Annotated in this window: 89 protein-coding genes, 1 other RNA gene and 2 pseudogenes (2 of these 92 cut by a window edge); 16 read left to right on the top strand and 76 right to left on the bottom strand. The window is 62.1% G+C overall.

Annotated features, from left to right (window positions below):
• Window positions 1–189, bottom strand: a transfer-messenger RNA (tmRNA) gene (ssrA, locus tag NUW13_10610) (it extends 170 nt beyond the left edge of the window).
• Window positions 190–1,267: 1,078 nt separating this feature from the next.
• Window positions 1,268–2,677: a M20/M25/M40 family metallo-hydrolase gene (locus NUW13_10605; GenBank protein ID MCR4439474.1), complete on the bottom strand. Its 1,410-nt coding sequence runs from the start codon at window positions 2,675–2,677 to the stop codon at window positions 1,268–1,270.
• A 236-nt stretch (window positions 2,678–2,913) separates the two neighbouring features.
• On the opposite strand from NUW13_10605, the gene NUW13_10600 reads away from it, so the two are divergent.
• The 12 genes and pseudogenes from NUW13_10600 to speB all read left to right on the top strand — a co-directional run bounded on the left by NUW13_10600 (window position 2,914) and on the right by speB (window position 16,773).
• Complete coding sequence (locus tag NUW13_10600) at window positions 2,914–3,750, top strand: cyanophycinase (GenBank protein ID MCR4439473.1); 837 nt, start codon at window positions 2,914–2,916, stop codon at window positions 3,748–3,750.
• Window positions 3,751–3,755: 5 nt separating this feature from the next.
• Entirely contained in the window at window positions 3,756–5,153 is a 1,398-nt protein-coding gene (locus NUW13_10595; GenBank protein MCR4439472.1) for a TIGR00366 family protein, read from the top strand.
• A gap of 405 nt (window positions 5,154–5,558) precedes the next feature.
• Complete coding sequence (locus NUW13_10590; protein ID MCR4439471.1) at window positions 5,559–6,137, top strand: GNAT family N-acetyltransferase; 579 nt, start codon at window positions 5,559–5,561, stop codon at window positions 6,135–6,137.
• Window positions 6,138–6,211: 74 nt separating this feature from the next.
• A complete protein-coding gene (locus NUW13_10585; GenBank protein ID MCR4439470.1) occupies window positions 6,212–7,792 on the top strand; it encodes a type I restriction-modification system subunit M in 1,581 nt (526 codons plus the stop codon).
• The gene (locus NUW13_10580; GenBank protein ID MCR4439469.1) at window positions 7,789–8,385 is read left to right on the top strand and encodes a transposase; all 597 of its coding nucleotides are present in this window, start codon (window positions 7,789–7,791) and stop codon (window positions 8,383–8,385) included. The genes NUW13_10585 and NUW13_10580 overlap by 4 nt, the downstream gene beginning before the upstream one ends.
• 63 nt (window positions 8,386–8,448) lie before the next feature.
• A complete protein-coding gene (locus NUW13_10575; protein MCR4439468.1) occupies window positions 8,449–9,753 on the top strand; it encodes a restriction endonuclease subunit S in 1,305 nt (434 codons plus the stop codon).
• A complete protein-coding gene (locus tag NUW13_10570) occupies window positions 9,740–10,393 on the top strand; it encodes a transposase (protein ID MCR4439467.1) in 654 nt (217 codons plus the stop codon). The genes NUW13_10575 and NUW13_10570 overlap by 14 nt, the downstream gene beginning before the upstream one ends.
• Window positions 10,390–13,372 (top strand): annotated as a pseudogene (locus NUW13_10565) (HsdR family type I site-specific deoxyribonuclease). The gene NUW13_10570 and the pseudogene NUW13_10565 overlap by 4 nt, the downstream one beginning before the upstream one ends.
• Window positions 13,369–13,764 carry a M48 family metallopeptidase gene (locus NUW13_10560; protein ID MCR4439466.1) on the top strand — a complete coding sequence of 132 codons (396 nt, stop codon included), beginning with the start codon at window positions 13,369–13,371 and terminating at the stop codon, window positions 13,762–13,764. Before NUW13_10565 ends, NUW13_10560 begins: the two are co-directional and overlap by 4 nt.
• A 460-nt stretch (window positions 13,765–14,224) precedes the next feature.
• On the top strand, window positions 14,225–14,770 hold the full coding sequence (locus tag NUW13_10555) for an arginine decarboxylase, pyruvoyl-dependent (protein ID MCR4439465.1): 546 nt from the start codon (window positions 14,225–14,227) through the stop codon (window positions 14,768–14,770).
• Between the two features lie 13 nt (window positions 14,771–14,783).
• Window positions 14,784–15,893: a deoxyhypusine synthase gene (speY, locus tag NUW13_10550; protein MCR4439464.1), complete on the top strand. Its 1,110-nt coding sequence runs from the start codon at window positions 14,784–14,786 to the stop codon at window positions 15,891–15,893.
• A gap of 10 nt (window positions 15,894–15,903) precedes the next feature.
• The gene (speB, locus tag NUW13_10545; GenBank protein ID MCR4439463.1) at window positions 15,904–16,773 is read left to right on the top strand and encodes an agmatinase; all 870 of its coding nucleotides are present in this window, start codon (window positions 15,904–15,906) and stop codon (window positions 16,771–16,773) included.
• A gap of 180 nt (window positions 16,774–16,953) precedes the next feature.
• On the opposite strand, the gene gabT is transcribed toward speB, so the two are convergent.
• From gabT to larA, 74 genes and pseudogenes are all read right to left on the bottom strand, one after another.
• Entirely contained in the window at window positions 16,954–18,288 is a 1,335-nt protein-coding gene (gene gabT / locus NUW13_10540; protein ID MCR4439462.1) for a 4-aminobutyrate--2-oxoglutarate transaminase, read from the bottom strand.
• Window positions 18,289–18,393: 105 nt separating this feature from the next.
• Window positions 18,394–18,735 (bottom strand): 50S ribosomal protein L19, encoded by a 342-nt coding sequence (rplS, locus tag NUW13_10535; protein MCR4439461.1) that lies wholly within the window; start codon window positions 18,733–18,735, stop codon window positions 18,394–18,396.
• A gap of 33 nt (window positions 18,736–18,768) precedes the next feature.
• A complete protein-coding gene (gene trmD / locus NUW13_10530; GenBank protein MCR4439460.1) occupies window positions 18,769–19,464 on the bottom strand; it encodes a tRNA (guanosine(37)-N1)-methyltransferase TrmD in 696 nt (231 codons plus the stop codon).
• 1 nt (window position 19,465) lies between these two features.
• Window positions 19,466–20,029, bottom strand: coding sequence for a ribosome maturation factor RimM (rimM, locus tag NUW13_10525; protein ID MCR4439459.1), 564 nt, complete (start codon window positions 20,027–20,029; stop codon window positions 19,466–19,468).
• A gap of 65 nt (window positions 20,030–20,094) precedes the next feature.
• Window positions 20,095–20,571 carry a 30S ribosomal protein S16 gene (gene rpsP, locus NUW13_10520; GenBank protein MCR4439458.1) on the bottom strand — a complete coding sequence of 159 codons (477 nt, stop codon included), beginning with the start codon at window positions 20,569–20,571 and terminating at the stop codon, window positions 20,095–20,097.
• Between the two features lie 39 nt (window positions 20,572–20,610).
• A complete protein-coding gene (gene ffh / locus NUW13_10515) occupies window positions 20,611–21,927 on the bottom strand; it encodes a signal recognition particle protein (GenBank protein ID MCR4439457.1) in 1,317 nt (438 codons plus the stop codon).
• A 213-nt stretch (window positions 21,928–22,140) separates the two neighbouring features.
• A complete protein-coding gene (locus tag NUW13_10510) occupies window positions 22,141–23,046 on the bottom strand; it encodes an Mrp/NBP35 family ATP-binding protein (protein MCR4439456.1) in 906 nt (301 codons plus the stop codon).
• Window positions 23,047–23,123: 77 nt separating this feature from the next.
• Window positions 23,124–23,981 (bottom strand): VIT1/CCC1 family protein, encoded by an 858-nt coding sequence (locus NUW13_10505; GenBank protein ID MCR4439455.1) that lies wholly within the window; start codon window positions 23,979–23,981, stop codon window positions 23,124–23,126.
• Window positions 23,982–24,032: 51 nt separating this feature from the next.
• A complete protein-coding gene (locus tag NUW13_10500) occupies window positions 24,033–24,770 on the bottom strand; it encodes an ABC transporter permease (GenBank protein MCR4439454.1) in 738 nt (245 codons plus the stop codon).
• A pseudogene (locus tag NUW13_10495) lies at window positions 24,767–25,777 on the bottom strand (ABC transporter ATP-binding protein). Before NUW13_10495 ends, NUW13_10500 begins: the two are co-directional and overlap by 4 nt.
• 136 nt (window positions 25,778–25,913) lie before the next feature.
• Complete coding sequence (locus tag NUW13_10490; protein ID MCR4439453.1) at window positions 25,914–26,249, bottom strand: DUF5320 domain-containing protein; 336 nt, start codon at window positions 26,247–26,249, stop codon at window positions 25,914–25,916.
• Window positions 26,250–26,840: 591 nt separating this feature from the next.
• The gene (locus tag NUW13_10485) at window positions 26,841–28,391 is read right to left on the bottom strand and encodes a sigma 54-interacting transcriptional regulator (GenBank protein ID MCR4439452.1); all 1,551 of its coding nucleotides are present in this window, start codon (window positions 28,389–28,391) and stop codon (window positions 26,841–26,843) included.
• Between the two features lie 321 nt (window positions 28,392–28,712).
• On the bottom strand, window positions 28,713–29,651 hold the full coding sequence (locus tag NUW13_10480) for a translation initiation factor eIF-2B (protein MCR4439451.1): 939 nt from the start codon (window positions 29,649–29,651) through the stop codon (window positions 28,713–28,715).
• A 435-nt stretch (window positions 29,652–30,086) separates the two neighbouring features.
• Window positions 30,087–38,600 carry an Ig-like domain-containing protein gene (locus tag NUW13_10475; GenBank protein ID MCR4439450.1) on the bottom strand — a complete coding sequence of 2,838 codons (8,514 nt, stop codon included), beginning with the start codon at window positions 38,598–38,600 and terminating at the stop codon, window positions 30,087–30,089.
• A gap of 249 nt (window positions 38,601–38,849) precedes the next feature.
• Window positions 38,850–39,161, bottom strand: coding sequence for a hypothetical protein (locus NUW13_10470; GenBank protein MCR4439449.1), 312 nt, complete (start codon window positions 39,159–39,161; stop codon window positions 38,850–38,852).
• Window positions 39,158–39,565 (bottom strand): hypothetical protein, encoded by a 408-nt coding sequence (locus NUW13_10465; protein MCR4439448.1) that lies wholly within the window; start codon window positions 39,563–39,565, stop codon window positions 39,158–39,160. The genes NUW13_10470 and NUW13_10465 overlap by 4 nt, the downstream gene beginning before the upstream one ends.
• Before the next feature lie 69 nt (window positions 39,566–39,634).
• The gene (locus NUW13_10460; protein ID MCR4439447.1) at window positions 39,635–40,684 is read right to left on the bottom strand and encodes a polysaccharide deacetylase family protein; all 1,050 of its coding nucleotides are present in this window, start codon (window positions 40,682–40,684) and stop codon (window positions 39,635–39,637) included.
• Between the two features lie 79 nt (window positions 40,685–40,763).
• Window positions 40,764–42,818 carry a putative glycoside hydrolase gene (locus tag NUW13_10455; protein ID MCR4439446.1) on the bottom strand — a complete coding sequence of 685 codons (2,055 nt, stop codon included), beginning with the start codon at window positions 42,816–42,818 and terminating at the stop codon, window positions 40,764–40,766.
• Window positions 42,819–42,933: 115 nt separating this feature from the next.
• On the bottom strand, window positions 42,934–43,248 hold the full coding sequence (locus tag NUW13_10450; GenBank protein MCR4439445.1) for a hypothetical protein: 315 nt from the start codon (window positions 43,246–43,248) through the stop codon (window positions 42,934–42,936).
• A 1,113-nt stretch (window positions 43,249–44,361) separates the two neighbouring features.
• On the bottom strand, window positions 44,362–45,963 hold the full coding sequence (locus tag NUW13_10445; GenBank protein ID MCR4439444.1) for a glycosyltransferase family 39 protein: 1,602 nt from the start codon (window positions 45,961–45,963) through the stop codon (window positions 44,362–44,364).
• Between the two features lie 260 nt (window positions 45,964–46,223).
• On the bottom strand, window positions 46,224–46,946 hold the full coding sequence (locus NUW13_10440; GenBank protein ID MCR4439443.1) for a glycosyltransferase family 2 protein: 723 nt from the start codon (window positions 46,944–46,946) through the stop codon (window positions 46,224–46,226).
• Window positions 46,943–47,905, bottom strand: coding sequence for an NAD-dependent epimerase/dehydratase family protein (locus NUW13_10435; protein MCR4439442.1), 963 nt, complete (start codon window positions 47,903–47,905; stop codon window positions 46,943–46,945). The genes NUW13_10440 and NUW13_10435 overlap by 4 nt, the downstream gene beginning before the upstream one ends.
• Window positions 47,906–47,911: 6 nt before the next feature.
• Complete coding sequence (locus tag NUW13_10430; GenBank protein MCR4439441.1) at window positions 47,912–49,543, bottom strand: glycosyltransferase family 39 protein; 1,632 nt, start codon at window positions 49,541–49,543, stop codon at window positions 47,912–47,914.
• 11 nt (window positions 49,544–49,554) lie between these two features.
• On the bottom strand, window positions 49,555–50,667 hold the full coding sequence (locus NUW13_10425) for a DUF362 domain-containing protein (protein MCR4439440.1): 1,113 nt from the start codon (window positions 50,665–50,667) through the stop codon (window positions 49,555–49,557).
• Between the two features lie 35 nt (window positions 50,668–50,702).
• On the bottom strand, window positions 50,703–51,869 hold the full coding sequence (locus NUW13_10420; protein ID MCR4439439.1) for a hypothetical protein: 1,167 nt from the start codon (window positions 51,867–51,869) through the stop codon (window positions 50,703–50,705).
• The gene (locus tag NUW13_10415; protein MCR4439438.1) at window positions 51,869–53,095 is read right to left on the bottom strand and encodes a hypothetical protein; all 1,227 of its coding nucleotides are present in this window, start codon (window positions 53,093–53,095) and stop codon (window positions 51,869–51,871) included. Before NUW13_10415 ends, NUW13_10420 begins: the two co-directional genes overlap by 1 nt.
• A gap of 1 nt (window position 53,096) precedes the next feature.
• Window positions 53,097–53,774, bottom strand: a complete 678-nt coding sequence (locus NUW13_10410; protein MCR4439437.1) for a GNAT family N-acetyltransferase — start codon at window positions 53,772–53,774, stop codon at window positions 53,097–53,099.
• 8 nt (window positions 53,775–53,782) lie between these two features.
• Window positions 53,783–54,973 (bottom strand): glycosyltransferase, encoded by a 1,191-nt coding sequence (locus NUW13_10405; protein MCR4439436.1) that lies wholly within the window; start codon window positions 54,971–54,973, stop codon window positions 53,783–53,785.
• A 19-nt stretch (window positions 54,974–54,992) separates the two neighbouring features.
• Window positions 54,993–56,228 carry a glycosyltransferase family 4 protein gene (locus NUW13_10400; protein MCR4439435.1) on the bottom strand — a complete coding sequence of 412 codons (1,236 nt, stop codon included), beginning with the start codon at window positions 56,226–56,228 and terminating at the stop codon, window positions 54,993–54,995.
• A complete protein-coding gene (locus tag NUW13_10395; GenBank protein MCR4439434.1) occupies window positions 56,225–57,421 on the bottom strand; it encodes a glycosyltransferase family 4 protein in 1,197 nt (398 codons plus the stop codon). Before NUW13_10395 ends, NUW13_10400 begins: the two co-directional genes overlap by 4 nt.
• Before the next feature lie 10 nt (window positions 57,422–57,431).
• On the bottom strand, window positions 57,432–58,868 hold the full coding sequence (locus NUW13_10390; GenBank protein ID MCR4439433.1) for a flippase: 1,437 nt from the start codon (window positions 58,866–58,868) through the stop codon (window positions 57,432–57,434).
• A complete protein-coding gene (locus NUW13_10385) occupies window positions 58,861–60,618 on the bottom strand; it encodes a hypothetical protein (protein MCR4439432.1) in 1,758 nt (585 codons plus the stop codon). The genes NUW13_10390 and NUW13_10385 overlap by 8 nt, the downstream gene beginning before the upstream one ends.
• A 48-nt stretch (window positions 60,619–60,666) precedes the next feature.
• Window positions 60,667–61,974 (bottom strand): O-antigen ligase family protein, encoded by a 1,308-nt coding sequence (locus tag NUW13_10380; protein ID MCR4439431.1) that lies wholly within the window; start codon window positions 61,972–61,974, stop codon window positions 60,667–60,669.
• Window positions 61,975–61,995: 21 nt separating this feature from the next.
• Window positions 61,996–63,774, bottom strand: a complete 1,779-nt coding sequence (locus NUW13_10375; protein MCR4439430.1) for a glycosyltransferase family 39 protein — start codon at window positions 63,772–63,774, stop codon at window positions 61,996–61,998.
• A 9-nt stretch (window positions 63,775–63,783) separates the two neighbouring features.
• On the bottom strand, window positions 63,784–64,989 hold the full coding sequence (locus NUW13_10370) for a glycosyltransferase family 39 protein (GenBank protein MCR4439429.1): 1,206 nt from the start codon (window positions 64,987–64,989) through the stop codon (window positions 63,784–63,786).
• A 1-nt stretch (window position 64,990) separates the two neighbouring features.
• Window positions 64,991–65,386, bottom strand: a complete 396-nt coding sequence (locus tag NUW13_10365; GenBank protein MCR4439428.1) for a DUF2304 domain-containing protein — start codon at window positions 65,384–65,386, stop codon at window positions 64,991–64,993.
• Window positions 65,383–66,120, bottom strand: coding sequence for a glycosyltransferase family 2 protein (locus NUW13_10360; protein MCR4439427.1), 738 nt, complete (start codon window positions 66,118–66,120; stop codon window positions 65,383–65,385). Before NUW13_10360 ends, NUW13_10365 begins: the two co-directional genes overlap by 4 nt.
• 3 nt (window positions 66,121–66,123) lie before the next feature.
• Window positions 66,124–67,269, bottom strand: a complete 1,146-nt coding sequence (locus NUW13_10355) for a glycosyltransferase (GenBank protein MCR4439426.1) — start codon at window positions 67,267–67,269, stop codon at window positions 66,124–66,126.
• A gap of 13 nt (window positions 67,270–67,282) precedes the next feature.
• A complete protein-coding gene (locus NUW13_10350; GenBank protein ID MCR4439425.1) occupies window positions 67,283–69,094 on the bottom strand; it encodes a glycosyltransferase family 39 protein in 1,812 nt (603 codons plus the stop codon).
• Window positions 69,095–69,261: 167 nt separating this feature from the next.
• On the bottom strand, window positions 69,262–70,767 hold the full coding sequence (locus tag NUW13_10345) for a glycosyltransferase family 39 protein (protein ID MCR4439424.1): 1,506 nt from the start codon (window positions 70,765–70,767) through the stop codon (window positions 69,262–69,264).
• A 37-nt stretch (window positions 70,768–70,804) separates the two neighbouring features.
• A complete protein-coding gene (locus NUW13_10340; GenBank protein MCR4439423.1) occupies window positions 70,805–72,262 on the bottom strand; it encodes an FAD-dependent oxidoreductase in 1,458 nt (485 codons plus the stop codon).
• A 3-nt stretch (window positions 72,263–72,265) separates the two neighbouring features.
• Window positions 72,266–73,165, bottom strand: coding sequence for a class I SAM-dependent methyltransferase (locus tag NUW13_10335; protein ID MCR4439422.1), 900 nt, complete (start codon window positions 73,163–73,165; stop codon window positions 72,266–72,268).
• 33 nt (window positions 73,166–73,198) lie between these two features.
• Window positions 73,199–75,151 carry an asparagine synthase (glutamine-hydrolyzing) gene (gene asnB / locus NUW13_10330; GenBank protein ID MCR4439421.1) on the bottom strand — a complete coding sequence of 651 codons (1,953 nt, stop codon included), beginning with the start codon at window positions 75,149–75,151 and terminating at the stop codon, window positions 73,199–73,201.
• A gap of 37 nt (window positions 75,152–75,188) precedes the next feature.
• Window positions 75,189–76,169, bottom strand: a complete 981-nt coding sequence (locus NUW13_10325) for a glycosyltransferase family 2 protein (GenBank protein ID MCR4439420.1) — start codon at window positions 76,167–76,169, stop codon at window positions 75,189–75,191.
• A gap of 20 nt (window positions 76,170–76,189) precedes the next feature.
• Window positions 76,190–77,833 (bottom strand): hypothetical protein, encoded by a 1,644-nt coding sequence (locus NUW13_10320; GenBank protein MCR4439419.1) that lies wholly within the window; start codon window positions 77,831–77,833, stop codon window positions 76,190–76,192.
• A gap of 86 nt (window positions 77,834–77,919) precedes the next feature.
• The gene (locus NUW13_10315) at window positions 77,920–79,272 is read right to left on the bottom strand and encodes a glycosyltransferase (GenBank protein ID MCR4439418.1); all 1,353 of its coding nucleotides are present in this window, start codon (window positions 79,270–79,272) and stop codon (window positions 77,920–77,922) included.
• On the bottom strand, window positions 79,241–80,182 hold the full coding sequence (locus NUW13_10310) for a glycosyltransferase (GenBank protein MCR4439417.1): 942 nt from the start codon (window positions 80,180–80,182) through the stop codon (window positions 79,241–79,243). Before NUW13_10310 ends, NUW13_10315 begins: the two co-directional genes overlap by 32 nt.
• Window positions 80,179–81,189, bottom strand: a complete 1,011-nt coding sequence (locus NUW13_10305) for an SDR family NAD(P)-dependent oxidoreductase (GenBank protein ID MCR4439416.1) — start codon at window positions 81,187–81,189, stop codon at window positions 80,179–80,181. Before NUW13_10305 ends, NUW13_10310 begins: the two co-directional genes overlap by 4 nt.
• A complete protein-coding gene (locus NUW13_10300) occupies window positions 81,170–82,237 on the bottom strand; it encodes a glycosyltransferase (protein MCR4439415.1) in 1,068 nt (355 codons plus the stop codon). The genes NUW13_10305 and NUW13_10300 overlap by 20 nt, the downstream gene beginning before the upstream one ends.
• A 46-nt stretch (window positions 82,238–82,283) precedes the next feature.
• Window positions 82,284–83,240, bottom strand: coding sequence for a glycosyltransferase family 2 protein (locus NUW13_10295; GenBank protein MCR4439414.1), 957 nt, complete (start codon window positions 83,238–83,240; stop codon window positions 82,284–82,286).
• Window positions 83,241–83,258: 18 nt separating this feature from the next.
• The gene (locus NUW13_10290; protein ID MCR4439413.1) at window positions 83,259–84,257 is read right to left on the bottom strand and encodes a glycosyltransferase; all 999 of its coding nucleotides are present in this window, start codon (window positions 84,255–84,257) and stop codon (window positions 83,259–83,261) included.
• Entirely contained in the window at window positions 84,254–85,252 is a 999-nt protein-coding gene (locus NUW13_10285) for a glycosyltransferase family 2 protein (GenBank protein ID MCR4439412.1), read from the bottom strand. Before NUW13_10285 ends, NUW13_10290 begins: the two co-directional genes overlap by 4 nt.
• Window positions 85,253–85,271: 19 nt before the next feature.
• Window positions 85,272–85,826, bottom strand: coding sequence for a metal-dependent hydrolase (locus NUW13_10280; GenBank protein ID MCR4439411.1), 555 nt, complete (start codon window positions 85,824–85,826; stop codon window positions 85,272–85,274).
• A 22-nt stretch (window positions 85,827–85,848) separates the two neighbouring features.
• Window positions 85,849–88,992: a PKD domain-containing protein gene (locus NUW13_10275; protein MCR4439410.1), complete on the bottom strand. Its 3,144-nt coding sequence runs from the start codon at window positions 88,990–88,992 to the stop codon at window positions 85,849–85,851.
• 167 nt (window positions 88,993–89,159) lie between these two features.
• A complete protein-coding gene (locus tag NUW13_10270) occupies window positions 89,160–90,086 on the bottom strand; it encodes a flippase-like domain-containing protein (GenBank protein ID MCR4439409.1) in 927 nt (308 codons plus the stop codon).
• Between the two features lie 77 nt (window positions 90,087–90,163).
• A complete protein-coding gene (locus NUW13_10265) occupies window positions 90,164–90,904 on the bottom strand; it encodes an acyltransferase (protein ID MCR4439408.1) in 741 nt (246 codons plus the stop codon).
• A gap of 5 nt (window positions 90,905–90,909) precedes the next feature.
• Window positions 90,910–91,572, bottom strand: coding sequence for a methyltransferase domain-containing protein (locus NUW13_10260; protein MCR4439407.1), 663 nt, complete (start codon window positions 91,570–91,572; stop codon window positions 90,910–90,912).
• On the bottom strand, window positions 91,559–92,578 hold the full coding sequence (locus tag NUW13_10255; protein ID MCR4439406.1) for an NAD(P)-dependent oxidoreductase: 1,020 nt from the start codon (window positions 92,576–92,578) through the stop codon (window positions 91,559–91,561). Before NUW13_10255 ends, NUW13_10260 begins: the two co-directional genes overlap by 14 nt.
• Window positions 92,579–92,588: 10 nt before the next feature.
• Window positions 92,589–93,398 carry a methyltransferase domain-containing protein gene (locus tag NUW13_10250; protein ID MCR4439405.1) on the bottom strand — a complete coding sequence of 270 codons (810 nt, stop codon included), beginning with the start codon at window positions 93,396–93,398 and terminating at the stop codon, window positions 92,589–92,591.
• A gap of 40 nt (window positions 93,399–93,438) precedes the next feature.
• The gene (locus tag NUW13_10245) at window positions 93,439–93,828 is read right to left on the bottom strand and encodes an SxtJ family membrane protein (protein ID MCR4439404.1); all 390 of its coding nucleotides are present in this window, start codon (window positions 93,826–93,828) and stop codon (window positions 93,439–93,441) included.
• 6 nt (window positions 93,829–93,834) lie between these two features.
• Window positions 93,835–95,646, bottom strand: coding sequence for a carbamoyltransferase (locus NUW13_10240; GenBank protein MCR4439403.1), 1,812 nt, complete (start codon window positions 95,644–95,646; stop codon window positions 93,835–93,837).
• 33 nt (window positions 95,647–95,679) lie between these two features.
• The gene (locus NUW13_10235; GenBank protein MCR4439402.1) at window positions 95,680–96,456 is read right to left on the bottom strand and encodes a class I SAM-dependent methyltransferase; all 777 of its coding nucleotides are present in this window, start codon (window positions 96,454–96,456) and stop codon (window positions 95,680–95,682) included.
• Window positions 96,453–98,351 (bottom strand): asparagine synthase (glutamine-hydrolyzing), encoded by a 1,899-nt coding sequence (gene asnB, locus NUW13_10230; GenBank protein MCR4439401.1) that lies wholly within the window; start codon window positions 98,349–98,351, stop codon window positions 96,453–96,455. Before asnB (NUW13_10230) ends, NUW13_10235 begins: the two co-directional genes overlap by 4 nt.
• 107 nt (window positions 98,352–98,458) lie before the next feature.
• Window positions 98,459–99,757: a UDP-glucose/GDP-mannose dehydrogenase family protein gene (locus NUW13_10225; GenBank protein MCR4439400.1), complete on the bottom strand. Its 1,299-nt coding sequence runs from the start codon at window positions 99,755–99,757 to the stop codon at window positions 98,459–98,461.
• Between the two features lie 44 nt (window positions 99,758–99,801).
• Entirely contained in the window at window positions 99,802–101,259 is a 1,458-nt protein-coding gene (locus tag NUW13_10220; protein ID MCR4439399.1) for a sugar transferase, read from the bottom strand.
• A gap of 5 nt (window positions 101,260–101,264) precedes the next feature.
• Window positions 101,265–102,230, bottom strand: a complete 966-nt coding sequence (locus NUW13_10215; protein ID MCR4439398.1) for a GDP-mannose 4,6-dehydratase — start codon at window positions 102,228–102,230, stop codon at window positions 101,265–101,267.
• 72 nt (window positions 102,231–102,302) lie between these two features.
• Complete coding sequence (locus NUW13_10210) at window positions 102,303–104,654, bottom strand: polysaccharide biosynthesis tyrosine autokinase (GenBank protein ID MCR4439397.1); 2,352 nt, start codon at window positions 104,652–104,654, stop codon at window positions 102,303–102,305.
• 1 nt (window position 104,655) lies between these two features.
• Window positions 104,656–105,381: a polysaccharide biosynthesis/export family protein gene (locus NUW13_10205; protein MCR4439396.1), complete on the bottom strand. Its 726-nt coding sequence runs from the start codon at window positions 105,379–105,381 to the stop codon at window positions 104,656–104,658.
• Window positions 105,382–105,392: 11 nt separating this feature from the next.
• Window positions 105,393–106,124 (bottom strand): STAS domain-containing protein, encoded by a 732-nt coding sequence (locus NUW13_10200; GenBank protein ID MCR4439395.1) that lies wholly within the window; start codon window positions 106,122–106,124, stop codon window positions 105,393–105,395.
• Between the two features lie 206 nt (window positions 106,125–106,330).
• On the bottom strand, window positions 106,331–107,809 hold the full coding sequence (gene glgA, locus NUW13_10195) for a glycogen synthase GlgA (protein ID MCR4439394.1): 1,479 nt from the start codon (window positions 107,807–107,809) through the stop codon (window positions 106,331–106,333).
• Window positions 107,810–107,938: 129 nt separating this feature from the next.
• Complete coding sequence (gene rlmD, locus NUW13_10190) at window positions 107,939–109,372, bottom strand: 23S rRNA (uracil(1939)-C(5))-methyltransferase RlmD (protein ID MCR4439393.1); 1,434 nt, start codon at window positions 109,370–109,372, stop codon at window positions 107,939–107,941.
• 93 nt (window positions 109,373–109,465) lie between these two features.
• Window positions 109,466–109,861, bottom strand: a complete 396-nt coding sequence (locus tag NUW13_10185) for a C40 family peptidase (GenBank protein ID MCR4439392.1) — start codon at window positions 109,859–109,861, stop codon at window positions 109,466–109,468.
• On the bottom strand, window positions 109,858–109,995 hold the full coding sequence (locus tag NUW13_10180; GenBank protein MCR4439391.1) for a hypothetical protein: 138 nt from the start codon (window positions 109,993–109,995) through the stop codon (window positions 109,858–109,860). Before NUW13_10180 ends, NUW13_10185 begins: the two co-directional genes overlap by 4 nt.
• Before the next feature lie 87 nt (window positions 109,996–110,082).
• Window positions 110,083–111,360 (bottom strand): nickel-dependent lactate racemase, encoded by a 1,278-nt coding sequence (gene larA / locus NUW13_10175; protein MCR4439390.1) that lies wholly within the window; start codon window positions 111,358–111,360, stop codon window positions 110,083–110,085.
• Between the two features lie 175 nt (window positions 111,361–111,535).
• Here larA and NUW13_10170 point away from each other — a divergent pair, with 175 nt between their 5' ends.
• The 4 genes in view from NUW13_10170 to NUW13_10155 are tightly spaced (each overlapping or abutting the next) and all read left to right on the top strand, a layout consistent with a single transcriptional unit that may run on beyond the window.
• Window positions 111,536–112,633, top strand: a complete 1,098-nt coding sequence (locus tag NUW13_10170; protein MCR4439389.1) for a glycosyltransferase — start codon at window positions 111,536–111,538, stop codon at window positions 112,631–112,633.
• Window positions 112,630–113,484 (top strand): class I SAM-dependent methyltransferase, encoded by an 855-nt coding sequence (locus NUW13_10165; protein ID MCR4439388.1) that lies wholly within the window; start codon window positions 112,630–112,632, stop codon window positions 113,482–113,484. The genes NUW13_10170 and NUW13_10165 overlap by 4 nt, the downstream gene beginning before the upstream one ends.
• On the top strand, window positions 113,481–114,494 hold the full coding sequence (locus NUW13_10160) for a radical SAM protein (GenBank protein ID MCR4439387.1): 1,014 nt from the start codon (window positions 113,481–113,483) through the stop codon (window positions 114,492–114,494). Before NUW13_10165 ends, NUW13_10160 begins: the two co-directional genes overlap by 4 nt.
• Window positions 114,487–115,343, top strand: partial view of a flippase-like domain-containing protein gene (locus NUW13_10155; protein MCR4439386.1) — the 5' portion only. It continues 94 nt past the right edge of the window; the window shows 857 of its 951 coding nt (coding positions 1–857); the start codon lies at window positions 114,487–114,489; its stop codon lies off the right edge, out of view. The genes NUW13_10160 and NUW13_10155 overlap by 8 nt, the downstream gene beginning before the upstream one ends.

The raw sequence follows: 115,343 nt of genomic DNA, 5'->3' as shown, positions 1-115,343 counted from the left end.
CCACTGTCAGCGACGCCCCGGCACGGGCCCAGTGGGCTAAGCCCGCAAGGGACGTGGCTGCACTAATTAGGCAGCCAGAGCATACGCATTGTCTGCGTTTACATTTAGCTTCCAGCGGTTTTACGAGGTGCTGGAACCTCGGCATGCAGTCTCTAACCCCGCGACTCCCGTCGAAACCATGTCGTCCCCATAGTTAGCCAGTAGCGAGAGAAAACGGGCCGCGTCGGGGTTTTCAGCTGGCGCTAAAAATATACAACCGGGAAGGCAAAGAAGCAAGGTCTTTTTCGGGCAGAGCAAGAAGGCAAAACTCGAGGAGTACGCACCTGGAGCCTGGGCAAGAACTCTGCCCCGCAACTTCTGCCATGCCGCTTCGCCTTCCCGTTCCTCAGCCACGGGAACCTGTGAACCGGTTAGCTCCGAGGAAGCCCGCGCCCGAGCGCGCTCACTGCCCTGTCGGCGGCAACAAGGCTCCGCACCTGGGCTTTGGCGACTACGCAGCGCCATTCCCCTCCTACTGGATGCTGAAGAGTCCCCACTCACCAAGAGGGTCGAGCCGCCCGTCTGCAGAAATCGCTCCGCTCGCCAGACCCGTCGCGCTGAGGCAACTCACACGCGAATGCCTGCCGCCCGAACTTGTCCAAGGCCGGTGCCAAGCGACAACGGTAAGCAGGTACGCCGCACCCTCAGAGTCCAGCAGCAGCCCCCTGCTGCCCAGCTCAGTCCGGCAACCAAAGCTACCCCCACTTGAGTTGACCCTGGCGATCAAAGCACAGGAGGAGATTGCCCTTCCCGACCGCACGGATGCTTTCGTCCGGCCTCAAAGCCATGTTCCCGGCCACGTACAGGGACTCGTCGGTCTTCCAGCGCAGCGCCCGTTGGCCACTCAAGGCACAGAAGAGGCAGGCACTCTGCTCCTTCGGCCTGGTGCGGGACAGGTTGTCTTCACCATCGATTGCTGGGCAGGATAGCCATGAGGCCCTTGCCTCCCACAGCTAAGCCCCTTGAGGGCCTCCAGGGCGATGGGGAGCCGGGGAAGCAGAGCCGCGGGTCATTGGGTACACGGTACAGTGCAGGCCGCGCGGCGAGTAGTCCCACAAGCAGCAACGTCGCCCCAGGAAAGTAGGCAAGCCCCCGCGGATAGTTCGCGGAAAGGCTATGCACGGCAAGGAAGACGGGCGGCGCCTGGGCGATCGACCCGCGGAGACCATCAACCCGCTTGCGCGCAGCCTGCCCCTGGCAACTCGCACGGTGCCCGCACAGCCCTTCCTCATTGGCCCAGGGTGGCAAAGCAAGGCAGGCTTTCGTTGCCGTCACGGTCCACGGCAGCGACGGCAAAGAAATAATCGTCGATGCACAACCCTTTGATGGCGGCCACGGTGGCGTTGCGCACAAACAGTTCCTTCTGCCAGACTGGGGAGGTGGTCTGCCGGATGTAGACCTTGTAGCCGGCCAGGTCGTTCATGGGGGCCGGGTCGTTCCAGCTCAGGCGGGCATCATAGCCCTGGCCGCGGTCGAGCTTCACCTGTTGCGGTGGCCTGGGCGACAACGCCAAGCCGGCGGCCACCGCACCCACGGCTTTGGTCACGCGGGCCAAGTAGCTATAGGAGAGGAACTCCGGCAGATCGCCGTATTGCACGCCACCTTCAATACGCACCAATTGATGCTGGTGGCCAAAGTGCTCGTTGGCTTCGGTGAAGCGCACCGCAGCAAAACCTGCGCGGTTGAAAGAGAGGTGATCGCCTCCCCGTCCCGGACGGTCGGGTCTGAAGACCAGAGACACCGCGAGGTCAGGAAGATAGGTCTCCGCCTGCGCCTTTGCATAGCGGGATAGCTGGCGGGAGGGCGAGTCGCTTTCGCCGCCCATGCGCCACCTTCTCCGTGCCTCTTCTTCGCTCTCGGTGTAGCTGACCCCTTCGGAGAAGCAGCGCACGCGCGAGCTGTCCACCAGGCCGTTGCCGCCCACGACGTTGCCGATCATGTCCATAGAGAGCACCGCCATCGGCTCCCATCCCCGCTGCTGCACTTGCTCCGCCAAACGCGCACTGCCCAGGAGTCCCTGTTCCTCACCGGCCACGGCAGCAAACACGAGGGTGGCTTCGAACCTGTACAGGCACAGCACGCGCGCCAGCTCCAGCAGCGCTGCCACGCCGCTGCCGTCGTCATTTGCGCCCGGAGCAGAGGCCATCGCATCCTTTGCTTCCCCAGACCTGGAATCATAGTGGGCGCAGAGCAGGACCACGCGCGACTGCAGCTGGGGGTCGGGCGCGGGAAGGATGGCCAGCACATTCACCAAAGTTCCCATGCCCATGCCGGGTATCTGCTGATGCCAGCGGTCGCACTCCACCTGCAGCCGGCCGCCGCAGGCGGCGCGGTAGGAGCGGAATCTGCGCTCCAGCCAGCGCCGCGCTGCCCCAATCCCACGGTGGTCGGAGGTCGTGTCCGAAAGGGTATGCCTGGTCTCGAACGAGGCCAAAGTGGCGACCAAGGACTCGAGCGTGTCAGGCGAGATTTGGGCCAACATCTTGGCGATGACCGGGTTGGAGCTCATCTTAGCATCTGCCAATTCCGCAAAGGAAGGGGGGACGACCTCCTCAACGGCTCTTTCTGTGCGCCTGGCGCAGGCGCTCAGTGCAAAGATCGCCAACGCAACAAGGGCAAATCTGTTGGGCGTGTTCATTGCGTGCACCTCGCATCTTGCTCTTGCCCCGCGCCCCTGTCCTGTCCACCCACTGTTCGGGTCCCCGATCTGTCGACTTGCTGAACTATTATAGCCAAATCGTAGCAGAGATGCAAGACAAAAATGCGCCGCCGCCAGAATCAGGGCGGCAAAAGTTGTGTTGACTTTGCCGCAGAAATTTCATATCTTGCCCGCGACGGTTTCACGGCTCGACGCAAGCAAGGAAGGAGAACAAGATGAGAAAGCTCTTACTCGCCACCATTACGCTTTCGCTCCTGGCTGCTCAAGCCTGTGGCGGGAAAGGCACCCGTCGCGGTTACCTGCTCATTGTCGGGGGAGGAGCCAGGCCACGGCCGGCGGTGGAGGAATTCGTTCGTCTGTGCCAGGGTGGTCCCATCCTGGTCATCACCAGCGCCAGCGCCTCTCCGGAAGAAGCGGGCCCCGCTGTGGTCCGCCAGTTTCAGGAAGCGGGTGGCCAGCAGGTGAGCTGGTTGCACATCGCCGGGCCCGACACCGCCAACGCCGACTCTACCGTGGCCCGCATCGTTGCTGCGCGCGGCGTCTTTTTCACCGGGGGCGTGCAGACCCGGCTCATGGAGCGCATCGGCGGCACGCGTGCCGAGGAGGCTCTGCGCTCCCTGTACTTTGAGCGAGGCGGCCTCATCGGCGGCACCAGCGCGGGCGCAGCGGTACTGAGCGAGGTGATGATCACCGGCGACGGCGACCTCAGCAAGATCGAAAAGGGCAACATCGTCACCGCGCGTGGCCTGGGCTTTCTCAGCAACTGCATCGTGGATCAGCATTTCGTGGCCCGCCAGCGCAACAACCGCCTGCTCAGCCTGGTGATGGAAAAGCGCCTCATCGGCCTGGGCATCGATGAAGACACCGCGGTTCTCTACTCCCCGGACGACAGCTTTCGCGTCTACGGCGAGGGGTCGGTGCTGGTCTACGACCCCCGCCATGCCTCTGTGCCGCCGGCACCTGCATCAAAGCGGCTGACCATGCAAGGCATCAAGCTCGCGGTGCTCAAGGCCGGGCAGACCTTCGACCTCCGCCGTGGCCGAGTGAGGTGAACGCCATGAAACTGAGCCAGTTAAAGCTTCCTCACACGCTGGTGCTGATTTCCGGCATCATGCTGGTGGTCGCTGCCCTCACCTGGGTGATCCCGGGCGGCCGCTACCAGCGCCACCTCGATGCCAATGGCCGAGAGATTGTGGAAGAGGGGACCTTCGCCTTCGTCGCACGCAAACCGCAAGGTCTCTTTGCCGCGCTCAAGGCCCCCCTTGTCGGCATCCGTCAGACCGCCGACATTATCGGCTTTATCCTCATCATCGGGGGCGTCTTTGCCATCATCCAAAAAACGCAGGTCATTGACGCGGCGATCGCGCGCGTGGCCACACGCCTCCGTCACCGCGGCATGATCGTCATCCCCACAGGGATGCTTCTTTTCTCGGTCTTTGGCGCGCTCTTTGGCATGAGCGAGGAGGTAATCCCCTTCATCCCCATTTTCATCCCCTTAGCCATGGCCTTGGGCTACGATAGCATCGTCGGCGTGTGCATCCCCTTCTTGGGCGCCGGTCTCGGCTTTGCCGGCGCCATGCTCAATCCCTTTACCATCGGCATCGCCCAGGGGATTTCCGGCTTGCCTCTGTTCTCGGGGATGGGCTATCGCCTCATTGTCTGGATAGTGTCCACGGCGCTCGGCACCGGGCTAGTGATGCTTTATGCCGCCAAAGTGAAGAAGCGTCCGGAAACCAGCCCGGTGTACGCCATAGACCAGACGCGGGCGAGAGTGGCCGGCGATAGCGATGCCGTGGCCCCGCGCCCGAGTGGCCGCCACCGGCTCGTGGTGGCGCTCTTCATCCTGGCGTTGCTCGTCATGATCGTCGGCGTCATGAAGTTCCAGTGGTTCATCCCGGAAATTGCGGCGGTCTTCTTGGGTCTGGGGATCGCCACGGGCCTTGCTGCCCGTCTGTCCGTGAACAGCATTGCCGAGAGTTTCGTCGCCGGCGCTCGCGACCTGGTAGGCGCGGCGCTGGTGGTCGGCTTCGCTCGCGCCATCCTTGTGCTAGCCACTGACGGCCAGATTGTGGACACCATCATGTACGCCCTGTCCAGCGCCATCTCGCGCCTGCATCCGGTCCTTGCCGCACAGCTCATGTACGTGGCCCAGACCGTGCTGAACTTCTTCGTTCCCTCAGGAAGCGGGAAGGCGGCCCTCACCATGCCCATCATGGCGCCGCTTGCCGACCTCATCGGCATCACCCGGCAGACGGCAGTGCTGGCCTATCAACTGGGGGACGGCTACACCAACATGATCATCCCCACCTCCGGGGTGACGATGGCGGTATTGGGCATGGCAAAGATCCCCTGGGAGCAGTGGGCACGCTGGCTTTTGCCCATCGAAGTGGCGCTGTTTGTGCTCGGGCTGCTGCTGGTCATTCCTCCGGTGCTGCTCGGATGGGGGCCATTCTGAGGCAAGCTCCATGCGCCCCCTCCGAGCTGGCGAGGTGGAGAAACGCCTTGACGGGGGAGGGGTTTTTTCATAAAATTCACGAGGCCCGTTCGCGGCGGGTCTTCCACTAACTGCCATGCTGGTCACGAGGGTGGTAAGATGTCCCATAACCTTGCTCCGTGCATGGATGACAGCCTGCCTGGGCCGGGGTAGCGGGCACCGCCGTCCGGGCAACGGGCCTCCCTGGCAACGGCGCGATGCTTGCCTTCCCGCGCGAGGAGCCTCGCACTTTCCCAATTTTCCCCGCATCTTGCAGGCGCGCGTTTTCCCGGGCAGGCGCATGGGGGGTACCGCGCAAGGCAGCTGTTGCCTGTATTTTTGGTCAAAAGGCAATGCCATGAGCTCAAGGAGTGACCAATGGCCGCAATGCCAACGTTAAGCACCGCTCGGCTAATCCTCCGCCCGTTCAGGCTTGACGACGCCCCCGTCGTCCGAGAACTGGCCGGCGCTCGGGAAGTGGCGGCAACTACCACTGCTATCCCTCATCCCTATGGGGATGGCGTGGCCGAACAGTGGATTGCCACCCACCAGCAAGCGTATGACAACGGGCAGGCCCTTACCCTGGCCATCACCCTCAGGGATAGCGGGAAACTCATCGGCGCAATCCATGCAGCAATCGACGCCACCAACAAGCTCGCCGAGCTCGGCTATTGGGTGGGCAGGCCCTATTGGAACCAGGGGTATTGCACAGACGCTGCCAAGGCCATGGTGGACTATGCCTTTCGCGTGCTGGGTATGAACCGCGTGCAGGCGCGGCACATGACCAAGAACCCGGCTTCAGGGCGGGTGACGCAAAGAATCGGAATGCGTTACGAGGGCACGCTTCGGCAATCGCTCTTCCGCTGGGGCACCTTCGAAGACGCGGCGATCTACGCCATCCTGAGAGAGGAGTGGTCCCTGGGGCAAAGGGCCGCCGCAGCAAGAGGTGAGCCCTCTGCTGAGTGACGCAGCGTGTCCGCCCCTTGCAGCGGGGAACTGATCCATTTTGTGCCGGCAGGGCACTTGTGGAGGAGACAAAGGTGGACATTCAAACGCTGGAAACCTGGCTATGGGACGCCGCCTGCGCCATTCGCGGGCCGGTAGATGCGCCGAAGTTTAAGGACTATATCCTGCCGCTGGTCTTTTTGAAGCGGCTTTCCGATGTGTTCGAGGATGAACTGGCGCGCCTGAGCGAGGAGTACGGCGATGCCAGGGTGGCGTCGCGCATTGTAGAAGAGGAGCGCGAACGGGGGATCATCGCCGCTGGCCGCGGCTCGGTTCGGTTCTACATCCCCGAACACGCCCGCTGGCCCAGCATCCGCCAGCAGACCACCGGCCTGGGGCAGTATCTGACCGATGCGGTGCGGGCGGTGGCGCGCGAAAACCCGCGCCTTTCGGGCGTCATCGAGCTGGTGGACTTTAACGCCACCGCCGCCGGTCAGCGCGTTGTGGCTGATGAGTACCTGGCCGGCTTGGTGGACGTGCTCTCTCGTCACCGCCTGGGGCCTGGAGACGTCGAGCCCGACATCCTCGGCCGCGCCTATGAGTACTTGCTGCGCAAGTTCGCTGAAGGCCAAGGGCAAAGCGCGGGGGAATTCTACACCCCGCGCGAAGTGGGGGTGCTGATGGCGCGCATTCTGGAACCTGAGCCCGGCATGAGGGTGTACGACCCCACCTGCGGTTCTGGGGGGCTACTCATCAAGTGTCACCTGCGCCTGCTGGAGACCCATGGCGAGCACCAGAACGGCCGCCGACGCTTACCCCCCCGCCATGCGCCCCTGCGCCTCCACGGCCAGGAAATCAACCCGGCCACCTTTGCCATGGCGCGCATGAACGCCGTCATCCACGACATGGAGGCTGACATCCGCCTCGGTGACACCATGCGCAACCCAGCCTTTCGCGACCAGGCCGGTCGGTTAATAACCTTCGACCTCGTGACCGCCAATCCCATGTGGAATCAAGATTTTTCGGCCGAAATCTACGAGAACGACCTCTATGAGCGGTTTCGGTTCGGCGTTCCGCCGTCGTCCAGCGCCGATTGGGGCTGGTTGCAGCACATGCTGGCATCGCTCAACGCGCGCGGACGGATGGCGGTGGTGCTGGATACCGGCGCGGTCAGCCGCGGCAGCGGCAATCAAGGCTCCAACCGCGAGCGCGACATCCGCAAGGCCTTCGTCGAGGCGGATCTCATCGAGGCGGTGCTGCTGCTCCCGGAAAATCTCTTTTACAACACCACCGCGCCGGGGGTGATCATCGTCATCAATCGCCGCAAGCGCCAGGCGGGCGAGATTCTGCTCATCAATGCCGGCAAACTGTTTGCCAAAGGGCGGCCCAAGAACTACCTGGCGGAGGAGCATATCGAGACCATCGCCCGGCTGTATCACGACTGGCGCGCCGAGACGGGATTGTCGGCGGTCATCTCCCGCGAAGAGGCTGCCCGCAACGATTACAACCTTTCGCCCAGCCGCTACGTGAGCACGGACGGCGGCGAGGAAGTCCTGCCGCTGGAAGAGGCCCTGGTGCGCCTGGAGGAGGCCGAGGAAGAGCGCACCGAGGCGGTACGGGCGCTGCGCGAGGTGTTGGCCGGCTTGGGGTTTGGGGGTATGGAGGTGCCCTCATGACCCCTTACGATCCCGACCGCCACCATCGCCGGTCCATCCGGTTGAAGGGGTACGATTACACCCAACCGGGGGCGTATTTCATCCCCATCTGCGCCCACGAACGCGCCTCCCTGTTCGGGGCCGTGGTGGGTGGGGAGATGGTGTTGAATGAATACGGGCGTATTGTACAGACGTGTTGGGATGCTATTCCCAACCATTTTCCGCACGCGGAATTGGACGCCTTCGTGGTGATGCAAAATCACGTTCATGGGATGCTTTGGATTGTGGAAACCGATGGCGCGCGAAACCGCGTAAGGGCGACACATGCGTGGCCCTTACCGAGAAACGCCCGCCCATCCGGACCGGCATCGGGGGCGCTGGGGGCTATCGTTGGATCGTTCAAATCCGCCGTCACCCGTCGCATCAACGCCCTGCGGGGCACGCCCGGCCCGCCCGTGTGGCAACGCAACTATCACCAACACATCCTCCGCAACGAAGGCGCCCTGAACACCATTCGCCGCTACATCGCCGAAAATCCGCTGCGCTGGCACCTGGACCGCTACAACGCCGCCACGGTTGGCCCCGCCCCCCCAGGCCCGCGCCCGACCTGGTAGGGGCGACCCGGCGGGTCGCCCCTACAAAACCAACGACCTGGATACGCCGGAGGAGGCACAACCATGACCCGCCCCACTCCACCCGAGGCTCCAACCGACCTCCCCGACGGCTTCAAAATGACCGCACTCGGCCCCCTGCCCGCTTACTGGCAGGTGGTGCGGTTGGGGGAGGTGGCGGAGACCAAAAGCGGAGGAACTCCTGACCGAAAAAGAGATGAATACTTTGGAGGGCAAATACCCTGGGTGAAATCTGGCGAACTAAGAGATGCCGCGATTGAATTTACAGAAGAGAGCCTTACGGAATTGGGGTTACTGAATTCCAGCGCTAGAATTTTCCCAAAAGGAACTTTACTGGTTGCAATGTATGGCGCTACCACAGGAAAAGTTGGATTGTTGAAGATAAATGCCGCTACCAACCAGGCTGTTTGCGCAATATTTCCCCATAAGGAGATGTCTTCGGAATACTTGTTCTACACGTTCATTCGTCGCCGAGATGAGTTGTTGACTGAACGTTATGGCGGCGCTCAGCCAAATATTAGTCAAACTGTTCTGAAAAATTTTCCCATCCCCCTCCCCCCTCTCCCCGAGCAACGCGCCATTGCCCATGTGCTGCGCGCGGTGCAGCGGGCGCAGGAGGCGAGTGAGCGGGTCATCGCCGCGCTGCGCGAACTGAAGCGCAGCCTGATGCGCCACCTGTCCACCTACGGCCCCGTGCCGCTCGACCGGGCCGCTCAGGTGCCGCTGCAGGAGACCGAACTTGGTCCCCTGCCGGCACACTGGCGGGTGGTGAGGTTGGGGGAGGTTGTTGAGATTCTCGACCACATAAGAATTCCTCTGAATGAGAAAGAGAGACAGCGACGTAAGGGGATTTACCCGTATTGTGGCGCAAATGGCATTCTAGACTTTATCGACGACTACCTGTTTGATGGAGAATTTGTTTTGTTGGCTGAAGATGAAGGATATTGGGGAGCGTGTGAACAATCTGCTTACATAATGCAGGGCAAGTTCTGGGTTAACAATCATGCCCATGTACTCAAGGGCATTCCAGACAAGTTGGATAATTGGTTCCTGATGCATGTGCTGCACTGGATGGATATCTCCATGTTTATTAGTGGCACGACGCGAGGAAAATTATCCCAGGGGGTAATGAGAAATCTTCCCATCCCCCTCCCCCCGCTCTCCGAGCAGCGCGAAATCGCCCGCATCCTGCAGGCGGTGGATCGGGGCCTGGCGGCGGAGGAGGCGCAGGTGCGTGCGGCGCAGGAACTCTTCCGCTCGCTGCTGCACCAGTTGATGAGCGCCCGGCGACAGTTGCCGGCGTCGTTCGTAGCGCGTGTTCGGCAGGAGGAACCTCGTGTGTCCGTATGACCCAACCCGTCACCACCGGCGTTCCATTCGCCTGAAAGGGTACGATTACACCCAACCCGGGGCGTATTTCATCACCATCGTCACGCACGACCGAACGCACCTGTTCGGTCGTGTGGTGGACGGGGTGATGCGGCTCAATGCGCTGGGTGAAATGGTGCGCGAGGAATGGTTTAAAACCGCGCGGATTCGTCCGTATGTGCCATTGCGGGCCGATGAATTCGTGGTCATGCCCAATCACATTCACGGCATCATTTGGATCGTTGATGTAGGGGCGACCCGACGGGTCGCCCCTACATCGGTTGGCCATACGAAACGGCCATGTGGTCCGGTTCCATCACCCATTGGCGCGATTGTTTGCCAATTCAAATCTGCGGTCACCAAACGAACCAATGCGTTATCCAACACCTATGGCGTTTCTCTGTGGCAACGGAACTATTATGAACACATTATTCGTAATGATAAAACTTTGGAAGTCATTCGCCAATATATTGCCGAAAACCCGTTGCGTTTGCATCTGGATCGCTATAACCCGGAGCGCACAGGCGATGATCCATTGGCACAAAAGATCTGGGAGACGATCCAGGGGGCACAGCAGCGCGGTACTTCTACAAGTCCCCATCTTTTGGAGGACACACCATGACCATCTCCTCCGAACGCCACATTGTTCAAAACCCGCTCATCCGCTACGCCACTGAAGCAGGTTGGGAATACCTTTCCCCCGGCGAGGCGCTGCGTCTGCGCGGGGGCGAGGGGGTCCCCGTGCTGCGGTCGGTGCTCATCGAGCAGATCCAGCGTCTCAACCCGGGCGTGGTGGATTCCGTCAGCAAAGCCGAGGAGGTGGTCGGCCGCCTGGTGCGCATCCGCCCCAACATCGAGGGGAACCTGGGAGTATCTGAAGGGGCTGAAAACCGTGTTTGTGGAGGCCGAGCGGCGGGAACGCAACTTGCGCCTTTTGGACGCCGAGCGCCCAGAGGCCAACATTCTCCACGTCACCGACGAATTCCGCTTTGTGAGCGGCCGAACCGCCATCCGTGCAGATGTGGTGTTTCTTGTGAACGGCGTCCCTGTGATCGTGGGGGAAACCAAGGCCGCCACCCGGCCGGAAGGCATCGCCGAGGCCTTTGACCAGATTCGGCGCTACCACGAGCAAGGCCCCGAACTGATGGCCGAGGCGCAGCTCTTCGCCCTGACCCACCTGGTGCAATTCTTCTACGGCCCCACCTGGTCGCTCTCGCGCAAGACGCTGTTCAACTGGCGGGCCGAGGTGGGGGCGCAGAGCGGTGCGCCCCTGCCCGATTACGAAACCCTGGTGAAGTCCTTCGTTGCCCCGCGGCGCGTGCTGCGCGTGCTCACCGATTACATCCTCTTCGCCCGCAAGGATGGCGAACTGCAAAAGATCGTCCTGCGCCCGCACCAGATGCGCGCCACCGAGCGCGTCCTGGCGAGTTCCTATCAGGCAGTGACCGCCCCCGAGGCGCCCCGCCGCGGCCTGATCTGGCACACGCAAGGCTCCGGCAAAACCTACACCATGCTGACCATCGCCCGCCGCCTGATCGAGGACGGACGTTTCGACAATCCCACCGTGCTGCTCATCGTCGATCGCAACGAACTGGAGAGCCAACTGTTCCAGAACCTGGAAGCGGTCGGTTTCGGACGGGTGCACCTGGCGCGCTCCAAACGTCACCTGCGCGACCTGCTTCAGGCTGACACGCGCGGCCTCATCGTCTCGATGATCCACAAATTCGACGCCATGCCCGCCAACCTCTGCCCGCGGCGCAACGTCTTCGTGTTGGTGGACGAAGCCCATCGCTCCACCGGCGGCGGCCTGGGCAACTACCTGATGGGCGCGCTGCCCAACGCCGTCTTCATCGGCTTCACCGGTACACCCATTGACCGCAGCGTCCACGGCAAGGGCACCTTTAAGACCTTCGGCGCCGATGATGCGGGCGACCCGCGGGGTCGCCCCTACCTGGACAAATACTCGATTCGCCAGTCTACTGAGGACGGTACCACCGTGCCGCTGCACTATCAGATGGCGCCCAACGACCTGGTGGTGGACCGCGAAGCCATGGAACAGGAATTCTGGGCCGTGGCGGAACTGGAGGGCGTGGCCGATGTGCAAGAACTCAACCGGGTGCTTGACCGCGCCGTCACCCTCAAGAACATGCTCAAAAACCGCGAGCGGGTGGGCAAAATCGCCCGCTTCGTGGCGAAGCACTTTCCCGACTATGTCGCGCCGATGGGTTACAAGGCCTTCGTGGTGGCGGTGGCTCGGGAGGCCTGCTGCCTGTACAAGGAGGCCCTGGATCGCTACCTGCCGGCGGAGATGAGCCGGGTGGTGATCAGCCGCGGGTGCAATGACCCGGCCGAACTGCGGCACTATCACCTGAGCGATGAGCAAGAAGCCGTCGTGCGCAAGGCGTTCCGCAAACCGGACGAGGAGCCACAGATCCTCATCGTCACCGAAAAACCGCTCACCGGCTACGACGCGCCGATCCTATACTGCATGTACCTGGACAAACCCATGCGGGCCCATGTGCTGCTCCAGGCGATTGCCCGGGTCAATCGCCCCTATGAGGACGAATCCGGTCGCCGCAAGACCAGCGGGCTGATTCTCGACTTCGTCGGCGTCTTCGAGAACCTGGAGCGGGCGCTGGCCTTCGACTCCCAGGATGTCAGCGGGGTAGTCGAGGGCATCGAGGTGCTCCAGCGGCGCTTTGCGGAGTTGATTTCACAGGGGCGCGTCGAATATCTCACCACAGAGCACACGGAGAACACAGAGCCCTCATATTCTTCATCTATGCCCTCTGTGCTGAACAACGACAAAATCGCCGAAGCCATTCTGCTGCGCTTCCGCGAGAAAGAAACCCGCGAGGCCTTCTACCGCTTCTTCCGCGAACTGGAAGAACTCTACGAAATCCTCTCGCCCGATCCCCTCCTGCGTCCCTACCTGGAAGACTACCAGCGGCTGGTAGCGATGTACCGCCTGCTGCGGGCGGCCTACGAGCCGCACGTGCCGGTGGACAAATCCTTCCTGCGCAAGACCGCCGGGATCGTGCAGAAGCACACGGCCACCGCCGCGGTGCGCGAACCGTCGCCCACCTGGGCGATCGGGGCCGGAGCGCTTTTGGCCCTCATCGCCGAGGACAAACCGGATACGGTCAAGGTGTTCAACCTGCTCAGGGAACTGCATCGCCTGGTGGAAGCCAGGGGCAAGGAGGAGCCGCATTTGATCCCCATCGGCGAGCGCGCCGAGGCCATCCGCCGCGCCTTCGAGGAACGGCAGGTGAACAGCCAGCAGGCATTGCAGGAACTCTCCGCTCTGGTTCGCGATCTTCAGGAAGCCCAGGAGCAGCGCCGGGAGAGCCATCTTTCCCCCGAGGCCTTTGCCGTGGCCTGGTGGCTGCGAGTGCAAAAAGGATTCGCTGCGGCACCGGTCGAACGCCTGGCAGTTGCAGTCGAGCCGGCCTTCCTGGAGTTTCCCCATTGGGCGGTGAGCGAAGCGCAGGAACGGGAATTGCGCCGACGACTTTACCGTGAACTGGTACAGGCGGGGGTCAAAGATGTGGTCGCCTGGGCCGATGAGATGCTGACCCTGCTCAGGAGGGCCGCGCAATGAAGCTCACGAGCGATGAACCCCCGGGCTTGTCCGGAGCACCCTTGCAGGAGGCTGTAGCACGGGACATCCTTCTGGCCGAAGTCCACGCCTGGGCGCGGCGCATCGGTGTGGAAGAGCGCATCCGGGAAATTCACCTTCGTCCGATGAAGCGCAAGTGGGCCAGCCTCTCTTCCCGTGGGCGCCTTACCCTGAGCGTTGAACCGCTGACCCAAACCCCTGCCTTTCGCCGGCAGGTCATGGTGCACGAGCTGGTGCACCTCAAGGTGCCCAACCACGGCCGGCTCTTCAAGGCCCTGGTGAAAGCGTATCTGGCAGAGGCGCAAGATGCGCCGCGCCATCCATCGGGGCCGCCTCCTGCGCCTTTCCAAGGGTGTGCCCGTCATGGGGCCTGAAAGGTAACAACCGGAACCTTTGTCTCCAACTAATCGGTTGATTTTTTGCCGCCAGTTCGCTATATTTGCGCCCGAGTTTTGTGGCAAGAACAAAGCGAGGCTTTCACCATGTTGACGTACCTTGCGCAGGTCATTTGGTTTCTGAACGCAGTGGGCTACGCACGTCTGGAGGACAGCTAAGGAGATGAGCATGGAAGGAGCAGTGGTCTTTCCTCGCGCCGCCGTTCGTTGCTCCCCTCGGCGGTTCCGCACCCTTCGTTTCATCCCTTGCGTCGCGTCACCTCCCCACAATCGTCAGGTTACCTGTTCGCTGCTTGCCCACTTTGCCACGGGCTTGAGTACGCGCGCCTAATCGCGGCAAAGTCCTTGTGCGCAGGCTTACCACCTGCACCTGTTCGGCTCGCGCGCAGCGGCCTCGATCTCCAGCGCCCCTTGACTGACAACGGGAGGAAATGTGAAGATGTTTGTGCCTACGAAAATGTTTTTGACCAAGGGTGTCGGTGTGCACCGCGAGGAACTGCAGTCGTTCGAGTTGGCTTTGCGCCACGCGGGCATTCAGTTCTTGAATATTGTCTCGGTGAGCAGCATCCTGCCGCCGGGGTGCAAGATTCTCTCGCGGGAGCGCGGGCTGTCGCTGCTCAAGCCTGGGCAGATCGCCTTCTGCGTCATCGCGCGCGCCAGTAGCAACGAGCCCCGTCGGCAGATTGCTGCCTCTGTGGGCGTGGCCATCCCGGCCGACAAGACGATGTACGGCTACTTGAGCGAACATCACGCCTTTGGCCAGACGGAGAAAGAGGCCGGCGACTATGCCGAAGACTTGGCCGCCGCCATGCTCGCCTCCACCTTGGGCGTGGAATTCGACGAAGACGAAAGCTGGGACAACAAGCGGCAGATCTGGAAAATCAGCGGCAAGATCGTGCACAGCCGCAACATCACGCAGTCGGCCAACGTGGACAAGGAAGGCAAGTGGACCACGGTGGTAGCTGCCGCCGTTCTTCTCCCCTGATTAGGAGCGCTGCATGGCAAGACGGAGCAAGTCGCCTTACCTGCGCGGACCGCGCATTAAACCGGCGCCCATCGCCGGCACCATCTCGGTGACTGAGCTGGTGGACAAGACCTTCTTAGCCTACAACGCCGCCCGCCTCAGGGAGGCGGCGCACCTGCTGGTGGAGAAGGTCTTGCGCGAAGAGGTGACGGTTGGCCTCAGCCTGTCCGGTGCGCTGACCCCTGCCGGGCTCGGGCTGTCGTGCATCGTGCCCCTTATCGAGCACGGCTTCGTGGACTGGATAACCTCCACGGGCGCCAATCTCTACCACGACGCGCACTTTGCCTTGGACCTGGCCTTGCACGCCGGCTCACCTTTTGTGCCGGACCCTGAGCTGCGCAAGCACGGTGTCATCCGTATCTACGACGTGCTGTTCGACTACGAGGTGCTGCTCACTACCGACCGCTATCTCCGCGAGGTGACCGCGGCGCCGGAGTTCGATATGCCCATGACCACTGCGCAGCTGCATCACCTTTTGGGCAAGTACCTGGCCAAGCGCAACGAAGCCCTCGGCGTGCAGACAGAGTCCATTCTGGTGGCGGCCTACAGGCACGGGGTGCCCGTCTACACACCTTCGCCCGGGGACTCGTCCATCGGCATGAACTTGGCCGAGCACTCGTTGCGCGGCAGACCGCGCCTGCTGGACGTGATGGCCGATGTTAACGAGACGGCGGCCATCGTCTACGACGCCAAGCGCAAAGGTGGCAAGAGTGCCGTGGTCATCCTGGGCGGAGGCGCCCCCAAGAACTTTCTCCTGCAGACCGAGCCGCAGATTCAGGAAGTGTTGGGGATTCCGGAGAAGGGGCACGACTACTTCATTCAGATTACCGATGCGCGGCCGGATACGGGTGGCCTTTCCGGTGCCACGCCCAGCGAGGCAGTCAGCTGGGGTAAAGTCAACCCGGCGCAATTGCCGGACACGGTGGTCTGCTACGTGGACACCACCATCGCTCTGCCGCTCCTCACCGCCTACGTGCTGGCTAACGCCAAGCCGCGCGTGCATAAGCGACTGTACGACCGGCGGGATCAGCTTCTGCAGGCCCTGCGCCAGGACTTCCAGAAGCGGCAGCGTCGCAAGAGGTGAGAGGGGCGCCATGAGGCAAGGCGTGCTGCTCAACTTTGGGGGGATCGAGGACCCAGGCACCTACGAGGCGGCTCGCTGCGTGGTGCTGCCGGTGCCGTACGACTCGACCACCTCCTACCAGCCCGGGACGCGGCGCGGCCCGTTGGCCATTTTAGAGGCCTCCGGCCATATGGAGCTCTACGACCACGAGCTCGGGCAGAGCCCAGTGGAGCACGGCATCTGGACGCTGCCCCCGCTGAGCAGCGAGGCCTCGGGCCCAGAGGTGATGGTTGCCGCCGTGCGCCAGGCGACGGCTCCTCTTCTGGCCGACGGCAAGATGGTGCTCACCTTGGGTGGCGAACACTCCATCACTCTCGGCGCGGTGCAGGCCTGCAAAGAGAGGTACCCTGAGCTGCGCGTCCTGCAATTCGACGCACATGCGGACATGCGTGACTCCTACGAGGGCTCGCCCTTCAGCCACGCCTGTGTGATGCGCCGTGTGGTGGAATTGGGGGTGCCGGTGGTCCAGGTGGGGATCAGAAGCATGTCGGCAGAAGAGGTGGAGCCGCTGCGCCACAGTCGGGTCACCACCTTTTTTGCCGAGCAGCATCCCGGCGCGGCACAGGTGGTGGAGGCGCTCAACAGGTACGGTGCGGGGCCGCTCTACCTGACCCTTGATCTGGATGCCTTGGATCCGGCCATCATGCCGGCAACCGGCACGCCCGAGCCCGGCGGCCTCTTCTGGTACCAGACCATCGAGCTCCTGCGCGGGGTGGCCAGCGCCTGTCCCATCATCGCTGCCGATGTGGTGGAGCTTGCGCCCACCCCTGGACTGGTGGCGCCGGACTTTTTGGCAGCGAAATTGGCCTACAAAATCATCGGCTACGTCCTGGCGCGGTAGGCAAAGCGAGGTGGAAAACTGCCCCGAGAGGGGACGGCCAGCCCACCACTCCTGTAGCCGCTGCCACGTTTGCAAACCACTGTCGCTCACCCAGAGCTCGGGAACCCGCGTCAGCGGTGCGGTGCGCAAGACCCGGCATGCTTGCTCTCCCCTGAGCGCGTTGGCGGAGCCGCTACGGGTTTAGAGCGCGGCGCTGGCAATGGCTTGCTCCAAAATGTCCAGGCCGCCGGCAAGTTCCTCATCGCTGATTACCAACGGCATGAGCGTGCGGATGCAGTTGTTGTAGGTGCCCGCCTTGAGGACGACCAGTCCATGCTCGTAGCAGTGGCGCAGCACCTGCGTGACCGCCTGCGGGGCAGGCTCTTTGGTCGCGCGGTCCTTCACCAACTCCAGTGCGTTCATTGCCCCCAGGCCGCGCACATCGCCAATGAGCGGGTAGCGTTCCTGCATTTTGCGAAAACGGCCTCGCACGCGCGTGCCGATCTCTTCTGCCCGCTTGACCAGCCCCTCCTCTTCGCTCACCTCCAGCACTGCCAAGGCGGCCGCGCAGCTCACGGGATTGCCGCTAAAAGTGCCGCCCAGTCCTGCCGGGTGGATGCCGTCCACAACCTCTGCCCGGGCGATGACTGCAGCCAGAGGGAGCCCGCCTGCCAGTGACTTGGCCGTCACCAAGATGTCCGGCTCCAGGCCATAGTGCTCGCAGGCGAAGAGCCTGCCGGTCCTGCCCCAACCGGTCTGAATCTCGTCGGCGATGAGCAAAATGCCGTGGGCACGGCAGAACTCGCGCAACGCGGCGAGATAGGCCTGGGGAAAGGGGACAAAGCCACCTTCGCCCAGCACCGGCTCGAAGATGACGGCCGCCACCGCCTGCGGGTCCACATTGACCATGAAGAACTCCTCGAGCCGCGAAGCGCAAAATGTGGCGCACGAGTTCGGCTGCTTGTCGTGGGGACAGCGGTAGCAGTAGGGCGCCCGCAGGTGGTAGACCTCCGGCGCGCCCGGCCCAAAGCCCTTGCGGTACGGCGCCACCTTGCCGTTGAGCGACATGGTCAGATAGGTACGCCCATGGTAGCCGTGCTCAAAGCTCACCAACGCATAGCGCCCGGTGTGGTACTTGGCGATCTTGACCGCGTTTTCCACAGCCTCGGCGCCCGAGTTGACCAAAATGGTCTTCTTCTTGGAGTCTCCCGGAGCCAGACGGTTCAGCCGCGCCGCGAGCGCCACGTAGGACTCGTAGGGGAGCACATGAAAGCAGGAGTGGGTGAATTTGCGCACCTGCGCAATGACAGCTTCCACGACCTTGGGGTGAGTGTGCCCGACGTTGAGCACGCCTATCCCGCCGGCAAAATCTATGAAGCGATTGCCGTCCACGTCAACCAGCTGGGCGCCGTGCGCCTCCGCGATGAATATGGGCGTCAGCGTGTAGGCCGCGGGCGGAAGTTCCCCTTGCTTGCGCTGCATGAGGCGTATGCTTTCCGGGCCGGGAATCTGCCGGCGCGCGTTCTCCTCCTGCATGGTATCCTCCGCGTGACCAGGGAACGCTCTACCAGCGTTCAGACAAAGAAAAACCATTATCGTCACGACGATAATGGTCTAACTGGGAGCGCACAGGGGTTGGGTTCAGCGCTCTTCCTCGATGCGGGCAGCCTTGCCCATGAGCTTGCGCAGGTAGAACAGCTTGGCACGCCGCACGCGCCCACGCCTCACCAGCTCGATCTTGGCAATGCGCGGAGAGTGCAGGGGGAAAACCCGCTCTACGCCCACGCCGTCAGATACCTTGCGCACGGTGAAGGTCTCGTTGATGCCTGCGCCCCGGCGCTGCAGCACCACCCCTTTGAAGATCTGGATGCGCTCCTTGTCCCCTTCGATCACTTTGACGTGCACGGCAATCGTGTCGCCAGCCTTAAAGTCGGGGATGTCCTCTTTCAGTTGCCCTGCGGTGATCAGGTCCGCCTTGTTCATTGCAAAGCCTCCCGTTGATGTGGCCGCTGGCCACTATTCGTTCTCCATTCCCTGCAACAGGTCTTTTCGCCGGCGCCGGGTTTGCTCCAATGCTTGCTCCTGCCGCCAGCGCTCGATAGCGGCATGGTTGCCCGACAACAGCACCTCCGGCACGCGCATGCCGCGAAACTCCTCTGGTCTGGTGTAGTGCGGGTGGTCGAGCATGCCACGGTGGAACGAGTCTCCCTCTGCTGACAGCGGGTCACTAATGGCCCCGGGCAGCAGCCTGACCACCGAATCGATGACCACTGCTGCGGGCAGCTCGCCGCCGCTCAGCACATAGTCGCCGATGGAGATTTCATCGGTGACCAGCGCTATGCGCACGCGTTCGTCCACCCCTTTGTAATGTCCGCAGATGATGATCATCGCCTCCACGGTGGAAAGGGCGATGGCCATCCGCTGCGTGTAGCGCTCCCCTTGCGGGGTCATCAAGATGATGCGCGGTTGCTGCAGCCGGCACTCTGCCAGAATATGGTCCACGCAACGAAAGATCGGCTCCGGTTTGAGCACCATGCCCGGCCCGCCGCCATAGGGGTAGTCGTCGACGCTGCGATGCTTGTCGGTGGTAAAGTCGCGCAGGTCGTGCACGTAGATCTGCACGATATTGCGCTCGCGCGCCCGCTTGATGATGCTCTCGTCCAGCGGGCCCTGCAACAGGTTCGGGAAGGCCGTGATGACGTGGATCTGCATCCTACGGCTCCTCATCAATCAGCCCGGCGATGGGCTCGATGATGACCACCCGTTGCTCGCAGTCGACCTTCTTGACGACCTCCTTGATGGCCGGAATCAGGTATTCGCGCTCGGCATCGCGCACCACCCACACATCGTTGGCCGGCAAGTCAACCACCTCCTCGAGCGTGCCCAGCAGGCGCCCCGCCGTGGTGCGCACTGCCATGCCCAGCAAGTCGAAGATGTAGTAGCTATCGGGCGGCAGCGTCAGACACTGCTCACGGCTGATGACGATGTCGGCGCCCACGAGAGCCTCTGCGGCGGTGCGGTCGCCCACCTCGGCCAGGCGCAAGAGCACCCCTTTGGTGCTCACCCTTGCCCCGAGCACCGTGACGCGCGAGCGCCGGCCATCTTCGCGCTGCAGATAGGCTTCGCGCAGGACGGCAAATCTGCGCGGGTCATCGGTGTGTGGCGTGACCAGCAGCTCGCCGCGCACGCCGTGGGCCCGCGCGACCGTGCCAATCACCACGAAACGAGGCTCGCGCGCGCCAGACGGTTCTTCACGCTCTTGCCCTGACCTCTGCATCTCTGCCTCCCGGCCAGGACAGTCACGGCTGGTCAGCCGTGTGCCGCCTGGCGTTTTGCGTGCGGCTACGCTTCGGGGGCCGGCTCTTCGGCACCTTCAGCCGGTGCTGCCTCTGCAGGCGCTTCTGGTTCCGGCTCGGCCTCTGGCTCGGCTTTTTCTCCCTCCGCCGCTGCTGCTGCGCGCTTTTCCGCCTCCTTAGCCTCTATGCGGCGGTGCCGCTCGATCTGCAGCACTTCCCACTTTTTCACCTCCTCCTCGATGCGCGCCGGCTCAAGACCCTTCTTGACCAGGTCGCGGCGCAGGAGGATGCCTTTGCGGCCGAGCAGGCTGCGTACCGTGTCCGATGGTTGTGCCCCGCAGTCCAGCCAATAGTTGACGCGCTCCTCATTCAGCTCCACCAGCGGGGGTGAGGTCAAGGGATTGTAGTAGCCGAGCCTTTCCAACCACATTCCGTCGCGCGCCTTGCGGGAATCCACGGCCACGATGCGATAGAACGGTTGCTTTTTCTTGCCGGCGCGCGCTAAGCGTAGTCGTACTGCCAAATCAATCCTCCTTGCTTCCATGACGGCAACGGACGAGCCTCAGGAAAGTCCCAAGGTTCTGCCCATGTGCCTGCCAGGTCTGCTCATCTGTTTGACCATGCGCTGCACCATTTGGAACTGGCGCAGCAGGCGGTTGACGTCTTGCACGGTGGTGCCACTGCCGCGGGCAATGCGTCGCCTGCGGCTGCCGTTGATGATGTGCGGTCGTCGTCGTTCTTCCGGCGTCATCGAGTTGATGATGGCCTCGGTCTTGACCATCGACCGTTCATCGAGGGTGAGGTTGCGCAGGGGCAAGCGGCCGAAGCCCGGCAGCATGCCCATGACCTCCTCCACTGGCCCCATCTTCTTCAACTGCTGCAGCTGGTCGTAAAAGTCCTCCAGCGTGAACTCCTGGCGGCGCAACTTCCTTTCCAGGCGCTCGGCCTTTTCGCGATCCAGAGCCTCTTGGGCGCGCTCGACCAGGGTGACCACATCGCCCATGCCCAGAATGCGAGAGGCCATCCGTTCTGGATGAAACTTCTCCAAGGCGTCCAGCTTTTCCCCCACGCTGAGGAACTTGATGGGCTTGCCGGTGACCGCCCGCACGGACATGGCTGCGCCGCCGCGGGCGTCGCCGTCCATCTTGGTAAGCACCACCCCGGTGATGTCCAGGCGCTCGTTGAACACCGTGGCGGCATTGACCGCGTCCTGCCCTGTCATGCCATCGGCCACCAGGAGCACTTCGTCCGGCGAGGTGGCCTTCTTGATGGCCACCAGCTCCTCCATGAGCTCCTCGTCGACGTGCAGGCGACCACCGGTGTCGATGATCACCACGTCGAAGCCATTCTGCCGGGCGAACTGCACGGCTTGTGTGCAGATGGCCACGGCATCCGCCTGGGCGCTGAACACGCGGCAGTCCACCGCCTTGCCCACCACCTCCAGCTGCGTGATGGCTGCAGGGCGACGTACATCGGCGGCAACCAGGAGAGGGTTGCGCCCCCGCTGACGAAGGTGGCGCGCCAGCTTGCCGGCGAATGTGGTCTTGCCTGAACCCTGCAGACCGACGAGCACAACCACGCTGGGCCAACGACTGAGGCGCAGCGGCTCTTCGCTGGCGCCCATGAGCGCCGTCAACTTGTCGTGGATGATCTTGACCACCAACTGCCCTGGCGTAACACTACGCATCACCTCCACGCCAAGGGCCCTCTGCTGCACGTGGTCAATGAAGTCTTTCACCACCCGGTAGTTGACGTCGGCTTCAAGGAGCACGCGCCGCACCTCACGCATGGTCTCGGCAATGTTCTTTTCGGTGAGCTTGCCGTGGCCGCGCAGCTTCTTGATGACCGCGTCGAATTTGCTGGCGATTTCCTGGAACATGGTTGTGCCCAGAACGGCCGGTAAATTTACTAAAAACGAAGTGCGCAAACAAGGTGTTTTTGGCGAAAAGGAAAGCGCTTCTCGGGCTGCTTCTTTACGCTGCGCCCGTGCAAAGAGAAGGCGTGTGCCAAGCCACGAGGAACTGAGGCTCCTCGGCACCTGCGGCGTTTCGGGGAGAAGGCTCGTGGAGATGAGCCTGAAGGCAGCGGGAGCTCAGATGCTCGAAGGGGCCTCTGGTGTCTGGGCGGGGTCGGTTTCCGGCTCTTCGGCTCTTGCCTCTTTCTCGGTGGCGGCGAGGACCTTTTCCACGATGGCCTGGAACTCCTGCGCGATCGGCGACTGCTGCAGGTAGGCGACAAAGGGCTTCCCTTGGTCGCCAGACTCCGCCACCTTTGGGTCCAGCGGAATGCGACCGAGGAACGGCACGTCCACCTGCAGCGCCAGTTGTTCGCCCCCACCGCTGCCGAACACCTCCACTCGGGTGCCGCAGTGCGGGCAGGCAAAACCGCTCATGTTCTCAATCACGCCCAAAACAGGGAGACCCACCCGCTGGCAGAAACGGATGGAGCGCCGCACGTCTGCAGTGGAAAGCTGCTGAGGCTGGGTCACCACGATGGCGCTTGCCGGCGGCGTAAGGAGCTGCGCCACCGAAAGCGGCTCATCGCCTGTACCAGGAGGGCTGTCCGCGATCAGGTAGTCCAGGCGGCCCCATTGCACGTCCTTGAGCAGTTGCTTGATCACCCCCATTTTCAAGGGGCCCCGCCAGATGACGGCATCCTCTTCGCTGTGCAGCAGCAGGCCCAAGGACATCACCTTGAGGTGGGGGCCGCAGTCCACCGGCAATATCGACCCCTGCTCGATGGCCACGCTGCGCTGCGCCAAGCCCATCAGCTTGGGGATGCTGGGGCCGTGAAAGTCGACGTCCAGGAGGCCCACGCGCCTGCCCATGGCTGCCAGAGCCACGGCCAGGTTAGCAGCGACCGTGCTTTTCCCTACGCCTCCCTTTCCGGAGAGCACCAGAATCTTGTAGCCGATCTGCGCCAGGCGCTTGGCCAGTTCCAAGCTTTCCATCGCCTCTTGGGCGGAGAGATCGTGTGCATCCTCTTGCGATCCAGTCATCTTGTTTCCTTCGCTCCTCTTCTTGTCGCACAGCTGGCGACTCTTCGAACCCGGGGCCGGCAACGCTGCTTTCCGGTTCACACCTCCACGCCGAGCAGGGCACGGGCAACATAGCCCACGGCAAAGCTGGCCGCAGCAACGCCCAAGCTGATGGCGGCCATTTCCACAAACTGCCGGCCAAAGGGCCTGTCCAGCGCCACCGCGGTGTAGAAGGTGAAGCTCGCCACGATGAGGATGGACGCTGCCAAGGCCAGACCAAGGGCCACAAGAGCCTTCTCCAGCAAGAAAAAGGGCATGACGAGCACGGCAACAGTCATCACGTAGGCGATGCCGGTGTAGGCCGCAGAGTGCGCCGGCTCCTTGTCACCCGCTTCTGCCTTGGCGGAAAGATAGACCGACGCCGCCATGGACATGGCCGCCGCCAGACCCACCACAGTGCCGGAGAGCGCCACCAGTCGCGTGCGCTGCAAAGCCAGCGTCAGACCCGCAAGGCCGCCGGTCAGTTCTACCAGCGCGTCGTTCAAACCGAGGACAATAGCTCCCACGTAGTGGAGGTGCTTCTCGTTGAGAAGTGCCAGCAATGTGGCCTCATGTGCCTCTTCCTCGCGGCCAAGGGCCTCCGCTGCGCTCAGCTCCTGCGAGGTCTTGCCATATTCAACCTGCGCCAGTCGCTCCCCTTTCTCCATCAACTTCAGGGCAAAGGTCAGACCGAGCAGGCGGCCGATGAGCACGAACAGGGCCACCTGCAGCCAGCGCGGCTTGACGTCCTGGCCGCTGAGCTTTCGCCACTCCCGGTAGTGGCGGAGCTCATCTGCGGCGATGGAGGCGAGCACATCCCGATTCTCCGGAGAGGCCCCTCGCGCTAAGCGCTTGTAAACCTCATGCTCGGTGAGCTCGTTCCGCTGATAAGCCAACACCCGTTCGTTCTGCTCCATCTCCAAACACCTCTTCGGGCACTTTTGCCGCGAAGCCACAGGGTCAAGCGCTCAAGCAATCCATCGCCGTCGGACATTCGCCAGCGTGAGGGCGAACAGCCCTGCACAGAAGCCCATGAGCAGCGCAAAGTCGAACAACACCGGATAAGCGTTCGCACCTCCAATTGCCCCGTGCAGGATATCGGCCCCATAGGTGAGCGGCAGGAGGTAGGCAACGGGCCGCAGCACAATCGGAAGCTTCGCCACGGGGAAAAACAGCCCGCAGAGGAAAATCATCGGAAAGCGGAAAAAGTTGGAAAAGGTCTGAGCCTCGAACACCTCGCTCACGCTCACCGGGATGAACAGCCCAAACAGCGTAGAGACCACGGCGATCAAGAGCACGGCAGGGACAAACATCTCCCAGGCGATGTTTGCCACATCGGCAACGAATGCCGCCATAGCAACCGGCACGAACGCGTTGAGGACCCCGAAGATAATGGTGCCGCTGGTCTTGGCCAACATGAGCAACTCCAAAGGGATAGGCGCGAGGAGGAGGCGCTCAAAGGAACGATTCCTCTTCTCGAAGGTGACGGTAACGGCCAGCATGGAGGTGGTCCCAAAGAGGATCGAAACGGCCACCACACCGGGGAGCACCGACAACACATCCTGCATTCCCCTCCCCGATTTGATGAAAAACATCGCCGCCCACGCCAGGGGGAAGATCAGCCCCCAGCTTATGTTCGGAGGCTTGAGGTAGTAGGTGCGCATGTCCTTGCGCAGGATGTTCCAGAAGGCTATCCAGTGGCTCATCCTTCGCCCCCTTTCTTCTCGGCATCGCGGCGCATGGCCTCCGCTTCGATGCCGGTGATGCGCACAAGCGCCTCTTCCAGTGAAGGGACCACCATTTTTGCCTCTCTGACCTCGGCTCCAGTCTCTTCCAGACAGCGCACCGGCAGCGGCGACTCGACCCGGATCACGTCCGGCTGCCGGTCATAGAAGACCAAGTTCGGGAAGGCGGCGGCGAGCTTTTCCAGCAGGCCCGGCACCGCGTTGCCAAGAACCAGGTGCACCACGTACGGCTGCTGGGAGTCCTGCCGCAAAGCCTCCACGGTGTCGATACGCACGATGCGGCCGGCGACAATGAGCGCTATGCGTTGGCAGAGCCGCTCCGCCTCTTCGATGTAGTGGGTGGTCAGGAAGACGGTCGTGCCTTCCTCGTGCAGTTTGGCAATCAGTTGCCGGATGTGCCTGGCGCTGGCCACGTCGATGCCGGTGGTCGGCTCGTCGAGGAAAAGCAGAGGGAGCCGGTGAATGAGGGCAGCGGCAATGGTCAGCTTGCGCTTCATGCCCTTGGAGTAGCCGGCGAACCGACGGTGCGCTGCCTCTGCAAGGCCAAAGCTGTCCAACAGCGCCTCTGCTCGCGCCTCGCACTCCGCCTTCCTCACGCCCTAAAGCGCCGCGCAGAAACAAAGGTTCTCAAAGCCCGTGAGCTCCGGGTAGAGATTGCTCTCGTCCGGAACCACGCCGATCAAGTGCTGGGCAGCCTTGGGGTCAGCGGCACAGTCGATGCCGGCGATGCGGATGGAACCGCTGTCCGGCCTGGCCAGACCCGTGAGCAGGTTGATGGTCGTCGTCTTGCCCGCTCCGTTGGGGCTCTGGTAGCCGAACAGCTCGCCCTGATAGACGGTGAAGGACACCCCGTCCAATGCGCGCACCTCGCCGAAGGCCTTGCGTAAGTCCTCGACCTGTATGGACACGGTCCTCGGCTCTGTACTTGTGGAATCGTTCGGCACGCTCTTCGGTGCTCCTTTCCACATCAATAGGGCCACGCAGGCAGACGGCACGAGTCCCCCCTCGCCAGTTGCCATTTTGGGGAGGTGGTGAGTGACTGCCTTGCGACAGGATTACTTCCGCCCCTCGGCGCGGGACGGGGTGTCGCCTCTTGCAGCCAAGTTACTGCTGTTCGCCGGAGGCCTCCAACTCCTCGAGTCTCTTTATTATAGCCTGCAGCTCCTTTTCCAGCCAGTCCGCCTGGGCTTTCAACGCCTGTTTCTCCACTTCCGGTTCCGGGGCGGATACCGGCATGCCCCAGAACCATCGCCCGAAGCGGAGCCACCCAGGGAGACCGGTGGCGTAGAAACAGTGCCGCCAGCCGCGGCCACCTCCCCACCATGCCCACCGTCCCAAGGGGTTCGCATACCCAGGCGTGGGGAATCCAGCACAGTAACCGGCCGCTCGTCCGGTCATGGGCCCCATGCCCATGCGACCTGTCCGATCACCTCGTGGCATAACGTCCTCCGTCTTGCTACTGTTCTCGCACGAGGGGAGTTCCGCACTGGGGGCAGACCCTCTGTTGACAAGGGACGCCCCGTTCGTGGGGCTCGCGGTGACCACATTGCGGGCAGATGCTGAAGCCGCCTGGCCCGCCAAAGCCGCCGCATGGTCCCGGGCCTTGCCCCCTGCCTTGACCTCCACCTCTTCCTTGTCTTGCACGCATGGCACGCTCCTTTCGGCCGAAAGAAAAGCTCCCATGGCGGTGACAGCACCCTGGCATGACAAATTCTGGCCGGCCAAGTGCGCCCGTGAGGAAAGCCGCTTCAACATCGGCCACCTTGCCAGCGACGAACGGGATAACGCGAACGCCACTGCTGCGCAAGGCTGCATGAAGCCATCGCGAGATGGCTCCACAAACCAGCACCTGGACACGCCGCTCGCGCGCGACATCGAACACCGGAGAGATGTACTCTCCCCACACCGAAAAGGCCACCCGCACGCGACTCCCTCACGTTAGACCGTTACCGCCGTCCGTTGCTTTTGCAACAGGCGTGCCATGTGCGATCCCACGAGGTGCAGCATTCCAACCCCCCACATGACAAGCAGTTAGATGAGACATGAGACATCTCCAGGCAGCCAAACGAGGCGCACCGGTGCGACTCTCCCGAGCAAACAGAGGCGCACGACTGCCACTGAGCGGCGCGAGCGCCCGCCTTTTTCCGGCAACACCAGACCCAGGCGTTTGATCTTGCGGAAAAGGGTGCTCTTGTGCATCCCCAGCTCGCGAGCGGCAGCCACGCGATTATAACCGTGGCGCTCCAGCGCACGTTGGATTGCTTGCGCCTCCACGAGGGCCTTGGCTCTTTGCGCGTCGCTGACGGGGCGACGACCCTCGCCCTGCGGCCGGAAGGGGTGCGAGGCACCGGTAAGCTCCGGAGGCAAGTGCACCATTTCTATCAGCTCCCCCTGAGAGAGAATGAAGGCGTGCTCAATGGCATTTTCCAGCTCGCGGATATTCCCAGGCCAGTCGTAGGCCATGAGCAGGGAGAGCGCATCGCTGCTCACTCCACGGATCGACTTGTGGTGCAAGCGGTTGAACCGCTCGATCATCTGCTCAATGAGCAGCGGTATGTCCTGCCTGCGCCTGCGCAGAGGCGGCAGGTCCAGCCGCACGACGTTGATGCGATAATACAGGTCCTCGCGGAAGCTCCCCACTTTCACCAGCGCCGCCAGATCCTTGTTGCTGGCCGCGATGATACGCACATCGGCCTGTTCGCTTCGCACGGCGCCCAGCGGTTCGTAGGTTCGCTCCTGCAGCACCCGCAGAAGCCGCACCTGAAGGGCAGGCGTCATGTCGCCTATCTCGTCCAAGAAGAGCGTGCCGCCCTTTGCCAAGGCGAAACGGCCGGGTTTGTCCTTGGTGGCGCCTGTGAAAGCGCCCGCTGTGTAGCCGAACAGCTCCGACTCTAAGAGTGTCTCCGGCAAAGCGCCACAGTTGACCGCCACAAAGGGTCCCTTTGCTCTTGGGCTCAAGGCATGGATGGCACGCGCCAACTGCTCCTTCCCCGTCCCGCTCTCGCCTGTGATGAGAACCGTGCAGGGGCTTGCGGCAATAGCCGGGAGCACAGCGAAAATCTTCTGCATCTCCGGGCTCTGGCTGAAGAGCTCACCAACGCGGGCCCGTCCCTCCAGCTCTTCGCGCAGGGCCTGGACTTCGCTCAAGTCGCGAAAGGTTTCCGCACCACCGATCACCTTGCCCTGAGCATCGGGCAAGACGGCCGTGGAAACGCTGATGGGAATTCTCTCGCCTCGGGCGGTGACGATGTAAGCGGTTTGGCCGACCACCGGCTGGCCACTCGCCAAGGTGCGGCGCAGGGCGCAGTCGGATTCGCAGAGGCTGGCGCGGAACACCTCCCAGCATAGACGGCCAAGCGCTTCGCTCTGCGGCACCCCGGTGATCTGCTCCGCGGCCCGATTGAAGGAGGTGATGCGCCATTGCAAATCCACCGTGAAAACGCCGTCAGAGATGCTCTCGAAGATCGCCTCGCTGTCGACCTTCCAGGTCCCAAGCGACACTCGCCTGCCCTGAGAGCCTGCGGGCTGCTTGTTGCTCTTCGCCTTGCGCTCCCCCAGATTCTCTTTTTCCTTCCTACTCATCTTATGCCATCGACGATTTCCCGTTCGTCCGGCCTGTCTGCGGAGGCCGCAAAGCGCCGGTCAGTTCTCGCGAACCAATCCACCTCGGCGCAGACTTGCTTCTCAAAGAGTGAACAAGCACCCCGGCTTCCTCATCATGCTCCCTTATTCATGCTGCCGATGGAGTGCCTTGGTTGCCGACGAAAGCATGCCTCCATTGGACTCCGCAGCCGGTCGGCCCGTGAATATTCTTTTCGGGGCCTGTGCCGCCTGCCGCCCCGCCAGAGCAGCCTTGTGCAGGCACGGTCGATATCCCTGGATCGGCATGGGCCTCTGCGCGAGTTATTCCCCCTGCACCAGACAAGGGGCGATACCCCCAGAGGCGAGCTCCTCTTCGACATAGAGCCGCATGTCGGCGGGCCGCATGACCCCCTGTTCAGTGACCACCCCCGTAACCAGCTCGAGCGGCACAGCCTCGAAGTTGATATTGCGCACCTCAACCCTGCGTGGCGCGCGCGCCCACACCTGTCGCGGGTGCCGCTCCGCTTGGAATCCCCCCGCGTGCGCCCGCGGCAGGCATTTCGACAGCTCGCTGACCGCAAACACGGGCACCTCCACCTGTTGTGCCGCCACAGCAATTGCCCGCGTTCCAATCTTGTTGACGATAAAGTGCTCAGTGACCATGTCGGCGCCGACCAGTACAAGATTCACGTCGGCTACCAAGGCGGGCGCAGCAGCATCCACCAACAGGGTCACCGGCAAACCCAAGGCTGCCAGCTCCTTGGCCAGCAGCCTGCCCTCCAGCAGGGGACGCGATTCGGTGACGATGGCCTTGAAGCGTCGGTCCGCCGCCTTGGCCTGTTTCAGACCTGCAAGCACCGAGCTGCTGTAGCTGTGCGTGAGAACGATGTCCCCGTCCTTGATCAGGGCCCCTGCCGCCGCGGCAATCTCGCACAACGCCACGTGTGACACCTGTAGCCAGGAATTGACATGGCCTCGGGCCACCCGGAGAAGCTCGGTGGAGTCCTCCCCTTCGCTCACCTCCCCGCTCAAACGCAAGAGGAGCGAGTTGACGAGGTTGAAGATGGGGCCGTTCCCCGGCTGCGCGGCCAACAGGGCGCAGCCAAGGTCGATGAGCCCTTCCATCACGCGCGCGGGAGGGACCTGTCGGCGCTCATCCAAGAACGCCAGGAAACAGGCGGCCGCTTTTGCTGCCAGCACGGATGCGCCCGACACATGGTCCTCCCGGATCTTCTGCAATATGCGCAGCGCCTTTGTCATTGCCTCCCTCTCCGATCCCTGGGCCGTTCTGCCGTCTCGAATATATCATTCCGGCGCTCAAAAACAAGCACATTCTTGCGCCCCGGCGGCTTTCCCCTGTTACTTTCTCCCGCGGTCGCGCCGAGCACGACACGAGTTGGGCCAAGAGCAGCTGAGGGGGATGAAGGCAGGCAGGAGTCTCGCGCTCGGTGACTGCCAGGCGACTGCGCGCGCGACTCATCCACGGCCGAGGAGAGGCGAACAAGCCAGCGTGAAGCTGCGGCACCGGACTCTCGCGGCGACGGTGCCGCCAAAAAAGGAAAGGCCGGCACCACCAACAGACCTGGTGCCGGCCCGGAGGGAACAAGGAACTGGGCAAGCGACAGCAGACGCTTATCCAGTCGCTCAGGGAAGCCCTGGTTCCCCAGAATGTCTCAGACCGTCAATCGAAGGACATCACCGCAGCAGTGCCATCTTCCTGGTCTCCACGAAGGTGCCAGAGACCATGCGGTAGTAGTACACCCCGGAGGAGACCGCCTGGCCGTCCTCGTCGCGCCCATCCCACAGCAGCGTGTGGTAGCCTGCGGCCACCTGCTCGTCGACCAGGGTGCGCACCAGCTGGCCGTAGATGTTGTAGATCTTCACGGTCACCCGGCCGGCGGCAGGCAGCTCGTAGCGGATGGTCGTCACCGGGTTGAACGGGTTCGGGTAGTTCTGGGACAACGCATACTTGGCCGGCACCGGTGCGAGCACGGCAATCGGGCCATGTTCCGTACGCGTCCCATTCCGGTCGACATCGACGAGCTTGTAGTAGTACGCGCCTCCCTCGTTGGCGGTCTTGTCCACGAACGTGTAGGTGCGGTCATCCCTGCTGAGGATGAGCTCGCTGTTCACGGGCACATAGCCGCTCTGCCGCGCGCAGCTCCGCAGGATGTGGAAGCCCACGTTGTTTGCCTCGAACCCGGTCTTCCACTCGATGACCACCCCTTCGTAGGGAACGGCCCGCGCCGCAAAGCTCTCCAGCTCCACGGCCGTCGAGGTGATGCGCACGTGCCACGTCCGCTCGATGGTGTCATACCCATCGCTCACCTTCACCTTGACGTCATAGTTGCCGATGGAGAACAGCGTCGACCTGAGCACGAAGGTGCTCGCGGTGGAAGTGATGATGCCGGCCACGGTCCATTCGTACCGCAGCGAGTCGCCGTCCAAGTCAGCCGCCTCCACCACAAAGGTGACCGAATCCGGCTGCACGATGGTGATCTGGTCGAACACCGGCGAGTAGCCGACGATGTGCGGCGGACGGTTAAAGTTTAGCACCTCGATACGCACCGAGTCGATGCCGATGCCGCCCTTGTTGTCGCGCGCGATGAAGACCGGGTAGTAGACCCCAGCCTGCGCATAGTTGGGCGTCCAGTCGAACACCCGCGTGCCCAAGGAGTCGAAGGTGGCGCCTGCGGGCAGCTTGCGCGCGTGATAGGTGAGGGGGTCGCCGTCGGCGTCGGTCGCTACCACCGTGAAGCGCACCCGCTGCGTCTCCTGCACCGTGATGCCCGACGGCAACACGAGCTGCGGGAAGGCATTCTCCACTGCCACGGCAGTGAACTCAATGGGCGAGCCGAGGCAGCCCTGCTTGTAGGCCAGGCACTTATTCTCACCCACCGTCGGGCCGAGCCGCCAGCGCGCCGAAGCAATGCCACTGCCATTGGTGTAGACCGGCTGCGGCTCGACAATGCTGCCGCCACCCTGGATTACCACGTAGGTGACCGAGGAGTTGGGCACGGGGTTCCCGTACTGGTCGGTCACACGCACTTGCAACGGGAAGACCGTCTCCCGCCCGACGCTACCGGTCTGGCCGTTGCCACTGACGTAGATCAGATTCGCGGGCACATCCGGCAAGCCGGTCTCCGTGAAGACGACGGGGGTCAAGCCCAGAGCCGCTGCGCGAACCAGGTAGGTACCCGCGGCGGTGCCCAGAGTGAACGGGATGCTGGCCTTTCCCTCGTTGTCGGTCAGCCGCGTGTTGTCGCTGGGCAGGGTGCCATTGCCCTGAATTCCCGTAAAGGTGACGGGCACCCCGGAGACGGGATTGTTGTTCTTGTCCAACGCCCTTGCCACCAGCGGCAGCGGCAACGTCCGACCCACCACGTACTCCTGCTTGTCACCAGAGTAGATTTCCAATTTAGTAGCTACGTCCGACCCGGCGTAGGCCGTGAAGGTGACCGTGGCGGTCAGACCCTGACAAGTCGCGCGCACCAGGTTCAATCCGGAGCTTCGCGAGAGGGTCAGATAGGTCTCCGCCAAGCCATAGGCATCGGTGGTGTCCACTGCAGGGGTGACCAGGGCCCCGTCGCCCAGGATGACATCAAACCTCACGGCGCGACCAAAGACCCCCACGCCCGCGGCATCGGTCACCTTTACCACCAGCGGTTGCGGCAACAGCCGCCCGGCTATGCCGGTCTGCTCATTGCCGGAGTGGATGGCAATCGCCGCTGGCGTCGGCTCCAGGCCGAAGGCAGTAAAGCTCACTGGCGAGCCGCTAAGACCTGGGGCGCGTGCCTCGACGCGGTTGTAGCCGGCGGTCCGCCCCAAGATCCAATGGGCCTGTGCCACACCGTTACTGTCGGTATATACCGGCTGCGGCTCGACAATGCTGCCACCGCCGGCGGTCACCGCAAACTGCACCGCATAGCCAACGATGCCGTTATCATTGCGGTCAGTCACTCGCACCTGCAGCGGATTGGCAAGCACGGTGCCGATGTTGCCGATCTGGCCATTGCCACCGAACTCGGCGATGCGCGCGGCGGCCAGCGCCGTGAAGCGCACCTGGGCGGTAGCCAGCAGGTCAACGCCATGGGTCACGGCGCGGGCGCTCACTACCTTCACCTCCGCCTTCGTCGAAGCAAGATAGCCCTGGGTCTCGCCATTGGGGTCGGTGAGGCTCATCGGCTGCGTGATGATATTGTTGGTTCCCGTGGCGTTGATGATCACGGCTGCGTTAGGCACCGGGTTGTTGTACTGGTCGCGCAACCTGACGGTGATGGGCGACTTGCTCACACCATCCGCGGGAATGGGAGAAGTGGCCGTGATGGTGGAGGCCTGGGCGCTGGGCGGGCCGGCAAAAGCCGATGCGGTGAACAGCAACGGGGAGCCGGCCAGCGGGTTCACGCCATCTGTTGCCGTCGCTTCAAGCGTGTTGTTATTCGTGCCCGCCACCGTGCCCAACTTCCAGGTGACCTCGGCAATACCGTCGCTGCCTGTATTGACCACCACGATGTTGCCCACCTCGTTCAACACACCGCCGCCTGTCACCACCCTGAAGGTCACTGGGTGGCCTGCAACCGGGTTTTGGTTCCTGTCGCGGGCCCGCACGCGGATGGGCTGCGCCAGGGTCGAGCCCGCAGCCGCTGACTGGCCATCGCCCGAGACCTTCTCGATGGCAGTGGCGTTGCTGCTTCGCGCCGAGGCGACAAAGACCGCCGGCGAACCAGACAACTGGCTGCCGCCGTAGGTGGCGATGGCATGCACGACGTTGTTGTTCTGCCCGGCAACCGGGCCCAGGATGAGGAACACTGCCGCCTTGCCCTCGACGTCGGTCTGTACCACCCGCAACGTGTCCGTGGGGCCGTCCAACGTGCCGCCGCCGGCCATCACCCTGAACGTCACCGAGTGGCCGACGATGGGGTTGTTCTGCGAGTCGGTTGCCTTGACGGTGAGCATCTGCGGCAGCGGGTTGCCCACGATGCCTTCCTGGTTGTTGCCACTGACTATCACCAGCTTATTGGGCGCTCCCACCGTGGCCGAGGCGATGAAGCGGACGCCCGAGCCAGGCAGAGGCGTGCTGTCGCGAGCAACACTGGTCGCCTCGACCACGTTGTTGTTCACCCCTGGGGTGGCGCCCAACGTCAGCGTCACTTGCGCGATGCCCTGCGTGTCGGTGAACACATCGCGACGACTGGCCCCGGCCAGGTTCCCACCACCGCTCAACACCCTGAAGGTGACGATGTGACCGTTGATCGGGTTCTGATAGTTGTCTACAACCTTTGTCTTGAACGGCTGCGGCAACGGCGTACCTACCGCGCCGGTCTGCCCGTTTCCGGAAACCTCCATCAGCGCCGCGGGCGGGCCCGGGAGCGCAGTGGCGTAGAAATCGACCGGCGAGCCGGATAGCCCTGGCACGCTGGCGCGCACCAGATTGTTCAGCGTCCCGGCGACCGTGCCTAAGGTGTAGACCACCCGTGCCGTGCCATCGGAGAGCGTGAGCACGTTCCTCTGCGTCTGTCCCGCAAGAGTACCCCCACCCTCGATCACCGAGAAGGTGACATTGTGCCCGACCACTGCGTTGCCGAAGCTGTCCACGACCTTCACCACCAGCGGCTGCGGGAGTACGGTGCCTACCTCGGCCGACTGGTTGCGCCCGGACACGTACTGCAGCGCAGCGGCAATGCCCGGAGAGGCAGTCGCGTAGAAGGTGAACGGCGAGCCGTCCAGGTGGACGCCACTCTGCTTGGCCGACACTTCGACCACGTTGTTGTTCTGCCCAGGCTGCGTCCCCAGGGTCAAGAACGCCATGGCGACGCCGAAGCTGTCCGTGTACGCGTTCTGCTCCGGAATGCCGGCAAAACTGCCGCCTCCAGAGATGACCTTAAAGGTGACCAGATGTCCCCTGATGCCGTTGCCGTAGGCATCGGCCACCTTCACCTTCAGCGGGTCGTTCAAAGTGGTGCCCACGGCAGCGCTCTGGTAGTTGCCAGACACGTAGACGAGCTGCGAGGGCGTGCCTGGGGTAGCCGAGGCCTTGAAGTACTTGGGCGAGCCCTGCAAGGGCACCTGGTTCCGCTGCGAGGTCACCTCTACCACGTGCACCTCGCGACCTGCAACCTGCCCAAGAGTGAGCGTGACCGACGCCAACCCCTCGGCGTTCGTTGGCACCTCCACAGAGGTCTGCCCACCGATGTTGCCGCCACCGCCGATGACCGCAAAGCGCACCGGATGGTTAGCGATCGGGTTACCCAGGATGTCGGTGACCCGCACCACAAACGGCGCAGGTAGCACCGTGCCCACTGTTCCGCTCTGGCCGTCGCCAGAGACCTTGGCCAGCTGATGCGCCACCCCTTCGGTGCTAATGGCGGTAAAGACCACCGGCGAGCCCGCCAAGTGCGCGCCCTGGTATTGCGCGGAGGCCTCCACGCGGTTCGTCTCGCCGAGGGCGCTGCCCATCACGTAGATCACCTGGGCATACCCTTGCGCGTCGGTGGCCACATTGCGCTCGGTCATGCCGTCCATGGTGCCGCTACCCATGGTGCGCACAAAACGGACTTGGTGTCCAGGGATGCCATTCCCCTTGGCATCAGTGACGCGCACGCGGAAAGGCTCATCCAGGGGCATGCCCACCGGCCCGCTCACTGTCTCCAATGGCGAGATCTTGGTGAATGTGGTCGGCGGGCCGGGCTGGCCAGTCGCCGTGAACACCAAGGGTGAACCGCCCACGCCGGTAGCCCTGGCTTCGCAGGTATTGGTACCGGCGGCATCACCCAGCGTCCATGTCACCGAGGCCCGGCCCTCCGCATTGGTCGTCACCACCTTCGTGGTCGCGCTCCCATCAAGCTCCCCGCCCCCTGCCGTTACTACAAAGGTCACCGGGAAGCCTGCCACCGGATCGCCTGAGGTCACGTGCGCCACCCTGACCACCAAGGGCTGGGGTAACACGGTGCCCACCGTTCCGGACTGTCCGTCGCCACTCACCTTGGACATTGCCAGGTTCAGGCCCGTGGCATAGGCGCGGAAGATGATGGGCGACCCCTCCAGTCCGGGCGCACTGGCCTGCACCCGCTGCAGGTAGGAGCCAAAGCCCAAGGTCAGGTAGGTGGATGCCTGGCCGCTGTTGTCAGTCATTACAGGCTGCGCGTTCGACAGCGTACCGCCGCCTTCCAGGATGGAGAAGGTGACCGCGACGTTCGGCACGCCGTTGCCAAAGGCATCAGTTACCTTGACCACGAACGGCTGCGGCAATCGTTGCCCCGCCTGGCCGAAGACGCTATCACCTGAGACATACACCAAGCGGCTCGCCTCGCCGCCTACCGCCGACTCGGTAAAGACTACAGGGCTCCCTGTGAGCTGGTCCCCACGATAGTAGGCGCGCGCCTCCACCGTGACCGTGCCCACCTGCAGCCCCAGCGTGCAGATGGCCGAAGCCAGGCCGTCGCCGTCAGTGAGTTTGTCTGAGTACGTGGTCGCCAAGCTCCCCTGACCAGAGGGCGTGTAAGTCGTCGAGGTGGTCAAGAGAACTTTATCGATGAGCGTCCCGTCCTCGGCATTCTTCAGGGTGATGCTGTGTCCACCCTTGGTAAAGTTGAACGCCGTTGCGTACTTGGACCAAGCCCAGGTGGTGGACACGGTGAGGTTCACCAGGGCGTACGCCCCCTTGTCCTTCTTCACGTAGAAGGAGTTGGACAGGTTGTCCGGGGCCTTGTAGCGCACCCAGAGGTAGTAGTTGCCGGTTTGCGGCACGAAAAAGTGAATCTCCACCTTGCCCGTGTCATTGGTAGTGTTGAGCGTCGGCACGCCCACGCACATGCTGCCCGCAGCGTCTGCATCGGCGATGCGCACCATGGGCGTTTCCACCATGCCGCTCTCCGCTTCTAGCCAGATGTTGCCGTCGAAGGAAGTGATATCGGTGCTCAAGCTTGCCACCCCACTGGTGACGGCAAAGTCGACGTACACACCCGGCACCGGCACGTTGTTGGCATCGGTGACGAGCACCTTGAGGGGCTGCGGCAAAGCCTCGCCGATGCGCCCAGTCTGCGCATCGCCCGACCAGTACTCCACCCTGGTGGGTTCGGTGGCCTGCAATTCCACACCGAAGGCCTCGATGTTGTTGGCACCGCCGTACCCGGCGCCGCCCTTGAGGTAGGCACCCACATACCAGGTGGCCGGATTGATCAGGCGCGAAGCATCATTGAGGCGCCCCACAAAGGTGCTATTCTTGTAGACGTCAAAGTGGTGTCCGGTGGCATCCGTGCTGAACACCACCTTGAAGGTGTCCCTTGCCGCCGGTTGCGTGGCCACATTTGTCAGCAACTGCACCTGCACGCCGGGGTTGCCCGCGTTGAGCGTGTAGAGAAAGAGCCTGGTGTCAATGTGGAAGATCATGTAGCCATTGGCATTGGGATTCGGCTGGTCCATAATCGCACAGAGGGCACCCTGGCCAATACCGGCAGTGGTCGCCGTTTCGCTCCATACGATCATCGCCGCACGCGGCTTGGGGAACTTTGTGAACACCGCCGCATAGCCCCAGGCAGCGGTGCCCGTGGTCACGCTGTTCTTCAGCTCCCCGTTCTCAATCACATACTCCGGATCTGCCGCCCAATCGTCACCCAGTTGCGTGCGCTCGAAAGTGTCCCAGTAGGTGGCGTAGCGCACCGGGCTCTGCGTGGTGGCCGTTACCACGTTGGAGATGTCGCTCTTGTTGCCGGCATCGTCGATCACCTTAAGAGCAAAGTAGTACGTAGTCGCCGAGTTTAAACCGGTGACGGTGAACGTCTCCGCACTGCCGGAGGCCTTAGGCGTACCCAGGCCGGTGACCGGGGTGGCCGCGTCAAAGTTGGCGGCGGTAATGGGCGAAGTGGACCTGCGCAGGTCGTAGGAGGCGGCCGTGCCTACCGTGCCGTCATCGCCGGAGGCCGTCCAGGTCAGGGTCACAGAGCTGGCAGTGGTAGCGCTGACCGCGAGATTGGTCACCGCTGCTGGTGGCGTGTTGTCCACCACGGTGGCGGCAACAAAGTCGTCGATGTTGTTGTTGAGGTCAACTCCGCCTCTGAGCATGACACCCGCGTAGCCGTTGATGCTCCCCACGCGTTTCAACGGATCAGACACACGGCCGTCGAACTGGTCGTCCACGTAGTAGTCAAAATGGTAGCCGTTGGCATTCTCGGTGATCAGCACCTTAACGGTCTGACCCGCCGTGGGAGCTGCCAGTGCCGCGGCAATGTTCACGATGGGTGTCTTGGGCACACCTCCTTCAATCGTCCAGAGATAGAGGCGGGTGCCCGCGTGCCACACCATGTAGCCGTTCGCCGAATCAGGGTTATCGTTATCCAGCATCACCGCAAAGGCGCCTTCGCGAATGCCGGCTGCGTTCGCGCCCACGCCCCAGGTGTATTGCACCATATTCGGCCCCGGATGCGCGGTGAAGATAGCAAGGTCGCCCCACACGTAGTTGGTGTTGGTGTTGGCCAGCTCGTTGCTGGCAATCTGGTAGACGGGGTCGGCACTCCAGTTCGCGCCCGGGGGACCGTCGGCGCGGTTAAAGTCGTCGCGCGTCTCAGCACCGCCGCCGGCCTTGGACACGGTGAAATCGTCGATGTTGTTATTGAGGTTACCCTTCAGTATGACGCCCGCATACCCATTGAGGCTGCCAGCACGCTTCAACGGGTCAGTGAGCGTGCCGTCAAGCTGGTCGTTGATGTACAGGTCGAACCGATAGCCAGCGGCATCGGAGGTGATCACCACCCTCATGACCTGGCCGGCCTTGGGAGCAGGCAGATAGGGGGCCTTGTCGTCCACTTTCACCCCGGGGGCCCCATTGGCAATCGTGTACAGGTAAATCCTCTTGTTGGTGCTGTGATGCCAGATCATGTACCCGTTGGCATTCACGCTGTTGGCGTCCAGCATGACCGCAAGGGCTCCCTCCCGCGTACCAATGGTGTCGGCAGTAGTGCCCCACTTGAAAGAGACCGTGGTGGGCCCGGTCATGGCGTTGAACACCGCCAGATACCCGGGCCATTGATAGACTGTGCTGGTATTGGCCAACTCATTGTTGACAATCTGGTAGACCGGATCGGCGGTCCAATTCGACCCAAGCTGCGTCCGGTTGAAATTGTCAACCATGGTCTGCGCCGCACCAAAGCCGGCCACCACCGCCAAGAGGACCGCTACCATCCCCCACCGCACCACATGTGTCTTGAGCATCATCCTTGTACCCTCCACAGTTCCACAACCCCGAGCGTGGGTGTTTCACGCAAAGACACCATCTCACTGCAAAGACAGCTCCGGCGCGTCACGCCCCCTCTCAGCAACTTGATTTTGCTTAACGTTAGCTGGGCGCTACGCCGGTGCTTCCGGCGCGTTCGCTTCCCTTTGGGCAAAGGCTATGCCACCGGGCAAAAATATGACAGTTACGTAACCTGAACAGTCGACGAGCGACGGGGAACTGCCCCCACCTCAGTGGGCAACCACGAAGAACAACCCCAAGGCGAAGGCACCACCCAGCAGGAGCGCCACGAGGAAGAAATTGGCTGCAGAGAAGAACAGTTGAGCGGTGTGCGGATCGAGAGCGCGAGAGAACCTGCGTTGCAGGCGCAGGTACCAGCCCACGAACAGCACCAACAGCGCCAATCCGACGCCCGCGTAAAGGCGGAGAATGCCCACACGGTCGGCCAAAGGCCAAAGCTCATGGCGCAAGGTCATCGCGCCGAGCACGCCGCATATTGCCCCCAGAACGAATGACCCAGCAGCCAGCGCCGTGCTCTTCATCGTCCCTCCTCACGACCCCCAGCCTGCAGCGCCGGAACGGACTGCTGCATGGCCTCCAGGAGCTGGTCCAGCTCCTGGTAGCTGAATGCGCCGTCCGCCAGGGCGGCAAGCACCAGCGAAGCGACGCGGCGCATCTGGGCTTCGCTCACTTGGCGGCGCGCCACGGCATTGGTGAACGCGTCAAGCACCTCGAGGACGCGCTCCCTATTCTTGGTGACGTAGCCATCGGGCACGGCGCGAAAGACCTGCGCCACCAGGTGCGCCGCATAGGGCTGGGCAAAGCGCGACGCGAGGCGAGAGCGGTATTGCCAGGCAAGACTGGCCAACACCAAAAGCAACACAGCACAGCTGGTAAAGCCTGCGATAAAGCCCCCCAGGACCAAACGTTTTCTCGACCAACTCATACCTCAACGCCCTTTTTTTTCTATGTGCAGCGTAGTACTTCCCTGTGCGCCGTGGTGCCGAGCCGCGCCTCAGCGGTGGTAACCGTCAAAAAGCCCCACGACTTTGCATACGAACGTGCAAAAGTCGTCTGCGCCGTCGATCAGGGTGCGGCGGAGGAGCAGGGGGTCCTGGGCTGGGGTGTTTGCCCCTTTCAGCGTGGTGACGGCGAAGCGAATGCCAGCCTCTGCCAGCATGTTTCTCACCCGTTCGTCGAAGGAGGAGGCGTCCCCCAAAGGATAGGCAAAAGTAATCACCTCCCTACCGGTCCACGCCCGCAGCTGAGCCATGGAGTCGACTATTTCCCGACGCGCCTCCTCGGCGGGGACCTTGGTGAGCACCACGTGGTGCAGGGTGTGCGCACCGAAACGGAGGAAGTCGCCTGGCGCCTCGGCGATGTCTTGGGCACTCAACATCTCGGCTGCCGGAGCCTCGGTCTCCGCCCCTCGGCCAAGCTCGCTCCTGAGGTGCGCAAGGGTAGTGTGCCTTTGCACTTCGGGCATCTTACACAGCAGGCGGAACAAACGCCAGAAGGCGGACTGCCGTTCAGCGGCGGGTGCGAGCCGAAAGCATTGTCCCCTCCCTTGCAGTTCCACGCAATACTCACCCTCCGGAGCCCTCCACACCAGGTGGCTGAGTTCATTCCACCAGAAAACCGTGTGCCTACCCACCTGTCCGGTGGTGACAAAAACGGTGGCGGGCACGCCGAACTCCTGGAGAACAGGGAGCGCGAGCGTGAAATTGTCCCGATAGCCGTCATCAAAGGTCACCGCAAGCGGTGGCAGACGAAAGGCGCGCGGGTTCTGCCGGAAAGAGGCAAAGGCCTCCAGGTGTACCGGCGAGAACATCTGTCGCACGTAGGCCATCTGGCGGACAAACTCTGCCACCGGCACAGCCAGCGCTTCCTCGATGGTACCTGCCGGCTGCGGTTCCCTGGTCACCCTATGATAACCCAGCACCCGGAACTGCGGCCGGCGCGGGGTCACCATGCGGTACCAGAGAGCAGCTGCGCCCGATTGGACCAGGGCCCGGCTGAGCCTGCTCTTAGCCCAGCGGGAATGACTCCGGGTCATGAGGCTCATCTTCTGCCTCGCTCGCCGTGGACATTCTCCTGGGACGGGGCAACAACACGGCCCTTGTGGCTGTGCGTGCGGCTCGCCGTCATGGTTTTTCCACGCGCACACCCTTCGGTGGCGAAGGCGGCGTGGTATCCTGCTTTTCTGTGCCGCGGAACACGAAGCGCAAGGCGTCCGAGATTACGTAGCCGTTAGCGTTGTTGCTGATGCGCACGTAGCTCGTGGTGCCCTTGGGGAAGTAAAACAAACCGAGGCGATTCCACTGCCCGTAGTTGCCGGTCTGGTCAATAAAGCCGCGACGCTTGACCTCCCCGTTCACCACCACCTCATACGGCACATTGCTCGCCTCCTGATAGCTTGAGGGCGTATCGCCATGCCACCCGTGCCACTCGAAGACTTCGTAGTAGCCGGCCACGCCGATGGTCGGCGTATAGGTGGCAGTGGCTTCGCCCTGTCCCGGGGCAGCCACGAAGTAGCCGTACCCTTCGGGGGTCTGGTCGGCTGGCGCGGTCCACTGTGTGTAGTAGGGATTGTTGCCAGCGAAGCTGATCCAGCGCGTGTTCATCGGTACCCATCTTCCTTCATAAGCAGCAGGTGAACTGCCTGGACTGGTGTCGTTGTTGTTGTAGTTGCCGACGATGATGTCGCTGACCGCTACCGTGGGTTCTTTGAACAAGAGAATACCATCGCCGCGGTTGCGCTTGGGCTTGTCGGCAGTCCAGCCGTACAGCTGTACAGAGGCAAACAGAGAGCCATTGTTGAAATCTGGGTCCTGCCCTCCCCTGAACCGGTAGTAGGGGCCGGCGTAGCCGGAGGCGCTCCTCAGGTCCGCATCCGTCACCGTGATGGTCGTTCCGGTGGGGTTGCAGATGACCGCGCCTTTGTCAAAAAAGCGCACGTAGGCACCATTGGCCAAGCGTTGCGGCATGCCCGTGGGGTAGCCCAGGTCCGTATCGAACTCGTCGTACCAGTAGGAAATGTAGTAATAGTCGCCGAACGTACGGCCATAGTAGGAGTCTCCCAAGAGGGCGGTGGTCAGCCCATAGCGCATGTAGGTGAAGTCATTCTTGCCCGTTTCGGCATTGGCTTCTTTGACATAATCCTTGATGTAGTAGACCGAGGGCTTGAGGCCGTTGCTGAGCCACGCCTGCATGTTGGCAAAAAGCCCCCACGGGTCACCCCAACCGGCGGCAAAGCGCATAAAGCCTTCCCACACGATGCCGTTGGCGAGGGTAAACAATCCTGCCTCGCCGCCACCGCCGCCGCAGTTGACCAAGATGATGCTCGGCTTGCCCGGATGCACCTGCTGAAAGCGCTGCCGCTCATAGAGCAGGAGACTGGTCATGCCCACGCGCCACTTCTCGTTGATCCAGTTCAGGCCATGTTCTTCGAAATCGTTCCTGCCGTTGTTATCGAAATCGACATCATCAAAGTCTTCCGCCCAAAAGGTTTCGCGGAAAGCATCCCAGGCGGTGCCGTCGAAGTTGGTAAAGTCGGCGCGCTCAAAACGCTTGTCCACCAGATGCTGCCAAGCCGCCTTTCCATCGACGAGCGGGCAGTACTCCGTCAGGTTGGGCAGCATGCCAAAGCCCACGAAGCGCACCGGTGCCGTGACCTTGGTGCCCGCCGGATACGTGGTGCCAAGTTGGTCTGATGCCACGCCGGTGAATGCCGTGCTCGTCTTGCCGCGATAGTAGACTGGGCTGTCACCTACAAAAATGTAATACGGCGCATTGGGAAAGGTCGCAGTGCTCGCCACCGGGATCGACGTGGAGCCAGGGCCAACGCTTTCGGTGGTGACGGTGGAGTAGGAGTGCAGGGCATGGAACTCCACCGGGTCGCTTCCTGGCCACACCCCTTGGGTGCTCACCAGTCCCAGAATCACGATGTCAGGATTGTACTGGCGGAGAAGCGCCGCATACTCGGGGCCTCCCCGTCCCACATCGGCATAGACGATGGCCAGGTCGTACTGCGCCCAGATCATGGGCTTGGCCCCGATGGAGGTCTCGCCGAAGGTGATCCCCCCGGGGCCGCTTGCTACCACGCGCGGATAGGGGGGATTGTGCTTCTGGGCCTCTGCGGAAAGTGGCAACCCGCTCGCCGCAAGAAGCAGCGTAAGAAACAGACGTGACGTTCTCATGGCCTCACTATTCTCCTCTTGGTGTGCTCATGTGATCAGCGAGGAGCAACGCCACCTACCACTCGATGTGATCACCTTGGCACTCCCGCGCCATATCCACCGGCCGATCTCAGAGCTACGGCTTTCGGCAGATGGCGATCAGCGACAGTCCCAAGGGAACCGAGATGTGGCGTTCCACGCGTCGAAGCACGGGTACAAGGTTGTCAAAGACTTGCGCCTGGAATCTCGAAAGTCTCTTTCGCCTGAGCACCCGCCCATTCAAGAACCGGCCGACGGCTCCCAGGGCATTGTGGAAGTAGACCTTCTCAATCTCGAACCCTGCTTCCCTGGCTTTGGCTTCCAGCTCGGCCTTTTCATAGCGCCTGACGTGTGCGAAGGCCTCGTCGAGCGACCCGTAGAGCGCGCGACGAGCGGGCGCTACGACGATCAATCGGCCGCCTGGCCCGAGCAGGGCGTGAACCCACTGCCTGAACGTCCTGCGCGATGCCCTCCAGAACGTCGATGCAGATTGCGGCGTAAAAGCTTCCCAGTCCCAGCTCAAAGAAGCGCTCATCGGCGAAATCGTCATGCGACCCCGATGGACGGACTAACGCACAGCCTACGCTGGGGACACTCCAGATATGCTCCGTTGACTTCCCTCGCCGCCACGGGCCTCTGTAGGCGAGCAACAACACCGACTCTTTCCCTCTGCCTGCGCCCACCAAAACCTCTCGATCAAGAAACGGCTCGACGGCCGAGAGGGGCAAGGGCGTTTCGCGGCTTCATGCGCCTCCCGGTGCAGTGGGCATCTTGAGCCGGTGCTTGGCCTGCAAGTCGCGTGCCACCAGCCTGCAGACGAAGTGAGGCAAGCTGCTTCCGGGCAGTCTTCTTGACCTGGTGCTGCACTCCCCCGGCACAAGAGATGGACACCCGGCAGAGCCTCAACCCCTCACAGGTACGCCAGCATGGTCTCGCCCCACAGCGCAAATTCGTTGGCCAGCAATGTTCGAATCTTGAGCATATCAGGCCCGAAAGCCCGGTAAGACCTGATCGAGTCGGTGGCCGTTGCATCGGGCTGCGCATCTGTCAACAAGCTCAACAGCCTGTCACGAAGGAAATGACAAAACCAGAAAAGCCGATGCCCACTAAAGAGCCGAACCATCCCCTCGGGGGTCTTCGTAAGCAGATAAGGATACTCGTCGGCATCGAAACCGGCCTGGCGGATGACCAGGAAGGCACGGCTTGCTTTCTTAGAGGCCTCTGCGAATGAGGTAGCCTCTTCCCTGCGTACGCGAATTCGCCTTGGCAGCCTTTGGGGGACTTCTCTGCCCTGGCCTCCGGCCTGACACCAAGACCGAGGAAAAGCAAGCACGGGTGCTCCTTTCGGCATCGAGGTGGCCAATGAGCCTTTCACGCTCCGCTGGCTAGCAAGATGTGCCTGCGGCGCCACCCTCCCGAAACGTCGGTAAGCACCGCCCTCTGCCTTTCGTCGTGCCCTTCAGGACGGAGACAAACTCAATACATTGGCAAGGCCTGATGCCAGACACAATGTCGTCAGGGATACCTACTGCCTGTGGTGGCCCCGCTCCGCAGGAAGGCGGCGCATCTGGTACAGCGAGGCGTACGGGAAGCGGTGGATGAGGACTGGCTCGCCGAACTCCTCATTTGGCACCCGCCCATTGCGCAGGACATCCGCCAACGATTCCACGGGACCGCTGGTGGGATGGTTGAGCACCACCCACAACCTTTCCGTTTGGTGCATAGGCCTGAACATGGGGCCTTCGTCTACACCCAATCGTGAGAAGTGGTAACGCAGCGGCATGCTCGCCGGTGCAGGAGACAGCAGTTTGTCCCCGGGCGCCAGCTGTTCAGCGAGAAAAGCTGCCATCTCCTTGCCATCATGGAAATGGGCATAGTCGTTGGCGTGCCGCGTTCGCGCTCCCAGGACCGTCAAAGAGTTGGCAACCAACAAGAGGCTGGCAACTGCCGCCACCGCAGTTGGGGCATGCCTTCGTGCCACTGCCTCCAGGCCCCACGACAGTCCTGCGGCGCCACAAGCTGAGTAAAGGGGCCACAGGAAAAGCCATACCCGCGGGAAGGGGACCACGCGATGGAGCAGCAGCACGGGTACGAGGAACATTGGCACCCCTCCAACGAGCAGCCTGCGTGCGCGAGCCGACTCCCCCGGCTCGAACATGGACACAAGGAAACCAACCAGCAGCACCCCCTGCACCACCAACGGCACATCTCGGTGCCAGAGCTGCCACACGCCGGGCAAAGTCGCCCACAGCTCCTTTGCAAACCGAGCCAAGGGCAGGCGCTGGTAAACAGGGTTGGAGGTCATCTCTCGCAGGCCGTTCACCAATAGGGGCGGCGCGTAGAGGAGCAAAGTGAGGGCCGCCATGACCATCGCACTCCACCCCATCCGGACTGCCATTAGTCCTCTGGCTCCAGAACCGCACCCTGCGATCACGCACAAAACGAGGTAGGTGTAGATTATGCCCACCCCGTAGAGCATTGTAGGTACCGTGAACATGCTCAACGCCCCGGCCACGGCAAACAGGAGCCACGCGGCGCGGTTGTCGTGCCGTCGAGCGTACTCGGCAAGCCATAGTTGCCCAAGGAAGAGCAGAGCCCCCAAGATGTACCCCCGCCCGCGGGTGGAATAGTAGACCAGGCAACCTGAGCCGGCCGCCACCGCCGCACCAATGAGCGCGGCTCCAGGCCCGCGCACACGTCGTGCCACAAAGTAGAGCAACCCTATCAGGCAGATCCCCGCCAGCAAGGCGGGCAGCCGAATTGCCCACGGACCCTTGCCGAAGATCCCCACCGAAACGTGCGCAAGGATAGTATTGAGCAAGTGGTTACCAGGGTGGCGATAGTTGGCCAGGGCGAAACGGAGCGGCTTGTCAATGTGGAGCACAAAGGTGGCGCTTTCATCGTAGGACATCGGCTCAAACAGAAAGGAGATGCGAATGGCCGCGCCGATTAGAAGAAAGGCTACCAATGTCCAGATGAACAACCTTTCTCTGCACGCCGAGTGCAGCGCGGTTCCAACTGCACTCAGCAGTGTTCTGCTGTCGCGCCACAGGGCGTAGAGGCCTCGGGCGATCAGGCCTCGGCAGGCCAGGCCGAGCATGAGCATGGCCAAGCCCAATCCGCGCATGCTCCACGCGAGCAACTGGTGGACGTATGGCGTATAGAAATCCGCTCGGCCATGCCTTGCCCAGTGGTCCACAATGCCTTTTGCGACCACAAAGTTGCATAATGATGCACCGACAAGAAGGACGCCACATGCAGCCACGACCCAGGGCACCACTCTTAGTCGAGGCGGGTATCCGCTTTCTCTGCCTCTCACTTTGACCTCAATGTCAGCTAAAGGACGAGCAACACGTCTTCAGTCAAACTGGCGACTTGCACAAGGTATCAGCGGCGCCATCCCGCGCCCAACAAGAGAAGCGGCCTGGCTATGCTCCACCAATCCACCACCCCGCGCATCTTGGTAAACGAGCCGTTGCGCAAGGAAGGATAGACGATCGTTACGGATACCTCCTTGACCCTGTATCCGAGGCGCAGTGCCATAAAGTACAAGTAGGGCTCAAGTTCGTAGTGGTCCAACCACTGTTGGTGCAGGTTGAGCCGCCTGTCCCTGAGCACATCTGCGCGCAAGGCGCGGAACCCACACGAGCCGTCCGTCACGCGCCTGCGCGCCATCAGGGAAAAGAGTAGCGAATAGGCTCGCGTTCCGGCCTGGCGATGGGCAGGGTGGTTGAGCCTCCTGCCGCCGGGGAGATAGCGTGAGCCTTGTACAAAGTCGTAGGCACCAGCGAAGAGCGGCGCAAGCAGCAGGGGAAGCTGCCGAGCAGGGGTTTTGCCACCGCCGGACATTACCGCCACGAAATGGAAACCCTGTTGTAACGCATAGTCGAATCCCGTGCGAATGGCCGCCCCCACCCCACGATTGCCGGCATGCCGGATTACCGTAGCCCCTGCCGCTGCCGCTTCGTCTGCGCTCCCATCCTGTGAGCCATCGTCGACCACCACCACCTCGTCCACCCACTGGTGGGGCACCTCCTTGACTGCGCGGCCCACGCGCCCTTCTTCGTTCCAAACAGGCGCGATGACAATGACCCGGCCTGGTTTGCTCACGGCATCCCCCCGTGCTCACTACCCTCCAGCCACTCCCTGGTGCGCCGCAACCCCTCCTCGAGGGTGGTCTCTGGCACCCAGCGTAGCTCCCGGCGAATGCGCTCGATGTTCATCACCCGCCGCCTTATGTTGTCGATGTCCCGGCGGTCGATATGCTCGACGCGTAGAGGCTTGCCAAAGACCTTTGCCACGCACTCCGCCAGGTAGTTGATTGTCACTTCCCGACCAGTGCCGACGTTGTACACACGCCCCTCGGCCTTTGTGGACACGGCGGCCAAGAGCGTGGCCTGAACCGCGTCCTCAACATAAGTAAAGTCTCGGGTCTGCTCACCGTCACCGTGGATGAGCAACGGACGGTCCTGCATGGCCGCATCAAAGAACTTGGCCACGACACCGCAGTAGGGGTTGTCCGGGCTCTGCCGCGGGCCGTAGATGTTCGAGTACCGCACCACACATGTGGACAGGCCGAACGACTCGTAGAAGGCAGTGCAGTAGTTTTCGCCCGCGAACTTGCTCACCGCATACGGCGAGAGCGTCGCATACTGGTCATCCTCGTTGATGGGCAAGTAACGGGCATTGCCGTAGATGGAAGAAGTGGAAGTGTACACCACGCGACGGACACCCAATTTGCGCGCAGCAAGCAGCACGTTCAGGGTCCCGCCAATATTGGTCTGAAAATCTTCCCGGGGATTGCGCGTAGAGACGGTGATATTGCGCGCCGCCGCATGGATAACAATCTCACACCCAGCCATTGCCTCTTCCACCACCCCGGCGTCAGTGACGCTGCCAAGAATGAAACGTAGGCGCCGCTCCTCCGGAAGATTCTCTCGCTTGCCCGTGAACAGGTCGTCAAGGACTGTCACCTCGGCGCCGTATTCCAGCAACCGTGCCACGATGCTCGACCCCACAAAGCCGGCGCCCCCGGTGACCAAGACATGGACCCCTTGCAACTGTTTCATCTCCCGTCACCTTTCCCGTGCCTGAACGGCTTCTTCTGTCGGCCGAAGCTCCCCATTCGGCCCAAACAGTACCACACGGCACTTGCCTCCTTCATACTCACGCAGCAATGGGCGTTGAGCACGAAGGCGTGCCTCCAAGGCCGTCATCTCCACCGAAGGCCACTTGTGCCCGAAGAGCAGCCACAGCCGTCCTGGCACCGCCTCCAGCTTGCGAAACAAGGGCTCGTAATCCTCGAGTTTGTTATGCTGCTCGCCATAGATGACGTGAACCTTGCCGCCCTTGCCGGGAATAGGGTACTCATGGGCATAACCAGGTTGGTGGTCGGTGAAGTAGTAGTAGAACCCGACAATTGCCGCCCAGTGCAAAAAGACCGTATCGCCATCTTCGGCGTTCTGGGCCAAATACTGCACCGCTAAATCGATTCGTCGCCCGCCACCAAGGCGCATCTTGCTCACGTCCACCGCGTTGCGGTAGACCATCCCCGCAACCCACACGCCCAGCACCACCATCACCACAGCTGCCAGCAGGCGACCTCGCTGCCGCAACCAATCCACTGCCTCAGAGAAACCGCCAATCATCATCCGCATCCAGGACGGCAACAGGAACAGCAGCAGACGATTGGCGGTGAAGGGATAGAATCCCGCCACTGCTGCACCCACACAGAAGAGCCAGGGCAAAACGAGCAAGCCGAGCTCATACCATTGCCGCCTGCGCACCCGTGAAATCAACCAGATAGCGAGCAGGGCGTTGGCCACGACGGCAAAGGGTGCAGAATGGCGAAAGAAGAACCAGGGCAACTTCAATGTTTGGAAGCCAATGCGCGCGAAGAAATGGGCAACGTAGCCGATGTCCCCGATGCGGCTATGGTCAAGCATCTGGATACCGAAGGACTTCATGAACACGTCGTTACTCACGGCTTGTTCGATAGCCAGGCTGCGCAGCCCTGCGAAGGACACCACCGTCAGGAGCCCGGTCAGCAGCAGCGGCACAAAATGAGGACGCAGTGCGCCCTGGTTGCGCCGCGCCAGGAGCCACACCCGAACGCAGAGGAGCAAGAAGATGCTCGCCGTGACGTAGACCGCGCCGTAGCCTATCCAGAAGCTCACCGCAGCCAAAAGTCCGAACAACGCCCAATCCCGTGTCTGGTTTCCCTCCAATAGCCGCTTTCCCGCAATGAGCAAGAGCGAGCAAAAGAGAACGTCGGCGGTGTAATGTTTGATGGCCTTTGCCCAAGTGAGCATCTGGTCCGAAGCGAGGCCCACCAGCACGGGCGCTATGAGGGCCCACCGCCGTCCGGAGTACTCGCGGTACAAGAAGTAGCTGACCAGCGTCGCGGCGCTCGCAAATAGGAGCGGCAAGAGCCGGAAGGCAAAATGGCTGGCGCCTAACACAACCACTGCCGCCCGGGTGAGCAGCGCAAAAAGCGGCGGGAAGTGCATAGGCCAGTTCCGGTAGAACTCCAGGGTGGCCTCTGCCGGCCATGGGTAGCGCAAGATGCTCCAATCGCTGCTGATGAGTGCGCGCGCAGGGTGGAGCTCATCACTGCCCAGCACGATCTTGTCGAGGCCGTATGCTTGCAGGCCCGCCGCCAGACCGACAATCAGCAAGAGGAATGGCCAATCGGAGCGTTGCCGCATCCCTCACCTCCTCACTCCCGTACAGACTGCAAGTCTTGGGCATAGCTGTCGAACAGGCGGCCCCAAGGTGTCTGCTGCCGCCAGCGGTCGAAGGTTGTCCTTCCCTTGACCGGCCACCAGAACAGGTCGTGATACGCTGCTGAAGCAAAGACGAACAGGTACACAAGCGGCGTTCTGAAGAGGAGCTTTTGCAGCCTCTTGCCACCGCCGAACCAGAACAGATCGCCGGCTCTACTCGCCAAATTGTCACCAACCTTGCAACCGAGGCAAAAGCCCTCGACGTCGTCGCCCACCAGCTCGATCTCCTCTGGGCGTCCCACTCCCAAACCCGCCTCATGGGCCAACCTGATGTACCCGACCTGCATGGGCGCAAAGCCGAGAATTTTGGCGGCTACCGCGTCCACAGCCACCTGGTCGCCGCTGGCAAGGATGAGGTCAGCCTGCACCGGGCGCATGGTGCGCGGCCCAGGACCGTCGCCCGCCGTAGTGCCATCCATCGCGGCAAAGATCCCGGGGTGTATCTCGCGCTGTATCGCCAACAGGTCCACCAGCGTCTCGTGAATGACGCTGTGCGTGTAGTGGCGCCTGGTGTTGAGCAGGCCACCGAATGCGTTCTTCATGGCGCCAGTCGTCGTTGTGTAGATGTGGCACTTCAGGGTGGGCAGGTGAACGATGTTTTTGCCGAAGAAAAAGTCCGGTAGCCTGATCCCCTCGGGAAAGACTTTGTCCAGCACCAACATCTTGCTCTTAGGCCGGTACGGCACCCAGGCCATGTCCTGTGGCAAGAAGTTGTATCGTTCCGCCACCTGATGACGCTCATACACGGGGGCCAGACGGTTGAGCTTTGCCCCCTTGCGTGGGTTGGTGACCACCGTGTTGTTGTGCACTGCCACCAGGTCGCGATAGCCAGCCTCCCGCAACGTGCGCACCACGCCCTCCAGCTGCCACGGCGTGGTGTTCGCCGAGGGGAATGGATAGTGCCAGGAAATGTTGTCCTTGAGGATGGTGGTGACTCCCGGCGCCAGGTGCTGCCGGAACCCTGCAAGCTCCATGGCGCGCGCGATGTCTTCCTGCACCCGCTCCGGGCTTGTCCTGACCACCGCGACGGTCGCCCGCCTGGCCATGCGCTTCCTCCTCACTTGCCCGCGACAGGCTGTCCTCAGTAGCCATCTACGGCAGCCATCCACCCCTCGGCTGTCTTGATGGGGCACAGGTGGTGCATGCCGCGGCGATTCCAGGGGGCGAAGCCCTTCAGAACTGGCTTTTTCCCCACCTTTCTCTCTTCGTAGTCGGTCGGCGACAGTTTGGTGATCTCGATCGCCCAAACTTGACGTCCGTAATACTTGGCATCATCCTGGGCGAAACGGTACAATCGGCCGTCAATGTGCACCACCGCGCCCCCCGGTCTGGCAATCTCCGGATTGCCGTTCACCACCGGACTGCGCGGGTGCTCGGTCCACGGCCCCAGGGGCGTATCCGCGTAATACAGCCTGAGCACGCGGTTGCCCATCGTCTCGCTGAACAGCCACCAGCGGCCCTCGTGCTCGAAGATGGTGTTGTCTTTGAACAGCTTGTCGTCCTGGTCGATTAGCTTCTTGATGAACTCCCAGCGGTAGGGGAAGTGCACCGCACGATAGAGCCTGACCGACCTGGTGGTCGCCGCTTCGGGGATCATGTAATAGTCCCCTTTCCACTTGAACACGCAGGGGTAAGAAAGGTGAAATGGCTCGTCCAGCACGACGCCCTTGTACTGCCAACCTCTGCCATCACCGCTTGTGGCGACCGCAATCACCCCCTGGCCGGTCACCGCCTCCAGCGCTTCGTAGAAGATGTAGAAGGAATCCTTCTCGCTCACCAGGAAAGGATCCGCCACGCAGCGTATCTCCAGCTCGGGCATGCTGTAGCGGGTGAGCACTGGATTGTCCAGTCCCTCGCCGCTGAATTGCAGAGGCGCGCCGTCGCGCGAGCGATAGATGCCGATGGCGAACTCCTTGTTTTGGTAGGATTCATCCACGCTGCCGTTGTGGAACCAGATGATGCCCGCGGCAATGCCGGCCAAGGCGGCAAGCCCAGCGAGCACCACCGCGTCAAACAGGGGCATGCGCGCGGCGAGCAGGCCGCGACGGTGGAGTCGCAGTCGCTGGCCAATGGCAAGGAGCAGTCCCAAGGCCGCTCCTGCGGCGCCAAAGCCGATCATCAGCCTGTCGTTGGGCCCGTAGTAGCGAGGCTGCCCTTCCCAGATGTCGTGCAACAAGCCGTAGCTCAGGAAGACGCCGCCTATGGCCACCATCCCCACAGAAGTCACTATTCTCCAGTTGATGCGCATTATTCTCCCTCGCTCCTGCGAAGGTGGACAAACCAACCACTCAGCGCCCGCCATGTCTTTCTTGCGACTTCGCACACCAGCGCCGCCGTCGGTGCCAAGTCGTCGCCCGCAAAGACTGCAAACCTCTTCCTCCCCCGCAACAGTCGCCCCCATTCGCGGAAAGCGATGCGTCCCCGCCGCACCTGCCGCAGCCAGAGCCGTGCCACGCCCTCCTCGTGGACCCACCTCGCTTCGCCGGCGCTTACCCCGGGCGGCCGGGGAGAAATCCTAATCCCGACCATGTCGGCGTAGGCTACCCAGGGCAAGCTCACTCCATACAACTCGCTTACCCCGGACTGGAGGTCGATGCGCCCCACCGTGGGCTCGATCATCACTAAGCGTCCGTCTCGCGTATCGCGACGGTACTCCATCGACCCCAGGCCCCGGAACCCCACCTCGTTCATGAAGCGCAGGGTCAGTTCTTCGAGCTCCCCGGCCTGATGGCCTGTGGCGATCGCCGTGCAGCCGCGCTCCGGAGGCCACTGGCGCAACTTCCGACCGGTGAAGGTAGCCAGCGGCCGGCCTTGGCTATCGATGCACAGGAGACAGAAAAGCACCTCCTCGTCGCTGCCCGGGATCCACTCTTGCACGACCGCCTGCGAGGCCAGCGCGTGGAACTCAGCATAGGCTGCGCACAGGGCCTCTGGCGAGTGCACCATATAGTTCTTCGGCATGCGCCGCGCTTCCCACGCCACACCCCGCACCGCAGGCTTGACGATACAAGGGTAACGGATTACCCGTGCCGCCTGCTGCGCTTCCTCCAGGCTTCTCACCACCAACGTCTGCGGCACCGGATACCCGTGGCGCGTGGCGAAATCGGCAAAGCGGTCCTTGTGCATCAGCGTCGCCACCACCTCGGCGTCGGGCAGATTGAAGAAGTAGTGGCGCTCCAAAGCATCGCGGTGCTCGGACACCGAGAGGACCTGTGGGTCTCCGCAGGGGAAAAGGGCCGCCTTCGTGCCCAAGCTCTCGCCTATCGCCTGCAGGGTCGCCGCCAGCGCTTCCCCTTCGATCGCGGAACGCACCACTCTGCGGCAGTACCGGGAATGCGCCCCTGGGCGATGCGCATCCTCGTCAACGCCGATGACGTACACGCCCCGCCTGCCCAAGGCACGCACCACTTCTAGACCGGTCTCGTGCAGCGGCACCACCACCGCAGGAGACAGGCTGCCCTGGCGGCACGACACGTCAGCCCCCCGCCACCGGCGCGAGCCGCGCCCGATCGAACACCAGATAGCGCGTCACGTGAAGCGTGCTCACGTGCGTGGCCACCTTGTGGTGCAGTTTGATCGAGGCGGCGTTCTTGGTGCCCACGCAGCTCCACAGCCGCTCGTGGCCGTGCTCCCGTAACCAGTCCCCAAGAAATGAGTAGGTCGCCAGCATCAGCCCTTTGCCGCGGTGCTCAGGGTGGGTGAAGACATTGTAGCCATAGGCATCGATGCCTGGACGAAGGGGCAGGAACTTGAGCGGCTCCTCCTGGTTAAACGCACAGCGGCCGAACCTGCTCACCCAATGAAAATGAGCAATGTCATCCCGGTGCTCGGCGACAAAGCAGAGCTCCTCCGCAGCAAAACGCGCCTCAAGCAGTTGCCGCACCAGTTGTTCGTTGTAAAAGAGCGGATAGTTCTCGGCGTAGGAGGCCAACCAGAAGGCCACCAGCCGGTCGACTTCTGCTTTGTCGGGTGGCAACAGGCGAAGGGTATAGCCCTCCGGACAAGCATATGTCGGCCGAGCAGTGCCCAGGTCGGTGACAAAGACCAAAAAGGTATTCCTGCGCACCAGCCGCTTTCCGACGTGGTGCGCCACTGCGGGCACGCCGCCGACCTGGAACTCATGCACCACCTTGTTGAGCCGCAGCTTCCACATGGCTCGCCTCAGGCCCCGCACAGGTGCGAATGCGCCGCCGGAGCCAACGCGCTACGGGTTCTCGCGCCTATGGGCACTTGCTCCGACCTGCCGTCGATCAGAGCGTCGTACAGCCGCTCGAAGGCCGCCACCTGATGCTCCACCGTAAAGTGCTCTTCCACCCGCCTCCGTCCGGCCTGGCCGGACCTGGCCATCAGCTCGCGGTCGGCCAGCATGTTGAGCAGGGCGGATGCTAAGCTCTGGGCGTCGGCCGGCGCGGCCAACAGGCCCGTCTGTCCGTGGACGACCAGCTCCACCGTCCCCTCCACCGCGGTAGCCACCACCGGCTTGGCACACGCCATCGCTTCCAAAATGACGTTGGGAAACCCTTCCCACAGTGAGGGGAGCACGAACACGTCAAACTCGTTGAGCAGCTCGTGGACGTCCTCCCGCAGGCCGAGGAAGTGTACGTGACGCTCCAGGCCCAACTGGGCCACGCGCTCCCGCACTCTAGGCTCTTCGCGGCCCACGCCCACCAGCACAAAGTGGGCCTCGGGGTACTCGGCGACCACTTGCTGCACTGCCTCTACAAGGTACAGGTGTCCCTTCTGTTTGCGGAAATGAGCAACTGTGCCGAATATGGTGGCGCCAGGCGCCCCGATCTCGCGCGCCAAGCTTCCCGTTTTCGGACGGGGCGCATAGTTCCTGAGGTCCACGCCGTAGTGAATGGTGGTTATCGCCCGAGGGTTCTGGTGCCGCTTGTCCACGACGAACTTTTGGATTGAGTCGGACACGGTAACCACCATATCGAACCGGTTGCGCAACGCCCAGTACATGAGCTCCCGACGCAAATTGAGAGGGTGGGTAATCACCTCCCAGGAGACCAGCGCCTTGGGGCGCGCAAGACAGCTGGCCATCGCCCCGATGATGTCTGCAAAGAACAGCGTGGTCTGGACCAAGTCCGGGCGAAAGGTGCGCACCAACCGCGCCACGGCAAAGGGCAGCGTGAGGTCGTACCGGCAGCGCCTGGGGAAGATATATAGCAGATGGCCGAGGCTGCGGAACTCCTGCTCCATGAGGCCCGACTTGCCCACGGCACAAATGGCAATCTCATAGCGCTCCCTGTCCAGCCGGCTGAGCAGCTCCCAGAGTTTCCGCTCGCCTCCTGCCCGCCCTAAACCGTGCACCACGTGGAGCAGGCGTTTCTTTTGCTTGGTCACGCTCCTCGCTCCCTCATCCTCACGCCCCGCCCACCTGGCGGTACACGACCATGAGGCGGCGGAGGTGCTCCTCCGGCGCGAACCAGCGCTCCGCCTTGGCGCGCGCCTTGCGGCCCATCGCCTCTAACTTCGACCGCTCGGCCAACAGCGCCCGGATCGCTCTGACCATGTCGCCCCGATTGTTGGGCTCGAAGAGCACCCCGTCCTGGCCCGGTTCGATGAGTTCCGGTATGCCGCCGATGTGCGCGCCCACCACCGGTTTGCCCAAGGCAAAGGACTCGTAAACGGCCAGCGGTGAGTTGTCGTAGACTATGGAAGGTACCACGGTGAACATACTGCCGCGCATCACCGCCCGGAGTTGTTCGCTTGCCAAGTGACCAAGGAAGCGTACGTTGCGCAGGCCGCGGGCCGCGACGAAACGCTTGAGCGGCTCCTCCAACCTGCCCGTGCCACACACGTACAGCTCCGCCTCGGGGATATCCTCCATGGCCTCCACCAGGAGCTCGACACCTTTTTCCCTGGAAAGTCGCCCAACATAGGTGAAGTAGCTGCCCGCCTGGTAGGATGGGACGTATTCGTCAATCGGGATGGTGTATGGCAACCAGATCACCTTGTCCGGTGGAAAGCCGTATTGAATCATCTTGTCCCGCAAGAAGCGGCTCGGCGAGAGGTAAAGGTCTACCGTCCGCCGATAGGTACGAAGGAAGCGATGCACATAGGCCTCGACGCTCACCAGAACACTGGCCGCCAGCGAGCCCTTCAGGCAACGCTCTTTGATGGGGTGCCAGAACTCTTTACCCTGGCACAGCTCGCAGATCTCGCCCCGTCTGTTCAGGAACAGGTAGCTCGGACAGAGGATCTTGTACTCGTGCAAGGTGAACACCACTGGAATGCCGCGGCGCTTCAGGGCAAGAAGGACCGACGGCGAGAGGTGGTGGTAGACGCCATGCACGTGCGCAATATCCGGAGAAGTGTCGTCAATGAGCCTCTCGATGTTGCGCCGTGCCTCGAGGCTGTAGATGACTCTGCCAACGCTCCGCAGCCCTTGGCGGAGCGTCATGCGGCCCAAAATACGGTCAGGGTCGAAATGACTTATGAAGTAGCGCGCATAGGGCGTAGGGGCGTTGCGCGGGTGATGCATGGCAAAGGGGATCACCTCGATGCCATGCCGGCTCAGGAGGCCAGAGATGTTGAACAGGTAGCGCTCTGCGCCCCCCTCGATGAAGTAGAACTTGTGCACCATGAGCACTCTCATCGGCCGCGCGCTCCTTCCGCTATCTGTGCGCAGACTTTTGCCCAAGCCTGAGCCTTATGCATCCAGGTGTGCTGCTCCAGGATGGCCTGCCTGGCAGCCTGCCCCATGCGCCTGCGGAGCAGGGGATTGCCCACCAGGAGCGCGATCTTCTGCACCAGGCAGTCGAGCTCGTCGGGCGGGCAGAGAAAACCAGTCACCCCATCCTGGATGACCTCGGCAATCTGCCCGATGGCCGTGCTCACCACCGGCTTGCCAGCGGCCATGTACTCGTAGATTTTGACCGGCGAGTAGTAGAAGAAGGGGAGCTGTGGATAAGGCGCCACCACCACATCCATGGCCGCCAAGTATTCGGGCATCTCCTGGTAGTCCACGTAGCCGGCGAAAATCACTGACCCGGCAAGGCCGTGCTCGGCCACATATCGCTCCAGCCAGCCCTTCCACCTGCCGCCGGTTCCTACCAACAGGAATTTCACCGCCGGCGCTCTCGCCTGGAGCCTGCTCATCAGTTCGGCGAGGTTCTCGATCCCGTGCCAGGTGCTGAACGAACCGATGAACCCCACCACCGACTCGCCAGTCAGGGCGTAGCGCTGTCGCACGCGAGCTCCAGACACCTGTGGTGAGAAGCTTTGCGGATCGGCCCCGTTGCTCACGACATGCAAGCGCGCTGGGGACACACCACTGCGTGCAAAATAGGAACGCAGCTGCTCGGAGACGACAATCACCGCGTCGGCCTGGCGCACGTTCAGCCACTCGATGAAGCGACTCAGCAACCGATACTGGATGTAGTCCTTCTGAAACTGGGCGGCTTCGTACACGCCGGGACAGTCACCCTCTACGACGAACGGTAGTCCCTTCAGCCTGGCCAGCACAAGGTCGCAAAACAGTCCCCGCTCCAGGCGGCTCACGATGAGGTCCGGGCGGAAACGTTGCGCATGCCGCAGCGCCCGGAGCAGGTAAGGGACGTTCAGTAGGAGCTGCTTCACGTCGGCCAGGTAGCGGCGCAGCCACTTTTTGAGCCTTGCCTTGGTGGTGAGCGGCCCGCCGCCCGGCATTGACGGTTGCTTCTTCATCCAGCACATGAGCACGCGGTGCCCCATGGCATCCATTGCCCGGAAGAGCTCCATCGGCTTGACCGCCGAGCCCAAGGAGCAGCCTTTCAAGTCGTACAGGTAGTTCAAGTAGAGGATGCGCATGTCTACCTCGTCAGGGCTCGGTGGTAACCGCAGGACGGGCACCCCGTCTGAACAGGCCCAGCACCTCTTCCACCTGCACCGCGCGTGTGGCCAAGAGCAGCGCGCCGTAGACGACGGCACCCGCAGCCCCGGCGACCAGAACATGCTGGCCACGCAGCGCCCACACCGCTGCCATCATGACCGCTGTGGCTCCAAGAGCCTTGGGCAGATAAGCGAAACCGCGCAGCACCACAATCCTTCGGCAAGCGAACGCAAGGCACGCCACCAACACCAAGGCCTCGGTGCCCACCGTCGCATAGGCAGCGCCCACATGGGCAAAGCGCGGGATGAGCAGGTAATTGAACGAGGCGTTAGCGATCAAGCCCACCGTCTGTACAGCCAGCAGGCGGTTCTGATGGTTGCTGGCGCCGAAGAGTCCGGCAAGCAGCATGTTCGGAAAGACAAGCCCCGCGTCCACGGCCAGCACTTGCAGCGCAGGGATGGCGTTCCCGAACCCTGGACCACTGAAGAAGTAGATGATCTTGTCGGCAAGCAGGAGCACGCCTGCCACTATTGGCAAAGCCAGGACCAGTATGTACTTGAACCCCTTGGCAAAGATGCGCGACAGCTCGTCCTTGGAGGCCACGCTCTCGTGGGAAAGGCGCGGGAAAAGGGCAATCATGAACACCAGCGGCACCTGGTTGGTGAAGTTCAGCAACCGGTGCGCGGCGGCATACCACCCCCATACCTCGGGCGGCTTCATCAGGGAGAGCATGACCATGTCCACCCGATTGTACAGGGTAGTGAGGAAAACCGACAGTCCAAACACCACTGCTCCACGAAAGATGCGCGTGGACTCCTCATAGTCGAAGCAAAGCCTGGGGACAAAGAACTTGCGGCGCAGGATTGCTAAGCCGAGAATGAGGCTCACCATTCCGCCCACCACAAAGGCCCACGACAGCCCATAGAGACCGAAGCCGCGCTTCAGGGCTAACAGGCCGATGGCAAAGATCACCCCTTTCTCCACGATGTTGAGCAGGGCATCGAACTGCATCTGCTCATGGGCACGAAACATGGAGCAGCACATGGCGGAAAAAGACGACAACACCCCATAGCCGGCGACGATGCTGATAGCCGTGACGGTACGCCGGTCGTAACCCATGACCAGCCCAACCACTATCACCAAGAGCACGGCCAGCGGAATGAAGGCCACCTTCATGCCGCTGGCTACGCCAAACAGACGCTGCCCGGCGCTCCTCTGGCGGGCCACCTCGCGCACAATCCAGGTGTTGATGCCAAAATCGTCGACCAGGAGCACGAAGAACATCACCGTGGTCGCCAAGGCGTACCTGCCAAAGTCCTTGTCGCCCAGAAAACGGCAGGCATAGGCGTACAGCACCACCGCCAGGACAAGTCGCACCGCCTGACCAATGGTGACAAACAGCGTGTTGCGCTTGAGGCTACCCATTGGCCTCCTTGTCGGAGTGCACCAAGAAGCGCGCCATCGCCAGGTAGTCGAGGTGGCCTAACTGGAACGCGCGAATGGCATCGTAAGGCGAACAGACGATGGGCTCCTCGTGCATGTTGAAGCTGGTGTTGATAATCGAATTCAACCCTGTCCTGCGGTAGTACTCCTTGATGATCCTGTAGAAGCTGGGATTGGTCTTCTCATCCACCAGCTGCGGGCGGGCGGTGTTGTCCACGTGCACAACCGCGGGGCACTTGCGCTTCATCTCGCTGGTGCAGTCGAAAGTAATCGTCATGAACTTGGCGGGAAAGTCATTACGCCCTACGTTCCGGTAACACAAGTGGGCTTCCTCGGCAAGTGTCGCCGGCGCGAAGGGCATGAACTCCGTCCGCCGCAGGCGATGGTTGAGCCAGTCGTTCACCGTTGGATCGGTGGCCTGATACAGGATTGAGCGATTGCCCAGGGCGCGCGGCCCGTATTCCATCCTGCCGTTGAAGCGCGCCACCACCTTTCCTTGCGCCAAGAGATCGGCAACCACCGACTCGATGTCTTCGTGGAACGTGTACTTCAGTCCCGCCTTCTTGATCTCGGCCAGGATCTGTTCCTCGGTGAACTCCGGCCCAAGGTAGACGTCCTGAAGCTGGGGAATGTTGTCCAGCTCGGGAAAGCCAAGGTGTTGGTAGTACGAGTACAGCGCGGCACCGGCGCACAGACCTCCGTCACCCATTGCCGGGAAGATGAACACCGACTGGGCATTGGGGAGCTCGGCCACTTTTTGGTTGATGCGCACGTTGGCAAACACCCCGCCTGCCAGGCAGACATCGATGGGGCCCGTCTCTTGCAGAACAGCATCCACGTACTGGCTGACCAGGCGCTCGCTTATGCCTTGCACCCCTGCCGCGATCTGTTCCGGCGGGTAAGTCAGCAGTTCCGGCGGCACCGCCTTTTTGAACTTGACGTAGTTGCTGCGGTGAGGATACGCGTGCTGGTAGAGGCGTTCGGCCAGCAGGTAGCGGAACTCGTTGTCGTTGAGCGCGAACAGCTGTTCGAATATGTGCTTGGTCGTCTCGTAGGTGCCATGAGCCGCCAAGCCAGTAATTTTGCCCTCGTGGCGCATGGGCTTGAAGCCCAAGAGCCAGGTTATGAAGTTGTAAAACAGACCGATGGAGTGATAGCTGGGCACCTCTTTCAGAAGGCGCAACCGGCCCTTTTCGCCCAAGTACACCTTACCGCAAAGGCCGTCGCCCTGCCCGTCTAAGGTGACGATGAGCGCCCGCGTGCGACCAGAGGCGTAGTAGGCAGAGGCTGCGTGGGCCGTGTGGTGGTCCATAAAGTCGATGGGCACGCCGTCCAGTCCCACTTCGCGCAGCAGCCCCTTCAGCTTCTTGATGCGCCGCGCGTTGTAGAAATGGGGGTAGAAGAGAAAGTACCGATCCCAGCGCAGCGACTTGCTGACCAACGAGGCCAACAGCCAGCGCGGGTTCTTGTGCCGCAGAAGGTCTTTGAGCACATAGGCCATCAGATCCCGCGGCGGGGCTATGGCTGCGGCGATGCGGTCGATGTTGCTACGATCAGAATTGGTCAGACGCCGGCACTCACGCAGACTCAGGCGTATTGGGCCATCTTTGGAGTTTCCGTTGTGCAACTTGATACGCGACAGACGCTCTTCCTCGATTGCACAGACAATCTTCCCGTCCTCGATGATTGCGGTCCCGCAGTTGTGGTCGTCAAAGATGCCGAGAATTCTCATCCTTAGTCTCCGTTCCTTCCCATATGTTGCCTTGCCGTGCCGGCATGGTTACCAAAGCCTTCCCCCTTGGCCACCCAAAGCTGGAGGTTGGTTCCCAACCTCACCTTTGCTCCGCAGGAGCTGCATGGCCAACAAGCGGCGCATGCGGCGTTCATCCCCGTAAGCGATCTTGCCCAATGCAAGACTGATCCCAAAGAGCAGCCACACATGGTTCTTCACCCAGACGATGCGGTAGTCGGGCGAAGGGAGCAAGGCGACGCTGAGCCCGACCATGGCCGTCATGATCCCTGTCCCGACATTGGCCACAAAGGGGTCGGCCGACCTTGCCAGTCGCCACGCAAACGAGAGCATCATGCCCAGCAGGAGGAGGAAGAGCAGCAGCCCGGGAACGCCCGCCTCCGCAGCCACCAGCAAGTAGGAGCAATGCACGAACTTGTCGCCCATGATCTCCTCGCCCGCGTGCAGCTTGTAGTTTTCCAACCCCACCCCCACTGCCGGATGTTGCCTAATAATGCGCAGCGCGTCCTTGGCCAAGTACATTCGGCTCGAGGTCTTTTGCCCGACCAGTTCCTCTTCGGCGCCGGTGAAGCGCGAGGTGAGGATGGTCCGGTACTTGTAGCCGCCGGCGATCCCCACCACGGCAAGGAGCACCCAGACGGCGATGGTCCGGCGCGAGACGATGCGCTTTTTCCGCACGTCCAACAAGAAGAAAAGAATCATGGAGACGGCAAAACCGAGCCAGCAGGCGCGTCCCTGCGAGGCAAAGAGCGCCGCCACGCCGACCAGAAACGCCACAAAGAAGAACCACCGGTACTTGCCCCGGCCGAAGGCTGCCATGCGGTAGGCAAGGGGGCTGAGCATCATGGCATACATGGCCAGCACATTGGGGTGGCCGAGGGTGCCGCCGGCGCGCCAAGACCTTCCCCCTTCGCCGAGAAAGCCCAAGCCCACGTAGCCAAACCTGAACTGCAATACCGCGACCGCTCCCTGAAAGAGCAGCCCGGCACTGACTCCTGCAAGGAGGGCCTCCATATCATTGCGCGTGTTCACAAAAAGGAGCACGGCCAGACAGATGAACAGCGCCCGCACATTGGTGATCATGCTGGCCACGGCAGCCTGCTTGTCCACTGCTCCCGGTATGGCCACCACCGGCCAGAGGAGAAAAACCACCATCATCGGAATGATGCGCCTTATCTGCGGATTTAGCGGGCGCCGATTGTGGCCAAGCACAAAGAGCAGCAGCAGGGGGATGTCCAGGATGAGAATGGCCTCCGTGTTCAGCGGGGCCACCCATAGTCCTTGCGTGACAGTGCCACAGAAGGCCAAAAGAAAGTAGAGGGCCCTAATCTGGTTCATGACCGCGACCACCAACGCCTGTCATCGCCACCCAACTCCTCTGTGCGTGGCTTCAGCACGCCCCTGCGCTGCCTGGCCGAGTTGCAGCCCTCCAACACCTCTTCCAGGGAGCCGGTACACCACTATCGTCGGGAAGAGGTTGGCCCAATTATGCGTCGGCGCGAACCTGGCCACCTCCTCTGCTTCCCTTTCCAGCCAGGAGTAGAAGGCTCGCCTGTGCGCCACTAAACGCGGGAAACTTTTCTCCGAAAGTGCCAAGTAAAAGCTGCCACGCGTGAACGAATCGCCGACGAAGTACTCGGCTCCCTTGCCGGCCAGATAGTCTTGTACTGGGAGCAGCGTGTCCGGCTCGCCCCGATAGCCAAAGGAGAGCCGCGTTTGGCTGTCCACTATTTGGTAGGTACAGTGGTAGTGGCCAGACCGCAAGCGGAGAGTAGCCTTGGGGTCGTCCTGATCCAAGAGCGGTGGCCCGTACTTCTCCACGGCCAGCACAGTCCCAGCGGGCACGTGTTCCTCAATCCAGGCTTTAGCCAAAGTGCGCGGGTCGGGGCCGCGCATAATCAGGGCCCAGCGCACATCCTTGTAGAGCTCAGGCGCTACTGCACCGGCCACGAGGACCGCCCAAGCGACAGCGCGCCACCTGGACTGTATGCGCACGTGGGCCATGAGCGCGTCCACGAGGGCCGCGGCCGCGAGCATGAGGAACGGCACCAGCGGGAGAAACTGGCGCATCGTCTTGTAATTGACCGAGCCAATCACCAAGTAATAGGGCACGATGAATGCAATCAGGAGCAAGTTCATGCGGCTCGGGCGCAGCACCAGGCGGACGATGCCAATCACGCAGAGCACTGTGAGTACCGGGCCGATGGCTGCAGGCACTGAGTTGTGGCTGAACACCCCGTAGCCTGGCGACATCCCCCCGGTGAAATAGGCGAAGAAGCCTCCTCCCACGCCGACCTTGCCTTGGGCCTGCAGGTCGCCGTAGGTGAAAAGCCCCTGCAGGAATCGTTGCGGATCTGCCACTACCAGAGGGCAGCCCATCACGAAGCCCGCGCCAATGCACGCCACACCCACGTAGAGGGCCGCATCGCCAACTGCCCCGGCGAGGCCTCTCTTCTCTTTGCCCGCGCGCAGCAATAGAGCCAGCACAAAGGGCACTGCCACCACTCCGACATTGAACTTGGTGGCTGCAGCCAAGCCGGTGAGCAACCCACCTGCGACCACCTCCGGCCATCTGCCACGCCGCACCACGAGCACGGCACACAACAGAGCAGCGGTGGCCATGAAGGTCGCCGGCACGTCCACAGTCGCGTGGTGGGAATTGCGCACGTGCAAGAACACGGTCGCACAGAACATTGCGGCCAGCAGGCCAACTCGCCGATTGGACGCCCGCGCGCCCACATGGTAGAGGAGCAAGACATTGGCCGTGCCAAGCAAAGCCGTCACCACTCGCCCAATGAGGTGAAAAGTGAAAGTCTCGGTGTAGTAAAACTCTTTGACGGCTGCCGCCGTCTTGAAGACTCCCAATGCTACCCCTGCGGCACCATACCCACCGTACACAAGCGCCAACAGGTACGTGTAGAGGGGAGGATAGGAACCCAGGCCGAAAAGCCCCTCCGTGCTCCGTCCCCCAGGCTCCAGCAACCGCCCTGCCTGCACCACCAGCTTGATCTCATCGGGATGATAACGGAACGGCTTGCCGAACTGGATGCCGGCCAGGCGCACAGCCAAGGCGAGCACCAGGATAGCCAGCAACAGCCAGTTGCGCTCCTGCAAGTTTCTGGCAACGCGTTCCTTCATATTCCCTTGTCATCCGCCTGCGGAAAAAGGGGCGGCGTAAGTCCTCCTGCCTCGGGGGCCCAATCTCGCCCAGGCGCACCACCAACCAACGCTCGCCAAGATGATGAGGTAGGGCTCAACCGGCAACCGATAGCGCACGTGGGTGAGGAAGAACGAATAGCTGCACGCGAAAGTCAGCACCACGAGCAGCAGAGGCAGGACATCCCTTAGTCGCTTCCGACAGCACCACACCCCCACAAGCGCCAAGAAGAGCACCGGACCGGCAGCCAAGACGCTCACCACGTTTGCCCAGCGTGTGGTGAACTCATTGCGACTCTGCAAGCGCCCCAGCGACGGCGTCCAGAAGTGCGCGAACTCATGCAGGTAGCGCAGCGCAAAGCGTCCGGTGTTCACCTTGCCGTGGAGCCACTGGGAGAGCAATGGTTCATCTTTCTGTGCGAACCGATCGTCAAGAACCATGGTGGCGTGGGCACGCACCGGGGCTATCTTGCCGAACACACGGTAATTCCTGAGGCTCCACGGGAGCAACACCAGCGCGGTGACCACGACCAACAGGGCCAGGTGCTGCAGGCGGTGCTTCGCGCCCACCGGTGCGAAGAGCAACATCCACAGCGCCAGCACCGGCAAGAGCGACAAGGCAATCCCCTTGGCAAGGGCGGCCAGCCCCAATAGGACGGCCATGCCAAGCACGTATCCTGTCTTGGCCGAACGGGAGTACTTCACCACGTACCACATGCTCCCCGCCAACAGCAGAGTGAAGAGCTGCTCTGGATACAGCAAATTGCTGATAAAGATCAGAGGCGGGTAGATGGCACACACGGCCCCGGCCAACGCCGCCACTTTTCGGTCAAAAAGCTGCGCGGACAGGAAAAATGCCACCACGCACGTCAGCGCGCCCAGGAGTGCCTGCACGATCCGCACGGCCGAAAACCATCGCCCGAACAGCGCATAGTTGCCAGCCAAAAACAGCGGGTAAAGCGGCTCCAGGCTATAGGCCGTCGTGCCAAAGAATGGCCGCTCGTAGCGAAATCCTTCGCCGCGCAAGAGGCTGCGCGCCGCGGCGTCGTAGTGGACCGTGTCGTAGAAGTACCAGCGCTCCTCCAGGGTCAGGGCAAAACCGGCCCTGACGATGAACGCTAAGGCGCCCACCAGCACCGCAACCTTCCACGGTGCCCGCAGATTCTGCCGCACCCATGTCAGCAGGCCGGTGCACACGCTATGCCGCTCCGTCTGTGCTGCCTCTGGCCGAAGGACCCTGCCCCATGCTTTCCCGCAAAGAGGCCAATTCCTCCCGGAGCAGGCCTACTTCTTGGGCAAGCACCTTGTTCTGCTCGGTTAGGCCGGAGATGACGATGGTAAAGTGCACGAACAGCACCACGCCGCAGCCAAGAGCCACGATAAACAGCGCGGATGGGGCATAGTAGACGCCCATCAGGGCGGCAGCCCTATCCAAGAGCCCACGCCAGATGGACAAGATCACCATCACCAGCGCCGAACCGAACCAAAGCAAGGAGTACCGCTCCAGCAGTTTACGCTTCCTTATCAACTCGAAGATGAAGCCTGCGATGAGCAGGCTTCCCGCAATGGCGATGATCTGAATGCGCATGTTCATGGCACCTGCTCCCTTCGTTGCGGTGAATAGCGAAACAAGTCCACCACCACCGCCAAGAGCACCTTGATCATGTAGTACATTGCCTGAAACGAATCGATCGAAGACCGACCGTGCAGACGTTGATTCATGATCACGGCCACCTCCACCAGCCGGAAGCCGGAGCGACCGAGGAGCACCACCGCCTCGGGTTCGGGATAGTCTGCCGGATAGTCGCGCGCCAGGAAGCAGATCGCCCGACGATTGAAAGCGCGGAAGCCAGAAGTGTTGTCGGCCACCCTCTGTCTGATAATGAGCGAATTCACCAGCGCGAAGATGACCATACCCACCCGCCGCATGAAGGGAGCTTTGTAGGTGGTGGCTCCTTTGTAGCGCGAGCCGATGACCACATCCGCATTCCCCGACAACAAGGGCTCCAGCAGCTTGTCGATCTCGCTCACGTCGTGCTGGCCGTCGCCGTCTACTTGCAGGGCAATGTCATAGCCGTGCCGCTGCGCATACTTGAACCCGGTCTGGACCGCGCCCCCAATGCCCAGGTTGAACGGCAGGCTGATGACGCGCGCGCCTTGGGCTCGGGCTACCGCCGCAGTGTGGTCGGTGGACCCATCGTCGACCACCAGCACGTCGATGGCACGGGGGTGAGCGCGCAGCTGCGTCACCACGCGCCCCACGTTGTGCTCCTCGTTCAGCGCCGGCACAATGGCCAGGATGCGCCCTGTTCGTTCGCCGGTTACCATCGGTTACACCTCTACCCCCGAGCGAGCCGCCGCGCGGTGGCGGACGAAGGCGTTCCCATCCACCAGGGCCGAAAAGAGCCGCTCATAGCTCCGCGTCACTGCGTCCCAACTGTAGCAGGCCCGGGCCCGTTCCCGGACCTTCTGGCGGTATTGCTCCACCACTTGTGGGTGATCGACGAGGTACTGCAGTTTGCCCACCAGATCGTCGGAGGGGCGCGCCACGAAGAAGATGCCGGCATCGCCCAAGACCTCGCGATGCTCCGGCACGTCTAACGCCACCACGCAGTTCCCAAAGCCCATGCCTTCTAAGAGAGCCGGGTGTGTGCCCCCGACTTCCGTCGCCTGCATGTAGAGGTAGGCGTGCGACTGCAGTTCCTTGTAACCCTGCCCAAACACGTACCCAGTGAAGATGATGCGCGGGTCACAGGTAGAACGCAGGCGGCGGATATAGTCCTGGCTGTACGGAGCGTCGCCGACGATGAGCAGCGGCATATCCGTACGCACCCGCTCAAACGCCTCAATCACCAGGTGGGCGTTGTTTTCTGGCTCCAGACGACTCACGTACAGGAGATAGCGGCGCGGCTGCACGCCAAGTCGCTGCAAGGTCTCCTTGGTCAGCACCCGCTCCTCTGGCACTCCATAGGGAATGTAAGTGGAGGCCTTCCCAAAGCGGGTGAGATAGTACTGCTGGATACTGCGCGCATCAGTGACAATGGCGTTGGGCAGGATCGTCGCCAATACCTCCGAGACGCGGTAGAAAGCCTTCCCCAGCCAGTTCCATTTCTTCCTCTTCCACTCCAAGCCATCGACGTTGACGACCACTTTCTTCCCGGTCAGGCGAGGGATGAAAGAGAAGAGGCTGTTGGCGCTGTTGCAAATCAAAACCACGTCATATGGGGTAAAGAAACTTGCCAGTACGCACACCAATGTGTGGAACACCGTGTCCAGGTACTTGTGCCGAATGGTCGGGAGCACACGTAACCTCACCCCCTTGTAGAACGGGTGAGGATAGTCCACGTTGTTAGAACGCCCGAACACGGTGACCTCGTGCCCCAACTGGACCAAGCGCGGGGCCATCTCTTCGGCAAAGGTCTCGAACCCGCCGTAGTTGGCCGGAATCCCCCGTATGCCCATGATCGCGATCTTCATTCGTCCTGCTGTCTCATCGAGAAGAACCGTGCGTCCTCTGCGTGGCTGCCCAAGCACTATCCTCGCGCAGTCTGTAGATTTCCACCGGGCGCGGTGAGCCACCTACTGTCGCCACTTTCGCATACAGCGCACTCAATTTACTTGCAAGCAATTCACGGTGCGGACTGGTGCGCTTCTCCGTGTAGCCATCCATGACGATGAAGCGCGGGGGCCTCTCTGCGAAGGCGCGTTGCATCACCGAGTCCGGCACATAGAGAAACCCCAAAGTATGGGTGATGTCCAGAAAGCAGTCCAGTCCTGCCTGAAAAGTCCAAATCTGTCCCCCTGAAAGGACAAGGTCGCCTGGCCGTGCCTGCGCAAGCAGAACCTGGCTTGCCTGCTTCACCGTGCCCGGCGACCACACCCCCTCGTAGCTTGGCCCTATCTTCTGGCCCTGTTTGCCCACCGAGTAGAGAAAGGCAAAAAGGACCAAAGTGAGACCCACCAGCTGACGGAGACGCTCCCCACTTCCTGCGGCAGAGCGCGGCCGGACCAACCAGAGGGCACCAGCCCAGAGTGCAATTGCCACCACCGTACGCACCAGCGGGCCCATGCCGAACGGCACCCGCACCCTCAGGAGCGAAGTCACCGCCACCGCGACGACAGCTATGCCCATGGAGAGCAGGCCGACGGGGAGTTCCCCAGGTTGGCCCTTCCTCCACAAGGCTGCGGCCAGCACGGCGCCCACGACAAAGTAGGCTCCTGCGCCTGGGAAGTGCCGCCATGCGGCATGCTGCAGGGCATAGACACCCACCAGTAGCAAGCAGACCAGAAGAAGCCACCGCCCACGCCTCTGTGGAAGAAGCTCACCAAGGCTGAAGGCAAAAAAGAGCGACAGCGGCGGGAGTATTTCCAGCAGATACCGCGCAAAAACCACCTGCTCCAGCGCCGCAAAGCGCACCGCATACATGGCGACCACCACACCCAACCAGAGGAGCAGAAGCGTCCTTCCGTTCGAAACTCCTGCCTCTGCAGGACGACGCCTCGCAATTGGCACCGCCAGGATCGCCCCCACAAAGCCGAAAAGCCCAAAGGCGAAAATCTCGTGGAGGTACGTCTCGATGTCATCCAGCGGCTGCACGGCCCCAATGGCTGCGGATGTGGTAGGGGTCATGGAATAGGGGCCCAGTGCAAAGCGCGACAACACCACATCCAATGGATTCAGGCGGGAAAAGGCTAGCTCGCGCAGACTCAAGTACTGCGCGTAGTAAGCCCACACCGCAGCACAGACGATCAAGTAGCCGAGGACAAGAGCGCCGGTTATCGTGGCCTTCTTGCGTAATGGCGAACCGCGTACCAGAAGGGAATAGAGGACCAGCACTGCCATCACCCATACCCCGGTCTCGCGGGTAAAGTACGCCGCCCCTGCCGCCACACCCGCACCGAGCGCGAACCCCAAGCTCCTTCTCCTTTCCCAGGCCAAAAGGAGCAGCAGCGCACTGGCGCACGCCAACAACACCGCAAGCGTCTCGGTGATGACCGACAGCGACCACACCACGGAAAAGGGGAACAGCAGGAAAACTGCAGCCCCCATCAAGGCCAGTTCCCTGCCAAGAATGCGCCTGCCCAAGGCGTAGAGGAGCAGCCCGGTAGCCACGTTGCAGGAGAGCAACATTATGCGGGCCTCAGTGAGAGAAGGACCGGTGAGCTTGAAGAGCGCGGCAAGGAGCCACAAGAACAGGGGCTGGCGTGCGGCAAAGTCAACAATCGGGACCTTGCCCTCCAGGATCAGGCGGGCGTCCATAAGGTAGGACCCCTCGTCCGGGCCCACCCAGCGGAATGGCAAGAATGCCACCCGGAAGGCAAGCGCAAGCAAGAGCAGTGCGCCCACCACAAGCGCGGGGTGCGGGCTCCCCAGGCCGAATCCAGTAGGTCCCGCGGCCGGTTTTGTGCTCTGAGCATGCACGCCTTGTTGTCACTTCCTCCACTATTGAGCTCCAGCCGAGCTCACCCTCAGTCGCCGACCCGATACAGGTACATCTTCCTGCGGCCATAGTCGTAGCAGTAGTAGTTGCCGAGCAGGTCGAAAGTGCGCAGCGGCTCCAGTTCACGCCCGGGCACTGCCACCTCGCCCTGTGCCAGCAAGAAGGTCGACCCGGAATGGGTAACCAGCCCGAAGGCAAATCGCATGCGGTTCGCCAGCGCCATGGCAGCGGCCACGTCCCCGCAAAGGATCGCCGAGTCGGCCTCACCTCCTTCGTTGCGCCGTACCTCCTCCGCGATCTGCTCTGCCACCGTGCGCATGGAGTACTGCGGCTCCTTGAGGTATTGGCCGAGACGTACCAGGTTCCAACCATTGGCCAGAACAATGAGCACCGCCACAGCGCTCCACACCCACGCGCCTCTTCGGGCGGCAAAGAGCGCGCGCACGTTGGCCGGCAGCGTGGCCACCAGGTAAGCGGTCGGCACGACCACAACGACGAAGTAACGCGGCATTTGGTGCACAAAGAATCCCAAGAACAGGTAGCAGGCCGCAAAGAGCGCGAGCATCACCCGGTCGGTCATGCGCAGCATGCCGGAACGCGCCGCATGGAAAGCAATTAGCATCACGTTGAGGTAGGCCAACACCAAGAGGGGCGCGTTCTTTCTGACCACCGGATTGTTGAAAAACTTGATATAGTTCCGCACAAGGGTGCGCAAGTGAATCACAATACGGTCGCTGACCAGGTGCGATGGCGTCAGCTCCTCATAGCCGGCTGCCGCCAGCGACAGGCCTATCCGCGCCACAGCCACGACGGCACCCGCCGTGACGAACGTCACCAGCATCTCTTGGACGAGTCTCCACCGGCCATGCCGCTGCAACAAGAGCTGGAGTACAAACAACAGCAGCAGCGCCGTTCCGTAGAGCGCCGCGCTTGGCTTGCTGAGGACGGCCACAGCGAGCAGCACCCCTGCCGCGGTGAACAGCAAGAGCCTCTTCCGCCCGCTGTGAAGAGAAAGACCCTTGTGCACCGCCACCAGACTGGCCAGACCGAAGGCAGTCATGGGCAAGTCCAACAGCGCCAGCCGTCCGTAGACGAAGAAGTAGAAGTTGGTCCCCAGGAGGAACACGGTCAGGGCAAGCGTCAGCCAGCGCTCAGCTGGCGCGGACGGCGGCCCCTCCTTGGTGCGCCGCCTCACCATCACGAGCAGCAACCCCATGGTGAGCACCGACAAAACTGTAGCCGGCAGGCGCGCCGCCGCCAGCGACAACCCTGCCAGCTTGAACACAGCGTACTGCACCACCGGCATCACTGGCATGAGCAGGATGTGGTTGTTGCGGTCGCAAAGCCAGTGACCGCTCACCACCTTGTTGACCGCGTTGCACGAATTGTAGCCCTCGTCGGTATAAAACACCCGGGACCGCGAGAGAGAAGTATCGGGATCGGCCTCAAGGCGCACGAATCTGGCAGCACTCAGGCCAAAGCATAGTGCCAGGGTGACGATTGCAAGAAGGCGTGTAGGAAGGTCGTGACGCATACGAACCAAACATGTCCTCACTTTGCCTGCACGGCGCTCAGTCCTCGACCACGTGTTTGGCGAATGCCTCCCTGTGGAGTTGCCAGGCTTGCTCATCCCAGCGCAGGTCGGGTCCCAGGCAGTCCGCGGCCCGGTAGGCCATCTCCAGCGTGTGGTGCGTGTTGTCGTGCGCGAACAGCCCCTGCCTTCCCAGAGAGATGACGCGCGGCACTGTGGCCAAGTACCGTTCCACCACCGCGAGCCGCTCCGCAAACCCAATGTTGTACACCGGGTAGGCATGGGAGACCCGTCGCGAGAAGGCGGCCACAATGGGCGCTCTCACGGGCAACCCCGCACGGTCCAAGTCCAAAAGGAGTCGGCTGGCAAGTTCTTGATCGGACATCTGCCAGAGCGCATCGCCGACTGTGCACGGAATTTCGGCGCAAAGGCCGGTGAGCTCCCGAGGCTCAGATGCACCACTGTAGTTCTTGGGCTCAGAAAGCCGCGAAGCAAGCACCTTCTCCTCGGGCAGATAGTGTGCGTCATATGGCGAGAACCGTTCAGCACGAAGCACCAGGTAGAGGAGCAGCATGCTCCGGTAGCGCAGCCCCTCTGCCTGGTCACGAACCTCCAGCGCTGCCTGCGGCTGGAGGAGCGAGACGAGGACCGTCAGCGGGATCGTCGAAAAGACGAAATCCGCTTCCAACTCCCGCTGGGGCACGCCTTGCGCCGGGGCAAATTGCAAATGCACCTTCCCCTGGACGTCGCCTGCAGGCCTCACCGAGGCGACGCGAGTATTGAGCATGATCCTGCCGCCGAGGCGCTGCACTTCCGCGGCCAGTGCCTGGCTAATCTGGCCATAGCCTCGCCGTGGATAATAGAACCGGCCAGCTCCCGGACCCCGCAGGCCAGGCAGGAGGCTGAGCGCCTTCTTGATCAGCTTTCCCGTGTTGCTGGCCGCCACCCGCCGCTGCGCCTGCACCGCATCGATTTCCTCCGGTTCCAACCCCCACACTTTTCGCGCATAAGGAAAGTAGAACGAGCGGCACATGGTCGACCCCAGACCACGCAGCAGTACCTCTGCAAACGTGCCCCCGTGTCGAAACCGCCACTTTCTCCATGGGGCCAGCACCACATCGCGGAGAAAACCCGCCACAAATGCCGGCGGCAGGTGAAGCATGAGGTCCACCGGCTGCAACGGGAATCTCACAAAGCGCCCCTGCAGCAGGATGCGGCCATAGCGAGGACGGTCCAGAAGCTCGTCTCCCAGCAGAGCGCGTATGTCGGCCAGAATCTCCGGCGAGGTGGCCGGGTGCAAGCGGTGGCTGCCATAGTCAAAGGAAAGGCCGTGGGACTCGAAGCTGCCGGCCAGGCCGCCTACCTGTGCTGCCTGCTCGATGACCACGACCTCGGCCCCCAGTGCCGGGCGGCGTAGGAGTCGCAAGGCGAGCCCCAGACCCGCGGGCCCGGCACCGAGAATGGCCACTCTCTTTTGCGCAGGTTGCGGGGTCACCATCGTTCACTCAATGACGCGGACGATACCTTCTTCCACCGCATAGAAGTGACCACATACCGGACACCTCACTGCGCCCGGCTCAGGGACCATGGGCGAGGCCTCGCATCGCAGGCATTTGAACTGTGGCTCTCGCGGCGGTCCGCCGTGCCGCACCCCTGGCTTGCGGAAGTGGAATACATTGGCATAGCCGAGAAAAAAGCGCTTGAACCCCTGGTACGCAAGCCCTTCTTCCATCCCCCATCTGCGCACCTCTCGCACGGAATGGAACGTGGCGCGCGGGGTCCACAGGGCGTCGCCAACCAGATTGCGGAGCTCTGTTGAATTCAGGCTCTGCCCAAGATGGAGCTTCACCAGGGGCTGCATTAGGCTCACCATCCATTCTGGCACGCTGGTCAAGGCTACGTGCTTGCGCACCGGGGCAAAACCGTTGTACGCCAAGTTGTAGAAGCTCCATTTGTTGTACAGGAACACCACAATGCTCCCGCCCGGTGCCGTCACCCTGGCTACCTCGTGGAACCCTAATCGGCAATCGGGCGTATGGTGAAGCACACCGATGGAAATGGTGTGGTCAACACTCGCGTCGGCAAAGGGCAGTTGCAAGGCGTCGCCGTGCACGATGACTGCCTCTGGGTTATTGACGCTGCACCTGCGCAGCGACTCGAGGCTTACGTCCAAGCAGACTAAGCGCCCGCCCCGGTCGATGAGCCCGCGGCTGATTTCGCCGACGCTCGAGCCCACGTCTGCGATGAGCGCCTCCTGCACCTCCGCATCCGGCAAGAAGGTGGCAAGAAAGCCCCGCCACCAGCGCACGCGCGGACTGCCGCCCTCGATGAAATGGTGAGCATCGTAATGGCGGCGCGTCGCCGCCACCATCTGGCCAGCGTCATCCGGTAGCTGTGCCATGTCCGCCTCCCCAATGCTTGTGCTCCTCCTTGGCTATGCAACAGGGGGCCGCGCTGGACGCGGCTCCCTCAGGTATGAACGAAAGTCCCTCCTGGTAATGTAGGCCTCGTGCCAGAGCAGATAGTTGAGCAGCCCCCAGAGAAAACGACCATGGTCCACACGCTTGGCGAGGTGCTCCTGCCAAAGAGGGGAAACCCCCTCAGGGTTGAACAGTCCCGTGCTTTCCAAACGGGCAGGGGCAAAGTACTGCTCACTCAAGTCGCGGAGATCCTCCCGCAGCCAGCGGGAATAAGGCATCTCCAAACCCACCTTCTTCTTGTTCAAAATCACCGGGGTCAACACGCCGTTCAGGGCGCGCCGCAAGAGGTGCTTCTTGCGCATGCCCTTCAGTTTCAAGGCGACGGGTACCGTGGCCAGAAAGCGGACCAGCTCGTTATCCGTGTACGGCACTCTCGCCTCTAAGGAGTGGGCCATGGTCATCCGGTCGTTCTTGATCATCAGGTCGTCAGGCAGGTGGAAGCTGAAGTCGATGTACAGCAGCCGGTTCAATTCGTCGCTCGCGCGACAGTGGGCAAAGGCCCTCTGGAAGTAGCCGGCCGAGGGCGGGAAGGCGAATCGCTCCGGGTCGCGCAGCACCTGCCGCTTGACCTCTTCGGCGAGCACCACCCGCCAGGCAAAGTGCGAGGTGGGCGTGTCCATCTCCGCGCCCCACACGAAACGCTTGGCCTTGAAATCAAAACTGAGTTTCTTGTCGGAGACCGGAAGCCTGTTCACCAGCGGGGCAATCACGCCGCGGCGGACGGCAGCCGGTACCATCCGGTACCAGCGACGCATCTTGTAGGCCAAATGGGTGTCGTACCCGGAGAAGAACTCGTCGCCTCCTTCGCCCGAGAGGAGCACCGTCACATAATCCTTGGCGCATTCGGCAAGCAGGTACGTGGGAATGGCCGAACCGTCCGCGTACGGCTCATCGATGTAGCACAAATAGCGGGGCAGCAGCTCACGCACCCGCGCAGGCGTCACCAGAATCTCGTGATGGTGGGTGCGCAACTGTTGCGCCACCGTCCGCGCATAGGGCGACTCGTCAAAGCTTTCGTCCTCGAATGCTAAGGAAAAAGTGTGAAAGTCGCTGTCCCCTCGTACCTTGGCCATGAGCGCGGTAAGGGCACTGGAGTCCATGCCGCCGGAGAGCATGACTCCCACCGGCACGTCGGCGATGAGCTGGCGTTCCACCGCCTCAGTGAGCAGGCGCAGCGACTGCTGCACCGCCTCCTCTTCCTTCATCTCCGCCCTCACCGTGTAGGAGATATCGAAGAAGCGCTCCATCTGGACCAGTCCGTCCTGGCCAATGGAAAGCACATGTCCGGGCCGCAGCTCGTGAATCCCTGCAAAGGCGGTCAGGCTGTCCGGGACAAAATCGAAGGAGAGGAAGTGGAAGAGGCCTTCCAGGCTGGGTTCCGGCTGGAAGCCCGGCGCCATGAGCAGCGCCTTGATCTCCGAGGCAAACCAAAGGGCACCGCGCCACTGCATGTAGAAAAGAGGCTTGATGCCATAGGGGTCGCGCGCGAGAAAGAGCCTTCGTGCGCGCCGGTCCCACAAGGCAATGGCGAACATGCCGTTCAGTTGCTTGAAGCAGTCCTCCCCAAGTTCCTCGTACAGATGCACCACGACCTCAGTGTCCGTGCGGGAGACGAAGCGATGCTTCTGGCCAAGAGCGTACTGACGGCGCAGGTCACGGAAGTTGTAGACCTCTCCGTTGTAGGCAATCCACACGCTGCCATCTTCGTTACCCATCGGCTGGCGACCGGCGACGCTCAAGTCGATGATGCTCAGGCGCTGATGGGCCAACCCGCAGGTGCCGTCCCAGTAGCTGCCATGGTCATCAGGGCCGCGGTGGCGGAGCAGGGCCACCATCGCCTGCAGCACCTCTTCGCCGAAAGGCGCAGCCTGCCTATCGTATCTCACCACACCCACAAAGCCGCACATATACCCTCTCGTTTCACGAGCCTGCCAACCCGGACGATCATTCCGCCCTCTCCCGGCTTGCCTGGGCAAGGTCTTCCACTGCCCGCGACTGATAATCCGCCGGGAGGCGCTGGGCGATCTTGCGCGCCAAGCCATCCGACATCATGCCGATGAGCAGTATCTGCAGGCCAAAGAGAAGAAAGACCACCGCCGTAGTGGAAACCACCGGCTCGGTGAGCAGGTGGAGGCCGAAACTGCCGGTGCGCATTACGGCAAACACCACGTCCGCCAGCAGTTTGATCACTCCCAAGAGGAAACAGAACATGGACACAGGCACAAAGACCCGCAGCGGATTGAACGACATGGACAGGCGAAGCACTAGGGCCACGAATTCGAAGAAATTCCACGGCACGATCTTAGACTTTCCCTGCCGCTTGAGGTAGTCGATGGGCAAGTAGTCCACCCGGTAGCCATCACTGAGCAGAGCCACGGTGATCGTCGTGGTAAAGGAGAAGCGGTCAGGTAAGATGGGGAAATACTGTTGGACGCATTGACTGCGAAAGGCGCGCAGCCCGGAGTTCAGGTCTGGGATCTTTTCGCCGGTGATGTGCTCTGCCAAACGCCCCAACAGCCACTTACCCGGCCTGCGCAAGAGCGGGATGTGCACGTTATCGCTCACCCGCGCCCCGACCACCATGTCGGCACTTTGCAGGCGGGTCAGGATCTCGGGAATTGCTCTTGAGGGGTAAGTGCCGTCAGCGTCGGTAATCAGGATCACCTCGCGGCGGGCTGCGCGGATCCCTGTCTTGAGCGCGGCCCCGTAGCCGCGATTGCGCCGGTGCTGGATCACATGCGCGCCACTGGCCAAGGCTGCCTGGGCTGTGCCGTCGGAAGAGCCATCGTCGACGACGATGATCTCGTGCTCCACCCCGTGGTGTTGCAGCACATCTCGCACCTCTTGCACGACCGCCGCCACGCTCCTTTTTTCGTTAAAGGCAGGTATCACCACCGACACCGGTCCCAATCGCTGCTCTGCCACCGTCATCCTCCCTGTATCTCTCATCGCGGCACCGTTGTCGATGAACTTGGCGGGCTCGTTTCCACTTCGTGCTCCACCCGGAAGATCCTCAGCCGCTTGTGGTCGGCCGAAATCACCGCCTCCAGGGCAAGGCCCGGAGCCACCGCGTCTCCCCCGTCCGAGAACAGGCAGCGCATCAAGTCCACCCGGTGCAGCACGCTCCCGTAGGCGCGCCGTTCGGCAGCCGCCTGGCTATCCCACAGCACATAGTCAACACGCTCCTCCCGCAGTTGGGCCAAAAAGTCCGCGCAGTCCGAGGCGGAGAAGGTGAAATAGCCCCGCACCTGGCGCTCGGGCAAGCCCGCATAGTAAGCTAATGTCAGCGGGAGCAGCGAAACCACGCGGGTATCTTCCGCCACGTGGGCATGCAGCCACTCGCCGGCCAGACGATACGGCGCGCGGTAGTGCCGCATCTTGGCCATGTCGTTCGCGGTCACCACCGTCCCCCCCAAGGGGGCCCCCACGACCAGGAGGCCGAGGACTACCGCCGCCACATCCAGCGGGCGCTGCCGCACGAGCAAGGCACCGACAAGCCCCGCCGCCGCAAAGAGCCCGTAGACGATTGCGATGGTGTAGCCAAGCCGCCGTGCCGCCACGACAGCTGCCGCGACAGCAACGAGGAGCACCGCGACGACGACCGCAATGCGCAGGCCGCGCCCCTGCAAGGCCGGCCCTCGCCAGGAAAGCTCACGTGCTGCAGCCACAATCCCTAAGAACACAATCCAGAGTACCACGTAGGTGTATCGCTCTTCGATCGCCCACCAGAGAAAGGTGTGAATGAAGAGATAACCGGCGAAAAACAGGGCAAGCAGCCAGCCGATGGGGTTCGTCTTTTTTCCTATGCCTACCAGCCCGAGAAAGACCACGGCTAACACCACCATAGCGCCGCCTACTGCAAGTCCCTGGGGCAGGGACACGCCCAGAAGAGCCTGGAGGCGGCGCGCAACAGGCAGTAGAAACTTCAAAGAAATGGCCACGCAGGAGACCAAGTTGCCCAGGCCTGCCGGTTTGAGCCTGGCCATCTCCCCCACGTACGGGTTGACCTCTTGCCTATGCACGAGGCTAAGGAGAAACCAAAGAGCCAAGGGCACGCCCGCGGCAGCCGCGCGTAGCAGTGTGGGCACTACCTGCTTCCGCTGCCACAAGTCCTTGAGCACCAGCAGAGGCAGGAGGAGTGCCGCCTCGTAGCGGGTCATGCTGGCTGCCGCAGCCGCCAAGTAGGCCCAGGCTGAATCCCGCATCGCCAAATAGGCAGTGAGAGCGATGCCCACTGCCAGAGTCGCCTCAGCCAGCGGCTGGGAGGCAGAGGGCATGAACACCGGGCTGAGAGCCACCCCAAAGGCCACTAACCAACCCGCATTGCCCACCAGCGCAGTAGCAATGCGAAAAGTGAGGTAAACCAGGAGCAGGGTCAGTAGGAGGTTCACCACCTCTCCGGCCAGCAGTTCTGGCTCTGGGCCGGGCATGAGCAGCGATACCGCTCCCATGAGCAAAGGGTACAGCGGCGCCCGCTTAAAGTTCTCCGGGAGATCCAGGCGCAGATAGGCCAGCGCATCCCGCCGAAAGGCAAAAAAGTCCGTATTCGGCACCTCAAAGCGATTGAAGTAGATAGCTACGTGCAGCAAGGTCCCCAGCAGGAGAAGGAAAAGGAGAGCAGACTTTGCTCCCTCCTGTGTGGACCTTGGCTGAATACTCTCACGCGCGTGGGCACTCATCTCGGGGACTCTCGTTTCCCAATGCGCTCGCTCCGGTCCTGCAGGCTGGCGAGAAACAAGTCGGCCAACAGTCTGACCTGCGTCCTGATGGTGAACTCCTTTTCCACAATGGCGCGCCCCGTGCGGCCCATCTCCTGCCGCTCTGCGGGGGACATGTCCGCCACGCGCCGCAGCGCTTGGGCCAGCGCCCGCACGTCTCCCGGTTCCACGAGTATGCCGGCGCCCTCTCGTACCAGCTCTGGCACGCCGTTCACTTGGGTGGCCACCACAGGCAGTTGCATGGCCATTGCCTCCATCACCGACACCGGGATCCCTTCCGAGTACGAGGGCAGCACAAACACCGACGCCTGGGCGAGCTGCTCCACCACCTCCTGCTGCGGGCGCGCGCCAAGGAAGTGAATCCTGTCCGCCAGCCCGTACTGTGCCGCCTTTGTCTCCAACTCCGCCCGCTGTGGTCCGTCCCCCACAACCACACATTGGTAATCAAGGTCGCCACCCAACAGCCGACACGCTTCCAACAAGTCAGCAATCCCCTTGCGTGGCTGCAGGCGCGCCACGGCGAGAATGCGGAACCTTCCCCCTCCGGGCTGCGGTCGAGGCCGAAACATGGCCAGGTCTATGCCGCAGTGGAGCACCCGGAGCCTTTCTTGCGCAGCCGGCTCCTGGGCGACCAAAAAGCGCCGATTAAACTCCGACACCGTCAACGCAAAGCGGCCGTGCCGGAGCAAGAACGCCGCAAGGCGCGGGTTTGGGTTGAAGAAGATGTCGTGCCCGTGCAGCGTCAGGGAGTACGGGATTCCGGCCACGCGCGCCGCCACGAACGCCACCAAGCCGCCGCTCTCGGCAAAGTGGGCATGCACGTGGCCCGCCTGCTGCCGGCGCAGCTCGCCCGCCAGATACAGCCCCTTGGCAAGACAATATGCGGCCTGCCCAGCGGCGTACAGCTTTGCCCGCACTGACCCCTGGCTACCGACCAGAGCTGCCAGCTCGCCCACGACACAGGCAACCGCCTTAGGATAGGCGAACAAAACACGGGCCATCTGCCAGTGAGCACGCGGCGCGCACCATGCCGGCAAATACGCCCCTGCGGTGGCCAACTCCGTCACGTGCGGATGCAGCGCACCCGCGTCGCCTCTCTTTACGGCAAAGAGCGTTGCCTGCAGACCCGGGACAGCTTCGCGAAGGAAAAAGAGTTCGTGGATGATGAAGGTCTCGGAGAAGCGGGGGAACTTCCACAGCACATAGGCCACGCGCAAAGGCTTGTTGAGCTGACCGCTGCCCTCATTGGACTGCTGAGTGGGGGCGCAGTCGGTGCTGCTAATCTTGGACCACACCACGCCCACCTTCATGCCCGGCCGCCAGGCCTCGCACAAACCCCGCCGTGAAGACAAGCAGTCCGAGAAAGATGAGGGGATAGAGCACCACAAAGCGGACAAAGTTTTTCGGACTCCAGCGCAGCAAGCGGTACCCAATAGCCACCGTGCGCGCCAGTGGAATGAGGGGGACGAAGAGAGGAGCACGCACCACGAACGAGTCGCGCAGGGCTAACTTGCGACGCGTGAGCGCGCTGCCAATACCCAGCTGGAATTGATTGCGCAAGAATCCGTCCAAAGAGGTGCGGTTGCGATGCGCCACGAAGATGCCGGGCACCAGGTAGAGCTCCACCCCTTGGGAGTTCATCCGTCGACTGAAGGCCGAGTCGCTCCCCTTGATGGCGCCGTCAAAGCCCCCAAAGCGGCGAAACAGCTCCCTGCGATAGGCAACATTGCAAGTTGGCAGCAGAGCCACCCTCCGGCAACCGCCCCGGTCTGCCTGAAAGTCATTGAACTCCAAAAGGAACTCGGCGCTGCCGATGGCACTGTCCGGAGTGCCGTTCACTACCGGCCCGCCCACCACCATCATGCCAGAGGAATGCCGCTCGACGAACCTCTGGACCCAGTCAGGTGCCACCACACAGTCGGCATCCGTGAAGGCCAGCACCTCTCCCCGTGCCTGGGCGATGCCCACATTCCTGGCCGTCCCTGGGAATGCCCGTTGCGGCAGGTGAATGACCTTCACCTGGGGAAAACGCCTCTTCACTTCGGGCGTGATATCCTCGGGCGAGCTGTCGACCACGATGACTTCGTAGGCGTGGCTGGTGCGTTGCGCAGCCAGCGATTTCAGGCAGTCGAAAAGATAGTGCCCAGGCTGGTAGCTGGGAACGATAATGGTCACTTCGCAACGGCTCTCAGAAGCGGCGCCAGCTCCGCCATTGCTCATGCCGCCCTCCGCAAGTAGAGGGCCAGCCGGTCCCGGTAAAACTCCACGGTCTTAGCCACGCCCTCGGCGAGACTGGTGCGGGGATTCCACCCAGTGAACCGCTGCAGCTTCTCGTAGGTGACCACAAAGCGCTTGATGTCGATCCTCTCCCGGCTGGCCGGAAAAGGGACGTGCACGTAGCTGCCCTTGCCCACCGCGCGCAGCACCTCCCTGACCATGTCCAGAAACACCGTCTCCACGCCAGAGCCGACGAAAAAGACCTCGCCATTGGTCTCGGAGCGCTGCGCAGCCAGGATGAACGCCTCCACAACGTCGTCGATGTACACATAGTCGCGCGTCTGGCTGCCGTCGCCGTAGACGGTGATCGGCTCGCCAGTCATCGCCCGCTTGATGAACCAGTTCAGAATGCCATAGTACCCGTGGTGCATCTGGCAGCGCGGCCCGTAGACGTTGTTCAGGCGCAAGGAGACCACAGGGAACCCATAGACCTTGCCGAAGAGGAGCAAGTACTTCTCCGCGACAAGCTTGTTGATGCCGTAAACGTCTGTGGGATTGGTGGGATGTGCTTCGTCCACCGGCAGATAGAGCGGCTCACCGATCTGCCCCCGGCTCCCGGCATAGAGGACCTTCACCGCATGTCCGGCCTCCGCACAGGCGCGCGCCAAATTGAGCGTACCATGGCAGTTGATGTCGACATCCAAAGCCGGATTCTCCATGGAGATTTCCCGCCCCACTTGCGCCGCCAGGTGGAAAACCACCTCCGCCTGGCGGACGTACGAAGCCAGCAAGGCATAGTCGCGAACGTCCCCCTTGACCACCGTAACGCGCTCGGCAATGCCCTCAATGTTCGCCCAGTTCCAGCCATAAGGGTCCAGGCAGGCGTCGTAGATGGTCACTTTGGCCCCGAGGCCTACCAGGCGATGCGCAATGTTACTGCCGATGAAGCCAAGCCCTCCCGTGATGAGGACGCGCACGCCGTGCATGCGGTCAATTCTGCCGTTTGGCATGGAGCAGTTCTCCGGCAATGGTTTGCAATTGTCTACCCAAAAGCTCGCAGGTGCAGTGGCGCAGGAACACCTGCCGCCCCCCCTGCGCAATCTTTTCCCGCAGCCGGGCATCATTTTTGAGCCGCAGAATCGCCTGGGCGAGCGAGTGTGGATTGGCCCGCTCGCAGAGGAGCACACTCTCGCCGTCCACCAGCAGCTCCTGGATCGGCGCGTTGCGCGAGGAAATGAGCGGCTTGCCTACCGCGATCGCTTCGATCACCTTGTTGGTCACCACGCGGGAGACCCGCTCATTGTCGCCGAAGATGCCCAGGCAGACATCCGCGCGCGACATATAGTCGGCAAGCTCCTCGAAGGGCACGCAGTCGATGAAACGCACGTTGGTGAGGCCAAGCTCCTCGGCCAGCCGCCTGTCATCCTCGTAGGTGATGCCCCGGCCAATAAGCTGGAACTCCACCCCCTCATCTCGCAGCAGATGGGCGGCCTGCAGAATGTATTTGACGCCGTGGAACGGCGCATACTCGCCGTGGAAGTGCACCAGAAAGCGATCGTTCTTCGCCACAACGGGGCGCGGCTTGACTACCTCATCATCGGTGGCCAAGAACACCCGGCGGAATTTGCGCCGTGGCGTTCGGAAACGCCGCTCGCAACTGCCAATGTGGTCTTCGCTCTCCAACACCACCAGGTCTGCCAGGCGCATCGACAACCGGTCACTCAGGGCACAAAGCCAGGCGCGCACGCTCCCCGGTTTCGCAACCTGGCGGTCAAAGACCATGGTGTCGTAGGTGGTGATGTACATGTCGTACAAAATCGGCGCCTTGGCGAAAAGCCTCGCCCACGGCATGAGCAACTGGCCGTAGAAACCCACCAGGAGCACATCGTAGGAGTGCCGATTCCGCACAAGTCGCCAGAGGAGGCCAGGGTAGTGGCGGAAGGAGCGATCAGGGGGGAAGCAGGCAATGACCTCCACGCCGTTCATCTGCAGGGCCTTCATTACATTGCGCGTGCGGGAGTACCCTTGCTCTCTGCCCGCGATGTAGAGGACTCTCATCTCTTTCCCGCCCTTCCCTGCAGCCTTTCTCGATAGCGGTTGCCCGTCACTTCCTCCCAGAAACGATTAGTTCCGTCTTCTTGATGCGATAGAGGACCTCCTCGATCAGTCGCCTGTTGGCGCCGATCAAGTCGGCCAGCAGCCCAATCATGAAGACCTGAAAGCCGACGATGATGAGAATGGCGGCCAGGATCAAGGACTGGATATGCCCGCTTCCCTTGCCGGCAAACAGGTAGAAGTACAAGAAGCGCAACCCGATGAGCACACCAACGCCGAATACCGCAGAGCCGATGTAGAGAAACATGCGCAGCGGCTCGTACATGGTGTAGATGCGGAAGATGGTGCCCATCGACTTTCGCACATAGGCCCAGATGCTCTTGAACAGGCGCGATTCGCGCAGCGTGCTGTTGGTGCGCACCGGCACATGCGCTAAGGCGATGTTCTTCTTGCCCGCCTGGATGATGGTCTCCAGCGTGTAAGTAAAGTTCGAGACGACGTTGAGGCGCAGGGCAGCGTCTCGGCTCATCGCCCGGAATCCACTGGTGGCATCCGGTATGCTGGTGCCCGAAACCTGCCCCACCACCCAACTGCCAAGGAGCTGGAGCTTCTTCTTGACAAAAGGCACATGGGCAAGGCCATTGATTTGGCGGTCGCCGATGACCATTTCAGCCTTGCCTTCCAGAATCGGGCGGATCAGGGTTTCGATGTCAGCCGCGCAGTACTGGTTGTCCGCATCCGTGTTGACGATGATGTCCGCGCCCAGTTTCAGGCAGGCGTCAAGGCCAACCATGAACCCCTCGGCCAGGCCCTTGTTCTTGGTCAGCCGCACGATATGGTTCACCCCGTGCGCCCGGGCTACCTCCACTGTGCGGTCGGTGCTGCCGTCATCAATGACCAAGACCTCCAACTCATCCACTCCGGGCACGTTCTTGGGCAGCGCCTGCAAGGTGATCGGCAGGGTGGCCTCCTCGTTGTAGCAGGGTATTTGGATAATCAGCTTCACCCGCGACTCTCCCGCCGCCTATTCGATGATCTCGGCAATGTTGTACTCCTTGATGTCCCGAGCATGGGTGAAAATAATCATCTCGCCGATGAGGCCGATGGAAATCATCTGCAAGCCGATGACCAAGAGGAGGGCACCCAACAGCAGGAGCGGCCGGCCGGCTATCGGTCCGATGGCCAGCACGCGGTAGACGAACAGATAAAGCTCGATCGCCGCACCAACGAAGGCGAGAATGCCACCGAGAAACCCCAAAAAGTGCAGCGGCTTCTTGGCATAGTTGGTCAGAAAGAGCACGGTGACAATGTCCAGCAGCCGGCGCAGGTATTCCTTTGGATAGATGGACTTGCGGAAGCTGCCCGGCAGCTGGGCCACTTGCGCCTCGTCCACGCGGTAACCGTAGCGGGCAGCCAGCACCGGCAAGAAGTTGTGCATGTCGCCGTACAAAGGCAGCTCGGCGAGCACTTCTCTGCGGGCGGCGAACATGCCGCTGTTGATGTCATGCAGGTTCAGTCCCGCAAGGCGGTTCACCAGGGCGTTGAACAGCCGCGAGACGATGCGGTTTATGTGCGCGTCCCGCCTTGGGTAGCGCCAGGCCATAACCAAGTCTGCGCCTTGAGACATGCGCTCCAAGAGCCCCCGTACACCGCGCGGATCGGTCAGCACCCGGCCAGCCATGAAGACGATGCTCTGGCCGCGGGCCAGCTTCAGGCCGGCGTCGAAAGCGGAGCCTTCTCCGAAGGTAGAGCGCATGCGCACCACCTTCAGCTCGCGGTGCTGGTGGGCCAGCTCTTGCGCTTGAGCAAAGGTGGCATCGGCGCTGCCGTCGTCCACCAGCACAATTTCGAACGACTGCCCCAGTTCCTTGAGCTCCGCCATCAACTGCGCGCACAGGCCAGGGAGCAGGGCGCCGTGATTGTGCAGGGCCACGATCACGGAAATGGCGGGGCCGCTGGCCTCTTCCCTGGGCAGCGCTCCGACGTGCACCGCTGGGGACGTGTTTTCCACTGCCACACTCATGTGCTGCCTCCGTCGGCAGACATCGGCCCCAGGTCAAAGAAGTAGTCTTCCCGGCGGGTGCCCGTCTCGACAATCAATTTCGCCACCAGCCCGAAGAAGAGAAACTGGAAAGCCGAGACCAGAAGCAAAAAGAGCAAAGTGATGAGCACGTTGAGCACCCCAGGGTCGTCGGTCACAAGACCTGCGAACACCAGCGCAGCGAGCAGGGTGCCGAGCGCCGCTAAGGCGAAGAACACGCCGATGGTGCCAAAGAAACGCAAGGGATTGCGCAGGTGGCGCATGAGCAGGTTCAAGGTGACCAGGTCCAGAATCACGCGGAAGGTACGGCTCAGGTTGTACTTGGACTTGCCATAGCGCCGCGGATGATGGTTTACCACCAACTCGGTGATGCGCGCGCCCTCCATTTTGCTCAGCGCCGGAATGAAACGGTGCATCTCCCCGTACAGATGAAGGCGCCGCACAATCTCCCCCCGGTAGGCCTTCAAGGCACAGCCGGTGTCGTGGAGCGCCACCCCGGTGACCCGGCACACCAGGCGGTTGGCAAGCATGGACGGGATGCGCCTAATGAAGAGGCCGTCCTGGCGCCGCTTCCGCCAACCGCTCACCACATCGTACCCTTGCTCGAAAGTCGCCAACAGGCGGGGGATGTCCCGCGGATCGTTCTGCAGGTCCCCGTCCATGGTCACCACTACCTCGCCCCGAGCCCGCGCAAAGCCGCCAGCAAGGGCAGGCGCTTGCCCAAAGTTTGTCCGCAAGCGAATCACCACCACGTGCTCATGGTGTGCCTGTACCTCCCGCAGCGCATCGCTGGTGCCGTCCGTGCTCCCGTCGTCCACGAGAATGATTTCGTAAGTGAGCCCCTCTTTGCGCAATGTGTCCACCAGCGCAGTAACCAAAGGCCGCACATTGTCCACCTCGTTGAACAGCGGCACCACGACCGAGACCTGGGGCCTGGCCGCAGATGATTGCCTTCTGGCTGTCTGTACACTGGTCATCGCCACCGGCATCCTGCTCTTATGTGGCATTGCGGGACTTTCTGCGCACGCCCAAGAGGGCCACTAACGGGCCAAGGAGCAGTATCTCCCATGCCACAGCCTTGAGGTTATGTGTGCTCCACAAACTTGAGAAGAACTCTGTGCGCGCCCCCAGACGTCGCACGTCCAGGAACACGGTCGTCGGCGCTTGCAAGTACCCTCCCCAAAAAGGCCAAAGGAGTGGCTGGCCAAAGGGAGCGCGCGTGTCTGCAGTCAAGGCATCCAGCACCAAGTGCGAAGTCAAGAGGATGCCGTTGACTGCTGTCCATTTCCAGAATCCCAGTGCCCAGCATCTGTCCAGAATCAGCGCTGCTACCGGAGTAGCCAAGGCGCAGAAGCCAATGCTGTGGGTCAGGCCATGGTGGTAGAGATTGGCATCGCCCGCCACCAGTCCCACAAGAAAATCGGCGTCTGGCAGACTGGCCACCACCACCATAGCCGCCAGAACAGACAGACGCGCTCCACGAGGCGCCGGGGACGGCAGGCTGCGGTGGAGCACGTAGGCCACGAGGGAATGAGCAACGGGACTTGGCATTGGCATTCACATGCGTGCAGCGCTACGGGCTTGCCGTCACGCCTGTCACGCGCGCTGGCGGCGTGAGGTCAGCGGTGCGCTCACCAAGCCGCACAAGGGCAACGTACATGCTGCATGCCCCGCTGCTATTGCCATTGGGGCCAAGCCTCACCTGCTCGCCCGCCTGATACTCCCGCTTGCTCTGCCAGATGCGAAAGTCACTGTTGCCCACGTCGCTGACTTGCAGGATGTCGCCGGTGCGCACAAACCCATCCACCAACCACGCGGGCGGCGTGACGCGCGAGTCGTGGACCACAAAGACCCTCGCGCGCTCTGTCACCACAAAGCTCACGGCGAGAGAGGCATCCATCTTGTCAGCATTTCGCGTCTTCAACCACAACAGGCGCTCGTATGCCTGGGGCACGTCAACCACCCGGTAGTCGCGGTCTACGTAATAGGTGTCCCCTTCGCGAACGTAGGCGAGCCGGTACGCACGCGGCGTCACGTTCGTCACCAAACCGCCGCTCTGGCCTGGAGTCACCTCGATGTAGGTGATCTCCATGGTGGTAGCACCGCGGTCGTCCGTCACGTAGAGCCGCGGCTCATAGCCCATCGCCTGTTCGTAGGTGTGGACTGGGTTCACCTCCCGCGAGGTGGAACCGTCCCCAAACTCCCAATAGTACGAGACAATCTGCCCGTCTGCATCTGCAGACTGGTCGCCGCGGAACCGCACGGTGAGGGGCGCGGGGCCTGTGCGCGGCTCGGCGGTGATGCTGGCTACCGGTGGCCGATTGTTCTTCACCCTTCCCTCGCCGAGGATGCGGTAGTACAGCCCACCGCGCTTGTCTTTCCATACCACAAACGCCCCGTTCTGCAGAGCGAGCGCGTCAACCTGCGCATTGCCCTCGCTGACACTGACGCTGATCGGCTGCGGAGCGCTCCAGCCGGCACCAGGGGTGTAGACCGTGTAGAGAACCCGGTTTCCTGGCAGAAACTGCTCTCGATCTCCCTGGGCGCTCACCACATAGATCCTGCCGGCGCCATCCACCGCGATCTCTGGCTGGTGGTCACCTCGGACCGCGTCCCACTCCAAAGGAGTGCGGAGCATGTCCCACCGCCCGTCCCTGAGGTAGATCACACGCACCCAGCCGTCGTAATAGGCAACGTGCGGGACACCGAGTGCGGACACGGTGATGTCGATCCCCTCGCCCACCTTTTTGTCGCCACGTTCGATGGCCGTTGGCACGCTCCAACTTCCTCTCTCCCACCGGGAAAGAAATAGGTCGTAGCTCGTGCCGCTGTAATCGTCCCAGCGCCAGACGGCATAGATGCGTCCCTGAGCATCGCGCGCCGCCGCCGGATAGCAGTGGTTGCGATCGCTGCCGTCGCCGTACAGCTTCTCCACCGGGCCAAATGTTGCCTCCCCTGCTGCTTTGCGCCGGGCGTGCACCTCGGCCAACTCCCCGGTCACGTAGCCCCGGTAGACGACGTACACAGTCCCGTCGTTGGTGACGACGATGTTGTTGTCGCGGCCAGGGCCGAGGTCCAGGCGCTGGCTCCACTGCTTCCCCTGCCGGGTGCTGTAGTGAAGGCCGCCGGAGCCGTCGCCCCACACCACGTGCGCATTGCCGAAGCCATCCACATCTACCTCTGGTGCCTGACGAAGGCTCATGTCCGCGCCGCCAGAGTTAGGGATGCGCTCGTCGGCGCTCCACCCGCCTTCGTCGTAACACATATAGTGGACACCGTCAACGTTTGCGTAAACCAGGTGAATGCGGCCGAAAGCGTCCATGGCCAGCGCCGGATAGACACCATCCACGCCAATGGGGAAATCAGCCGCGGTGGCATCGCCAGCGATGAGGAGCTTATCGGCATGTTTGGTCTGGCCAGCGTGCGAGACATCCAGGCCCAGGCGAAAACTCCCCTGCTTGGGGATCTGCACCGTCCCGGTCCGGCCGCTGCCCAAGGCTATAGGGGTTTGTGCCCCTACTTCCAGAAGCGACCAGCTGTAAGCTGCGGGGTCGGTAATCAGAGCTCCCGAGCGGTCGTACGCCTCGCCCTCATAGACCATCTGTTCGCCTTCCCTGACCAGCCCGCTTGTCGGCCGCACGATCTGCACGGCAATGGCCACGGAAGCCTGTGCGATGAAGCGGAAGATCCAACCGTCTCCAGGGTCGGCGCTCGTCCCGCTCCCCTGCACATCGAAATGAAAGGGCGCGTACTGGATCCACTCGCTGTGCCAGAACCAGTAGTTGCCGTTGTCTCGCTCCTGCAAGGCCTCGGCCATGATGGTCGCCTTGGTGGCCTCGTCGTAGACCCCGTTGCTCCCCCGGTTCAGTTGCTCGTTGTTCACCTGCGGCATGTTCCCCGACAGGTGCTGCTGCGGATGGCCATGAGTGAAGGCGACGTTCATGCCTGGCACGGCCAGAATGCCCTTATCGGAAATGGGGCTGATGCCGCACAAGCGCTCCGGATCGACCTCATGGACGACGTCCACCAAGATTTTCGCCTTAGCGATGAGCGTCTCCGTCGACACCGCCCCCCGGTCCGGGAAGACATTCGGGTACTGGTAGCCCGGGTGGCCAAACTCGTTGGCGATGTCTAAGAACACATGCCGATATGGCTTAAGCCAGGCGGTGGCCTCGCGTACGGCACGGTAAATCGCCTCGTCGCTATCCCAGTGGTCGTGGTCCAGCACCTCTGTGAGGGCCGCCTTGCGGCATTGCCGCTGGTAAAAATAGCCCACGTTCACCACCATGTCCAGCTCTTTGGTTCGCTCTAAGATGCGCCGCAGGCGCTCCATGTACTCTGGCTTGAGCGACCCGTCGCTCCTGAAGGCGCTGTTGGAGTACCACTTGCCGGTGCCGACATCGCGCTCAAAACCGGGATGCCCGCCCTGGAGGTTGACGCCCACCGTGTTCACGCTGTGGCGCTTGTATTCCGGGAGGGCCTCCAGGAAGCGGGCGGTGGTCTGGTCGTCCCACAGGGCGTTCACTGTACGCACCCCCCACATGTCGAAGCGCTTGCCGTCCAGAAAGAACTTGCTCCCCTGCGTACTCAGCACCTCGCCCGCCAAGCCAGGCGCACCCCAGCAGAAAACGGCAGCCTGGCCAATGAAGCCAAGGAGCCAGGCCACCCCCAAGCTGCGTCGAGCTCTCCAGTGCCGAGTCATCTTCTCTCGTCTCATCGCTCGTTCCTCCTCTGTCCTGAAGGCTCCCCTGCGCGGTGCAGGCGACAACACTCGTGCCTTGAGACATGAAGAGGCTGTAACCACCTATGTGCAGAAACCAGGGGAGGTTGCGTCTCCAATGATGGTGTGTACGAAGCCCCGCCTTTTACAGCTCCGTTTGCGGATTACGATTTGGTAACTGAAGAGGCTCCTCGCCGCAGGACGTACACGATGCCCCCCATCGCCCCATACAAGAGCATCATGCCAAAGCCGATCCAGGTGAAGGCGATCGCGGTCGAAGGGTGAACCACAAATGGGGTGAGCAAGAAGACAAACGCATTTTCCCGGATGCCGATACCGTTAATGGTAATCGGGAGCATGGTCAAGATGGTGGCGATCGGCACTATGAGAAAAAAATGGCCCAGCCCAACAGTGATGCCTACCGCCTTGGCAACCAGGTAGTAGTGGAGCACCACATTTGCTTGCAACAGGAGCGAGTAACCGATCCCCTTTGTCAATGCCGCGGTGTTGCCCCCGAACGCACGGAATGCGCCCACGGCCCTGCCCGCGAACCCGCTCAGGCCCCCACGAGGCTCTGCCGAAGAAGGGTCCTCTTGCGGTAGCGCGGCAGGCCTGTGCCAGAAGATCCACGCCACCATGGCCACCATCACCACCAGGCCCGTCAACACGCCCCAACGCAACCAGGGCGCGTGGGCACTCCCTTCCACCCGCACCAGTACCACCGCCGCGGCAAACAACACCAAGGCCAGGACTCCCAAGAGGCGATCGACCACCACCGCGGCAATCGGCCCGGCCTTGCGACCAGACATGCGCATCGTGTCGTAGGCGCGCACCGCATCGCCCCCCACGGTGCTGGGCAAGAAATTGCCGACAAAAATGGCCACGCAGTAAGAAGCAAGCAGATGGCGAAAAGGAAGGTGAATGCCCAAGGCCTTGAGCAGCATCTGCCAGCGCAGGGTGCTAATGAGGTAGCCGACAAACAGGAGCGAAAAGGCTGCAGCCAAGAAGCTCGCATCCGCCTGGCGCATGGCCTCCCAGATTCCGTCCAGGTTTACCCGCAAGAAAAGGAGCGCGATCAAACCGGCGCTCACAACAGCGCGGCCGATCGTCAAGAGCAGCGCGCGCGTCCGTCTGCGCTCGGACGGCTCGTGGGCTCGCTCCGGCGAGTTCAGGTCCGCCTCCTCACCACTTTGGCAGGCACGCCGCCAACAATGCTCATCTTGGGCGCGCTGCGATACACTGCCGCACCTGCGGCCACTACGCTGCCAGTACCGATGGTCACTCCGTCTAACACCACCACCTGTGCCCCGATCCACACATTGTCTTCGATGACGATTCCCCCCTTGGAATAGGCACCTTGCTGCATGATGGGAACGTCCAGGCGGTCATACCGGTAGTTGCCGCCGCCAATGATGTAGCAGTAAGCAGCAATGGGACAGTCGTTGCCGATGACCACGCTGCTTTCCCCCACCGAATGGATTACGCAGGAGATTCCCAGCGAGGTGTTGTTGCCGATGCGAATGGCGCCATCCTTGCAGCTCAGCACGGAGTAGCGCCCGATGATGACATTGTCGCCTAAGGTGATGCCTTCGTTGCCCTCGCCCTTTGCATCCAGCACGACGTGGTCGTCAATCACCACGTTTTCCCCAAGCCGAATCTTGCTGCCATGACGGATGGTCACGTGCTGTCCGAAGACTGGGTTTTTGCCACATGCGCCCAACAACAGCGGGTAGCACTTCTTGCGCAGCCAAAAGCCAAGGGCACCCGGTAGCCAACTGGCAAACATGACGACGAGTTCGTACTTGACCAGCTCCCAAAGACGCCTACTCCCCACCGCCAGCATCTGGTAGCGACGCAGTGGCGACTGCGACTCGTCGGTAATGGCACGGTGTAACTTTTGCGCTGCCATGGGGCCTACCGTTTCACCGCGCGCACCAGCACCTCTGAGGTCACCAGCTTGCCGTGGCGGAAGAGTCCTCGTTCGCGAACCACTTCAGAAATCTCGGCAAAGCCCGCCTGGCGCAAAAAAGAGACGATTTCGTTCGTGGCATAGTACCGCATGTGGTCAGAGCGGAAGCTGCGCTGCAGAAAGTCATAAATGGCGATGGGCCAGAAGGCCTCGCGGCTCGTCTCCAGGAGCAGCAGCATCCCACCCGGCTTGAGGACGCGCCGCATCTCGCCTAACGAGGCAACTGGCGCCGGGTAATGGTGAAAGGAGCTCGAACAAATGACTGCATCGAAGGAGGCGTCTTTGGCGGGGATGTGCTCAGAATCCGCTTGCACGAAGGCAGCGCGCCTCATCGCTCCGCGGCGGCGCACCGCTTCCTGCAGCATGGCGCGGGAGATGTCCAGCCCACACGCGAAGGCAGCAGGCTCCCTCTGGACAACGTTGCGCACTGCCCAGCCGGTGCCGCAGCCCACGTCGAGCACGCGCTGGCCAGGGCCCGGGGCTATGGCCTTGATGATGAGCGCCTGAAAGTGGCGGAACCAGCGGCTCATCCGGCCGGCCTCGTAGTGATCGGCCCAGTCGTCAAAGTGCTGGCTTGCCCGCTTTTTGAGCAGCTCAGCCTCCGGCATTGGCGGTGACCTCCGCTCGGCGCCTCTGCTCATCTGCCACCTTCATCGCGTCCAATGTCGCCTTCAATCCCTCGCGGAACTCGTACTTGGGCGCAAAGCCCAACACCTCGCGCGCCTTGCTGATGTCAAAGGCGTTGTTGGTGGTAAAGAACTCCAGGCTGCGCCGCGAAAAGGGCGGTTCCCGATGCAGCGCCTTGCCGGTACTCTCGGCGAGCACGGCAAGGAGCTTCATGGGGAGCAGAGGGAGCCGCACCTTTGGCTCCGGCACCCCAAGTACTTCGCAGAATGCCGCCACCATCTCCGCCGTCGTGAGTGCCTGCTCGTCGGCGATGATCATCACCTGGCCAACCGCCTCTGGTCGCTGGGCGGCCAGCTCGAAAGCGTCCAGCATGTCTTCGATGTAGACTGGGTGGCGCAGATTCCGACACGGGCCGAACTTGATGAAGTGCCCCTTGCGCAGCATGCGAAACAGGCGCTCGGTACGCCGGCACCGCCGCCCATAGACCCAGGCCGGCCGCAGGACAACCACCGGCAACCCATGCTCCGCCCAGAAGCGCAGGGCAGCGCGCTCGCCGGCAAGCTTGGTCTCACCGTAGATCGACTGCGGCCGGCATTCGGTCTCCTCGGTGGCAGGTGGGCGCTCGATGTGCCCGTAGACGCCCACAGTGCTCGTATGCACAAAGCGCTCGACCCCTGCATCCCTGCTCCATTCCAGGAAGCGCAGCAGGCCATGAACGTTCACGTCCCAGTACTCGCTGTCCGGCAGATGGGTCTGCAGATGGGCGCTGGCCAAATGAAAGACCACGCTGCAGCCGCTTAGCGCCTTGCGCATGAGGCCTTCGTCGCGAAAGTCGCCTTGCACCATCTCTACTGCCCCATCGCCGGCAGCAAATACCGTGGGCGGCAAATGGACGTCCACGGCCACCACCTGCACCCCGTGCTCAGCCAAACGTTCCACCAAATGGCTGCCGATAAAGCCCCCCGCTCCTGTCACTATAACCTTCATGTTTCCCTCGTCACTCCTGTCTGTTTGGTTTCACTGCACGCACCGCCACTGCATAGTGTCCGCCCCAAAACAACAGGTAGTCCAGGCGTGAAATCAACCACAACACAGGATAGATGAGACTGTACAGCATGTAAGACAGGCCATGGCTCTTCAACGCCTCCTGCGAGGTGGGGGCAATGACTCCCTCTGGCGCCTCGGCTTTGTCTTTGTTCATCACCAACACGTACATGGCGTTGATCATCAACTCCAATGACTCCATGAAAAAGCGTGAGTAGCCCGCACGCCCCACGACCTGGAACCCCACGGCACTGACCACCGCAGCCAGCTGCTCGCGCGTATAACCTGGCCTGATATGTCCGTACTTGTCGGGCGTCATGCCGATCCAGTTCTTAATCTTGTTCGCCAACAGTCGCCCGTCGCCATTGGGCACGGTGACCATGGCCGTCCCGCCAGGCTTGACAATGCGGTAAAGCTCGGCGAGAAAGGGCCTTTCCTCATGCAAGTGCTCCAGGCAGTCGATGGACACGACCACGTCGAAGCTGTCGTCCGGGAAGCAGAAATGCTGCTCGTCCAGGTGAAGCACGCGCTCCTTGAGCAGGCTCACCATCACCGGCAAGTTGCGCCCCTCCAAGTCAGCCGACACCCACCAGCCGCCTTGCGCGCGGAAGTAATAGTTCAAGGAGCCGGTGTTGTCGCCGCAGGTGACGTCCAGACAGCGCTTGCCCGCCAGGTCCGGCAACAGGGCGATGAGCGTCCGCATCTTTGCCCGCTTCTTCAGCGAGCGCCGAAACATCTCGAGCTGCCAGCTGTCGTTTCCCATCTCAATCTCCTCGTCACACAACCACCCTGGCTGGGCGCACTCAGAACTGTCGCTGCCAGTACTGGTCACTGCCCAGACGATGCTCCGGGGCCTGCCAGTAGCTGGTGCGCGTGGGCTCCGGGCGGCGCTTCAGTGGGTCACGGCCGAGGAGACGTAGTGCGAGAGCGATCGGCGTAACCACAAGGTAGTAGACCACCGTCAGGAGCAATTGGGTGCTGAGCCAGCCCAGGGCGAACCCAGTCTTGCGGCTGGCGTGGTAGAGCGGCCGCAGCGCGCTCGGCAGCAGGAGAGCTGCTACGGCCACCACCGCCGCAGCGCAGAAGAGCCACCAGCTTCTCCCGAGCCCGGCGTGAAGCAGCCGCAGCACGGCCAAGACGCTCAACACCCCCGCCAGCCCCGCACCAAAGGAGGTCAATCGTTTGTCTCTCACTCTGCCTCAGTCCAGTGCAAATCTCCGCCTCTGCCGCACCGCCAACTGAGTTTGACGCTTCTTGTCGAGCACAAAATCCCCCATGACCAAGTAGTCCATGTCAGTGTTCATGAAGCAGAGGTAAGCATCCTCCGGAGTACATACGATAGGCTCGCCGCGCACGTTGAACGAAGTATTTATTACTACCGGACAACCTGTCTTTTTCCGGAAAGCCTCAATGACTTCTGCAAACCGAGGGTTGCACGTGTGCTCTACAGTGTGCACCCGCGAGGAGTAGTCCACGTGCGTCACCGCGGGGATCGTAGAGCGGACTGCTCTCCGGCGCTCTATGCCGGCCAGCAAGCGATCCGAATTCTTGAGCGGCAGTCGCTGGCTGGCTACCACCGGCGCCACCACTAACATGTACGGACTGGGACAGTCAAGCTCAAAGTACTGCCCCGCGAACTCCTCCAGCACGCTGGGGGCCAAGGGGCGAAACGACTCTCTGAACTTGATCTTTTGATTGACCACCTCCTGCATGGCCGGCAACCGCGCGTCCGCCAAGATGCTCCGGTTGCCGAGGGCACGTGGCCCAAACTCCATGCGTCCTTGGAACCACCCCACCACCTGGCCTCGCTCCAGGAGCGCGGCGGTATGTTGCGCCAAATCCTTAGGTCGCATCCTCTGGTAGACCGCACCCACGGAGGTCAAGTACCTCTCGATCTCCTCGTTGGAGAACGCTGGGCCGAGATAGGAACCCTGCTGCCGGTCATGTACCCCAGCGGCGTGGCGCTCCCTGCCGGCGAACATGTGCCAACCGGCCAGGGCCGCACCCAATGCGGCTCCTGCGTCACCGGCGGCAGGCTGAATCCAAAGTCCGCGGAACGGTCCCTCACGGAGCAAGCGCCCGTTTGCCACGCAGTTGAGTGCGCAACCGCCTGCCAGGCAGAGATTACTCTGCCCGGTCTGCCGATGAAGATGGCGGGCCATCCTGAGGACGATCTCTTCAGTCACCCATTGGATGGAACGGGCAATGTCCATGTGCCGCTGCGACAGTGGCCCCTCTGGGCGACGCGGTGGACCGCCGAAAAGGCGCGCAAACCGTCGGTTGGTCATCACTAGCCCCACCGCATAGTCGAAGTAGCCCATGTCCACCCTGAAGGAGCCGTCCTCTTTCAAGTCGATGAGTCGGCCGAGAATGAGCTCCACGTAGCGGGGCTCGCCATAGGGCGCCAAGCCCATCACCTTGTGTTCCCCGGAGTTGACGCGAAAGCCAAGATAGTAGGTAAAGGCCGAGTAAAGCAGTCCCAGCGAATGCGGAAAGCGTAGCTCGCCCAGCAGGGTGATCGCCTGCTCGCGCCCCACGCCATAGGTAGTAGTGGCCCACTCGCCGACCCCGTCGGCCACCAGAATCGCAGCCTCGGCAAAAGGCGAGGGAAAGAAGGCTGACGCGGCGTGCGAGAGGTGATGCTCCGGGTAGATGATCTTGCCCCGGTATCCGAGCTGGCTGCGGATGAACTCATCCATCCACAACTTCTGTTTCAACCAAACTGGCATGGCCTTCCTGAAAGCGCGCACCCCTCGCGGTGCATAGGCCAAGTGACTCTCCAAGATCCGCTCGAACTTCAACAGCGGCTTGTCATAGAAAGCCACCAGGTCGAGCTGGCTACCATCGAGGCCAGCCTCGGCCAAACAATAGGCGATGGCCTGGCGCGGAAAGCGGAAGTCGTGCTTCACCCTGGAAAAACGCTCCTCCTGCGCGGCAGCCACCAGTCGGCCGTCATGGACAAGGGCCGCGGCGCTGTCGTGATAAAAGGCCGAGATACCCAGAATCGTCATCGTCGCCTTCAGCACCACTCCTGCCTTCGGCCGTCATTTGCGGGCGAAAGCCATGATGTGCCAACCCGACCAGCGTATCAACGGCTTGGGAATGAGCGAAAACGCGGGCACAAAGAGCCCATTGTACAGCACCCCCTTGAGACCGCCGTGAAGCCTGGTCTTGACCGGAAATCGCTCACACACCAGACGCACCTCGCGAAAACTGCCGAGCAACTTGCGAAACTCTCCTCCGGAAAAGACGCGCAACACCGGAGCATCCTCGTGCTCCAGCCCCACATGCATGACCTTGGACAACAGCCGCAGCCAGGAATGGCGATTGTAGACCATCATGATGGCTTCCCCTCCCGGCTTGAGCACCCGGTGGATCTCGCCAATCATCTTGGCGGGGTCTGCGGTGTACTGCAGCACGCCGTGGGCATAGACGACGTCGAAGCTATTGTCCGGAAATTCCATCTCCTCGCCGTTCATGACGAGGAACGTGCCGGAAAGGCCCCGGAGGGCAAAGTTCTGTCTGGTCAGCGCGATGGACTGCTCGGCGAGGTCAATCCCGGTGACGATGGCTCCCCCCTTGGCAAAGCGCACAAGGTCGATGCCCACACCACAGCCCACTTCCAAAAGGCTCTTGCCCGCAAACCCAGCAAAGTCCACGAGCCGTGGCAGGTAGCGCAGCTTGTCGAAGCGATATTCGTCCAGGTCATCAAAGAAGCCGAGGGTGCCCACTTCGTGGTGGGCGATCTCTAAGTCGTGGATGTGACTGTTCCAATAGCGGCGAATCTCTTCGAGAAGTCTGGCTGAGGCGGTCAGCGTCATCCCTCCCTCCGCATGTAGAGGTCATGCCACTTCTGAAAGACCATCAAAGCCCACAGCTGGTGGCTGTGATTGGCGCGGCCTGCGAGATGTTCCTCGATCAGCGACGCAACGTAGCCCGGATTGACGTACCCCTGGCGGCGCAAGCGCTCTGGCGACAGCAGCTCTAACATCATGGGGCGCAACTCGAGGCGCAGCCAGTTCTTGATGGGGATGCTAAATCCCTCTTTGCCCCGCGTGAGGATCTTTTCCGGCAAGATACCCCGCATTGCCCGCTTGAGAATGTACTTGGTCTGACCCCTGCGCAGGCGAAGTGCGCTCGGCATGCGGCCCACCAACTCCACGAGCCGGTAGTCAAGAAATGGCACCCTTGCCTCCAAAGAGACAGCCATGCTCATCCGGTCTACTTTGACCAGTATGTCGTCCGCCAAATAGGTCTTGATGTCCACGTATTGCTGCTGGCTCAGGGGGTCGGCACTGCGCACCCGGTCGAAGTATTGCTCGATAAAGTCGTAGGGAGTTGTCCCGGCCAGAGCTTCACGCAGCGCAGGCGCGTAGAGCGCTTCCTTCTGTGCCTGGGAAAGAAAAATCATCCACCGCACGTGTTGCAGGTGGGCAGGCAGGGCCATCCCTTGCACGAAGCGGACCGTGCGGTTGATCAGGCCTTTTTTCTTCTCGGTGGGGCGCATACGGGAAGCCAACGGCTCGATCAGGCTGCGGCGCAGGAACTGCGGCAGCCGCGCGTAGGAGCGGGCCAGGCGGTCGGCAATGTAGGTGTCGTAGCCGGCCAGCAACTCGTCGCCACCGTCGCCGGACAGGGCAACCGTGACGTATTGCCGCGTCATCTTCGACACCATGTAGGTCGGGAAGATGGAAAAGTCGCCTAAGGGCTCATCCAGGTGGGTGACCAGCGTCTCGGTCAACGCCACGGCATCCGGCGTGAGGATTTCCTCGTGGTGCTCGGTAGCAAAGACCTGCGCCACGGTGCGTGCATAATCCAGCTCATTGTAGGTCGACTCGGTGAAGCCGATGGAGAAGGTCTTCACCGGCTGGCTCATGGCCCGGCTCATCATCGCCACCACCGAGCTGGAGTCCAGTCCACCGCTGAGAAAGGCCCCCAGCGGCACATCGCTCATCAGCCGGATCTTCACCGCGTCGGCCAACAAGTCGACCAGCTCTTCGCCCCACTCCTGCTCTGACCTGTCCTCCCCCTCACCAACGCCAAAGGCCACATCCCAATATTGGCGAAGGCGCAGGCGACCATCCTCCAGCAAGAGGGTGTGTGCCTGCGGCAACTTGGCCACCCCGCGGAAGATGGAAAGCGGTGCGGGGATGTATTCGAAGGTGAGATAGGCGTCCAGGGCTTTGCAATCCAACTGCCTGGGCACGTCGGGCGCTTGCAGCAGCGACTTGAGCTCAGAGCCAAAGACCAGCCGTCGTCCGTCGAAGGTGTAGTAGAGCGGCTTTATGCCCAAGCGGTCGCGTGCCAGCAACAGCCGTCGCTTGCGGCGGTCGTAGATAGCAAAGGCAAACATGCCGTTGAGGTGTTCGGGGCAGCGCTCACCATACTCCTCGTAGGCGTGGACGATGGCCTCGGTGTCGGCGCGCGTCCGGAAGCGATGGCCTTTGCTCTCTAACTCCCTGCGCAGGGGGAGGTGATTGTAGATTTCGCCGTTGAACACGATCCAGACGCTGCCATCTTCGTTGCTGATCGGCTGCTTGCCGGTCACCAGGTCGATGATGCTCAGCCGGCGCATCCCCAGGCCCACGCCGTTGTCCAGGTAGAAGCCGTCGTCATCCGGCCCGCGATGCACGATCACCTCCGTCATGCGCCGCAGGGTCAGCTGGTCCACCGCCTTCTCCTGATCAACGTGGTAGATGCCGCATATCCCGCACATCCGCAGCCCTCACCTCTCCCCGCAGCCCGGCCTCCGGCCATGCAAAGAGCACGGGACTACCCACACGCCCCGTGCCCGCATCGTGCTTCGACCTGCCACTTGCTCGATCACCGTCCAACCGCGAAATAGGCAAACCCTTTCTCGCGCATCTTGTCCGGTTCGTAGATGTTCCGCAGGTCAATAATCACTGGCTGGCGCAATAGCTTCTTCAGCCGATCAAGGTCCAAGCTCCGGAATTGGTTCCACTCGGTCATAAACACTAAGGCATCGGCGTCCTTGGGTACCTCGTAGGTCTCTTTGCAGTAGTGGACATCTTTGAGTATCTTCTTCGCCTCTTCCATAGCTGCCGGGTCGTACGCCTTGACGGTTGCCCCCTCCTTGAGCAGAGCGTTGATGATGGTGATGGAAGGAGCCTCGCGCATGTCGTCCGTATTGGGCTTGAAGGAGAGGCCGAGCACCCCGATTACCTTGCCCTTGAGGTCGCCCACGGCGGCCTTGATCTTGTCGATCATGAGCTGCCGCTGCCGGTCGTTGACCTCGATGGTGGCCTTGACGATACGCAAGTGGCAGCCCACCTGCTCGGCCACCTGGACCAGAGCGCGCGTGTCCTTGGGGAAGCAGGAGCCACCGAAACCGGGTCCAGGGTGCAGAAACTTGCGGCCAATGCGGTTGTCCAGGCCCATGCCCTTGGCCACGTGGTGGACATCAGCACCCACGCGCTCGCAGACCAGTGCAATCTCGTTGATGAACGAGATCTTGGTAGCTAAGAAGGCGTTGGATGCATATTTGATGAGCTCGGCACTGGCCAGGTTGGTGATGACAAAGGGCGTCTCGATCAGGTAGAGCGGAGAGTAGAGGTCCTTCATGATGGCGATAGCCTCGCTGTCCTCGCCGCCGATCACTACTCTATCCGGCCGCATAAAGTCGTCGATGGCCGAGCCCTCGCGCAGAAACTCCGGATTGGAGACGACGCTGAACTTTACCTTGTGGGTCTGGTGCTTCTCGATGATCTCTTTCACCCACTTGCCCGCCCCGACGGGCACGGTGCTCTTGTTGACAATGACCTTGTAGTCGGTCATGTACTTGGCAATCTCCTTGGCCACCTCGCCCACGTGCTGCAGGTCAGCAGAGCCGTCCTCTTTGGGCGGAGTGCCCACGGCGATGAAGATGACCAGCGAGCGCTCGGTGGCGGGCTTCAGGTCCGTGTCAAAGTGGAGACGACCTTCGCGCACGTTCTTCGCCACCAAGTCCTCCAACCCAGGCTCGTAGATGGGGATGATGCCCTTCTTTAACTTCTCGATCTTCGCCTGGTCTTTGTCCACGCAGACCACGTCGTTGCCCAGCTCGGCCAGGCACGTGCCGGTCACCAAACCCACATAGCCGGTTCCCACTACACAGATGTTCATGCACGCCCTCCTTCCGGTGACAGTTCCTTCCTAACCACCGCCGTTCACGCTGCCCCGTAGCCAAATAGTACCACGAAAATAGTCTTGAGCAGAATCTTGACGTCCAACCACAGGGTCCAGTTGTCGATGTACTCCATGTCCATTTCCATCCAGCGCTCGAAGGAGATCTTGTTGCGCCCGCTCACCTGCCAAATGCAGGTGATGCCCGGTTTGAGCGACAGGCGGCGGCGTTGCCAGACCTGGTACATCTCGACCTCCACCGGCAGTGGCGGCCGCGGCCCCACGATGCTCATATCGCCTTTGAGCACATTGAAGAACTGCGGCAGCTCGTCGATGCTGGTCTTGCGCAAGATGCGTCCCACCGGGGTGACCCGCGGGTCCTTCTTGATCTTGAACACCGGCCCGTCCATTTCATTCATCCTCTCCAACTCGCGCCGCTTCATTTCCGCCCCGACGATCATCGTGCGGAATTTGTAGAGGGTGAACTTGCGGCCGTTCAACCCACAGCGGGTCTGTTTGAAAAGGACTGGCCCCTTGGAGGTCAACTTGATGGCCAACGCAGTGAGGGCCATGAGCGGGGCAAAAAGGATGATGAAGAAGATGGACAGGAAAATGTCCATGGTGCGCTTGACGAACAGCTCCCACTGCTTTGCCCTGAAGGTCTCGAATTCCAACAGGGGGAAGCCGCTAAAGTCGGTTTGGCGGGTGCGCGCGATCTGCAGGTCGTAGAGGTCAAGGCTAATGGCGGTGGCGATCCCCTCCTTCTCGCACGCCAGGATCGCCTCATCGATGCGGTGGAGCCACAGCCTGGGCACGACAAAGATGACGCGGTCGATCACCTTGCGATGGATGATGAAGGGGATGTCCTGGATGCGACCCAGCACGCGGTAACCCTCCACCTCCTTGCCGTACATACCGTGCTCGTCGTCGATGAGGCCTACGATGCGCAACCCCCAGTTGGCATGGCTCTTCACCGCGCGGATGAATTCCCGCGCCCTCTTGCCGGTGCCCACAATCAGAAGGTTCACCTGATTGTAACCGCGCATGTGGATGTAGTCCAGGAAGGCGAGGAAGAGCCTCTTCTCCACCAGCAGGAGGAGCGTGGCGGTGACGGTGAACACGGCAATGAAGAAACGGCTGGTCAGTTGAGCCTGCAGGGCGAACACGACGCTTCCGGCCGCGATGCCGGCCAGCAGGCTAGCCCGGATGATGGTGGAGGCCAACTGCCCGAATGTTTTCAACCGGAACTCGCTGTACAGCCCCAACCAGCCTAAGAGGATGACCCACAGCGGAGGAAGGATGAGTGGCATCCACGAGTTGTTGCGGGTAAAGACCACCAAGCCGCCCAACGTAGGCCCACGACTGTACGCCTTGACCGACAGGGCGATCAGCTGCCGCAGGAATTCGTCAAAAAAGTAAGCGAGGGCAAAAGAGAGGAGGACCACCAGCAGGTCCAGCACCCTCGCCACGCTCCGCAGGAATATTTCCTTTTCCTCTACCATCCGCCTCAGGTGCGGTTTGCCGTCTCCTGTTGGGCCCGATACCACTGCACAAAGCGCTCGATCCCCTCTTCGATGGGCACCTTGGGCGCATAGTCCAGTTCCTTGCGCGCCCGGCTGATGTCGGCATAGGTAATCGGCACGTCGCCCGGCTGCTCCGGCAGGCGCTCCACCTTGGCCTCTCTGCCCAGGCAGCTGCTGATCAGGGAAATGAGATAGCTCAGCTCGACCGTGCGCGACTCGCCGAGGTTGTAGATGGCGTAGCCCTGGCAGCGGTCGAGCGCAGCCACCAGCCCGTCGATGATGTCGGTGATGAAGGTGTAATCCCGCCGCGAGCTCCCGTCGCCGAACATGGGCACCTTGGCACCAGCATCGATGAGCCGGGTGAACTTGTGAATGGCCATGTCCGGCCGCTGTCGTGGCCCATACACGGTGAAGAAACGCAGGCAGCTCACCGATATGCCAAAGAGGTGGTGATAGGTATAACAGAGCAACTCGCCCGCCTTCTTGGTTGCCGCATACGGCGAGACGGGGTGGTCAACGGGATCATCCTCCGCAAAAGGGACCTTCCTGTTCGCGCCGTAGACCGAGCTGGAAGAGGCAAATATGAACCTATGCACCCCATGCCTCTTGGCCATCTCCAAGAGGTTGTTGGTGCCACGGCAGTTCACCTCTTGGTACAAGAGCGGCTCCCTGATGGACGGCCGTACCCCCGCCCGCGCCGCCAAGTGGATCACCGCGTCAAAACGCTCGCCGGCAAAGACCTGCTCGAGCAGGGGGTAGTCGAGAATGTCCCCTTCCACCAGGCGGAAGTCGCTTCGCGGCAGCAAGCCACGGAGGTTATCCCGCTTGACCTTAGGGTCATAGAAGTCGTTAAAGTCGTCCAAACCCACTATACTGTGGCCCTCAACCAACAGTCGCTCGCCAAGATGAGAGCCAATGAAACCGGCCGCTCCGGTCAAGAGAATGCGCATCAGCTCACCCTCGTTTATGTGTAGCAAAGCCCGCGCACGCCACCGATCTTCCCTTCCCTTGTCCCATGCGCGTCAGTAGTGGTAGTAACTGTAGGCCTGGTGGGAGCGGTACGACTCGACGCCGTTGAGGATGACCCCAAGCACATTCACGGGGATGTTCTTCAAGGCCTCCAATCGCTCTCTTGCCACGTCTCTCCTGGTCTTGCCGGCCCGGATGACGATAGGCATGGCATCCACCTGCGTGCCCAGGACGATGGCGTCTGTGGCGGCATTCAGCGGCGGGCTGTCGAAGATGACCACATCGAAGCGGCGGCGCACCTCCTCGATGAAGCGCCGCATCTGCAGCGATCCCAGCAGCTCAGACGGGTTGGGGATGAGCGCGCCACAACTCACCAGCGAAAGGTTGGGGATGTGCGTCTCCGAGACGATTTCCGACAAGGTGGCCGTGCCGGAAAGGTAGTTGGTCAGCCCCGGCTCCTTGGGGCAGCCAAACGTGTTGTGCAGCACCCCTCGCCGCAAGTCGCCATCGACCAGCAGGGTATTGCTCTTCTGCTGGGCGATGATGATGGCCAGATTCGCTGTGGTGAACGACTTGCCCTCATTGGCCGCGATGCTGGTGATGACAAGGGCGCGGATCTTCCCCGCCTGCTTGGAAAAGAGCAGATTGGTACGCAATGCCCGATAAGCCTCGCCGATCGGCGTGGGCGAATAGTCGTGCGTCACTAAGAGCCTGTCCACCAAACGCGCCCGCTGTGAGTCGTCGTACTCACTGAGGTCTCGAAAGTCCAGCACCGGCACCGCGCCCAGGACCTGCAGCCGCAAGTGGGCACGCACGTCCTCGGGGGTACGAAGCGTCTTGTCCGCCAGCTCCAGGATGGCGGCAACTAAACAGCCCAAGAGCAGGCCCAGGATGCCGCCCAAGAGCAGAATCTTCTTGCGGCCCATGGAGATGGGCTTTGTTGGCACCGTTGCCCGATCCAAGAATCCTATCTTCTGTGCTTCCACCGACTGGGCAATGCGTTCTTCTTCTACAAGGCGCACCAGTTCGTTGTACAGGCGGGCGTCTGCGTCCGCCTGCCGCTGCAGTTCTGCGAACTGGTCCATAATCACCGGCGCGACCGCCTTCTGGGAGCGGAACTGAGCAAGAGCCCGAACCACCTCTTGCTCCTGCTCGCTTAGAGTGTTCAGGTAGGCGCGCGCGGCGGCAGCAATCGTCTGGTATTCCCGGATTATCTTATCGTTCAACTCCCGATATTGCGGATGCGCATCGGTGAGGCCACGTCCAACGACCGTCGTCTGCCACTGCCGTTCTAAGTGGCCCAGGCGCTGCATGGCAAGCTGCACTTCGGGAACGGTGGCCAACCCTTCGGTCTGCGCCAAGGCCTGAATGACGAAACGGCCGGTCTGCTCACGCCGCTCTGGCGAAAAGTCCGTGCCCAGCTCGTCGATGAGCATGCGCAACGCCTTCTTGCGGTCGGTGAGGGCACGCTGCTGGGCCTCCAGGCGAACAAGGGCCTCACTCTGGCCGACATTGCCCGCCGCTTCCACGAAGGGGTAACGCTGCTTGAACCTGCGCAGCTCCTCCGCGCTGGCCCGGTATTTCTCTTCTGCAACGCGCATCCTCCCTTCCAGCACGCTGAGCGTGCGCAGGCCATCGCGCCGCTGCATGTTTCTGGCCTCTTCGATGTAGATTTCCGCCACGTAGTTGACCATGTTGGCCGCGCGTACCGGGTCGGTGTCCGTCACGATAAGGGCAACCACATCAGGCGGGTTGCGGAAGATGGTCTTGACGCGGGATTGCAAGAAGCTTGCGGCGCTCTGCACGCTTCGCACCCTAAAGGGAATGCTCATGGGCGGGGCATAGACTTCAGCCTGCAAGCGATAGGTAAAACCGTTCACCGTGCGCGCGCTGTCGAGGATCTGGCGGGCTGGCCCACTGTCGATCACCCGGCTGCCTTGGGCCTCCACATGCTTCAGGGAATACCGTCCCTGCTCGTCGAACTCCAGCACATAGGAACCCTGGACCGGCTCCGGCGCGGCGCGGAACTCGGCAAAAACCTGCCCCGGGGCCTGACTGCGGAAGGCTCCTTGGAGCTCGACGATAAGCCCAAACTGGGCCGCGGCCCGCTCGGCGAAAGAGCGTGTGCCCAGCTCCCAGACGTGCGCGCGGTCGAGGGCGGCTTCCTTGTTGCGCCCTTCATAGCCACGCACCCAAATGCGGGCCATGGCACTGTACACCGGCACCGTCTTCTTGGCCCGATAGCCGGCAACGGCCAAGGCGAAAAGCGCCACCCCCAGGACGACCCACTTGCGGCGGATGATGCCGCGCAGCAGACGGCCGAGGTTGAATTGGACCCGTGGCGCCTCTTCCTCGAGCAGCAAACTCTCTATGTTGGGTAGACCCCCCTCTGAAGGCACACCCATATCAACCCCACCTCTTGATGGAGACGTAGAGCGAGATCAAAGAGACGATGAACTGAAAGTAGTAGACAAAGTCGCGGAAGGTGAGGCGCGGCACGCGCGGCGCATAGATGACGTCACCACTCCTCACGCCGATTTCCGCTAAGGACGAACCGCGTTCCCAGCTGGTCAGGAGGCTCTTTTTCACGGTGCGGCCGCCACGCCGCAGCTGCAAGCGCTGCAGGTCACACTCAGGCCCTGGCCCACCAGCCCGCTCGATGACACTCCAGAGAGCTTCCATGGGGTCCACGCGATACGAACCCGGTTGCCGAAAATGACCAAGGAGAGTCACCCGCACCAGCGGCGTCACCGTGATGATCGGGTCTCGGGTGTACGGGCGCAGCTTTTCGCGCAGCAGCTCCACCAGCCCGTCCGGCGTGATTCCCACGACCTTGAGCTTACCGAAGATGGGGAGTGTTATGTACCCCTCGCCGTCAATCACATACTCGTTGCTGAACTTGGTGGCAAAAGTTTGTAGTTCGGCCCGCTCCCAGCTTTCCCAAATGAGGATTCGCACCCCGTCGCCGTAGCCGAAGGGCGGTGCGCCGCTGCCTGCGGGCACCTCTTGCCCAGACAAGGGGGGCGCCCACCACAACAAAAAGGCCACAGCCAACATGACTGGGCCAAGCATGCCTTGAGGCCCGCCCCAGGTGCCTGTCGCTCGCGCTTCACTGTTTCGCTGTGCCACCATGAGTTCCCTCATCACCGCGAGCGGTAAAATCGATACCGCTTCTCCTTGGTATCCAAGTTGAGCCTCTTCAACAGTGCCCGCACCTTGAAGTAGTTCATGCGGGTGTAACCAAAACGAGGGGAGTTCAGGGCACGCATCACTCCCCAAGCTCCGTTGTTCGGGTTCTCGAGGACGATCTTCCGCACCTTCTCGGTGAGCGGCAGGTCGATAGCCTCAGCGGGTCGACCGTAGGAAGCTGGCTCCCCAACTCCCCCCGGTGCAGCCTGTAGTGTGGCCGGCGCGGCTCTGCTCGCAGCTGGCTGCTGCAGGCGCACTGCCGGCTGCATGTCAAAGTCCAAGGACGGCACCACCTGCCGGCGAGCGCTCTTCGACAGATCGTACCCGGCGCACACGTCAAAGTCATCGATGGCCTCCTCGAGGCTTTCGTAGGAGGCGAGGATGCGATTGAACTCCAGCATCTCGAACACCTCGCGCACCTCGGGGGTCATGTGCACAATCTTCAGGTCGCCGCCGCTCTCGCGAATGCTGCGTATCTCACCGACAAACACGCCCCAGCCAGCACTACTGATGTAGTTGACCGCACTGAGGTCGACCACGATCTGATAGTGCTCTTCTTGCAGAAGCCTGGTCACGGCCTTGTGCAGGTCCGGAGCAGTGGTGGCGTCCACGTACCCCTTGACGCGCAGCAGAGTGACCGTGCCCGCCGCGCCCACCTGTGATGTCCGAAGCTGAATACCCTCCATGAATGCCTTACGGTATGGGTCGCAATGCGGCTACTGTCGGACTATTCCCGTTCGCAACTATGGTGCCAGTTCGCGGGCCCCGCGGCAGCGGCGCTCCGGTGCAGGAAAACAAGGCATTACTGCCTTCTGCGCGCAGTCTCCGACCTGATCTTGTTGCAGGGATGTCGTCTGCGGAAACACGCTGTCCCAGCCTGCAACAGCCGACGCTACTTCCTTCTGCTCGCCTCCAGCTTGGCATACAGCTTGACGTACTTGGTCGCGGAGTTCTTCCAGCTAAAGTTGCTGCGCATGGCGCTCCTCACCAGGCGCAGCCAGGTCTTTTGATCTAAAAACACGGCCAGGGCTCTTTCCACCGCGTGCAGCATGGCAGCAGCGCTGTACTCCGTGAAGACAAAACCATTGCCCGTGCCTCCCCGTGGGTCAAAGTCGACAATCGTGTCGGCCAGCCCGCCGCTCGCCCGCACAATGGGGATCGTGCCATAGACCAAGCTGTACATCTGGTTCAGTCCACATGGCTCGTACCGGGACGGCATGAGGAACATGTCAGCCCCAGCTTCGATCTGGTGGGCAAGGGCGTTGTCAAAGCGGAGATTGACGGAGACCTTCTTCGGATTGCGCCTGGCAAACCCGGCCAAGAGTTTGTGGTATTTCCGGTCGCCAGTTCCGAGGATGACAAGTTGGACGTCCATCTTCATTAGCGCAGGGAGCGCCTCTGCCACTAAGTCGAATCCTTTTTGGTCGGCGAGACGGGAGATCATCCCGATCACCGGGACCTCGGGGCGATACGGCAAGCCCAGGACCTCAACCAGCGCCTTCTTGTTCTCGGCTTTGCCCGCAAGATCAGTGGCAGCGTAGGTCCTGGCGATCAGCGGATCGGTCTTGGGGTTCCAGACCGTGTCGTCGATGCCATTGAGGATGCCGTACAACACATCACGCCGCGCGCGCAGCACCTCCTGCAGGCCGCAGCCCATCTCCGGATCGGAAGTGATCTCTTCAGCATAACGCTCGCTCACCGTGGAAATGGCGTCGGCAAACACGATGCCGGCCTTCATGAAGCTCAACTTTCCGTAGAACTCTACGCCACCCGGGTCGCGGAAGAGCTCCGCCGGCAGACCAGTGAGGGCAAACTTGGCCTTTGGAAAGACGCCCTGGTAGGCCAAGTTATGGATGGTAAAGAGCGTGGAAGTCCTGGCGAAGAGGCGCTCGTGGCTGTAGGTGGTCTTGAGTAGAACTGGAATGAGTCCGGTGTGCCAGTCGTTGCAGTGAATCACATGCGGCTGCCAGTGGAGGAGCTTCACCGTCTCCAAGACACCCTTGCAGAAGAAAGTGAAGCGCTCTGCGTTATCAGGCCAGTCCTTGCCGGTCTTGGGGTCCGTGTAAAGTTCCTGCCGGCCGAAGAGGGGCGGATAGTCCAGGAAGTAAACCTGGACCTTCGTCTCCGGGATGAACGCCGACTTGACGCTGCCGACCAGTTTCTCGCCGCCCAGGTCGACAGCTATCTCCCTGAGGCGAATGACCTCACGCAGCACATACTTGCGCTCGTTGATCGAGCCGTACTTGGGCATCATCACGCGGATGTCATGGCCGAGGTCTTGCAACGCCTTGGGCAGAGCGGCAGCCACATCGGCAAGTCCGCCCGTCTTGGCAAAGGGCGCAACTTCTGAGGCAACGTACAGTATCTTCAGCGGCGATCTCATTGCATCCTCACGCGTCAGTTGCATACCCAACCCATTATTCCATACGGCAAGAATCGACCTGTGAAGATACGAAAATTCCCCGCCAAAATCAATGAGAAAAAAGCCCTTAGCCCATGGTCAAGGGATACCTTTCTCTTGCCCACTCTCCTTTTCCAGCAGGGCCACTGCCTCGACATGCCAGGTCTGGGGGAACATGTCTACCGGCGTCACCTCCCGCAGGCGATAGCCGCCTTGGCACAGCACTCCCAGGTCGCGCGCCAAAGTTGCCGGATTGCATGACACGTACACAATCCGCCGCGGGGCCATCTCGGCGAGCACTTCCAGCACCCGCGGATGCACTCCGGCACGGGGCGGGTCGACCACCACGACCTCCGTCCGGATATTTCCTGCCTCGGCCGCCATCTTCTCCAAAGAAGTGCGCACGTCGCCGCTCACGAAATGGCAGTTGCCAATGGCGTTGCGTGCGCAATTGCGTCTGGCGTCCGCCACGGCCTCCCCGGCCAGCTCAAAGCCCCATACCTCGCGCGCCTTCTCCGCCAAAAAGATGCTGATGGTGCCCGTGCCACAGTAGAGGTCGAACACCACCTCGTCGCCGCGCAGGCTGGCGTATCGCCGCACCACTTCGTACAGGCGGAGGGCTTGCTGCGGGTTGGATTGGAAAAAGGAGTTGGCAGAGATTTCAAACCGATACCGTCCGAGCTGCTCCTCGATGGCAGGCTGTCCGGCGAGAACGACTTGTTGCTCTCCGTACGCCACGTTCGCCGGCGAGGTGGAGACGGTTGCCACGACGCTCACAATGGCGGGGAATCGCTCTCTCAATCCGACGGAAAGGGTTTTCAGCGCGGTTTCATCGAACGCAGAGGTCACTATGTTGACCATCACCTGCCCGGTCTGCTTTCCCTCGCGAATGACCGCGTGTCGCCAGAACCCCTGGCGGCTTGCCGCCGAGTAGGCCGGAAGGCCCGAGCGTCGCGCAATCTGCCGGATTTCCGCCAAAATCTGGTTGCTCACAGGTGACAGCAAATGGCACTCGCTCACGTCCACTACTGCGTCGAAGCGCCCACGGGGGTGGAGGCCAAGGTACAGCCCCGCCTCACGGTTGCCTTCCTGGCTCAAGCGGGCAGCAGGCACCCACGCGCGGTCGGAAAAGGCAAATTCCATCTTGTTGCGGTAGAAAAACTGCTGTGGGCTGAGCAACGCGGGGGTCACCGGCGGCGACTGGATGCCGCCTAGGCGCTCGAGGCAGTCAACCACGTGCTGGCGCTTCACCTCGAGCTGGGCACCGTAGCGGAGGTGCTGCAATTGGCAGCCGCCACAGTCCGGAAAGTGAAGACAACGTGGTGCGGTTGCCAGAGGCGATTGCCGCACCACCTCGACGATGCGCGCCTCAGCAAACGTGCGCTTGCGGCGCGTGATGTGCACCCGGACAATCTGCTCTGGCAGGCCCCCCTCCACAAAGACGACCAGGTCGTTAACCCTTGCCACGCCTTTGCCACCGAAGGCAAGAGAAAGAACCTGCACCTCTATTTCCGCGCCCTTTTCCAGGCTCATTGGCTGTGCGCTCACTTTGTTTCCCTCGAGCAAAAAGAAGAGCCGGCGGCGTGCCGAGCCGGCTCCGAGACTGCTCCTCTGCTCAGCACCGTGTCAGCGTACGACATACCCGACGAGGCGGCGCGCGCCCACGTAGTGCTGGCGAAAATAGCTCTCGTCAAGTTCAGAGATTATCACCCCCTTAGTCGGGCTGGCATGGACAAAGCGCCCCTTTGCCACGTAGATGCCGACATGGGCAACCTCACCCACCCCGGCTGCCTCGAAGAAGACCAAGTCTGAAAAACGCAGGGAGTCCCGCTCCACTGGCTCGCCGATCCGGTACATGCCCTCTGCGGAGCGCGGCAGGGTCAACCCCCAGGCGCGACGGAACACGGCGTAAACAAAGCCTGAGCAGTCGGTCCCTTCGGGCGAGGACCCTCCCCACACGTAGGGGGCATTGAGGAAGGCCTTGATCTCTTCTGCCAAGGCAAGGATCTGCTCATCGGTCAATCCAGTCCAGGTGCGCCGCTGACGGGAAGGGCCACCGCGCCGCGGTTCACCCACAGAGTCGACGCCTCCGTCACGGCCAACTCCAGCGGAAGCGTCAGCGCCCGGGCATTTTCCAGCAAACCCCGCCTGCTCATTGCCTCCGCCGAAGGGGCGAGGCGTTGGATGCAAATAACTGCAGCCACTCAAGACCACCAGAGCCATCCAGACGACGCACCGAAACTTCATCCTCTCTCCACTACTGGCAGCGTGAAATGTGCGTGGGGGAGCACCGCCAATTTCGCCCCGGGCGGCAGTTCAGACAGGGCCTGTTCCACCGCCACTTGGGCAGAGGGCTCCACGCGAATGCCCATGGCCGAGGGGGCTGCTGGCGGGAGCATTCCCACCACCGTCACCCTGATCCGGCGCAGCAGTTCGCGCAATCCAAGGGCAGTGGTGCCGAACGAACGGTAATCCTGTCGGAGCTTGCTGGCCAGCTCGTGCGGCGTGGAGGTGGCGAAAAAGTCTAAGAAATGCTCGCAGCCGAGTCCTGCGCGGCACTCGGCAATCAGGAGGAGATGGCCACCGTCGCTGACCAGCAGCGCAGCGTTCCGCACGGCGCGAAAGCTCTTGACAAAGTCGTCGTCGAAGGGCGCCCCCCCGCAGCTGGCAATGACCAGAGGCACACGTTGCGCCACAGGTACCTTGTAGAAGCTATCGGCTAGCTGACGCGCCCTCTCCCAACTGGGCGCCAGCGCTCCTGCGCACGCCTGTCGTACCCTGCCATGCGCGTCCACGATCAGGTGCAAGGCAAAGTCCACCTGCACGAACTTCGTGGAGTCCACGATGTCCTGGTAAATGGGGTTACCCGCTGCGACCCCTGGGGCACAGGTGGCCACCAGTCCACCACGCGTCACATCCACCCCCAGTGCGTGGCAGCGCAGCACAGTCTCCAGCCCAGCGCACCCGGGATTTAGCAGCTTCGGGCCGCCCGCATAGCCGGTCAGCGGGTGGTGGCTGGTGCCTCCTGCCACGAGTAGCCGCTCTGCCTTCACCACGTACTTGTGGAGCCACACCGGCGTGCCATTGACCGTCTCCCCAAGGCGCACAAGGTCCGCGAGCTGCCGGCAGTCGTGGTCAACAGTGCGCACACGCCGGTAGAGCTCCGGACCCACCACCTCCTGCCGCTCGGATTCGACCTGCAGCCCATGGCTCCCGGTGGCAAACAGGACGGTGATATCCCGATCGTGAATGCCCTTGCGGTTGAGGAGATCGATCAACAGGGGGAGGAAAACACGGGCACCGCAGCGCCGGGAGGCATCGGGAATGACGATCGTCGTGCGCTCTCCGCGCCGCACCAGTCGTTCCAAGGGTGGGGCACCCAGCGGCTTGCTCAACGCCGCCTTGATGGTGTCCTCTTCGGCAGCAGGGAGGTCGTCCCCAATATCCACCACTGCCAGCACCCGCTCGTCGGGGAGCTCTACTGTGAGGGATGATCGTCCATAGGCCAGTCTCAGCTGCATGACTCCTGCCGCGTTAGTCACTCCGGCCAGTTAGGGGATAGAAAATAACGGAAAAAATCCTCATTGTCAACCGCTTTTTGGCGTGGCCCACGGGTAGCAAAAGCCTTGCTTGTTTCGCGGTTTTTGCCTACTTTTCCACAAAACGTGGATTAGTCACGACCCCAGGTAAGAAACGGTGATTGCGCTCGTGGCGCTGACTGCTCTACTTGTCTACGCGGCCGTGGTCTGCCGCCTCCTGCACGGTCTGCGCGCGTTGCGTCCGCAGGTTCATGCCGCCCGCCCGCGGGTCTCCGTGGTCTGCGCAGCCAGAAATGAGGCCCATAACCTGGACGCCTTGCTTTCTTGCCTCATGGCGCAGTCGTACCCGCCGGAACTCCTGGAGGTCGTGATAGTCGACGATCGCTCCAGTGACGGGAGCGCCGCGCTTCTGGCTCGTTGGCGTGCAGCTCACCCTCGCGTCAAGGTCGTGCACCTAGAGGAGCTGGGACCAGGGATCGGCGCTAAGAAGAACGCCTTGGCGCACGGCATTGCCGCCGCAACCGGCGAGATCCTGCTGCTCACTGACGCGGACTGCCGGCCCTCGCCCCGCTGGGCAGAGGAGATGGTAGGACACTTTGCTGCCGAGGTGGGCCTGGTGGCGGGCTTTGCCCCGCTCTTGGGTGAGGGCGTGCTGGCAGGGGTTGTGGCGGTCGACACTTTAGCCTCGGCGCTCGTCGCTGCCGGAGGAGTCGGGCTACATCGGCCCACGACTTGCACCGGGCGCAACCTCGCCTTTCGGCGCCAGGCATATGCAGAGGTCGAGGGCTACCAAAAGTTCATGTACGCCGTGTCTGGCGACGACGACCTGCTTCTTCATCAGGTGAGCCAACGGACCGACTGGCAGGTGCAGTATGCCGTCTCACCGGCCACGTTCGTGCCCAGCGCGGCGCCGAGAACTCTCCGGCAATTGCTCGCTCAGCGCCGGCGTCACCTTTCGGCAGGGCGCTACTACCCTGCGGGTGTGAAGGCGAGGTACGCACTGCTTCACCTGTGCAACCTCTGCCTGTTCGTCGCCCCAGTTTGGGCGGCGCTGGGCGGCTCTGGGCTGCCACTCTGCAGCCTCTTGCTCTGTGCAAAAGTTGCCGTTGACCTGAAAGCGTTGCTTCTGGCCGGGCGCGCCTTCGCGCAGAGATTCTCTTGGTGGGCGTTTTGTTTATGGGAAATGTACTTTGTGCTGACAAATGTCCTTCTGGGGCCGCTGAGTTGGCTGGGGAGAATCCGTTGGCGCGAGTGACCGTCCCTGGCCGGGGCGTCTGGCCCGAGGCGCTGGAGCACGTGCTCCCAGACCCCAGGCACCCCAACTTTCTGCGCTGGCGGGCCTACCACGAGAGCGGGCGTTGGCGGGGTGAGCTGGTAGAAAACATGCTTGGCCCCTTGCTGCCGCCGCATGCTGTGGTGTTGGACATTGGCTGCGGCACCGGCGGCGCCAGCGTAGCGTTGGCGGCCAAGGGGGCCACCGTCCTCGCCGTGGAGGTGGATGTGGCCCGCCTCAAGGCCACACGGGCATTGGCGGCCGCCGCAGGTGTGCCCGTCCGGCTCGTGCTCGCGGACGGCTGCGCCTTGCCATGCTGCGAACAGACGTGCCACGCTGTGGTCCTGCAGGATGTGCTCGAACACGTAGTGTCGCCGGAGCGACTCCTGCGCGAAGCGGCGCGTGTACTCAGGCCAGGAGGCGTGGCCTTTGTGTCGACGCCGAATCGTTGCTCGCCCTTCAACGCGCTTGCCGACCCCCACTGGGGATTGCCTGGCGTGGCCGTGCTGCCACGGCGGCTGGTCGAGCGGTTCATGAAGGCGCGAGGAGGCGCAGCGGCGCCCCTTCCGGCACCAGCATTGCTATCCCTGCGTCGTCTGCGGCGGCTCATGGAGATGGCCGGACTGGTCATGTCGTTTGCCAATCGTGCTGCAGCGCGCCACATCGCCGCAGAGCCACGCGCTGCGTTCTGTGCGCCTTTTCACCTTCGCATGGCGGCATGGGTACGTAGACTCAAGCTCCTCAAGTGGCTCCCGGGCATCGTCAACGACCGCCTGGGCCTGTTCAATTGGTGGCTCAACCCAAATTGGTACATCATGGCTGAGAAGAGATGAAGGAAGTCGTCCCGCGCAACCTGCTGCGTGCCCTGTCGCCATGGCGTGTGTACAACGTGGCGCTGGCCACGGGCTCCTACGTAGCCTCGCTGGCCGGCCGGCGACCTCTGGTCTGGGCAGAGCCCGCCATCCTCATGGTGGAACCCACCAACCGCTGCAACCTGCGCTGCCCGCAGTGCCACACCGGCTCAGGGAGAATCAATCGTCCCTATGCCCGCTTGTCACCGCAACAGTTTCGGGCCATAATCGACGAGCTCGGGGAGAGCCTCGTCTACCTGCTCCTTTTCAACCAGGGCGAGCCGTACCTGCACCCGGAGTTTTTGGATCTGGTCGAGTATGCCAAGAGCCGCCGCATCTACGTGACCACCAGCACCAACGGCCACTTCTTTGATGCCCCCCAGGTGGTGGAGCGTACGGTCACATCCGGCCTGGACACCCTCGTCGTATCCCTGGACGGGGCAGACAAAGAGACCTACCTGAGGTACCGTTGCGGAGGTGACTTTGAAAAGGTCACCCAAGGCGTTAGGAACATCGTCGCCGCTCGCAGGCGGCTCAAGTCGCCGACTCCCTTGGTGTTCGTGCAGTTCCTCCTGCTGCGGCACAACGAACACCAGCTGCAGGAGATTTGCTCCTTAGCTAAGGAGCTGGGTGCCGACCGTGTCTTGCTCAAGACTGCGCAGGTAGAGACCCCAGCCGAAGCAGAGCAGTTCCTCCCTCGCCAAGAACGTTACCGGCGCTACCGCATCGACCAGGGGCGCCTCCTCATCAAGGGGAGCCGCAGATTGCCGTGCCGCCGTCCCTGGTTCAGCACGGTGGTGAACAGCGATGGCAGAGTTTCGCCCTGTTGCTTTGACAAGGATGGCCGCTACGCGGTGGGCAATATTGCCGAGGCGCCATTGCGCGCCATCTGGCGTTCGCCTGAGTACAATGACTTTCGTGAACGGATCTTGCATGGAGAAGACATCGACATCTGCCGCACTTGCACGGAGGGGACGCGCGTTTTTGTCTAGACGGCGAGTGCTTTTCATCGCCAAGCTTCTGGTCGCCCTCTTGGTGATGACCGTATTGGTCCGGCGCATCCAACCGGTGCGCATTGGGCAGGCGCTGGGCAATGCACGCCTGGGCTATTTTGGGGTAGCTCTGGCTCTGTCTGTGCTCAATCTCTACCTCCAGTTCTGCAAATGGCGTTACCTGGTGCGCCTCATCAAGCCTGAGGTGTCGCTGCGTGAACTGCTCGCCTCCCTTTTTGCCGGGTTCACCTTGGGCTTCATCACCCCAGGCCGGGTGGGGGAGTTCGGCCGCGTGGTCTTTGTAAAGGATCGACCATGGGTCACCCTGTTGGGCTTTGCCTTGTTGGACAAGCTGTACGCTGCCGCGATTCTCTACCTGGGAGGGACCGCGAGTCTGCTGCTGTTTCTGGCTGCACGCCTGCGGCAGCCGCTGGTGCTGTGGCCACTGGTGCTCTTTGCGGCGGTGGTGCTCTTTTTGCTGTACTACTTTGTCTTCCACCCGGAGGCCATGCGCACGCTGCTGTACAGCATCAACATCACCTTGCCGTTTCGGGAGAAGATCAAACAGCTCATTGCCACATTTGACTACTTCGGGCGCAGGCAGGCGTGGGTTCTGTTGGGTCTGTGCGCTGGTTTCTACGTGGTCTACATCGCGCAGTTTTGCATTCTGACGCTGGCGTTTGAGCCTGTACGGGTGTTGGCAGGGGTGCAGGCCGCCACCGCCACGCTCTTTGTCAAGACCCTCGTGCCCATCTCTTTAGGCGATCTTGGCGTGCGTGAGCGCGCGGCGGTGGAGTTTTTCTCGTACGTCCACGTGCAAGACACCACTGCCTTCAATGCCTCGCTTAT

Source organism: candidate division KSB1 bacterium, from assembly GCA_024655945.1.
Classification (GTDB): domain Bacteria; phylum Zhuqueibacterota; class Zhuqueibacteria; order JANLFK01; family Oleimicrobiaceae; genus Oleimicrobium.
This window is presented reverse-complemented; position numbering and strand designations above follow the sequence as displayed.

What these genes read in the sequence shown, in the direction of transcription:
- NUW13_10595 (MCR4439472.1), top strand. Translation starts at nt 3,756, where the DNA reads ATGAAACTGAGCCAGTTAAAGCTTCCTCACACGCTGGTGCTGATTTCC.
- NUW13_10220 (MCR4439399.1), bottom strand. Translation starts at nt 101,259, where the DNA reads ATGGTAGAGGAAAAGGAAATATTCCTGCGGAGCGTGGCGAGGGTGCTG.
- asnB (MCR4439421.1), bottom strand. Translation starts at nt 75,151, where the DNA reads ATGTGCGGCTTTGTGGGTGTGGTGAGATACGATAGGCAGGCTGCGCCT.
- NUW13_10380 (MCR4439431.1), bottom strand. Translation starts at nt 61,974, where the DNA reads ATGAACCAGATTAGGGCCCTCTACTTTCTTTTGGCCTTCTGTGGCACT.
- NUW13_10375 (MCR4439430.1), bottom strand. Translation starts at nt 63,774, where the DNA reads ATGAAGGAACGCGTTGCCAGAAACTTGCAGGAGCGCAACTGGCTGTTG.
- NUW13_10265 (MCR4439408.1), bottom strand. Translation starts at nt 90,904, where the DNA reads ATGGCAGCGCAAAAGTTACACCGTGCCATTACCGACGAGTCGCAGTCG.
- NUW13_10445 (MCR4439444.1), bottom strand. Translation starts at nt 45,963, where the DNA reads ATGCGCGGATTGGGCTTGGCCATGCTCATGCTCGGCCTGGCCTGCCGA.
- NUW13_10255 (MCR4439406.1), bottom strand. Translation starts at nt 92,578, where the DNA reads ATGAAGGTTATAGTGACAGGAGCGGGGGGCTTTATCGGCAGCCATTTG.
- NUW13_10465 (MCR4439448.1), bottom strand. Translation starts at nt 39,565, where the DNA reads ATGAGTTGGTCGAGAAAACGTTTGGTCCTGGGGGGCTTTATCGCAGGC.
- NUW13_10335 (MCR4439422.1), bottom strand. Translation starts at nt 73,165, where the DNA reads ATGGCACAGCTACCGGATGACGCTGGCCAGATGGTGGCGGCGACGCGC.
- NUW13_10300 (MCR4439415.1), bottom strand. Translation starts at nt 82,237, where the DNA reads ATGAGAGTCCTCTACATCGCGGGCAGAGAGCAAGGGTACTCCCGCACG.
- NUW13_10250 (MCR4439405.1), bottom strand. Translation starts at nt 93,398, where the DNA reads ATGGGAAACGACAGCTGGCAGCTCGAGATGTTTCGGCGCTCGCTGAAG.
- NUW13_10425 (MCR4439440.1), bottom strand. Translation starts at nt 50,667, where the DNA reads ATGGCCAGGCGGGCGACCGTCGCGGTGGTCAGGACAAGCCCGGAGCGG.
- NUW13_10210 (MCR4439397.1), bottom strand. Translation starts at nt 104,654, where the DNA reads ATGGGTGTGCCTTCAGAGGGGGGTCTACCCAACATAGAGAGTTTGCTG.
- NUW13_10315 (MCR4439418.1), bottom strand. Translation starts at nt 79,272, where the DNA reads ATGAAGGTGGGCGTGGTGTGGTCCAAGATTAGCAGCACCGACTGCGCC.
- NUW13_10365 (MCR4439428.1), bottom strand. Translation starts at nt 65,386, where the DNA reads ATGAACATGCGCATTCAGATCATCGCCATTGCGGGAAGCCTGCTCATC.
- NUW13_10590 (MCR4439471.1), top strand. Translation starts at nt 5,559, where the DNA reads ATGCCAACGTTAAGCACCGCTCGGCTAATCCTCCGCCCGTTCAGGCTT.
- asnB (MCR4439401.1), bottom strand. Translation starts at nt 98,351, where the DNA reads ATGTGCGGGATATGCGGCATCTACCACGTTGATCAGGAGAAGGCGGTG.
- rimM (MCR4439459.1), bottom strand. Translation starts at nt 20,029, where the DNA reads ATGCAGAGGTCAGGGCAAGAGCGTGAAGAACCGTCTGGCGCGCGCGAG.
- NUW13_10490 (MCR4439453.1), bottom strand. Translation starts at nt 26,249, where the DNA reads ATGCCACGAGGTGATCGGACAGGTCGCATGGGCATGGGGCCCATGACC.
- NUW13_10235 (MCR4439402.1), bottom strand. Translation starts at nt 96,456, where the DNA reads ATGACGCTGACCGCCTCAGCCAGACTTCTCGAAGAGATTCGCCGCTAT.
- rplS (MCR4439461.1), bottom strand. Translation starts at nt 18,735, where the DNA reads ATGAACAAGGCGGACCTGATCACCGCAGGGCAACTGAAAGAGGACATC.
- NUW13_10340 (MCR4439423.1), bottom strand. Translation starts at nt 72,262, where the DNA reads ATGGTGACCCCGCAACCTGCGCAAAAGAGAGTGGCCATTCTCGGTGCC.
- NUW13_10385 (MCR4439432.1), bottom strand. Translation starts at nt 60,618, where the DNA reads ATGAGAATTCTCGGCATCTTTGACGACCACAACTGCGGGACCGCAATC.
- NUW13_10575 (MCR4439468.1), top strand. Translation starts at nt 8,449, where the DNA reads ATGACCCGCCCCACTCCACCCGAGGCTCCAACCGACCTCCCCGACGGC.
- NUW13_10470 (MCR4439449.1), bottom strand. Translation starts at nt 39,161, where the DNA reads ATGAAGAGCACGGCGCTGGCTGCTGGGTCATTCGTTCTGGGGGCAATA.
- speB (MCR4439463.1), top strand. Translation starts at nt 15,904, where the DNA reads ATGAGGCAAGGCGTGCTGCTCAACTTTGGGGGGATCGAGGACCCAGGC.
- NUW13_10580 (MCR4439469.1), top strand. Translation starts at nt 7,789, where the DNA reads ATGACCCCTTACGATCCCGACCGCCACCATCGCCGGTCCATCCGGTTG.
- NUW13_10455 (MCR4439446.1), bottom strand. Translation starts at nt 42,818, where the DNA reads ATGAGAACGTCACGTCTGTTTCTTACGCTGCTTCTTGCGGCGAGCGGG.
- NUW13_10205 (MCR4439396.1), bottom strand. Translation starts at nt 105,381, where the DNA reads ATGGTGGCACAGCGAAACAGTGAAGCGCGAGCGACAGGCACCTGGGGC.
- NUW13_10180 (MCR4439391.1), bottom strand. Translation starts at nt 109,995, where the DNA reads ATGAGCAGGCGGGGTTTGCTGGAAAATGCCCGGGCGCTGACGCTTCCG.
- NUW13_10420 (MCR4439439.1), bottom strand. Translation starts at nt 51,869, where the DNA reads ATGCGCATCAACTGGAGAATAGTGACTTCTGTGGGGATGGTGGCCATA.
- NUW13_10310 (MCR4439417.1), bottom strand. Translation starts at nt 80,182, where the DNA reads ATGAGCAATGGCGGAGCTGGCGCCGCTTCTGAGAGCCGTTGCGAAGTG.
- NUW13_10395 (MCR4439434.1), bottom strand. Translation starts at nt 57,421, where the DNA reads ATGCGCATCCTCTACTTGAACTACCTGTACGACTTGAAAGGCTGCTCC.
- gabT (MCR4439462.1), bottom strand. Translation starts at nt 18,288, where the DNA reads ATGCAGGAGGAGAACGCGCGCCGGCAGATTCCCGGCCCGGAAAGCATA.
- NUW13_10225 (MCR4439400.1), bottom strand. Translation starts at nt 99,757, where the DNA reads ATGAACATCTGTGTAGTGGGAACCGGCTATGTGGGTTTGGTGACCGGC.
- NUW13_10160 (MCR4439387.1), top strand. Translation starts at nt 113,481, where the DNA reads ATGAAGGAAGTCGTCCCGCGCAACCTGCTGCGTGCCCTGTCGCCATGG.
- NUW13_10305 (MCR4439416.1), bottom strand. Translation starts at nt 81,189, where the DNA reads ATGCCAAACGGCAGAATTGACCGCATGCACGGCGTGCGCGTCCTCATC.
- ffh (MCR4439457.1), bottom strand. Translation starts at nt 21,927, where the DNA reads ATGTTCCAGGAAATCGCCAGCAAATTCGACGCGGTCATCAAGAAGCTG.
- NUW13_10560 (MCR4439466.1), top strand. Translation starts at nt 13,369, where the DNA reads ATGAAGCTCACGAGCGATGAACCCCCGGGCTTGTCCGGAGCACCCTTG.
- NUW13_10360 (MCR4439427.1), bottom strand. Translation starts at nt 66,120, where the DNA reads ATGGTAACCGGCGAACGAACAGGGCGCATCCTGGCCATTGTGCCGGCG.
- rlmD (MCR4439393.1), bottom strand. Translation starts at nt 109,372, where the DNA reads ATGAGCCTGGAAAAGGGCGCGGAAATAGAGGTGCAGGTTCTTTCTCTT.
- NUW13_10430 (MCR4439441.1), bottom strand. Translation starts at nt 49,543, where the DNA reads ATGCGGCAACGCTCCGATTGGCCATTCCTCTTGCTGATTGTCGGTCTG.
- NUW13_10215 (MCR4439398.1), bottom strand. Translation starts at nt 102,230, where the DNA reads ATGCGCATTCTCTTGACCGGAGCGGCCGGTTTCATTGGCTCTCATCTT.
- NUW13_10475 (MCR4439450.1), bottom strand. Translation starts at nt 38,600, where the DNA reads ATGATGCTCAAGACACATGTGGTGCGGTGGGGGATGGTAGCGGTCCTC.
- NUW13_10510 (MCR4439456.1), bottom strand. Translation starts at nt 23,046, where the DNA reads ATGACTGGATCGCAAGAGGATGCACACGATCTCTCCGCCCAAGAGGCG.
- NUW13_10480 (MCR4439451.1), bottom strand. Translation starts at nt 29,651, where the DNA reads ATGACAAAGGCGCTGCGCATATTGCAGAAGATCCGGGAGGACCATGTG.
- NUW13_10600 (MCR4439473.1), top strand. Translation starts at nt 2,914, where the DNA reads ATGAGAAAGCTCTTACTCGCCACCATTACGCTTTCGCTCCTGGCTGCT.
- NUW13_10345 (MCR4439424.1), bottom strand. Translation starts at nt 70,767, where the DNA reads ATGCGTCACGACCTTCCTACACGCCTTCTTGCAATCGTCACCCTGGCA.
- NUW13_10390 (MCR4439433.1), bottom strand. Translation starts at nt 58,868, where the DNA reads ATGGGTAGCCTCAAGCGCAACACGCTGTTTGTCACCATTGGTCAGGCG.
- NUW13_10260 (MCR4439407.1), bottom strand. Translation starts at nt 91,572, where the DNA reads ATGCCGGAGGCTGAGCTGCTCAAAAAGCGGGCAAGCCAGCACTTTGAC.
- NUW13_10500 (MCR4439454.1), bottom strand. Translation starts at nt 24,770, where the DNA reads ATGAGCCACTGGATAGCCTTCTGGAACATCCTGCGCAAGGACATGCGC.
- larA (MCR4439390.1), bottom strand. Translation starts at nt 111,360, where the DNA reads ATGCAGCTGAGACTGGCCTATGGACGATCATCCCTCACAGTAGAGCTC.
- NUW13_10355 (MCR4439426.1), bottom strand. Translation starts at nt 67,269, where the DNA reads ATGAAGATCGCGATCATGGGCATACGGGGGATTCCGGCCAACTACGGC.
- NUW13_10400 (MCR4439435.1), bottom strand. Translation starts at nt 56,228, where the DNA reads ATGAGAGTGCTCATGGTGCACAAGTTCTACTTCATCGAGGGGGGCGCA.
- trmD (MCR4439460.1), bottom strand. Translation starts at nt 19,464, where the DNA reads ATGCAGATCCACGTCATCACGGCCTTCCCGAACCTGTTGCAGGGCCCG.
- NUW13_10555 (MCR4439465.1), top strand. Translation starts at nt 14,225, where the DNA reads ATGTTTGTGCCTACGAAAATGTTTTTGACCAAGGGTGTCGGTGTGCAC.
- NUW13_10280 (MCR4439411.1), bottom strand. Translation starts at nt 85,826, where the DNA reads ATGCCAAGTCCCGTTGCTCATTCCCTCGTGGCCTACGTGCTCCACCGC.
- NUW13_10410 (MCR4439437.1), bottom strand. Translation starts at nt 53,774, where the DNA reads ATGTGGAAGCTGCGGCTCAACAAGGTGGTGCATGAGTTCCAGGTCGGC.
- speY (MCR4439464.1), top strand. Translation starts at nt 14,784, where the DNA reads ATGGCAAGACGGAGCAAGTCGCCTTACCTGCGCGGACCGCGCATTAAA.
- NUW13_10275 (MCR4439410.1), bottom strand. Translation starts at nt 88,992, where the DNA reads ATGAGACGAGAGAAGATGACTCGGCACTGGAGAGCTCGACGCAGCTTG.
- NUW13_10285 (MCR4439412.1), bottom strand. Translation starts at nt 85,252, where the DNA reads ATGACCAGTGTACAGACAGCCAGAAGGCAATCATCTGCGGCCAGGCCC.
- NUW13_10485 (MCR4439452.1), bottom strand. Translation starts at nt 28,391, where the DNA reads ATGAGTAGGAAGGAAAAAGAGAATCTGGGGGAGCGCAAGGCGAAGAGC.
- NUW13_10460 (MCR4439447.1), bottom strand. Translation starts at nt 40,684, where the DNA reads ATGAGCCTCATGACCCGGAGTCATTCCCGCTGGGCTAAGAGCAGGCTC.
- NUW13_10505 (MCR4439455.1), bottom strand. Translation starts at nt 23,981, where the DNA reads ATGGAGCAGAACGAACGGGTGTTGGCTTATCAGCGGAACGAGCTCACC.
- NUW13_10290 (MCR4439413.1), bottom strand. Translation starts at nt 84,257, where the DNA reads ATGAGTGTGGCAGTGGAAAACACGTCCCCAGCGGTGCACGTCGGAGCG.
- NUW13_10435 (MCR4439442.1), bottom strand. Translation starts at nt 47,905, where the DNA reads ATGAAACAGTTGCAAGGGGTCCATGTCTTGGTCACCGGGGGCGCCGGC.
- NUW13_10240 (MCR4439403.1), bottom strand. Translation starts at nt 95,646, where the DNA reads ATGACGATTCTGGGTATCTCGGCCTTTTATCACGACAGCGCCGCGGCC.
- NUW13_10200 (MCR4439395.1), bottom strand. Translation starts at nt 106,124, where the DNA reads ATGGAGGGTATTCAGCTTCGGACATCACAGGTGGGCGCGGCGGGCACG.
- NUW13_10605 (MCR4439474.1), bottom strand. Translation starts at nt 2,677, where the DNA reads ATGAACACGCCCAACAGATTTGCCCTTGTTGCGTTGGCGATCTTTGCA.